The sequence below is a fragment of the Shewanella sp. ISS20 genome (genome assembly GCF_056522965.1).
In genome coordinates this window covers 3,805,808-3,896,990 of sequence record NZ_JAWRZK010000001.1, presented here as the reverse complement: position 1 = coordinate 3,896,990, position 91,183 = coordinate 3,805,808, and the positions used below count along the sequence as shown (strand labels likewise).

81 protein-coding genes, 4 tRNA genes and 1 pseudogene (1 of these 86 only partly in view) are annotated in these 91,183 nt (G+C 44.3%); 21 read left to right on the top strand and 65 right to left on the bottom strand.

Annotated features, from left to right (window positions below):
* The first annotated feature begins 222 nt into the window (after positions 1–222).
* On the top strand, positions 223–588 hold the full coding sequence (locus AC1HDP_RS17805; protein ID WP_479639785.1) for a hypothetical protein: 366 nt from the start codon (positions 223–225) through the stop codon (positions 586–588).
* A gap of 99 nt (positions 589–687) precedes the next feature.
* Here AC1HDP_RS17805 and AC1HDP_RS17800 read toward each other — a convergent pair whose 3' ends face one another.
* From AC1HDP_RS17800 to rlmE, 17 genes are all read right to left on the bottom strand, one after another.
* Positions 688–1,206, bottom strand: a complete 519-nt coding sequence (locus AC1HDP_RS17800; protein WP_479639784.1) for a type II toxin-antitoxin system YafO family toxin — start codon at positions 1,204–1,206, stop codon at positions 688–690.
* Positions 1,199–1,330: a hypothetical protein gene (locus tag AC1HDP_RS17795; protein ID WP_479639783.1), complete on the bottom strand. Its 132-nt coding sequence runs from the start codon at positions 1,328–1,330 to the stop codon at positions 1,199–1,201. Before AC1HDP_RS17795 ends, AC1HDP_RS17800 begins: the two co-directional genes overlap by 8 nt.
* A 404-nt stretch (positions 1,331–1,734) precedes the next feature.
* Positions 1,735–3,831 carry a polyribonucleotide nucleotidyltransferase gene (gene pnp, locus AC1HDP_RS17790; protein WP_479639782.1) on the bottom strand — a complete coding sequence of 699 codons (2,097 nt, stop codon included), beginning with the start codon at positions 3,829–3,831 and terminating at the stop codon, positions 1,735–1,737.
* A gap of 218 nt (positions 3,832–4,049) precedes the next feature.
* A complete protein-coding gene (gene rpsO, locus AC1HDP_RS17785) occupies positions 4,050–4,319 on the bottom strand; it encodes a 30S ribosomal protein S15 (protein ID WP_140931683.1) in 270 nt (89 codons plus the stop codon).
* Between the two features lie 96 nt (positions 4,320–4,415).
* Complete coding sequence (gene truB / locus AC1HDP_RS17780) at positions 4,416–5,360, bottom strand: tRNA pseudouridine(55) synthase TruB (protein WP_479639781.1); 945 nt, start codon at positions 5,358–5,360, stop codon at positions 4,416–4,418.
* On the bottom strand, positions 5,360–5,767 hold the full coding sequence (rbfA, locus tag AC1HDP_RS17775; RefSeq protein WP_140931679.1) for a 30S ribosome-binding factor RbfA: 408 nt from the start codon (positions 5,765–5,767) through the stop codon (positions 5,360–5,362). The genes truB and rbfA overlap by 1 nt, the downstream gene beginning before the upstream one ends.
* Before the next feature lie 87 nt (positions 5,768–5,854).
* The gene (gene infB, locus AC1HDP_RS17770; protein WP_479639780.1) at positions 5,855–8,521 is read right to left on the bottom strand and encodes a translation initiation factor IF-2; all 2,667 of its coding nucleotides are present in this window, start codon (positions 8,519–8,521) and stop codon (positions 5,855–5,857) included.
* A 23-nt stretch (positions 8,522–8,544) separates the two neighbouring features.
* Positions 8,545–10,044 carry a transcription termination factor NusA gene (gene nusA, locus AC1HDP_RS17765; protein WP_140931675.1) on the bottom strand — a complete coding sequence of 500 codons (1,500 nt, stop codon included), beginning with the start codon at positions 10,042–10,044 and terminating at the stop codon, positions 8,545–8,547.
* Between the two features lie 27 nt (positions 10,045–10,071).
* A complete protein-coding gene (gene rimP, locus AC1HDP_RS17760; protein WP_140931673.1) occupies positions 10,072–10,527 on the bottom strand; it encodes a ribosome maturation factor RimP in 456 nt (151 codons plus the stop codon).
* Positions 10,528–10,691: 164 nt separating this feature from the next.
* Positions 10,692–10,768: transfer RNA gene (locus AC1HDP_RS17755), tRNA-Met, on the bottom strand.
* A gap of 81 nt (positions 10,769–10,849) precedes the next feature.
* Positions 10,850–10,936, bottom strand: a tRNA-Leu gene (locus tag AC1HDP_RS17750).
* 10 nt (positions 10,937–10,946) lie between these two features.
* Entirely contained in the window at positions 10,947–11,270 is a 324-nt protein-coding gene (gene secG, locus AC1HDP_RS17745; protein WP_479639779.1) for a preprotein translocase subunit SecG, read from the bottom strand.
* 3 nt (positions 11,271–11,273) lie between these two features.
* Entirely contained in the window at positions 11,274–12,056 is a 783-nt protein-coding gene (tpiA, locus tag AC1HDP_RS17740; protein WP_140931668.1) for a triose-phosphate isomerase, read from the bottom strand.
* Between the two features lie 147 nt (positions 12,057–12,203).
* A complete protein-coding gene (glmM, locus tag AC1HDP_RS17735; RefSeq protein ID WP_479639778.1) occupies positions 12,204–13,541 on the bottom strand; it encodes a phosphoglucosamine mutase in 1,338 nt (445 codons plus the stop codon).
* A gap of 85 nt (positions 13,542–13,626) precedes the next feature.
* A complete protein-coding gene (gene folP / locus AC1HDP_RS17730; protein ID WP_479639777.1) occupies positions 13,627–14,472 on the bottom strand; it encodes a dihydropteroate synthase in 846 nt (281 codons plus the stop codon).
* Positions 14,473–14,528: 56 nt separating this feature from the next.
* Positions 14,529–16,508 (bottom strand): ATP-dependent zinc metalloprotease FtsH, encoded by a 1,980-nt coding sequence (ftsH, locus tag AC1HDP_RS17725; protein WP_479639776.1) that lies wholly within the window; start codon positions 16,506–16,508, stop codon positions 14,529–14,531.
* 44 nt (positions 16,509–16,552) lie between these two features.
* A complete protein-coding gene (rlmE, locus tag AC1HDP_RS17720) occupies positions 16,553–17,182 on the bottom strand; it encodes a 23S rRNA (uridine(2552)-2'-O)-methyltransferase RlmE (RefSeq protein ID WP_140931660.1) in 630 nt (209 codons plus the stop codon).
* Between the two features lie 90 nt (positions 17,183–17,272).
* Here rlmE and yhbY point away from each other — a divergent pair, with 90 nt between their 5' ends.
* Positions 17,273–17,572: a ribosome assembly RNA-binding protein YhbY gene (gene yhbY / locus AC1HDP_RS17715; protein ID WP_479639775.1), complete on the top strand. Its 300-nt coding sequence runs from the start codon at positions 17,273–17,275 to the stop codon at positions 17,570–17,572.
* Positions 17,573–17,617: 45 nt separating this feature from the next.
* On the opposite strand, the gene greA is transcribed toward yhbY, so the two are convergent.
* The gene (gene greA, locus AC1HDP_RS17710) at positions 17,618–18,097 is read right to left on the bottom strand and encodes a transcription elongation factor GreA (protein ID WP_479639774.1); all 480 of its coding nucleotides are present in this window, start codon (positions 18,095–18,097) and stop codon (positions 17,618–17,620) included.
* A 217-nt stretch (positions 18,098–18,314) separates the two neighbouring features.
* Between greA and AC1HDP_RS17705 the strand changes: the two genes are divergently transcribed.
* The 3 genes from AC1HDP_RS17705 to AC1HDP_RS17695 all read left to right on the top strand — a co-directional run bounded on the left by AC1HDP_RS17705 (position 18,315) and on the right by AC1HDP_RS17695 (position 19,502).
* Entirely contained in the window at positions 18,315–19,184 is an 870-nt protein-coding gene (locus AC1HDP_RS17705) for a DMT family transporter (protein WP_479639773.1), read from the top strand.
* Positions 19,185–19,344: 160 nt separating this feature from the next.
* A tRNA-Phe gene (locus tag AC1HDP_RS17700) sits at positions 19,345–19,420 on the top strand.
* Between the two features lie 6 nt (positions 19,421–19,426).
* Positions 19,427–19,502 (top strand) — tRNA-Thr (locus AC1HDP_RS17695).
* Positions 19,503–19,893: 391 nt separating this feature from the next.
* Here the strand turns inward: AC1HDP_RS17695 and AC1HDP_RS17690 are convergent.
* The 9 genes from AC1HDP_RS17690 to AC1HDP_RS17650 all read right to left on the bottom strand — a co-directional run bounded on the left by AC1HDP_RS17690 (position 19,894) and on the right by AC1HDP_RS17650 (position 34,459).
* Positions 19,894–21,216 (bottom strand): sugar MFS transporter, encoded by a 1,323-nt coding sequence (locus AC1HDP_RS17690; RefSeq protein WP_479639772.1) that lies wholly within the window; start codon positions 21,214–21,216, stop codon positions 19,894–19,896.
* Between the two features lie 164 nt (positions 21,217–21,380).
* Positions 21,381–22,526 (bottom strand): transmembrane glucosamine N-acetyltransferase NagX, encoded by a 1,146-nt coding sequence (gene nagX, locus AC1HDP_RS17685; protein ID WP_479639771.1) that lies wholly within the window; start codon positions 22,524–22,526, stop codon positions 21,381–21,383.
* Positions 22,527–22,609: 83 nt separating this feature from the next.
* Entirely contained in the window at positions 22,610–23,737 is a 1,128-nt protein-coding gene (nagA, locus tag AC1HDP_RS17680; protein WP_479639770.1) for an N-acetylglucosamine-6-phosphate deacetylase, read from the bottom strand.
* Between the two features lie 29 nt (positions 23,738–23,766).
* Complete coding sequence (nagB-II, locus tag AC1HDP_RS17675) at positions 23,767–24,765, bottom strand: glucosamine-6-phosphate deaminase NagB-II (protein ID WP_479639769.1); 999 nt, start codon at positions 24,763–24,765, stop codon at positions 23,767–23,769.
* Positions 24,766–24,775: 10 nt separating this feature from the next.
* Entirely contained in the window at positions 24,776–25,678 is a 903-nt protein-coding gene (gene nagK / locus AC1HDP_RS17670) for an N-acetylglucosamine kinase (protein WP_479639768.1), read from the bottom strand.
* Between the two features lie 230 nt (positions 25,679–25,908).
* Positions 25,909–28,773, bottom strand: coding sequence for a family 20 glycosylhydrolase (locus tag AC1HDP_RS17665; protein ID WP_479639767.1), 2,865 nt, complete (start codon positions 28,771–28,773; stop codon positions 25,909–25,911).
* Positions 28,774–29,269: 496 nt separating this feature from the next.
* Complete coding sequence (locus AC1HDP_RS17660; protein ID WP_479639766.1) at positions 29,270–29,968, bottom strand: SapC family protein; 699 nt, start codon at positions 29,966–29,968, stop codon at positions 29,270–29,272.
* Between the two features lie 140 nt (positions 29,969–30,108).
* Positions 30,109–31,710 (bottom strand): tryptophan halogenase family protein, encoded by a 1,602-nt coding sequence (locus AC1HDP_RS17655; protein WP_479639765.1) that lies wholly within the window; start codon positions 31,708–31,710, stop codon positions 30,109–30,111.
* Between the two features lie 112 nt (positions 31,711–31,822).
* Positions 31,823–34,459: a TonB-dependent receptor gene (locus AC1HDP_RS17650; protein ID WP_479639764.1), complete on the bottom strand. Its 2,637-nt coding sequence runs from the start codon at positions 34,457–34,459 to the stop codon at positions 31,823–31,825.
* Positions 34,460–34,862: 403 nt separating this feature from the next.
* Between AC1HDP_RS17650 and AC1HDP_RS17645 the strand changes: the two genes are divergently transcribed.
* Both AC1HDP_RS17645 and AC1HDP_RS17640 read left to right on the top strand, forming a co-directional pair.
* A complete protein-coding gene (locus AC1HDP_RS17645) occupies positions 34,863–35,888 on the top strand; it encodes a LacI family DNA-binding transcriptional regulator (protein WP_479639763.1) in 1,026 nt (341 codons plus the stop codon).
* 75 nt (positions 35,889–35,963) lie between these two features.
* Positions 35,964–36,851: a phospholipase A gene (locus tag AC1HDP_RS17640; RefSeq protein WP_479639762.1), complete on the top strand. Its 888-nt coding sequence runs from the start codon at positions 35,964–35,966 to the stop codon at positions 36,849–36,851.
* 27 nt (positions 36,852–36,878) lie between these two features.
* On the opposite strand, the gene glnB is transcribed toward AC1HDP_RS17640, so the two are convergent.
* A complete protein-coding gene (gene glnB / locus AC1HDP_RS17635; RefSeq protein ID WP_140931632.1) occupies positions 36,879–37,217 on the bottom strand; it encodes a nitrogen regulatory protein P-II in 339 nt (112 codons plus the stop codon).
* A 144-nt stretch (positions 37,218–37,361) separates the two neighbouring features.
* Between glnB and AC1HDP_RS17630 the strand changes: the two genes are divergently transcribed.
* Together AC1HDP_RS17630 and AC1HDP_RS17625 are read left to right on the top strand one after the other, a co-directional pair.
* Positions 37,362–37,877: a GspH/FimT family pseudopilin gene (locus AC1HDP_RS17630; RefSeq protein ID WP_479639761.1), complete on the top strand. Its 516-nt coding sequence runs from the start codon at positions 37,362–37,364 to the stop codon at positions 37,875–37,877.
* Between the two features lie 61 nt (positions 37,878–37,938).
* Positions 37,939–38,433: a GspH/FimT family pseudopilin gene (locus AC1HDP_RS17625; RefSeq protein ID WP_479639760.1), complete on the top strand. Its 495-nt coding sequence runs from the start codon at positions 37,939–37,941 to the stop codon at positions 38,431–38,433.
* A 228-nt stretch (positions 38,434–38,661) separates the two neighbouring features.
* Here AC1HDP_RS17625 and AC1HDP_RS17620 read toward each other — a convergent pair whose 3' ends face one another.
* From AC1HDP_RS17620 to murJ, 12 genes are all read right to left on the bottom strand, one after another.
* Positions 38,662–38,961, bottom strand: coding sequence for a TapY2 family type IVa secretion system protein (locus AC1HDP_RS17620; protein WP_479639759.1), 300 nt, complete (start codon positions 38,959–38,961; stop codon positions 38,662–38,664).
* Positions 38,958–39,350 (bottom strand): type IV pilin protein, encoded by a 393-nt coding sequence (locus tag AC1HDP_RS17615; RefSeq protein ID WP_479639758.1) that lies wholly within the window; start codon positions 39,348–39,350, stop codon positions 38,958–38,960. The genes AC1HDP_RS17620 and AC1HDP_RS17615 overlap by 4 nt, the downstream gene beginning before the upstream one ends.
* A 2-nt stretch (positions 39,351–39,352) precedes the next feature.
* Positions 39,353–42,850 carry a pilus assembly protein gene (locus tag AC1HDP_RS17610; protein ID WP_479639757.1) on the bottom strand — a complete coding sequence of 1,166 codons (3,498 nt, stop codon included), beginning with the start codon at positions 42,848–42,850 and terminating at the stop codon, positions 39,353–39,355.
* Between the two features lie 14 nt (positions 42,851–42,864).
* Positions 42,865–43,293: a pilus assembly PilX family protein gene (locus AC1HDP_RS17605; protein ID WP_479639918.1), complete on the bottom strand. Its 429-nt coding sequence runs from the start codon at positions 43,291–43,293 to the stop codon at positions 42,865–42,867.
* A 9-nt stretch (positions 43,294–43,302) separates the two neighbouring features.
* A complete protein-coding gene (locus AC1HDP_RS17600; protein WP_479639756.1) occupies positions 43,303–44,298 on the bottom strand; it encodes a PilW family protein in 996 nt (331 codons plus the stop codon).
* Positions 44,299–44,838, bottom strand: coding sequence for a type IV pilus modification protein PilV (pilV, locus tag AC1HDP_RS17595; protein ID WP_479639755.1), 540 nt, complete (start codon positions 44,836–44,838; stop codon positions 44,299–44,301).
* A 224-nt stretch (positions 44,839–45,062) separates the two neighbouring features.
* Positions 45,063–45,992 carry a 4-hydroxy-3-methylbut-2-enyl diphosphate reductase gene (gene ispH / locus AC1HDP_RS17590; RefSeq protein WP_479639917.1) on the bottom strand — a complete coding sequence of 310 codons (930 nt, stop codon included), beginning with the start codon at positions 45,990–45,992 and terminating at the stop codon, positions 45,063–45,065.
* Positions 45,993–46,018: 26 nt separating this feature from the next.
* Positions 46,019–46,438 (bottom strand): FKBP-type peptidyl-prolyl cis-trans isomerase, encoded by a 420-nt coding sequence (fkpB, locus tag AC1HDP_RS17585; RefSeq protein WP_140931614.1) that lies wholly within the window; start codon positions 46,436–46,438, stop codon positions 46,019–46,021.
* Between the two features lie 10 nt (positions 46,439–46,448).
* Entirely contained in the window at positions 46,449–46,955 is a 507-nt protein-coding gene (gene lspA / locus AC1HDP_RS17580; protein WP_479639754.1) for a signal peptidase II, read from the bottom strand.
* Between the two features lie 10 nt (positions 46,956–46,965).
* Positions 46,966–49,788, bottom strand: a complete 2,823-nt coding sequence (ileS, locus tag AC1HDP_RS17575) for an isoleucine--tRNA ligase (protein ID WP_479639753.1) — start codon at positions 49,786–49,788, stop codon at positions 46,966–46,968.
* A gap of 30 nt (positions 49,789–49,818) precedes the next feature.
* Positions 49,819–50,754: a bifunctional riboflavin kinase/FAD synthetase gene (ribF, locus tag AC1HDP_RS17570; protein ID WP_479639752.1), complete on the bottom strand. Its 936-nt coding sequence runs from the start codon at positions 50,752–50,754 to the stop codon at positions 49,819–49,821.
* Between the two features lie 45 nt (positions 50,755–50,799).
* Entirely contained in the window at positions 50,800–52,371 is a 1,572-nt protein-coding gene (gene murJ / locus AC1HDP_RS17565) for a murein biosynthesis integral membrane protein MurJ (protein ID WP_479639751.1), read from the bottom strand.
* Between the two features lie 322 nt (positions 52,372–52,693).
* Here murJ and rpsT point away from each other — a divergent pair, with 322 nt between their 5' ends.
* The gene (gene rpsT, locus AC1HDP_RS17560) at positions 52,694–52,960 is read left to right on the top strand and encodes a 30S ribosomal protein S20 (RefSeq protein WP_140931604.1); all 267 of its coding nucleotides are present in this window, start codon (positions 52,694–52,696) and stop codon (positions 52,958–52,960) included.
* 57 nt (positions 52,961–53,017) lie between these two features.
* On the opposite strand, the gene AC1HDP_RS17555 is transcribed toward rpsT, so the two are convergent.
* On the bottom strand, positions 53,018–53,326 hold the full coding sequence (locus AC1HDP_RS17555) for an ArsR/SmtB family transcription factor (protein WP_479639750.1): 309 nt from the start codon (positions 53,324–53,326) through the stop codon (positions 53,018–53,020).
* Between the two features lie 249 nt (positions 53,327–53,575).
* Here AC1HDP_RS17555 and AC1HDP_RS17550 point away from each other — a divergent pair.
* A pseudogene (locus AC1HDP_RS17550) lies at positions 53,576–54,517 on the top strand (IS30 family transposase).
* 351 nt (positions 54,518–54,868) lie between these two features.
* Here the strand turns inward: AC1HDP_RS17550 and yaaA are convergent.
* Together yaaA and AC1HDP_RS17540 are read right to left on the bottom strand one after the other, a co-directional pair.
* On the bottom strand, positions 54,869–55,642 hold the full coding sequence (gene yaaA / locus AC1HDP_RS17545) for a peroxide stress protein YaaA (RefSeq protein ID WP_479639749.1): 774 nt from the start codon (positions 55,640–55,642) through the stop codon (positions 54,869–54,871).
* A gap of 107 nt (positions 55,643–55,749) precedes the next feature.
* Positions 55,750–57,180: an alanine/glycine:cation symporter family protein gene (locus AC1HDP_RS17540; protein WP_479639748.1), complete on the bottom strand. Its 1,431-nt coding sequence runs from the start codon at positions 57,178–57,180 to the stop codon at positions 55,750–55,752.
* Positions 57,181–57,932: 752 nt separating this feature from the next.
* Here AC1HDP_RS17540 and AC1HDP_RS17535 point away from each other — a divergent pair.
* The 4 genes from AC1HDP_RS17535 to AC1HDP_RS17520 all read left to right on the top strand — a co-directional run bounded on the left by AC1HDP_RS17535 (position 57,933) and on the right by AC1HDP_RS17520 (position 62,177).
* Positions 57,933–59,027 (top strand): OmpA family protein, encoded by a 1,095-nt coding sequence (locus AC1HDP_RS17535; RefSeq protein WP_479639747.1) that lies wholly within the window; start codon positions 57,933–57,935, stop codon positions 59,025–59,027.
* Positions 59,028–59,219: 192 nt separating this feature from the next.
* A complete protein-coding gene (gene tal, locus AC1HDP_RS17530; RefSeq protein ID WP_479639746.1) occupies positions 59,220–60,176 on the top strand; it encodes a transaldolase in 957 nt (318 codons plus the stop codon).
* Between the two features lie 19 nt (positions 60,177–60,195).
* Positions 60,196–61,833: a glucose-6-phosphate isomerase gene (pgi, locus tag AC1HDP_RS17525; RefSeq protein WP_479639745.1), complete on the top strand. Its 1,638-nt coding sequence runs from the start codon at positions 60,196–60,198 to the stop codon at positions 61,831–61,833.
* A 149-nt stretch (positions 61,834–61,982) separates the two neighbouring features.
* A complete protein-coding gene (locus AC1HDP_RS17520; protein WP_140931586.1) occupies positions 61,983–62,177 on the top strand; it encodes a DUF3545 family protein in 195 nt (64 codons plus the stop codon).
* Positions 62,178–62,201: 24 nt separating this feature from the next.
* On the opposite strand, the gene AC1HDP_RS17515 is transcribed toward AC1HDP_RS17520, so the two are convergent.
* From AC1HDP_RS17515 to thrA, 6 genes are all read right to left on the bottom strand, one after another.
* Positions 62,202–62,741, bottom strand: a complete 540-nt coding sequence (locus AC1HDP_RS17515) for a hemerythrin domain-containing protein (protein ID WP_479639744.1) — start codon at positions 62,739–62,741, stop codon at positions 62,202–62,204.
* A 93-nt stretch (positions 62,742–62,834) separates the two neighbouring features.
* On the bottom strand, positions 62,835–63,929 hold the full coding sequence (locus tag AC1HDP_RS17510) for a response regulator transcription factor (protein ID WP_479639743.1): 1,095 nt from the start codon (positions 63,927–63,929) through the stop codon (positions 62,835–62,837).
* Complete coding sequence (locus AC1HDP_RS17505; protein ID WP_479639742.1) at positions 63,917–65,980, bottom strand: ATP-binding protein; 2,064 nt, start codon at positions 65,978–65,980, stop codon at positions 63,917–63,919. The genes AC1HDP_RS17510 and AC1HDP_RS17505 overlap by 13 nt, the downstream gene beginning before the upstream one ends.
* A 245-nt stretch (positions 65,981–66,225) precedes the next feature.
* Complete coding sequence (gene thrC, locus AC1HDP_RS17500; protein ID WP_479639741.1) at positions 66,226–67,530, bottom strand: threonine synthase; 1,305 nt, start codon at positions 67,528–67,530, stop codon at positions 66,226–66,228.
* Positions 67,531–67,541: 11 nt separating this feature from the next.
* Positions 67,542–68,471 carry a homoserine kinase gene (gene thrB / locus AC1HDP_RS17495; RefSeq protein ID WP_479639740.1) on the bottom strand — a complete coding sequence of 310 codons (930 nt, stop codon included), beginning with the start codon at positions 68,469–68,471 and terminating at the stop codon, positions 67,542–67,544.
* Positions 68,468–70,933, bottom strand: a complete 2,466-nt coding sequence (thrA, locus tag AC1HDP_RS17490; protein WP_479639739.1) for a bifunctional aspartate kinase/homoserine dehydrogenase I — start codon at positions 70,931–70,933, stop codon at positions 68,468–68,470. Before thrA ends, thrB begins: the two co-directional genes overlap by 4 nt.
* A 539-nt stretch (positions 70,934–71,472) precedes the next feature.
* Between thrA and slyD the strand changes: the two genes are divergently transcribed.
* The gene (slyD, locus tag AC1HDP_RS17485) at positions 71,473–72,087 is read left to right on the top strand and encodes a peptidylprolyl isomerase (protein ID WP_479639738.1); all 615 of its coding nucleotides are present in this window, start codon (positions 71,473–71,475) and stop codon (positions 72,085–72,087) included.
* Between the two features lie 97 nt (positions 72,088–72,184).
* Here slyD and trpR read toward each other — a convergent pair whose 3' ends face one another.
* Positions 72,185–72,487 carry a trp operon repressor gene (trpR, locus tag AC1HDP_RS17480; RefSeq protein WP_479639737.1) on the bottom strand — a complete coding sequence of 101 codons (303 nt, stop codon included), beginning with the start codon at positions 72,485–72,487 and terminating at the stop codon, positions 72,185–72,187.
* Positions 72,488–72,666: 179 nt separating this feature from the next.
* Between trpR and AC1HDP_RS17475 the strand changes: the two genes are divergently transcribed.
* A complete protein-coding gene (locus AC1HDP_RS17475) occupies positions 72,667–73,116 on the top strand; it encodes a c-type cytochrome (RefSeq protein WP_140931566.1) in 450 nt (149 codons plus the stop codon).
* A 76-nt stretch (positions 73,117–73,192) separates the two neighbouring features.
* Here the strand turns inward: AC1HDP_RS17475 and AC1HDP_RS17470 are convergent, their stop codons facing one another.
* Complete coding sequence (locus AC1HDP_RS17470) at positions 73,193–73,858, bottom strand: cytochrome b/b6 domain-containing protein (protein WP_479639736.1); 666 nt, start codon at positions 73,856–73,858, stop codon at positions 73,193–73,195.
* Positions 73,859–74,220: 362 nt separating this feature from the next.
* Between AC1HDP_RS17470 and hpf the strand changes: the two genes are divergently transcribed.
* Both hpf and pheA read left to right on the top strand, forming a co-directional pair.
* On the top strand, positions 74,221–74,607 hold the full coding sequence (hpf, locus tag AC1HDP_RS17465) for a ribosome hibernation-promoting factor, HPF/YfiA family (RefSeq protein WP_479639735.1): 387 nt from the start codon (positions 74,221–74,223) through the stop codon (positions 74,605–74,607).
* A gap of 199 nt (positions 74,608–74,806) precedes the next feature.
* Complete coding sequence (pheA, locus tag AC1HDP_RS17460) at positions 74,807–76,822, top strand: prephenate dehydratase (protein ID WP_479639734.1); 2,016 nt, start codon at positions 74,807–74,809, stop codon at positions 76,820–76,822.
* 130 nt (positions 76,823–76,952) lie between these two features.
* Here pheA and AC1HDP_RS17455 read toward each other — a convergent pair whose 3' ends face one another.
* The 10 genes from AC1HDP_RS17455 to ffh all read right to left on the bottom strand — a co-directional run bounded on the left by AC1HDP_RS17455 (position 76,953) and on the right by ffh (position 86,571).
* A complete protein-coding gene (locus AC1HDP_RS17455) occupies positions 76,953–77,282 on the bottom strand; it encodes a hypothetical protein (RefSeq protein ID WP_479639733.1) in 330 nt (109 codons plus the stop codon).
* Between the two features lie 139 nt (positions 77,283–77,421).
* Positions 77,422–78,645, bottom strand: a complete 1,224-nt coding sequence (locus AC1HDP_RS17450; RefSeq protein ID WP_479639732.1) for an FAD-binding oxidoreductase — start codon at positions 78,643–78,645, stop codon at positions 77,422–77,424.
* An 85-nt stretch (positions 78,646–78,730) separates the two neighbouring features.
* Positions 78,731–80,389, bottom strand: coding sequence for a hydroxylamine reductase (gene hcp / locus AC1HDP_RS17445; RefSeq protein WP_479639731.1), 1,659 nt, complete (start codon positions 80,387–80,389; stop codon positions 78,731–78,733).
* A 246-nt stretch (positions 80,390–80,635) separates the two neighbouring features.
* A complete protein-coding gene (gene tyrA, locus AC1HDP_RS17440; RefSeq protein ID WP_479639730.1) occupies positions 80,636–81,778 on the bottom strand; it encodes a bifunctional chorismate mutase/prephenate dehydrogenase in 1,143 nt (380 codons plus the stop codon).
* Complete coding sequence (locus AC1HDP_RS17435; protein ID WP_479639729.1) at positions 81,778–82,851, bottom strand: 3-deoxy-7-phosphoheptulonate synthase; 1,074 nt, start codon at positions 82,849–82,851, stop codon at positions 81,778–81,780. The genes tyrA and AC1HDP_RS17435 overlap by 1 nt, the downstream gene beginning before the upstream one ends.
* Positions 82,852–83,014: 163 nt before the next feature.
* Complete coding sequence (gene rplS, locus AC1HDP_RS17430) at positions 83,015–83,368, bottom strand: 50S ribosomal protein L19 (RefSeq protein ID WP_140931548.1); 354 nt, start codon at positions 83,366–83,368, stop codon at positions 83,015–83,017.
* A 37-nt stretch (positions 83,369–83,405) separates the two neighbouring features.
* Positions 83,406–84,146, bottom strand: a complete 741-nt coding sequence (gene trmD, locus AC1HDP_RS17425; RefSeq protein ID WP_140931546.1) for a tRNA (guanosine(37)-N1)-methyltransferase TrmD — start codon at positions 84,144–84,146, stop codon at positions 83,406–83,408.
* A 14-nt stretch (positions 84,147–84,160) separates the two neighbouring features.
* Positions 84,161–84,691, bottom strand: coding sequence for a ribosome maturation factor RimM (gene rimM, locus AC1HDP_RS17420; RefSeq protein WP_479639728.1), 531 nt, complete (start codon positions 84,689–84,691; stop codon positions 84,161–84,163).
* 21 nt (positions 84,692–84,712) lie between these two features.
* Positions 84,713–84,964 carry a 30S ribosomal protein S16 gene (rpsP, locus tag AC1HDP_RS17415; protein WP_140931542.1) on the bottom strand — a complete coding sequence of 84 codons (252 nt, stop codon included), beginning with the start codon at positions 84,962–84,964 and terminating at the stop codon, positions 84,713–84,715.
* Positions 84,965–85,197: 233 nt separating this feature from the next.
* A complete protein-coding gene (ffh, locus tag AC1HDP_RS17410) occupies positions 85,198–86,571 on the bottom strand; it encodes a signal recognition particle protein (RefSeq protein WP_479639727.1) in 1,374 nt (457 codons plus the stop codon).
* Positions 86,572–86,838: 267 nt separating this feature from the next.
* Between ffh and AC1HDP_RS17405 the strand changes: the two genes are divergently transcribed.
* Complete coding sequence (locus AC1HDP_RS17405) at positions 86,839–87,627, top strand: cytochrome C assembly family protein (RefSeq protein WP_479639726.1); 789 nt, start codon at positions 86,839–86,841, stop codon at positions 87,625–87,627.
* An 80-nt stretch (positions 87,628–87,707) separates the two neighbouring features.
* Entirely contained in the window at positions 87,708–88,976 is a 1,269-nt protein-coding gene (locus tag AC1HDP_RS17400; protein WP_479639725.1) for an HlyC/CorC family transporter, read from the top strand.
* Positions 88,977–89,064: 88 nt separating this feature from the next.
* Here AC1HDP_RS17400 and AC1HDP_RS17395 read toward each other — a convergent pair whose 3' ends face one another.
* The 4 genes from AC1HDP_RS17395 to recO all read right to left on the bottom strand — a co-directional run.
* Positions 89,065–89,598 (bottom strand): Mpo1 family 2-hydroxy fatty acid dioxygenase, encoded by a 534-nt coding sequence (locus tag AC1HDP_RS17395; RefSeq protein ID WP_479639724.1) that lies wholly within the window; start codon positions 89,596–89,598, stop codon positions 89,065–89,067.
* Between the two features lie 264 nt (positions 89,599–89,862).
* Entirely contained in the window at positions 89,863–90,243 is a 381-nt protein-coding gene (gene acpS, locus AC1HDP_RS17390; protein ID WP_479639723.1) for a holo-ACP synthase, read from the bottom strand.
* A gap of 11 nt (positions 90,244–90,254) precedes the next feature.
* On the bottom strand, positions 90,255–90,992 hold the full coding sequence (gene pdxJ, locus AC1HDP_RS17385) for a pyridoxine 5'-phosphate synthase (protein ID WP_479639722.1): 738 nt from the start codon (positions 90,990–90,992) through the stop codon (positions 90,255–90,257).
* Between the two features lie 2 nt (positions 90,993–90,994).
* Positions 90,995–91,183 carry the final stretch of a DNA repair protein RecO gene (gene recO, locus AC1HDP_RS17380; RefSeq protein ID WP_479639721.1) on the bottom strand. The gene runs 516 nt beyond the window's last position, so 189 of the gene's 705 nt are visible here — the last part of the coding sequence; its start codon lies beyond the right edge, outside the window; it ends in the stop codon at positions 90,995–90,997.

Here is a 91,183-nt window from a genome sequence, read left to right as displayed (position 1 = left end):
TAAGAGGGACTGGTTCCGTAATGGGCTAGTGGCTCAGGCTTACCTGGTCTGATCCACACCCTGAAATCTTTCGCAGCCTTATTAATAACCAATTTTCGCCATGCCACGAGTTACAGCTTTGTTTTACATAAAGATTTAGCTGCATTAGTTGATTGCCTTTTGATTATTATGTAATGTGACGCTATTACAGAATCAGAATAATTAAACTACGGAGTATTATAAATGAACTTGGAAGTTTTAGATTTTTTGTTTGATAATGAAAAGTACATTGAAGAAATGGCTATGGATGTAGGTCTTGATAAAAATGCCAGTGTAGGAATAGTTAAATTGCTTAAAACCAATGCAGGTGACTTAAGTATTTTAAAAGGCAAACAAACATTCCATTATGAACAAGTTATCAGACCTTTACTTGAACGTGTTCAATGTGAAGGCGTTATCGGAATGATCCAAGATGAGGACGATAATTGGGTTAGTAGTTGTGAAAGTGGAGGTATCATTGACGACGTATCTCTTTATCAAAGCTATTTAGAAGAAGACTTTAAATGTCAAATTTGTCGCTTTGATTCTGAAAAGATTTCGTACAGCTAATTAGGAGGCTGGAGTTGTCTAACCTCCAGCACTTATACCCAGTATATTTTCAATCAAAAGCCTGAAGTTTTCACTAGGAAAAACGCCAATGTTGACGATTTAATCCACAATAACCTGCTCACTTGATGGATAGCGTTTCCTTTCCCACTCGGCTAACTCTAACCAATCCAAAATATCTTGCCTAGTGTAGTACTTATGTGCCCCACTATCATCAGTAGACTCGAAATCTTTTAATATGTCATGAACAACAAAAACATACTCTTGAGCAGTATTAAAAGCTGAATATATTAATGCATTCTTAGATGTTGTATGCCACTGAACTATAGGTAATTCAGGCCAAACACCATCAGTATCAATATGAACGTGGGTTAAATGTTCTTTCCAGATATCCGTCAATAGATCTTGTGGGAAATCAAAGATTCTGTCTCTCCCAAACAAAGGGTGAACTGATATTGTATCGAGCTGGGTTGTCTGTTCATTTGGGGTGGCGAAGTTTACTTCGCCCAAAGCCATACTGATTTTTTTGTATTCTTTGAATTCGCGAATAATAAAATCTTCGGCTTCGGTGATATTTTCAAGTTCTGCTAGAGCCTGAACGACTACAACAGTCTTAACCAATTTTATGTTCCCTTTTCTTTTTCAATTTTACATCAGTTCTCATACGTGAGTTTTCTAAAGAAACCGCTGGATTAGCAAATTTACCAGTTTTAAATGGGTTAACAAATTTTGTTTTATTAGGCATGATAATTCCCTAAATATAGACTGCTACAATACTATACAGCAGATGAAGACATCTTCGCAAGACATCCCGCAACATCAGTGATATGTGAGGTTAGGATAAACTTTGTTTTATACTACATACCCTCATACAAGCTCATTCTTAGACTCTTTGATCTAGCGTATTCATGTTAAAAACTTAGGTTGCCAATCACTCTTCCCTGATTGATCCCTGCGATGGAAACATTTCAAGCCAGATGAAATTCAGTTTTGTTAGATAGAAAAAAACCGCCGATAATGGCGGTTTTTTATTGTGTCCTAACAGTTGTGGTCGATGCGTGGACATCTTTCTCAATAATCCGATATAAAACAATAGGTTAGAGCAAACCCATAGTTACCCGCAGGTCTCTTTTTATATCAATCTAGCATTTAAGCTTCAGCAGCTGGTGCTTTAGCTTCTTTGATTGATAAGCGAACGCGACCTTGACGGTCAACTTCCATCACTTTCACATCAACTTCTTGGTTCAATTGCAGGTGATCAGATACGTTAGCCACACGCTCATCACTGATTTGTGAAATGTGTACTAAACCATCTTTACCAGGCAGGATGTTAACAAACGCACCGAAATCAACGATACGGATAACTTTACCCTTATAAACACGACCCACTTCAACTTCAGAAGTGATTTCTTCGATACGGCGGATGGCTTCTTGAGTCGCTTCGCTGTTAGAAGAGGCAATTTTCACAGTGCCGTCATCTTCAAGTTCAATGGTGGTACCAGTTTCTTCGGTCAGTGCACGAATAGTTGCGCCGCCTTTACCGATAACATCACGGATCTTTTCTGGGTTAATTTTGATTGTAGTGATGCGTGGTGCATGATCAGAGATATCATCACGAGCTGAACCAATGGCTTGATCCATAACGTTCAGTATATGTACACGCGCGCCATAGGCTTGCTGCAATGCAATTTCCATGATCTCTTTAGTGATACCTTCGATTTTGATATCCATCTGCAGAGCAGTAATACCATCACGAGTACCAGCAACTTTAAAGTCCATGTCACCTAAGTGATCTTCATCACCTAAGATGTCTGACAGTACAACAAAGTCATCGCCTTCTTTAACCAGACCCATGGCAATACCAGCCACAGAGGTCTTGATAGGTACACCAGCATCCATCAGAGCCAGAGAAGTACCACACACAGAAGCCATAGAGCTTGAACCGTTAGATTCAGTGATTTCAGATACTACGCGAACTGAGTATGGGAATTCAGCGGCTGATGGCATAACAGCGTTAATACCGCGCCATGCTAACTTACCATGACCGATTTCGCGGCGCTTAGGTGAGCCAACCATACCAGTTTCACCCACTGAATACGGAGGGAAGTTATAGTGCAGCATAAAGCGATTAGTACGCTCACCCATGATGCTATCAATCTTCTGGGCATCACGCTCAGTACCTAAAGTACAAGTCACTAACGCTTGAGTTTCACCACGAGTAAACAGGGCAGAACCGTGAGTACGTGGTAATACGCCAGCCATTACGCTCAGTGCACGAACCATGTCTGGTTCACGGCCATCGATACGTGGATTACCAGCAATAATGCGGCCACGAACAACTTTCTTCTCTAAACTACCTAACAGCTCTTCCAATTCACGAACGTTCAGTTCTGGTTGAGTTTCCAGTAATTTAGCGATAGCAGCTTGCTTAACCACAGACACTTGATCTTGACGATCAAGCTTAGTGATGATCTGATAAGCAGCAGTCAGACCTTCTTCAGCCAGCTCTTTAATTTGAGCAACTAATTGCGCATCTTTAACAGGTGCAGACCAATTCCAAGCAGGCTTGCCAGCTTCAGCTTTAAATTCATTGATGGCGTTAACAACAACTTGCTGTTGATCATGACCATAAACTACTGCGCCTAACATCACTTCTTCAGGCAGAGCATTAGCTTCAGATTCAACCATCAATACAGCAGCTTCAGTACCAGCAACAACCAAGTTTAATTGGCTATCAACCAGCTGCTCAGCACCAGGGTTCAGCAGGTATTCACCATTGCTATAACCAACGCGCGCTGCGCCTAATGGACCGCTGAATGGAATACCAGAAATGGCCAATGCAGCAGAAGTACCGATCATAGAAACGATATCTGGCTCAATCTGTGGATCAACAGAAACTACAGTGATGATAACCTGAACTTCGTTAACAAAACCTTTTGGAAACAAAGGACGGATTGGACGATCGATTAAACGTGCAATCAGTGTCTCATCTTCAGATGGACGACCTTCACGCTTAAAGAAACCACCAGGAATCTTACCGGCTGCGTAAGTTTTTTCCTGATAGTTAACAGTCAAAGGAAAAAAGTCACGACCAGGATCTGCTTGTTTCTTACCCACTACAGTAACTAAAACTGTGGTGTCGCCCATACTGGCTAAAACGGCGGCATCCGCTTGACGTGCAATAACACCTGTTTCCAGGGTGACTGTATGTTGACCATACTCAAAACTTTTTACGATAGGATTCACGTGACCCATTCCTTAATTTAATGACCTTAATTACGCGCGTAAGTATACTGCAATATCTGGCACCAGATAAAGAGGGCAAGGGTCTCCATTATGAGACTATTTATTGATTGTCAGCCTTACGCACCAAAAAACAGGCAATAAAAAAGGAGGCTAAGCCTCCTTATTTACCTCAATGAGGCCGATTAAAAACCAGCCACACTAAGTAGGCAAACGCCGTATTAGCGACGCAGACCTAAACGCTTGATCAGGTCAGCATAGCGAACTACGTCGGTACGCTTCAGGTAAGCTAACAGCTTACGACGAGCGCTAACCATACGCAGCAGACCACGACGTGAGTGGTGATCATGGATGTGCTCTTTGAAGTGACCTTGCAGGTGGTTGATCTGTGCAGTTAACAGAGCAACTTGAACTTCAGTAGAACCTGTGTCGTTTTCACAACGGGCAAATTCAGCAACAATTTTAGCTTTTGCTTCAACGCTTAGTGACATGTTTGTCTCCAAAAAATAAATAATAAACCTTAGCCGATCACTAACTCAGCCAAGGGGAGCGGTATTTTAGCCAGAATAAAGCCAAGGCGCAATAGCTTAATCAGCGCTTTGGAAGACCACTAGACGCTTAGGCGCTAATAATCCGGCAGGATTCAATTGGCCAATACCGACAAAATGCGCAGGTTTCCCTAAGGTAATCCGCACTAACGTATCTGCTGGTACATTAGGCACTGATACTGGGTTGCCATTCATTAAGAATTCAACAGACTCAGCAGGTACATGTACTACAGGAAAATTGGCGACCGCGGTATCCATTGGCAACAGCAAAGGATCTAATAAGCTTGCTGCTTCCAACTCTTGTTCAGCCGCATTATCTACTAAGGCTTGCAACTGCTCTAACGTCACCATCTTTTCATAAGGATAGTCGGCAACTTTAGTGCGACGCAACATAATCACATGCGCGCCACAGCCTAGCATTTCACCTAAATCATCAGTAATAGTGCGAATATAAGTGCCCTTAGAACAATGAATATCTAAGGTTAACTCATCGCCCTCTAAGCTCACAAAATTAAGCTCATAGACTGTGATTGGACGGGCTTCGCGCGGAACTTCTTTACCTTCGCGAGCATACTTATATAAAGGTTGCCCTTGATATTTAAGCGCCGAAAACATTGACGGTACTTGCATGGTCTCGCCACGAAAATACTCTAATGCTTGCTGTAATTGCTCGTCAGTAAAGTTAAGCGGACGCTCTTGCACCACCTCACCATCAGAATCGCTGGTATCGGTGCGGACTCCAAGCTTAGCTGTGACTAAGTAACGTTTATCGGCATCGAGCAGATGCGATGAAAACTTAGTTGCCTCGCCCAAGCAAACCGGCAGCATGCCGGTGGCTAATGGATCTAATGCGCCGGTGTGACCCGCTTTAGCCGCGCCATACATACGCTTTACACGCTGTAAGGCATGATTAGAGCTCATGCCAGTTGGCTTATCAAGCAGCACTATGCCATCAATAAACCGACCTTTAGGACGACGCGCCATTAGGACTCCTTAGAATCGTCTTCGCGAGTACCGTGCTCTTTTTGCTTCTGCTCATCATCACGGATGATTTTACTCACTAGGTTAGACATACGCATGCCTTCAACCAGAGAGCTATCGTAAATAAAGCGCAGTTGTGGCATTACGCGCAGTTTCATACGGCCTGCCACTAAGGTACGAATATAAGGCGCTGCAACATCTAAAGCTGATAGTTTATCAGCAATGACAGCATCATCTTCTTCAAAGAAAGTCACATAGACTTTGGCATAACTCAAATCACGCGATACTTCAACGTCATTCACAGTGATCATGCCAACACGCGGATCTTTCATGTCCCGCTGCAGTACCTGAGCCAGCTCTTGTTGCAATTGCTGACCGATACGACGGGTACGACTAAATTCTTTTGCCATAATAATCACCAAAGGGCGGTATGCCGCATCTGATTGATACACAAGTACCAAATAGACCGCACCCGCCCTTTATCAATTCAAATTAGATTAAAGTGTGCGTGCCACTTCAATGGTTTCGAATACTTCGATCTGGTCACCAGCACGAACGTCATTATAGTTCTTAACGCCGATACCACATTCCATGCCGTTACGAACTTCAGCCATGTCATCTTTAAAGCGACGCAGAGATTCCAGTTCACCTTCGTAGATAACCACGTTATCACGCAGTACACGGATAGGAGCGCTACGCTTAACGATACCTTCAGTCACCATACAACCGGCGATAGCGCCAAGTTTAGGAGACTTAAATACGTCACGAACTTCAGCCAGACCAATGATCTGTTGCTTGAATTCTGGCGCTAACATACCAGTCATTGCCGCACGAACTTCATCAATCAGGTCGTAAATTACGCTGTAGTAACGTAAATCAACGCTTTCTGATTCAATGGTCTTACGCGCTTGTGCATCGGCACGAACGTTGAAGCCCATCATGATGGCGTTTGATGCTGCAGCTAAGGTTGCATCAGTTTCAGACAGAGCACCAACACCACGAGCGATGATGTTAACTTTAACTTCATCAGTCGACAGCTTGGTCAGTGAGTCACAGATAGCTTCCAGAGAACCTTGAACATCAGCCTTAAGCACGATATTCAGTTCCTGAACTTCGCCTTCAACCATGTTAGCAAACATGTTTTCAAGCTTCGACTTCTGCTGACGAGCCAGCTTAACGTCGCGGAACTTACCTTGACGATACAGGGCTACTTCACGGGCTTTACGCTCGTCACGAACAACAGTCGCTTCATCACCAGCTTTTGGCACACCAGACAGACCTAAGATCTCAACTGGGATAGATGGGCCGGCTTCAGTGATTGGGTTACCGTTCTCATCTTTCATGGCACGGATTTTACCGTATTCTAAGCCACACAGAACGATATCGCCTTGACGTAAAGTACCTTCTTGAACCAAGACTGTAGCAACTGGGCCACGACCTTTATCCAATTTAGATTCAACAACTACGCCTGCTGCCATACCTTCGCGAACTGCTTTCAGTTCCAGTACTTCAGCTTGCAGTAAGATGGCTTCTAACAGTTCGTCAACACCAGTACCCGCTTTAGCAGATACGTGAACGAACATGTTTTCTCCACCCCAATCTTCTGACATTACATTGTGCTGTGACAATTCAGTCTTAACGCGGTCCGGATCAGCTTCTGGCTTATCCATCTTGTTAACGGCCACGATTAACGGCACGTTACCAGCTTTAGCGTGTTGAATTGCTTCGATGGTTTGTGGCATTACGCCATCATCGGCAGCAACAACCAGAATCACGATATCGGTCGCTTTAGCACCACGAGCACGCATAGCGGTAAACGCGGCGTGACCAGGAGTATCTAAAAAGGTGATCATGCCATTGTCGGTTTCAACATGGTATGCACCGATATGCTGAGTAATACCACCGGCTTCGCCAGCAGCTACTTTTGCACGACGGATATAGTCAAGTAATGACGTCTTACCGTGGTCAACGTGACCCATGATGGTCACTACTGGAGCGCGTGGCTCAAGAGCAACATCACCGTCACGGTCAGCCAGAACTTGATGCTCAAGTTCGTTTTCGCGTAACAAGATTACTTTATGACCGAACTCTTCAGCGATCATTTGGGCAGTTTCTTGATCAAGCACCTGGTTGATGGTAACCATAGTGCCCATCTTCATCATTTGCTTGATGATTTCAGTCGCTTTGATAGCCATCTTCTGGGCTAATTCAGCCACAGACACAGTTTCGCCAAGGCGGACTTCGCGGTTAACCGCAACCACTGGCTTGTTGAAACCATGAGCCATAGATTTAGGCGCACTACTGCGGTTCTTCATATGACGCTCACGGCCGTCACGCGCATCTTTACCGCCACGCTTTTTAGCAGCCGGTTTGTTGCGACTACGACGTCCACGCTTTTCATCATCCATATCAACTGTGTCTTCAGCTGCACGGGCAACGACAGAAGTAGTAATATGATGATCGCCGTTTTTCTCTGCTTCTAAACGTAAACGTTCTTCATCATCCCAACGTTTTGCATTTTCTTCGGCTAAGCGACGAGCTTCTTCAGCGGCTTTTGCGGCTTTTTCGTCAGCTTTGCTTTTGGCCAGTGCTTCTTGGGCCGATTTAATTTTTTCTTGTTCCAAACGGGCTGTTCTCGCTTCTGTTGTTTCTGCACCAACTTTAGTAGTTGATGGGGCTTGAGCTTGAGAAGTTTTCTCAGCTTTAGCCTTAGCTTCTGCAGCGGCTTTATCAGCGGCAGCTTTAGTCTTAGCTTCTGCCTCTACTTTTGCCTTGGCATCTGCGTCTGCTTTGGCCTTAGCCTCTGCTTCTACTTTTGCCTTAACCTCAGCTTCTGCACGAGCTTGTGCTTCTGCTGCTATCGCTGCCTCATCACGCTTAACGAATGTCCGTGTCTTACGTACTTCTACTTTAACATCTTTTGACTGCCCACCGTTACCAGCAACACTCAAAGTTTGTACAGTTTTACGCTGTAATGTCATCTTAGTAGGCACGGCGTCGCCACCGTGTTGTTTTTTAAGGTAATCCAGTAACTGCTGCTTTTCTTGCTCAGAGACAGTATCACCATTAACTTTTTTCACGCCTGCAGCTGAAAATTGTTCAATCAAACGATCGACGCTTTTTCCAACTTCAGTTGCGAGTTTCTCGACTGTTGTTCCTGACATCAGTTTATCCCCCTGTTGATCGACTAGGCTTCTTCGCCAAACCAACAGATGTTACGGGCAGCCATGATCAGCTCTCCCGCTTTTTCTTCTGTCAATTCTTCAATCTCGATCAAATCATCAATGCCTTGTTCGGCTAAATCTTCTAACGTCACGATCCCACGGCTTGCAAATACAAACGCGAGGTGACGATCCATTCCGGCCAACGCAAGTAAATCATCACTTGGTTCTGCCCCATCCAATGCTTCTTCAGAAGCTAATGCTCTGGTAGAAATCGCAGCTTTCGCTCGCTCACGCAGGGCTTCAACAATGTCTTCATCCAAACCATCAACGGCCAGTAATTCAGTTACCGGCACATAAGCAATTTCTTCTAATGAAGTGAAACCTTCATCCGCAAGCACCTGTGCGAAATCAGTATCAATCTCTAACGAGTTAACGAACAGATTAACAACTTTAGCACTTTCAGCCTGATGCTTGGCATTCATATCAGCCACAGTCATCACGTTTAATTCCCAGCCAGTTAACTGGGCGGCTAAACGTACGTTTTGGCCGCTACGGCCGATGGCTTGTGCTAATGAGTCAGCTTCAACGGCGATATCCATTGAGTGGTTATCTTCATCAACAATGATGGATGCCACATCAGCAGGAGCCATAGCGTTAATCACATACTGAGCAGGATTATCATCCCACATGATGATATCTACACGCTCGCCACCTAATTCATTCGATACGGCTTGTACACGTGCGCCACGCATACCAACACAAGCACCGATAGGGTCGATACGACGATCATTTGACTTCACAGCAATCTTAGCGCGACTACCTGGATCACGAGCTGCGCCCATGATTTCGATCATCTCGTCAGCGATTTCAGGTACTTCAACACGGAACAGTTCAATCAACATCTCCGGCTTAGTGCGAGTTAAGAATAACTGAGCGCCGCGAGCTTCAGGACGTACTGAGTACAATAATGCACGTACGCGATCGCCTGGGCGGAAACTTTCACGGCTGATTAAATCTTCTTTGTACAATACGCCATCAGCGTTACTGCCCAAATCAACCACTACACTGTCACGATTGCTCTTCTTTACTACACCAGTGATTAGCTCGCCTTCTTTATCAGCAAACTGCTCAACGACTTGAGCACGCTCAGCTTCACGTACTTTTTGTACGATAACTTGCTTAGCGGTTTGGGTAGTGATGCGATCAAATACAACAGATTCGATTTCATCTTCAATGAAAGCACCAATTTCGATGCCTGGCTCTTCGTATCGAGCGGCTTCAAGAGTGATTTCACGGAATGGGTTTTCTAATGCTTGACCTTGATCGTCAACAACCTGCCAGCGACGGAAAGTTTCATATGCACCGGTTTTGCGGTCAATAGCAACACGAACTTCGATATCGCCTTCATACTTCTTTTTGGTCGCAGTCGCTAAGGCAATTTCTAACGCTTCAAAAATTTTCTCACGCGGAACTGCTTTCTCATTGGACACTGCTTCAGCGACCAGCAAAATTTCTTTATTCATGATCTTGCCTCGTTCACCTTGAAACTATCAAAACTTAGCGATTAAGTTGCCTTTGCGAATATTATCGATAGCAACCAATTTATCATTACCATCAACAGTTAAGGTCAACATTTGACCATCAACTTTAGTGATAACACCTTTCAGATTTCGACTGCCGTCAACCGGCATAGTCAATTGAACTTTCGCATCTTCCCCAAGATAAACACCATATTGCTCGGCATTGAACAGAGGTCGATCGACACCTGGAGAGGAAACTTCCAAGGTATATTCATGTGTAATTGGGTCCTCGACATCCATGATGGCACTAATCTGGCGACTGGCAGCTGCGCAATCTTCAACATTTATGCCGTTATCGCTGTCGATGTACACCCGTAATGTGGAATGTTTACCCGCTTGCAGGTATTCGATGCCCCACAGCTGAAAACCCAGAGCCGCCACTGCAGGCAGTAACATCTCGGTTAGTTTGGATTCTAGTGTTGCCAAGGTAACCCCCAAAAAACAAAAAAAGGGCTAATAAGCCCCAGTATTACGCCGTATTCCGGCCAATTTAAAAGTCGCAAATAACAAAAAACCCCGTAATCACGAGGTCATTGACATAAGAACCTATAAACAGTTACGTCCAAATTAATGAAACGTCGCTGGGAGTTTGGTTGCGGGGGCCGGATTTGAACCGACGACCTTCGGGTTATGAGCCCGACGAGCTACCATGCTGCTCCACCCCGCGTCCGAAAACTGCAGCAAGTATACGGTTGATTCCGTTTACTTGCAATATCTGAGTAAATAAAACGCGATATCTACTCAAATTTGGTGCCGAGAGCGGGACTTGAACCCGCACGACCGTTAGGTCACAGCCACCTCAAGGCTGCGCGTCTACCAATTCCACCACCTCGGCGAACTTGCTATCAATCAGGGATCTTATCCTGTGATTGAGTTACTGGCTGTTCAACTTGAACAGGCGCAGTTGAAATACTTTTCCAGCTATCATCAACTTTCGCTGAGTTTGCACTCAAATTGCCAATGATTAAGCTTAATGCAAAGAAGCTAATTGCTAATATTGCAGTGGTTCGAGTCAGGAAGTTACCTGAACCATTTGAACCAAATAAGGTTCCTGAAGCACCGGCACCAAATGATGCGCCCATGTCAGCCCCTTTTCCTTGCTGGATTAAAATCAAGCCAATTAAGGCAAGTGAAACCAACAAGTAAACAATCATTAATACATTAAACATATTTTATGCGCTCATCGCTATGGAACACAGGGTTAAAAACTCAGCCGAGTTTAAACTGGCACCACCAATCAGTCCACCATCAACATCAGGCTGTGCGAAAATATCTGCCGCATTGGCTGGAGTCACACTACCACCGTAGAGGATTCGGATATTTTCCCCAATATAGGGAGACACTTCAGAAAGTCGTTTACGAATAAACGCATGTACTTCCTGGGCCTGCTCTGGTGTCGCACTTTTACCAGTTCCTACTGCCCAAAGTGGCTCGTAGGCGATAATTGCATTATCAAACGCCATAGTGCCATTTTTTTCAATGACCACATCCAACTCTTCAGCAATGACTTCAAATGTCCGTCTTGCTTCGCGGGCTGGACCTGACTCACCAACACAAAGTATCGGGGTCAAACCATGTCGCTGCGCTGCTGCAAACTTATCTGCAACTATATCACTGGTTTCGCCGTACATTCTACGACGTTCAGAATGACCGATAATAACATATCGACATCCGGCATCTGCAAGCATCTGCCCAGAAACTTCACCTGTATAAGCACCGAATTGATGCTGACTCAAGTTCTGAGCTCCCATTCTGACTAAGCTGCCACTTAAGGCCTCTTTATTTTGTTCCATCAACCGCTTTACACTTTCCAGGTAAATGGCTGGGGGACATAGGACTACCTCAGCTGAATCGTCCTTTATTTTGCGAGCAAACTTACTGAATAAATCTTGTGCCAATTCCGCACTACCATTCATTTTCCAGTTGCCTGCAACCATGGGGCGTCTGAGTGCCATCTCTGTCTCCTCTAAAAGCGGGAGGGATAATAACTAACAGCTAAGTAAGTTACAATACCCAAACCCACAAAATTTCGCTAAGTTAGTGCGAATGCTCGCTTTTTGCCCGAAAATGGGGTTTTATGGGCAGATTATCTGCCCAAGCATTTAGCCTTTGGAAACTTCAGTTACCGTTGCAGCGATTTGACTCGCAAAACGTTCCACTTCAGCTTGGTCTTCGCCTTCAACCATCACACGGATTAATGGCTCAGTGCCAGATTTACGTAAGAGTACGCGGCCACGTTGACCGAGCGCCTGTTCAACCTCAAAAACGGTTTGTTTTACTAAGGTAGACACCAATGGATCTGATTTGCCTTCAAAACGCACATTGATTAACACCTGCGGGAACATAGTAAGCTTGGCCGTTAATTGCTCCAGCGTTTGTTGTTGACGACACATAGCCGCCAACACAAGTACCCCAGCGATAATACCATCGCCCGTGGTTCCATTATCCAAGCTCAATATGTGGCCAGAGTTCTCACCGCCTAAGCGCCAACCCTTTTCTTTTAGCAACTCCATGACATAGCGATCGCCCACTTTCGAGCGCTCAAATGGAATGCCTTCAGCCTTTAAGGCTAACTCAAAACCTAAATTAGACATTAAGGTGCCGACTACGCCGCCTTTCAAGGTATCACGCAAATGAGCATCTATCGCCAAGATGTATAGAATTTGGTCACCATCAATCACTTCGCCATGACGATTAACCATCATGATACGGTCACCATCACCATCTAAAGCAATACCTAAATCACTGCCAGTTTCGAGCACTTTAGCCTGAATCGCGGCCATTGAGGTGGCGCCGCAATCAAGATTGATGTTCACACCATTTGGGCTAGTGCCTATGGTAATAACTTCAGCACCCAGTTCACGAAAAACGCTGGGAGCAATGTGATAAGTCGCGCCATGGGCGCAATCAACCACGATTTTCATGCCTTCTAAAGTAAATTCGGCGGGAAAATTACCTTTACAATATTCTATGTAGCGACCAGCGGCATCTTCTACCCGCGACACTTTACCGAGTAAATGCGATTCAACACAGGTCATAGGTTTTTCAAGTTCAGCTTCAATTAGTAGTTCAACGCTATCGTCTAACTTACAACCTGTCGTTGAGAAGAACTTAATTCCGTTATCGTAATAAGGATTATGTGACGCACTGATCACAACCCCAGCTTCGGCTCGGAAGGTGCGAGTTAAATAAGCAACCGCTGGCGTTGGCATTGGCCCAAGCAACATGACATTTAAGCCGGCGGCTGACAGCCCGGCTTCTAATGCTGATTCAAATAAATAACCAGAAATACGCGTATCTTTACCAATAATCACTTTACGAGTGCCACTGCGCGATAATACGCGACCAGCTGCCCAGCCTAATTTTAATGCTAATTCAGGCGTCATTGTTCCCGCGCCTACTCGGCCGCGAATGCCATCAGTTCCAAAAAATTTTCTCATTGCTGTAATCCATGTATAAATGTAACGAGGTCTCAACGCTGTTTGAAAATCAATAACGTACTATTGTCGCCATAATTTTCGTTTTTTAATTCTGTTTTATCATTTTGGTTTGGGTCATTTGCCAAACCTTTAGCATGTCCATGGTTTCTGCCACGTCATGCACACGAATAATATTGGCGCCATGTTGGCAAGCAATTAAGGCGGCGCTGACGCTGCCAACTAGTCGCTCTTCAACATCGCGATTCAGTAACTGCCCTATCATACTCTTGCGCGACAACCCGATTAACAAGGGGCGTTCTAACACGGCAAACTGCGCTAATTGCGCCAGTATTTGATAGTTATGGGTTAGCGTCTTACCAAAACCAAACCCTGGGTCTAATACTAAGTTATCGAGCGGGATACCTGCAGCGATACATGCCGCAATTCTCGCCTTAAAAAAAGTGAGAATATCATGAATAATATTTTCATACTCGGGATTAGCTTGCATGTTTTGCGGTTGCCCTTGCATATGCATTAAACATACCGGCACTTGTAACTGCGCGGCCATGGCTAATGCACCTGGCTCAGTTAATGCTCGCACATCATTAATCATATGGGCGCCAGTGGCAATCGCAGCTGCCATCACTGCAGGTTTGCTGGTATCAATGGAGATCCACACATCATGATGGCGACTAACATATTCAATGACGGGAATGACTCGCGCTAATTCTTGTTCTTCTGTGACTAAGGCAGCACCTGGGCGGGTCGACTCACCACCAATATCAATAATGCCGGCGCCAGCGTTAATCAGTTTATCGGCATGATCACAGGCATGCTTAGTGCTAAAAAAGTCTCCGCCATCAGAAAAAGAATCTGGAGTGGTATTAACAATGCCCATAATAACCGGCATTGACACATCTAATCTTGACCCGTGTGAATATAGCTTTTGCATCCATCCTCCGAAAACAAGAAAACCCCTTTCGGGGTTTTCTTTTATAACTCAAAAAGTTATTTAATCTCTGCCTCACCGCTGTCCTTTAGTGGCGTTTCAGGCTTAGGTTCAGCCTCAGTCACTTTAGGTTCAACGTTGTCTTGATTGGCAGCATCCGCTGAGCGAGCCTTAGGTGTCCCGTTGTCATCGCGCGAAGAATTATCTTCAGCCCAATCAGCAGGAGCACGGACTTCACGACGAGCCATCAAGTCATCAATCTGCGGCGAATCAAGAGTCTCATACTTCATTAAGGCATCTTTCATAGAATGTAAGATGTCTAAATTATCAGTCAGGATTTGCTGAGTACGCTGATAATTGCGATCGATAATCGCCTTAATTTCTGAGTCTATGATAGTCGCGGTTTCATCAGACATGTGCTTGGACTTACCCATAGAGCGACCTAAGAAGACTTCACCTTCTTCTTCGGCATACAATAATGGTCCAAGTTTGTCAGAGAAGCCCCACTGAGTCACCATGTTACGCGCTATCGAAGTGGCATACTTAATGTCTTGCGATGCACCCGTCGATACTTGCTCGCGGCCATAAATCATCTCTTCAGCTAAACGTCCACCATAAGCTACTGAGATTTGACACTCAAGTTTACGGCGGCTTTGGCTAACAGCATCAGCCTCTGGCAAGAAGAAAGTTACACCTAACGCGCGGCCACGAGGAATAATGGTTACTTTATGAACCGGATCGTGCTCTGGCATTAAAAAACCAACAATGGCGTGGCCGGCTTCGTGATAAGCCGTCATTTCTTTGTCAGCTTCCGACATCACCATAGAGCGGCGCTCAGCACCCATCATGATTTTATCTTTAGCACGCTCAAACTCTTCCATTCCCACCACACGGCGATTACCGCGGGCAGCAAACAGAGCCGCTTCGTTGACTAAGTTAGCTAAATCGGCGCCAGAGAAACCTGGCGTACCACGAGCAATCACGCTCGCTTGTACATCATCACCAATCGGTACTTTGCGCATATGCACTTTCAGGATCTGCTCACGACCACGAACATCAGGTAAACCTACCACTACTTGACGATCGAAACGACCTGGACGCAGTAATGCGGCATCGAGAACGTCGGGACGGTTAGTCGCCGCAATCACGATAATACCTTCATTACCTTCAAAGCCATCCATCTCAACTAGCATTTGGTTCAGTGTTTGTTCACGCTCATCGTGCCCACCACCTAATCCAGCGCCACGTTGACGGCCGACCGCATCGATTTCGTCGATAAAAATAATACATGGGGCAGATTTTTTGGCTTGCTCGAACATATCACGTACGCGCGAGGCACCCACACCCACAAACATTTCAACAAAATCAGAACCTGAAATGGTAAAAAATGGCACTTTAGCTTCACCGGCAATGGCTTTAGCTAATAATGTTTTACCTGTACCTGGTGGGCCAACAAGCAAGACGCCTGTAGGTATACGACCACCAAGACGTTGGAATTTAGTTGGGTCACGTAAGTAATCCACTAACTCCTTCACTTCTTCTTTGGCTTCGTCACAACCTGCTACGTCACCAAACGTAGTTTTGATTTGATCTTCGCCCATCAACTTGGCTTTACTCTTACCAAATGACATTGCGCCTTTACCACCGCCGCCTTGCATTTGACGCATAAAGAATATCCATACGCCAATTAATAGCAGCATGGGGAACCAAGAAATAAAGATTTGAGTCAAGAAACCAGTCTGTTCGGCTTCCTTACCCGCTACGAGCACGCCTTTGCTCATCAGATCATTGATAAGATCTTGATCATACATAGGCATGATAGTGGTGAATTTCTCACCGCTGCGCTTTACTCCATCTATAGTGCGTTGGTCGCTAGCAATAACAACTGACGCTACATTACCTTTTTGGTTTGCATCCAAAAAGGTTGAATAATCCATCTTCTGCGCTGAGGAAGAAGAGGGGGAGTATCCCTGGAACACCGACATCAGTACGACGGCGATGACCACCCAGAGTATTAGATTTTTTGCCATGTCACTCAAATTACTCGACCTCTTAAAGTCTTGCGATGATTAACGCTAGATTACTACAACTTGTAACCTGTCGCCACAAGATAGACTTCACGCGAACGCGGGCGTGAGGAGTCCGGTTTACGGGTCTTGACTACCTTAAAGGCATCCTTCACCGCTTTCATATAATCGTCAAAGCCCTCCCCCTGAAAGACCTTAACGGCAAAACTACCATTGGGTGCTAATACTTGGTGACACATATCAAGTGCCAGTTCCACCAAATACATAGCGCGGGGCTGATCAACCCCCCCGGTTCCACTCATATTAGGCGCCATATCTGATAACACTAGATCCACTTTCGCTTCACCAACACGTGTTAAGAGGGCTTCCAATACTTTATCTTCACGGAAATCCCCTTGTAAAAAGTCGACTCCGACTATGGGGTCCATAGGTAAAATGTCACAAGCTATGACCTTACCTTTGCCCTCAAGCAATTTAACCGCGATTTGTGACCAGCCGCCAGGAGCTGCCCCTAAATCAACGACTGTCATGCCGGGTTTAATCAACTTATCCTTTTGTTGCAACTCTTCTAACTTGAATGCTGCTCGCGATCGCAAACCTTGTTTTTGAGCTAATTTGACATAATGATCATCAAAATGCTCTAGCATCCAGCGGTTTGAGCTGGCTGAACGTTTTTTACCTGACATCGAATTTCCGTGAAAATGAGTATTACACTGAGCCTATATAAGGGTAGAATAGCGGTTTTTCAACAGTAACTCAGCATAAAGTTGGTAGAAATGAACTTAACAACCAAACAGAAACAACACCTCAAAGCACTGGCTCACAACTTAAAGCCTGTGGTGTTGCTGGGATCCAACGGTTTAACCGAAGGTGTACTGGCTGAAATCGATAGTGCGCTCGGTCATCACGAACTAATTAAAGTGAAGGTCGCTACCAGTGATCGCGACATGAAAACCGCCATTGTAGATGCTATTGTTCGTGAAACTCAGTCTGAAAAAGTCCAAGTCATTGGCCACATACTGATATTGTTCCGTCAGTCAGAAGAAATGAAGATTGCTTTGCCACGAGCCAAGTAAATTTCAACAAAAAAGCCGCTAAATTTAGCGGCTTTTTTGTATCTATTAAATATATTGAACTGACACTATCTCAAAATCAGAGATACCACCTGGCGTCACAATCGTCACTTCATCATCCACACTCTTACCAATCAAACCTCTGGCAATCGGTGAATTCACTGAAATCAAATTGAGTTTAAAGTTCGCCTCATCATCACCAACAATTCTGTAGGTCACTTCATCTTCAGTGTTCAGATTTAAAATCGTCACAGTGGTACCAAAAATAACCTTGCCAGTATTTGGCATTTTGGTTACATCAATAATTTGCGAGTTTGACAATTTACCTTCAATGTCACGAATACGCGCTTCGCAGATACCTTGCTCTTCACGGGCGGCATGATATTCAGCATTTTCTTTTAAGTCGCCAAGCTCACGAGCCGTAGCAATGGCTTCGGTAATTTTAGGGCGTCTATCGAACTTCAAAAAATCCAGTTCTTTGCGCAAGTTCTCTGCGCCAACGACGGTCATTGGAACCTTATTATTCATAACAGTTCTGTGTCTCCATTAAACAACAGTAATCCAAACAAGACAGTGCTCATTTGGATATAAATAGGTTGGAATTGCACCAGCAATGAAAATAGGTGGTGCTTTAGAATGCCTACAGCTTACCCAAGCTTGCGCCTATATGAAAGAATCTCCATGAAAATTTATTTGATAAGTGGATGTTCTATACTTTTGCAGTCTTAATCAGCAGAGAAAAACCATGACAGATCAACATAAAGGCTTATGGCTAGCGTTTACTGGGATCATGATCCTAAGCTTCGATAGCCTATTAGTTAAATTGATCGGCGGTTCACCTTGGGATCTACTTTTTTGGCGCGGAGCATTGCAAGCGAGCTCCTTATTCTTCATTCAATTAATTTTTAATCGCCATGAATTAGTTCAAGATTTTACTCCGCCGACTAAGTTAGTGCTACTGGCAGGCGTGTTATTTGCGGCCTCCACCATATGTTTTGTGGAATCGCTCGATCATACCCAAGTTGCCAGCACTTTAGTGATAGTTAATACCGCACCATTATTTACCGCATTGTTAGCGCTTATTGTATTAAAAGAAAGAATTGAACGTACTACCCAAGTGGCTATTGCCATAGCGATTTCCGGAATTTGGATCATTTTTGCCTTCGCCCCAGGTGATGGCGAATGGATAGGTAACCTCTACGCTGTCTTTACTGCTATGTCGACGGCTATCTATCTAGTCATTATGCGTAAAACCAAAGGCCAACATGCTGCCAGCTTTTTGATTGCTTCTGGCATCTTGGTTGCGCTCTATTCGCTTTATCAAGGCGCTAGCCCGTTAAGTGTTAGCCAGAGCCAGTTTATCTACTTATTGCTGCTAGGCGGTTTAGTGGTGCCAGGGGCTTATCTGTGCATCTCTAAGTCACCTGCGTATATACCCGCGGCGCAAACTAGCTTCATTTTGCTAGCAGAGGTGCTATTAGGTCCATTATATGTGTATTTATTTGTGGGCGATGTGCCATCAGCCAATGATATGGCCGGCGGCGCCATCATATTAACCACCTTAGGCATACATACAGTGTGGCAAATACGAAAAAGCACTAGCCCGGCGAGTTGATTTTTAAGCAAATAACTCAAAATACCAGCGCAAAGATTAAAAGCTGAGCAAACAGTTTGTTTTTGCAAAAAAACGACTTGCCAGTTTAGAACTGTGACACTACTATAGCCACATCAAGCAGCGACAGCCGCTAGATAGCAGACTAACTCTGATGTTAGTTGCCCGAATAGCTCAGTCGGTAGAGCAGAGGATTGAAAATCCTCGTGTCCCTGGTTCGATTCCGGGTTCGGGCACCAAAATTAGCCGGCATAGCTCAGTTGGTAGAGCAACTGACTTGTAATCAGTAGGTCCCGAGTTCGACTCTTGGTGCCGGCACCATATAAACAACAAAGCCACTCAATGAGTGGCTTTGTTGTTTCTGTAGCAAAATAAAACCTTCTTACATTCATTGGTGATTGAATCTAATTGGTAGTTGCATCGAGATAATACTTCTTGAGCCTATGTATAAGGCAAGCCCCTCTGATTTATGCCCGCAATACATAACACCTCCCCCACTACACTCAATACACTGTCACGCTCCAATCGCAACGACTCCTTTCTAGCTTGCCATAGGTTACTGGAACTCCAATAATGCCTTGTGACGCGAGAGTTACAAGCAGCCAAGATAAATAGTCACCCAAAGAAAACGGCCCTATAAAGGACCGTTACTGTTTACGTATATCAGGCGTCAATCAACTCTCGACTAACTCACCGTCAAAGATACTGTACGTTATTTCCAGCTACGCATCCTATGACCTTTCAGGGCATAGAATAAGATAAATAGGTAGCAAGGTAAGCCAACCCAGTAAGCCATTTGAGTATCAGCAAACAAGGCAACTTGACCAAAGGCTAGAGGTAAAATAGCGCCACCGGAAATACCCATGATTAATAAGGCAGAACCTTGAGCAGTAAACTTACCTAAACCTTGTAAAGCTAACGGCCATACTGACGGCCATACCAAGGCGTGTGCCAGACCCATCATAGCCACAAACGTCACTGAGTCGGGGATCACAGGAATACCAGACCAGCCCCATAACACTTGAGCAATAGCGGTTGACTCAGTTGATGCCATAGTTGCGCCAAAGATACACAACATACCCGCAACTGATGAGCCGATTAATGCAGCTTCTTGGCTAATGATTTTTGGAATACAAGTCACACCAATTAAGTAACCTATCACCATGAAAACCATAGTATAAGAAGTTAAGGAAGCAAAGTTTTGAACGCCTAATCCGGCGCCATATAAACCTATGGTATCACCAGCAATAACTTCAATACCGACGTAACAAAATAAGGCAACAGCACCTAATACTACTTGTGGGAACTGCATGATACCGGTGGCATTCTTATGCTCTGCCCCTGGCTCATCAAACTCAAGTTCGGGTAATGATGAGAATTTAACTAAACCAATCAAAAACACTAAAGCCACTGCCATATAAATATAAGGCATCACTAAGCGTGCTGATAATTCAGAAATTTGTGCAGCTCTTTCAACTTCATTTAAAGCCGCTAAGTGTTCAGAGCTAAAATTATCAAGACCTGATAATACCAAGGCAGTAAATAAGAGTGGCACCATTACGCCAGCACCCTTATTAATTAATCCCATGATACTAATACGCATCGCCGCACTTTCACGCGGACCAATATGCACTACATACGGGTTAGATGCTGTTTGTAAAATAGTTAATCCAGTGCCTAGCACAAACAAAGCCACTAGGAACAATAGATAGTTGGCTGATTGAGCGGCAGGAATAAACATTAATGAACCGACGCCCATAATGCCAAGACCAATTGCCATACCATCTTTATAGCCTGTCTTCTTTAAGATATATGACATAGGTAAAGCCATGACTGTATAGGCAATATAAAAAGCAAAAGTCACGAATAACGCTTGAAATTCATTTAGCTCACAAATGATTTTTAGAAAGGGGATTAAAGAGCCATTTAACCAAGTTACAAAACCAAAAATAAAAAACAATATGCCAATAATGGTCATAGGTAATAGGCTGCTTTGCGGCGCCCCTTTTGCCTCACTCACTGCACTCATACTCATATCCTACCTCTTGTCCTTGTTATCATTATTAAAGCTTAAGCTTCCCGCCTAGCGGCTAACTCTATTTTTTATACACTTAATCATTTTTAACTATGTTTATTTAAGCATAACACCATAAAAAGACAGCGCTGTCATCCTTAAGGAACCTATGATAGTAAGCTAGGTCACACTTTAATAAATAGCTGGCGGTTATATAGCCAGCGCAGCATTAACCACTGCACAGTAATTAGCGAAATCGCCAATAATAAGGGCTGCCATAACTCTGGAGCCGCTTGAATAAACCCACCGAATAGGCTGTCAGCTACATAGCGCCATTGCACTAAGCTCGATGCCAAGTAAATCACTATCGCATTGGTGCCTATTACAGCAAAAAACCAGCCAAACCTTTGCCAATTAAGAACATCGACTAGCCCATAAAACAGAGCCAACAGCAACATGCTAGAGCCTATGGTGACTAGCGAAAAAGTCATGGTCCATAAGGATTTATTAATAGGAACCCATGGCGATAACAGAATGCCAATAATAATGAGAGCGCTACCAGCAAACAATAAGGTCAAGAGTAATCGTTTAGGGGATGCTTGCTGCTTAACAAAGCGTCCAACAAAGACACCCACTAAAGCATTGATGATGGCGGGCAAGGTTGAAAGCAAACCTTCGGGGTCGTAAGGCAGATTCTGATAAGTGATGCCTGGCAGCCAATGAGTATCCACCCAAGCATTAATTGAGCCTACCGCCGTAAAAGCATTAGCGCCAAAGCTTAATTGCAATAAGGTATAAGCAATTAATGCTATGGCCGCGAGCCAATATTGGCTGCGGATTGAGGTGTGCCAGACTATCATGGCCGTGAAAAACCAAGCAAAACCGATTCTGGCTAACACACTGGCATAACGCACTTGCTCAAGAGACGCCGGCATGCCACTGCCCCAGCCATGGTTATAAATAATTCCGAGGACAATCAATAAGGATAAACGCGTCAAGGCGTGGCGATAATAGGGATATCTAGATGCTAAGGGTAAAGCGTCAAGGCGTTTGGCTGATAAGCCTAAGGCAACGCCCGATAAGAATATAAATAAGGGGAAAATCAAATCATAAAAGCTAAAGCCATGCCACTGGCTGTGGTGCATTTGGCCATCCAACCACTCAAACCCTCGCCAAGAAGTCAGAACAAATAAGGCCGCAAATATGGCCTCACCACCTAAAATCCAAAACATATCAAAGCCGCGCAAGGCATCTAATGATTTAAGTCTGGTGCGCGGCTTATCTGCCGGCGTTATGGGCGGTAACGCATCCTTCGTTTGTCCTTGGCTCATGGTTCATCCTGATAATTATTATGATGGCCAAATTTAAATTATTTTAGCGAGCGTTGCTATTCTGCAAGCAACTAATCAAGCAACTAATAATGAGCACCCCCACCAATATAGGTGTGGCTAACCTGTAAATCGTCATCTAAAACCACAAAGTCAGCTCTTGCGCCAACGGTTAACTGGCCATAATCATCGCTAACCCCTAAATACTGGGCAGGATATAAAGACGCCATTCTTAACGCTTCATCTAGAGACAGACCTAACATAGATACGCTATTACGCACTGCTGAAGCCATATCAAGTACGCAGCCGGCAAGCTCGCCGGTCACTGCATTTAAGCGATCGCCACTGCGAATGACTTGTTGACCAAAGAGTTCAAAAGTCAGGTTGTCATCGTCCCCGACCGGCGGCATAGCATCAGTCACCAGTAATATTTTACCAGGCGCTTTGGCGCGAAGTGCAATGCGCGCGCTTGCGGCATGAACATGATGACCATCGACAATTAAGCCGCACCAAGCGTCGCTATCAAGTGCTGCGCCAACCATGCCAGGCTCTCTTGAGCCAAGTGCTGTCATAGCATTAAATAAGTGGGTAAAACCATCGGCGCCAGCATTAATCGCCGCCATCGCCGTGGCATAATCAGCATTGGAATGACCAAGGCAAACTTTAACGCCCGCGGCCACTAACTGACTAATGACATCTTCTGCCACATTTTCAGGCGCTAACGTGACTAATTTAATCCCGAGATCTTGCCGAGCAAATTCCGCCAATTCAGCATTGGCAATGCGGCGAATATGGCCTGCAGGATGTACGCCCTTTTTCGGCACAGATAAATGTGGGCCTTCAAAATGCACCCCTAAAATACCGGGAACTTGAGCCTTAATCGCTTGAGCCATAGCAGAACTTGCGGCCTGCATGACTTCAATATCATCAGTAATCAAGGTTGGCAGCATAGCCGTGGTACCAAAACGCGCATGAGCTTTGGCTATGGCCTGAATACCAGCAACACTTGGGCTGCTATTAAATAGCACCCCGCCGCCACCATTGACTTGAATATCAATAAAACCAGGCACAACTCGCCCTGTGAGCACTTGTGCATCAGGACTCGCCGAGTTCGTACTTAAGGACACAATACGCCCTTGTTCGACACAAAATTCCACATCAGATAGCCACTGCTGACCATCAAACAATTGCTGCGCACGGAAGTAAGTTCTCATTGAGTTATGCCTCGTTAAATGACTGCTGATTATAAGGTTTGGGTAACTTTCTTAAGACCCTTTGGGTTATCAGGATCGATTCCCCGAGCAATAGCCACAGCGGCCATATCGATATAAAAACGCTGCAACAAGGCTAATGGCGCAACGCGCGGCGCTAAGCCATTGGCAGTTTGATTTAAGTGGATCATATTGGCGCCGCGACTTGCCACGTTTTCAACTTGTTCTATGTGACTGGCATAAGACTCATCAGCAACGCAAGCATCAATAACGGTAAGCTTTTGCTCTACTAAGGTCACTGGGCCATGCAAAAACTCAGCACTTGAGAAAGCTTCAGCATGCACGCCGCCAACTTCTTTCATTTTTAACGCAATTTCTTTAGATACTGCATAACCAAAACCGCGGCCTAAGATCACCAGGTTTTTAACGCCTTCTAATGCTTCTGCTTTTAGTTGTGGCTCAGCATCAACTGCGCCTTGCAGGGCATCAGGCAAGGTCTCTAAAGACGCCAGTAATTCTTCATTTTGTGACCAGTTAGCGGCCAACTGCAGTAATGATGACAAAGTAGCTAAGTAGCTCTTAGTGGCAGCTACTGCTTTTTCTTCACCAGCGCGCACCGGCCACACCTGATCAACAATATCTTTAATCGGTGAAGTTTCATCATTAACAATGGCAATACAATAAGCACCGGCTTCTTTCGCCATGCGTGCCTGCGCCAAAATATCTGGGCTACGACCGGATTGAGAAATCACAATCACTAAGCCGCCTTCGAGGTGCAAGGTTTTACCATAGACGCTAGCAACCGATGGTGCCGCAGCAAAGGTAGGCACGCCTAACTCTACTTCTAATAAATACTTAGCAAACACACCAGCATGATCTGATGAGCCACGGCCCACTATCATCACGAACTTTGGTTTGAACTCACGTAATTTCTGCCCGATTTCTACCGCTAATTCTTTATTAGCCAGTAATTGTTCACGGATCAGGTGCGGGGCTTGACGCGCTTCGCGCTCCATGATGGTTTGAGTCATATATTTATCCTTAAATTGCAACTTGTTGTTCTGATTGCTGGGCATATAATACTGCGCCCATTTCGGGTGCAGCTAATATAGGTTTGATGGCATCGCTGACCTGCGGCGCTAAAAAAGGTCGTAAAGGCTCGGCTAACCCGCCTATCATAGAGAAACGGCTTGGGCTGATGCTCAGTAATTTCTGCGCTAATTGACTAATGTAATCCGCGCCATCATTTACTATGGCTAAAGCCACTTCATCGCCTTCGCGAGCGGTTGCTAATACCAGATGCGCCAATTTGGCATAACAGCATGATGAATGACCGGCTAACTGCGCCACTATGCCCATGGCATCTTTACAACCGAAATAGTTAAGAAGCTTTGGGGTTAACGCGGTTGGGCTGGCAAAACCATCGAGAGCGAGTAACACATGCTCGGCGGCCTTTAAACCTAACCAAGCACCACTGCCTTTATCGCCTAAAGCAAAACCATGACCACCGAGTAACACTTGCTGCGAGCCAGTGTTCGCATAGCCGCAAGAACCTGTGCCAGTAATAATCACAGCGCCGTTATCGCCGCCATGAGCGCCAAGACAGGCAGTATGTAAGTCTGTGGTGAGATAAAAACGTTGGAAAGGATGATCCCAGGCGGCAACATCGGCAAATAAGCGCGGAACGTTTACACCAGCAAGACCAGCGCCCACTATCAGGCTTGATATTAGGCTTGCATCTAAGCCCGCATCAGCTAGGGCTAATAAGGCAGACTCAGTGATTGAATCAAACGTTTGCTGTAATCCATGCAGAGGATTGGCGCGACCTGCGACACCTACTCCTAAGGCACCTCGCTGCTGACAATAGAGCAAGGCTCGGCATTTTGTACCACCGCCATCGATTCCTAAAAATAATGGCTGCTGCGTGTGCGCATTTGAATTCATCGCATCTCTCATGTGATATCCGTCCATAGAATCATCCTGCAACATCAGGATTTATTGTGGTTGATATGATGTTAGCCCAAAAATGACAGCGCTGTCATTTTATATTATTCGACCTCTGAACCAATGCGTGATTACCACCTAAATTTAGAGAAGCATCACGTTAACCTCACCTTAATCGTATGAATTACAATCGATTTGTGGGTGATTTTTCACCTCCACCCCGCATGCATTCATAATGAGTCCCTCAAAATTAACATTCTCCCTGCCCGCTTATCATCGGCGGAACGGGCGCGCACAGCGACAGGCAAGGTAACCTTAACGCCATGACTCCAGCGCTGCCACTGACCATTCATTTCTCGATATTCAAGCGCAAGCCCTGGGAAGCTAGTATTCATATGCAATAAACCATCTTGAATTTTCGCCCCAGCCAAAGGCACGCGATACTCAACCTTAGCCTTGTCTAATTTCACTAATGCTTTTTGCCCTAAGGTATTGGCCAGTAGCTGCCACTGCGCTAATTGCTGCGCTTGCATCAAGGGCGTGAAATACTCACTATTTTCGCTATAAATGGCCCCTTGCGGCAGATAAGGCACTTCCCATTCAGGGCGATGCCAAGCTCTTTCTGCCAGCATCAAGAGGCGCGGAAAAGTGAGATAATCAACCAGTTGATTAGAACGAACAGTTTCACTCCATAGCTGCCCTTGAATACCAAGCACCTCACGCCCTTGTGCTAATGGCACTTGTCCAATAGCAACGGGAGCCGCATGAGTATTGGAGTGAGTGCTTGTATCTAAACCCATATCTAAGCCTGTATCTGTACGAATGATGCTGTCATCGGCCACATAAGGCCGCCCTTCAAAATTGTGCCACTGCTCAGCATTAGCGGCTAAATTGCCTGGCATGAATTCAAAGACTTTACGGCTAGAGCTTGCTCGCGTCGCCCAATAATAACCATGCTCTTTGGGATCGGCGGCGTGCGGCATATCGAAATACAACACATCGGGAACGGAAAGCACGACATCCCAACCCAAATTAGTTTGCTGATGAGCACGCTTATGGCCACCAGCATGCAGACTATCCCACACATTGGATTGCACTATGGTTGGCATATTTTCTATGCGGGTATGGCTCATGCCATCGCTCCAACCGGCGACTTCAATGCCTTTTTGCGCCAGCATTTGGCTAATCCGCTCGATAAAATAACCACCGAGTTGATTCATATCAGTAACGCCATAAGGATTATTTGCAATAAAGGCGGCGCACGCTGGTGATTTAAGCCAAGCGCCAGCGGTTTCATCGGCGCCTATGTGATATCGCGTGAGCGCAGCACCAGCCTCTTGATGCATAAAGGCGATTTCATTTATTACCTTGTCAATAAATGCAAAACTCGACTCTAAGCACACATTGATGGTGTTGTCGTTATAGTGCTGAATCGATGAGTATTGGGTTTTATCTTGCGGATCGCTAAGCTGATATTGATTGACCATCGCAGGCGCTAAGCGCGCACTTCTAGCATCCATAGCTTTAATCGCCGCACGCGAATGCCCTGGCATATCCATAGAGGGGATAATTTGGATATGGTGCGCCGCCGCAAACTTAACTAAATGTATGTACTGCTCTCGGCTGTAGTAACCATTCACACTCGAATCGGCATTTGGCCCACTGCCCAGTTGGGGTAATAAACAGGTTTTTTCAGTTAAATCATGACAACGCTTAGCACCAACATCAGTGAGCTCTGGTAAACCCGCAATAGCCAAGCGCCACCCTTCATCATCGGCCATATGCAAATGCAGCTTGTTAAGCTTAAAGGCTGCCATTTGTGCAAGCAGCTTTTCAATTTGGGCTACGCCATGAAAGTTTCGGGCAACATCAAGATGAAAGCCGCGAAATGAATAGCGCGGCGCATCAACCACTGTCAGCGGCGCCACACTTTGAGTATTGATATCATACAAACTGGCTAGCGACATTAAGCCGTAAAACACTCCGGTATCACTGCCACCAGCAATGGCAATGCCCGCATCATTAATAGCTAATCGATAAGCCTCAATGCCAAGGCTTGGATCTAAGCTTAAAGCAAGGCTTACACCACTTGATGATTGAGTCATGCCTAACGAGGCTAGATAGGTTAATGCGCTTTCCATGGCTATTTTGTTGCTATTGGCATAGCCCTGAATCTTTAGTCCCGAGGCAAGTGAGAGTGGCGGCGCCTTAATCAACTGTACAACTGTTGGCGTTGGAATAATTTGGCTGCTGACGCCAGCCTCATTTCGAGGCGTGTCTTGATTTTCAGCAAAGATTGATTGCGGCGTTACCCAAGTCACGTCATCACTGACGCTACTTTTAAATTGTAATTGAGCGTTATCATAGGCTTTGACAAAGGGGCGGATTTCCATGCCCGTCTCGGCTTCAAATTGCAACTGAGTGCTGTGGATGACCTCTGGGGCTAACCCTGCTTGCACCAGATAGTAATTGGGCATGGCATCGCTTTCGGCTAATTGCCATAACTCGGCCACAAAAGGAATGGTGACTGTGTGACCTGCTTTAAAGCCTTGAAATTGCGGGGTTGCCTGCAACTGATGTAAATCGCCTTGAATGCGTTTAATGGTGAATAGTGGGGTTAGTACGCGTGAAATTGGGCGAATGTGGCTAAAAAATATGGAAACATCACCGCTATAATCAACTGTTGATGTTATGACTAGCTGAGCGTTAACACAACTCAGCTTAGGGGCAGTTTCTGAGGTTTGAGCGGACGGCGCACTATTATCGGCAGTGAGGCAGTCGCGACCTTGGGTATTATTAATAAGTTGATATTCAAGCTTAAGTTGCTGGGCAAATGCCGCAAGCTTAGCCTGAGATTCACTCGGCTGACTGTCTTCGCCCTGCGTCACTATGGTGTTGGTCGCTATGGTGTTAGTCGCAGAGCCCTGCATCCCTGAAATTTTAGTCTCAGCATTAGTTAACGCCTGCGCATTGACACTAAAACTGAGCATTACACTCAATCCAAGCGCAGCGCTTAAGGCTAGCACTAACCTTGCCCTTGACGTTAATGCGGGCACAGACCTAAGTGGCATCGACAATAAGTCAAAGCGATTCATCACTATCCTCTCTTGTGATTATGTAAGGCTGCCACCTGTAATACACCAGACAAAAAAATGGCTGGGAATCATCTGTGATGAACCCAGCCCATGTAGTTTCTGGGGAGAGACTAACTAGACAAATGGAGCAGTAAAGCCTTGCAAATGCAACTCGCAACCAAAGTGGTGACGATAATCAACAAGCATGAAGGAGACCTCATCCATTCATGCAGACCTTCACAGAGTTACCAAACAAGCAATGACAACGCTGTCATTTAAGATTACACAAGCGCGACACAAATTTCTACAATTATCTCACCAACAAAAGCAAATCATTAACACCTAGATTTTTAGACGCAAATAAATCCCAGTGAACAGGCTAAGACCCCCCTTGTGACACCTAAACTGCTATACGTAAGTTGATATCAATGACTAAAAATTAGTCCTCCGAAGACAAAAAACCATATGAAAAAGCCGTAGCGTGGCCACGGCTTTTACTGCCTAAATTAAGCGTGAGTTATAAGCTGGCTTCAGTTTGTGCCAAGCGCTGAATTTGGTTAAGCGAAGTCAAGTGGCTATAAATTGGGCCAATTAAGCCTAAGCGGCGTAACTCAATAAATTGCTCATCACTGAGCTCGGTGAGTTTTGCCTCACGGATAAGATACAAACCGTTGATGTTGCGTTTTTCCCCCTTAATCTCAACGGTTAAGGTTTGCGATTCCAATAACTCCAGTTCAGCTAACTTAGCCAATAAATGCTTAGTCACTTGATCTTGCTGGAAATGACTAATTAAGGCTTCTTTGCGTGCCACCAGAAATTCAGTTTCTTTATCGCCATTAAACAAGGCTTGGCCTTCGCTCTGGTTGACAATCGGACTGGTATCGCGAATACCAATCCACACTTTATCTTCAACCTCAGGGTTTAATATTAAGCCCAGCGGATAATCACGCACTACATGGGGCTGATATAACCCTGACCAGCGGCCATCGTTAACATATAAATTCTGCCCAGGCTTTAGGCCTAACATAGCCACAGCTTGAAACTCACCCGTCTCAGTGTTTTTAACAAACACAATGGGAAATTCCACGGCGATGCGTGGAAATTCGTGCAAAGTCACAGGCACTATATGTTGATCATGTAAGTGCGACAAATCTTGCGCACCAATTTTTAAGTGCCCATGTTTAGTATGATCGAGCAGGCTTATGGCTTGAGTCATGAAAAAATCCCTTTAGCTATTATTGGTGGGGTGATGGCTCGTCTTGTTATACAAAAAGACGCCTAAGATGCCACTGTTATACCTAGTTTTTATAGAAAAATAAAAAGTTAATCAACACTAACGCAACATGAACAGGCAAATTAATTCTTTTGTAAGCCATATTTATGAATGCGTTCGAGTAAATCCCTATGTTCAGGCAAATATTCAAGCCATTTTCGAGCCAATTGCTGCACGTCTTCGGCTTGTTGCCTAAGGCTTGCTGGTGGGGCTCCGCTTAATTGAGTCTGATACTTCATCCCATAAAGCACGTATAAATAATTTTCTAAATCAAAAGCTTCAAACTTGGTGAAAAAATCTGATTTCAAAGGCACTGAGGTTTGCCACAGCAGCAAACGTTGCTGTAATTCCTCTGATAAATGCGCAGGATTGCGGTTATCTAACCAAAATTGACTATCACTGCGGTCCGATAAAAAGTAATGCAATTTGACAAAATCTATCACTCGCTGCCAAGCATGCAGCATTACCTGATTAAAGCGCCCTGCCAATAACGGTAATTGCGCACAATCTTGTGGTAATCGCTCGGCCAATAACTTAGCCGAAAAATCGGTAAGCATAATTGAAGTGGCTTCAAGCGGCTCAAGAAACCCTTGCGCTAGCCCCAATGCTACACAATTGCCACGCCAACTTTCAGCTAAATAGCCAACCTTCATCGCTATTTTGCGAAACGACATGTCACAACTGCTTGGACCAAGATAACGATGAAGCTTAAGGGTTGCCTCGTCTTCATTCATATACCGCGATGAATACACTAAACCAACGCCGCGGCGCTCAGTTAAGGCAATGTCCCAAATCCAACCCGCTTGATGGGCTGTGGCTAAGGTATAAGGCGGTATCGCTTGCTGTGCGGCGGTAGGCACTTGAATAGCTAACGCTGTATCGACAAACAAGCTATCTGCCACACTGATAAAGGGCACGTGTAACGCCTTCATCAACACGGATTCCGTGCCGCTACAATCAATATAAAAATCAAAATTAACTAGCCCATGCTCCTCTGTCACAAGCCCTGAAATTAAACCGTCATCGCCTAGTACAACCTTATCGATATGAGCTCGTATATGGTTAACGTTAAATCTTTGCTTCGCATTTCTGGCCAAAAGCTGTGCAAACTTAAGGGCATTAAGATGATAAGCGTACCCTGCTATTCCTTGCCATTCGGGAGTGGTAATAGACTTAGGCGCTTTACCACTTTCGCATAACTGATGCTGCGCAGAGACTAAGTGCGCGTAATGTGCTGAGCTTGCATTAAATCCACCAGCGTTTTGTTCTGAGCCAGTTGGCAAGGCGTTTGTGGATGCATAACTGGTGGGTAATAGCTCAGATTGCGCCAGTTGGCTTAAATAAAGCGGCGTTAAATCAAGGGGTGAACTTGGTCTATCAAACAAATGATGATAAGCATAATGCTCGCCATGGCGCGACTTATCTAGCCAGTTAATAAATTTAATCGATTGCTTAAAGGTGACATCACAGCTGCGAATAAACTCAGTTTCACTAATGCCAAAAGATTGCAGCGATTGGCGAATAGCAGGTACTGTGCCCTCCCCGACTCCTATGGTGGGCACCTGCGGCGATTCAATTAACGTCAATTCAATATCGCGCCGCGCTGCTAACGCTTTACCTAAATGGTTCGCCGCTAACCAACCGGCAGTGCCGCCGCCCACTATGGCAATTTTAGTTATTGTCATTATCAATTCTCCCCATATAACAAAGCCCAGCAAATGCTGGGCTTTGATTAGAGCGCTATTGCGTTAAGGCTAATTAAACACGCCATAACCACTGACTCAATCCTGCGAAGAGTTAGAAGCTTAAGGATACGCCTAACTTATAGCGCGCTTCGCCTTCAAAGCTCCATACTGGATAGTTAGCCATAAACTCTGGCTTAACTTCAGCATTCAGTGGCGATACACCTTTTTGAATACTATCTTCTTGCGTTAAGTTAACCGCTTCAAACACTAAAGTCATATAGTCAGTGAGGTTATAGTTGGCACTAAAATCCACTTGACCATAAGGTTGGTGTTCGCGGTTACCGTAGAAGCCAGGTAATTCACGGATCATGTACTCACTACGCCAGTTATAAGCTAAGCGCGCCGAAAAATCTTCCATTTCATAGAAACCCACTAAGTTAACTGTGTGCTTAGAGGAATCAGAGAATACGCCCACTAAATCTGGGTAGTTTTCAGCAGGTGATACCGCATTAGCATAGGTATAGTTTGCAGCGTAACCTAAGCCTGAATCAAACGAGTCTTGCAGTTGTAATTCAATACCATCGATTTTGCCGCCATTGGCGTTATAGCGCTCACTGACTGTCCAGCAGTCATATACACCAACACCACAGCTACTGCCACCAGCTGCAATCAAGTCATTGTCATTGATACCAATTTGCTGATTTAACAGCTGACGAGTACTTGAGAATGAGCTGACATCTTTAATGAAATAAGTTGCTGCCACTAAACCATCAGCACTGAAATACCATTCAATACCCAAATCTGCTTGGGTCGCTTTAAATGGCTCTAATACCACACTGCCTTGGTTAACCACTTCGTTGCCAGGAGTGCCATCGTTTAAGCCTGGTAAGGTTGAAGTGGCAAACAAATCGGCATAGTTAGGACGAGAAATCACTTGCGCAGCTGATGCACGTAAAATTACATCGGGTGCCAAATCAAAGGCGACGTTAATGCTTGGCAATACATCGCTATAATCGTGCTTATCGGTACTTAAGGTATTGGCAAATTTGCCATTCTTATCTAAATCATAGTAATCAGATTCAACGTCACTTGAAATGTAGCGCAGACCAAAGTTACCGCGTATGCCTTCGGCTTCAAAGTTAGCCATCACATACAGAGCTAAGTTCTTTTCATCTAAGGTGCCATAACCAGATTTATCCAGTTCAAACCCTGTGATAGCTGATTTGGCGCCATTGATCATCGCATCATAATTAGGCTTAGGTAATATAAAACCTGCGCCCGATGAAATGGTGCCATTATAATAGTCACTCGCATTGCCCCTAGCCCCTGCAAGGCTTGCAGCTGTAACCAATGCTTTTTCAGTGGTTTGGGTTACTTTATGGTCGGCATAACGCACGCCAGACTTAATGCTGTTAATCGCACCAAAATCAACCGGTACCGTCACGTTAAATTGAGCGTAGGTTTCTTCGTCTGAGTTTGGCTGTTTTTTCAGTGACCAACCCTCAGGGCCGACTTGACCATTAAAATCTGCAGCATCAAAGTGTTTGTTGGCGATATCTATATAGATTTGATCACCAGTAGCATCATAAATGCCTTTGAAATCACTGGATTTACCGATGGTGTTACCATAGTTAGCAGTTAAATCTGTGCCGCCGTCAGCCTTACTGTTACCGATTAAACCATCTAAGGTATAACCTATGCCTTCATATTTAAAATCAAAGTTATAGGTGTCAGAGCTCATGCTAGCTTGACGTGCCCACGTTTGTGCCCAAGCGAATGCGTCTTTACCGCTGTGTTCAACTGAAGTACAAACCCCAGCAGCATTGACGCTGTTACAGGTACTGTCGCCTTGCTGTGTCGGGAATAAGAAAATAGAAGTGTTAGCGTTATCGGCCTCTAAGTTCAGGCTTAAAATGTTAAGACCAAACTCTAAGTTGTCCATTGGACGATATTGCATAGCGACGTTATAAGCTTGACGCTCACGTTGCTGTTCAAAGGTAGTTGGAACAATTTCGCCCCAGCCCAGTAATGATTCAACACCATTACGCTGATAATCCGTTTTGGCATAAGAAGCAGAACCTAAGATACCAAAGGTTTGATCTTCGTTTGACCATGAGTACAAACCTGATAATTCAGGATCGGTTGACTCAGAAATAGTGCCGTAATCCCCTTTAGCGCTAAAGAAGGCAGTTTTATCCTGCACATCTAATGGCTTGCGGGTATTAACTATTACAGTACCACCAACGCCACCTTCTGGCAGATCAGCTTGTGATGATTTATAAACTTCAATCGAGCTTATGGCTTCTGGTGGCAATAAGCTGTAGTTAAAACTGCGGTCAATCGCTTGTTGATCGTACCAACCGGTAGATGCTACGGCATGGCCATTGAGCAAGGTATTAGTTAATTGGTTAGAAGCACCACGAATAGATACCTGTTGGCCCTGACCAAATTGACGATTAACCGTGATACCAGGGATACGGGCTAACGACTCACCGATGTCGCCATCAGGAAACTGACCAATGTCTTCTGCAGTAATAGCATCAACTACGGCATCAGAGAAACGCTTAGTGTTCAAACTGGCTTGCTGTGACGCTCGAATACCTGTGACTTCAATGGTTTCGATATCTGCATCAGCCGTTTTGGTTTTAGTTTCAGCTTCCGCAGCCATAGCGCCCATAGCAACTGCACCGCTCAGCAGAACAGCGATATTAGAGGCTAATAAGGTTTTCTTTAGGTTAGATGATTGCATCTTTATTTCCCTTCCATACGGTTTTTATTGTTTTCGTACATAACCATTCGCTAAAGAATGACAACGCTGTCATGATTGTGCAGACATTACACAACAAATAACACTCGCGCCACAATAAAATAACCAAAAGAATAAAAAATTTAACCGTTAACGCGCTAATAAATGAATGCGGAAATTTATTATTACTATTGACAAACAAGTGCTTAACCCAAGCAGTGTAATGAATATGTTAATTTTGAGAGTTGAGATCTATTTTGATGGGAATTTAAAGAGTAAAATACTGACTATTAAGACAATAGTGATGCATCACTCGCTGGTAAGGCCTGCTGGTAAGACCAGGAGTAACACTACATTAGGCAGACGTTATGCCTGCACCTAAATTGCACCTAACAAGAATTCAGTGATGAAAGTAACCATAAATGATGTAGCAAAGTATGCGGGCGTATCGATAAAAACAGTTTCACGGGTCACTAATCATGAGCCGCAGGTCAAGCAAAGCACAATAGATAAAGTGAATGCGGCAATTAAGGCTTTAGATTATCAACCTAATCATTCGGCTCGAAACTTAGCGTCATCAAGCTCTTATGTGATTGGCTTTGTGTATGACAACCCCAACGCTTACTATATTATTGATATGCAAAACGGTATTTTAAATGCTTGCCGTGAGCAAGGTTATGAACTGCTAATCCATCCTTGCGATGCCACCAGTAGCGATATTTGCCAAGAATTAACCGCCTTAGTTATGCATACTCAATTCGCAGGGTTAGTGCTTACTCCACCGCTATCAGAAAACCCACAAGTGTTAGCAGCGCTAGATGCCATAGGCACCCAATATGTACGCATTATTGCCGCCTCAGAATTAGATCAACAAATAGTGGCCAATGGCTTACAAGTGCTAGTCAATGATAAAGTCGGCGCCATTGCCATTACCGAGCACTTAATTCAACTCGGACATCAGCGTATTGCTTTTATAAGTGGCGATCCTGAGCATCAATCCACTAAAGAGCGGCTGGATGGATTTTTAGAAGCCTTAGCCCATCATCAATTAACCACGTATCCAGAATATTTAATTGATGGCCAATATAATTTTGAATCTGGGGTGGCTGGCGCTAATCGATTATTAAGTTTAAGTCCGGCTCCCACAGCCATTGTGGCCTGTAATGATGAAATTGCCGCCGGAGCGCTATTTGCAGCGCGCTTAGCTGGGGTTGCTATCCCAAAACAAATATCCATAGTCGGCTTCGAGGATAGTCCATTTTCAAGACAAACCTGGCCCAAATTAACCACTGTCCATCAACCCAATCAAGCTATCGCCAAACTGGCTACCTGCAACTTAATTAATAAATGCCGTCGGCGCGAGCACCTTGATGGCCAAATGTTTATTCCTAAACCCATACTTAGGGATTCAACGGCAGTGCCTATAGATTAAATTAAACCAATAAACAAAATTATGATTAGATTTGGACTAACCTATTAACAAATATAATAATAGGGAGTCCAACCATTGAAACCATACCTGATAAGTTGCGCCATTTGCTTGTTATCATTGCCACTTGCGGCTCATGACAATAGCAGAGATGAAAACAGCAATGGCAACGACCAACTGTTAGCGCCAACTCACTTGCCACAGCATAAATTTAATGGCGTTGCAGGGCTTACCCCTGCAACGGATATTTATCAGTTAACCGTATTTGATACCAATTATTTATTACCCGTATTCCAAACTCAGTCGCTAAATCAAGATTATTATCGACCACAAAATCCCAATGGCGGCGATGTCGGCAATACCAATGTTCAATTTCAATTTAGCCTTAAATACGGTCTAGCGAACAATCTATTCACTGATAATGACGGCCTTTATCTGGCTTACTCACAAATTTCCAATTGGCAGGCTTATGATAAGTCGGCCTACTTTCGCGATAGCCAATATCAGCCGCAATTGTTTTGGACTTGGCTGCACGGCAAAGATGAATCCACATGGCAAAGTACCAGCCTAGGCTTTGAGCATCAATCGAACGGTAAAGGCGGAATTTATGAGCGCAGTTGGAACAGAGTCTATGCGGAGTTTTCACTTGATTTCAATCAAGTAACACTAAGTATCAAACCTTGGTTTAGAGCTAATGTCACTAGCACTAACTACAACCCTGACATTAGTGATTACTTAGGTTATGGCCGAGTCAAAGCCGATTGGTATATGGGTGAGCATCAATTAAGTTTTACCTTGAGAAATCTGCTAGAAAGTGGATTTTCCAATGGCTATGAAGAAATTAGCTGGAAATTTCCTTTATATAAGGGGTTTAAAGGTTACATCACCTTGCAAAGTGGTTATGGCATGACGATTTCAGACTATAACCACTATGACAATGCCGCTGGGATCGGCATTGCTTTCTAACTCTATGTATACCAGATGCTAAGAGGCCTACACGGCCTCTTCGTTTTCTTCACCGGTGCGAATTCGAATCACTCGTTCCACTTCAGTAACGAAAATTTTGCCATCACCAATTTTACCAGTGCGAGCAGTTTCAACAATCGCATCTAAGGCTTGCTCTAACATATCGTCTTGAATAACTAGTTCTATTTTTACCTTAGGTAAAAAATCGACCATATACTCAGCGCCGCGATAGAGCTCAGTATGGCCTTTCTGTCGACCAAAACCTTTCACTTCTGAGACTGTCATGCCGGTAATACCTATTTCAGCCAAGGCTTCCCGTACATCATCCAATTTGAAAGGCTTAATCACGGCCTCAACTTTTTTCATCACCCACTCCAACCACTTACCAATATGACTAAAGCTTACCAGTTAGCTTACGTTTGCTAAAGCCCCTTATTTGGATAACTGCATCTATAATAATGGTTGAATAATGGACCTGATTTCGCTTGGATGCCTCAAAGGTAAATGCCCATGTCGATATCTCGTCACCAAGGATTCACCCTGATTGAATTAATCATAATTATTTTGATTGTGTCAATTGTTGCAACTGTTAGTTATCCCAATTTATCTGGGATTTGGCATGCGCAGCGCGCTAACAGTCAAATAAGTACGATAGAACAAACCTTACATTTTGCTCGAAACCATGCCATTAATTTTGGCACTCAAGTCACTGTATGCCCCATAATAGCCAATAAATGCCATAGTGACTGGAATAAAGGCATGTCAGTATTTATCGATGTCGATGCTAACGGTCAATTAAATGGGGCCGATAAACTCCTAATGGTAATCAATGAGTTTAATGCCAATGACACAGTACAATTTAACCGCCAAAGAGTACGGTTTCTGTCCAGTGGTTTGAGTTCAGGCAGCAATGGAACATTAACTTATTGCCCATACGCCAAAGATAACCCTAATTCACAAGCACTCATCATTAACAATGCAGGACGGATAAGACGTAGTCATGCATCTTCGATACAATGCGATTAACCTATCCGCAATGACTTTATAACTCAGTGAGGTATACTTAATCTGTTCATTGGAGGACATCATGATTATACGGACTTACGTTGGATTAGGTTTTACCTTAATTGAATTAATGATAACAATTGCCATAGCTGCAATATTGCTAACTATTGGCACCCCATCACTGGTTTCCCTCTATGAAGGCATGCGAGTAAATAGCAATATCGAAAAAGTCCACGATACACTCATTTTTGCTCGCAGCCAGGCGATTAGCTATGGAACTACTGTTAAAGTTTGCCCTTATGCTACGGCTGATGCCTGTGGAACTACAACGGATTGGAGTAAAGGAATACGGGTCTATACCGATAAAAATATCAGTAAGCCATTACGAGCTATTGATGGTTTCCATGCCAATGATAAAGTAAAGGGCTCTGTAGCCTTGCTGACATTCTCCCCTGATGGATTATCTAATGGAGCTACATTAACTTATTGTCCCAATGGCAAGAAGACTGAAGCAAAAGCAGTAACAGTCAAAGTCGGTGGTATTATTTCTTATAGTGATGCTGGGGCGGGTTGCTAACGCCCCTAAGTCCATCAATTATTACCATTCATAACAATGCAAATCTATTCAAGCTCATATTTGCGAAAAATAATATAATTAATAAATCCTCAGATAAAATATCACGCACCACTGCATATGCTATCCTGATTATTTAAGCATTACATCCATAATATAAAACGATTAACCAACTTAATATTCTCCAACCAAGCATTCGAGGCAGCATTTAAGATAAACATAACTCCCAAATTATCTAGGAGTATTTTCATCTAACTGCTTACTAAATTCATTGGTGAAATCATTACCTAACTGTACACATTCAACCACATCTTTTATAAAGAATTTATTACCGTCTGAACCACGCAATTGCTTTCCAGGTAAATTGCCGACCATGATATTGACACTTGTTGACTGCCAACGATAAAAAACAATTTTATCCCCCGTTGCCACCTTGATATGACATTTATAATCCTCTGCAGCGTCAATGTTGGCCGCGACTAATATATAAGACATAGTACAAAAAATAAAACCGATAATATACTTTATCATTTCCAGCACTCCGACGATGGTCCAGTGATGCCTGCAGAAGTCATGGTGATTGTTTTACAATTACTATCCCTGCTTGCTTGTGCACCTAGCGCCGTGGCCGTGATAGTAAAATCACTACTGCCCGCGGAAGCAATACTATAATGCCCGTGCTCAGTGATGAAAGGGCTTTTATTTAAACCGAGTTTTGTCATATCAGTAGCATAAACACGATTATCCAGATAATACTGTTCCTGCAAATTCACCACTTTCATTACCGCTGCGACACCTTCAGAGCGCGCACTTTTAGTGATGTAATCTATATATGATGGGTAAGCAATAGCCGCTAATATGCCTACAATTGCCACAGTTATCATCAGCTCGATTAGAGTAAAACCCTTTACTGTTCCCATGGTTAATTGTTCTCATTCAAATGATAATAAATTTTGTTTATGGTGAGTCCACTACCTAATTCAATCGTACCAGAACATTCACCATTCTCACATTCACCCTTACCAACACCAATAATATAAGCATTGTTTTCTTCACCCGCTTCCGGCTTAGGAATAACTATCTGTGGCGTATCAGGGATTTTATCACCTAACTCATAATAAAGTTGATTTGAGGTTCGAGTGCCTTTATGTAGATCAAAAACATATAACCGACCTTGACCAGAGAAGCTACAAATTCCAAGGTTTAAATCGGCAGTTTGAGTAACAGGTGGCACAAAAGAGGTAAAATAAACTTTGCCATCAAAAATTAGCGACGCTGATAAAGTTTTTTCTCCAGCAGCACCAAAATCATAATACCAACCTCTCTTTTTACCAAAAGCAACATTGTCTATTTCAGTGGTTGGCGCCGAACTTGTTACCGAGTAAAGATCAGACGAAGTTAACGTCGTAGGAAAATTCCCTGGCTCAAACTTTTGAGTGGCCACATAGCGATCTTGAAAAACATAATATCTATCATTGGTGGCTAAATCTAACGGATGATTTCTATTACCTGAACCTATTGTTACAGCATCATAGGGAACTTTTTGATAACTTAACTTATTATTTTCTGAATGCACATTACTAAATTCTGTTTGTGCAATTACAGGTTCAGAAAAAAACATCCTATTATCAGGTGCCGCATCAGCAATAGAGGCAAACTTAAATACGGTCCATTTAGTCTTGTCATTACCGGTTAAATCCATACGCCAAATATTACCAGTAATATCACTTGCATAGACTCTATCGGTATTACCATCGTGATCACTGTCTAACACAGCTACTTTAGTAGCAATACTCCCCATGCCATCAGCAGTCAATTTAGTGATTAGTGACCCGGTATTGGCATTAATAATGTAAACCGCCTCACCAGAACCTTGCTCGGATGCCATGCCACCACCGAAAATTAACACGGGATCGTTAAAGCCGGCAATTGAGGCTACTACGGGTTGAGACCAGGTATCACCTAAATCAATAAAATCCGAATCATTAGAATTGATCATCCATTTAAATGTCGGAGAATCAGGCCTTGAGATGTCTAATGCATAGTAAGAAGTGCCGCCACTGCGCATACCAAGAAACAACAGTGCTTTCTCAATAACACCAGAGCTCGCCGTTTTTACATAGGCTACAGGAGACAAATCCATGCCATACACTGAATGAATCCCGGTCGCTGGATTTTCACGTAATTTTGGAATATTTCCCCATAGTTCATTAGGTAAGAATGCCCAAGACTCAGTCACTGAGCCGACAGCAAAATCATCGCTCCCCTTGTCAGAATCTTTGAACATATGTACTAGACCTTGGTTAGTACCCACAATAATGCGTACATCTAATGTCTTTTCATCGGATCCAAAGTTAATCGCTAATGGTTTAGAATGCAGCGGATCGCCCATAATATCATCTCTAGCATCTGACGAACTATCATCATTATCATCATCATCGATATCTACCCCATATAACCAATCCTGATCCCCCACTGAATAATTTGAACTAAAGGATGACGCCTTAAGATCAATCAAACTAGTACCACTATTAGTAATGATTTTACGATTTTTTAGCTGGTTCATAAGGGTCGGCAACACGCCGCCAGCAAGAACCTTATTACCATCATTAGAACCTTGGCAAGAATTCCAATAGGTACAAGTCTCAATTGAAATATTACCTTTGGAATCGATAGCATTGGCCGTACCACCCGGCCCCACAATTTCACCGGCAGAGTTTACTTTGAGCTTTTTAAGGTTACCCGCCCAACGCGGACCATTACCTGGTAAAAACATAGCAAAATATGCCGAGTTATAAGTTTGAGTCTTATCAAAGTTATTGCTCGCGATGCTGGGTGAAGTAAATGATGTATCGATAGTCACAATTGATTTTAAGGCATTATCTAATGCGGAGACTAAATCAAGACCGTTTTTTGCAACATAATACCCCTTAGATACGCCTTTACTATCACGAGGATTCCCCCCTCTAAAAGCCGTTTCTTCAAGCAATGCAGCAGCGGCATCAGCACCGTCTGAAAATCCAATAGTAAATACGCGAATATTTTGCTTATTATCAACTCCGGATGCATCTTTATTACCAACGACTATGTCATTGTTATACATATAAGCAGCCAAAGCTGGCATATAGCTAGTTGCTTTATTGTTATTAGCATTGGTAAATGCAAATTCACTATAATTAGCAGTACGATTTGCAGCATTATTAGTTAATGTTTTAATAAAATCATCGGCAGATTTGTCTAAGGTTGGCGCGCCATCGGTAATATAAATAACATAAGCAGTATCTTGGCATTTTTTGAATGGACTGGTGTAGTTACCACTCATTAAAATATTTGGCGGCATGTTCTTTCTATAGCTTAGGCTATTATAATCTTTATCATCATTACCAAATGTAACTGGAGCACCACTAAAATATTGATGAGCTTCATATAAGGTTTCACATAAAGGTGTATTAGTTTTAGCTGGCATACCATTAATTAAACTCGTCAACTCGGCTTTCTTCGCCACATTCATTTCAGTTAGTGGAAATACAATTCGCCCACCATCAGCTATACCTTCCTTATCGTAATTAATATTAAATACAGCTAGACCTGCATCAATAGGAATGGCAAGACCATCGAGAGCAGAAATTAAGGCTGCTTTAGCAACATCAAGACGTGTGCCGGTACCACCGCTGTTTTGGCCATCACTGGTCGTCGTCACCCATTTATGCCATACCAAATAATGTGCTGTGTATAGGGTCACAGGCTGACCTGTACCAAATTGAGTATTATTGAGACTGTTTAGTCTATCTGCTTCATCAGCCTTATTGGTATACTTATTACTCTTATTATTGATGGGATAACCATCATTAATCACCTTGCCTTTATCTTTTCCTGGGTTTTTCGGGTCAGCATTTAAAATATCTTCATAACAATCAACAATACTATTCTGATTGAAGCCATTATTATCGGCTAAATTATCCCAACTATCTATTTTAAACTCACGTAAAAAACCGGTATAACGGCCTTTAGTCGCTAACGCTTTGATTGAGCTATTACAATTATTATTTTCGTCATAGAAACGACGACTATCCTTAGGATTCTCTGGTGTTGGCATCATATTGGTATTATCTATACCACCACTGTTCCAATAGGTACCTTTTTCATTAATATAGCCGCTATAGCCGTCAAGATAATCTTCAAAACCGTCTGGATAATCACATTTCCCCAGAGTCTCATCAGCTTGCGAGCAATAAGTTGAGACAGCATTTTGATCTTCTGTCGACATACTGCCGGAGTTATCGAAAATAAAAAGCACTTGAGGACGTTTACCCGATCTAACCGATGAATCCATCAAATAGAGTTCGGTATCATCTGCGTAAACCACTCCACTTACGCCAGTCAATACCATTAAAATACTAGTAATCCATTTGTTTAGCATGATACTTTCATCCTTCAGGGTAAAATTTGCTGCTCTATGCCTGCTACCACACTTAACTGACCCAGTTGCTCACGGCCAAAAGTCCTTGTACTACTAATTTCAAAGCGACGACAGCTCACGACATTAGCTCCGCTGGCATTAGCTGTGCGTTGACACCCGACATTTTTTCCCCCGGGAACTGGAAGTGGGGTTAATTGTTGCTTACCATCAAAAAGCGTTTCATTAGTGACAGTTGTTAAATTAGCAAATAACACCCCTTGATATTTGGCTATCACTGACTGTAAACCGCCATCAGCAATGGCCTTAGCTTCTATTCGCTCAGACCCCGCGCCAGCCATTCTTAATGATTGAGTTGAGTTGACGGCTAGAGATACGCCTATCACAGTCATAATGAGCAACACTATCAGTGCAAAAAACAACACCACACCTTGTTGTTTCTTTATATACATAGCTTAACTCCGACTCAACACAGGGTTTTCGAGAATAATTGTGGTGGACATAACTTTACGCCGATAGTGATCCTTTAACGGTTCAATCGTCTTGTCCCCTAACTGGTAGGTGACATCGTTCAAGTAAGTACGATCTTCTTGAACTGAACGAACTAAAATAAACACTTTTATTGCGACTAAGCGCTGAAATGATTCATTATCCCACATCTTTGACTCGACATCTGCCGCAGGGAGATATCGATCGGGAGTGCGGTCACCATCATCATCAACGCCATAAAGAAAACGGATATTTTCAATGCCTTCAACTAACTGCTCATCATTAGTCATACCCGTTGCCGTTAGAGTTTTTCGCCTTAATGAAGGTACGCCAGTAGCGTCATCAGCTAAAAAATATACATGGTGTTGGTATTCCCAAATTCTGGCATTAGTTAATGCAGTGGCTGGTGTGACTGTATTAAAAAATATTGCTTGGCTTGAAGTCGCAGTAACAAAATAGTTACTTCCATTGCCTGCTACTACGCTGGGGCCAACTAATCTCTTGATTTGTAGAACATCCGTTTTCGATTTTACTGTTGATGTTGCTAAACAAGTAAACTTAGTCGTACCAACACTCTCATAACCCCATAATCGCCTGAAATGTGCCGGTTGATTGGCGGGCAGACTGGCATTGTTTAAACCTTCACCAATACAATCTACACCAGAGACTGCTGAACCTGCATCTATCTTAGTATTTGAACCAATCACTAAATCACTGCCGGTAATATCGCCCATGAATCCTAGTTGGCTAATATCGCGCTCTATGATGGCTAACGCAATTCGTCCATTTTCCTGTAACTGGTTGAACTGACTAGTGGTGGTCACATTGGATGACGACATGCTAAACATAGTAAATACGCCTACGGTCAGAAACAGTCCAATGACCATAGCAATCATTAACTCAACCAGAGACATTCCGCGCTGCGCAGGCTGGAATTCATGGGATTTGATTGAATTTCTCATTTAAATAATCACAGTTTTCATAGAAAATATTCGCCGATTTTTAGTATCTACAGCACATTTACTTGCTATATCATTGATATTTGATGTATCGATCTTCGTCTCACGTATGCCACGCCAAACCAAAACAACCAACACATCATTGCCATTTACATTGATACAGGCCGTAGGTGCATCTAGCCCCCCCAAGTTTTTACTGCCGATGATTTCAGCCGTTCCAGTAAAAGCTGATTGCCATTCGTAAATATCCCAGGCAAGCATGTCATTCGGGGCACATATCTCTGTATTGCAATCCTTGGCTGTGGCAGTTGGTACTCCAGAAAATGGGCTGTTATTATCATAATTAGCGAGTTGGCTAACATTTAAACGCATGCGATTAATCATATCATTGGCATAATATGAGGCTTGGGTCTGCTGATAAGACTCAAAACTGCCGTGCTTAGCCACTATATGTAAATTGAATATACCGACGAGCCCCACAACCAAAATGACTAATGCGACGAGTACCTCGATTAAAGAAAAACCTTTGACACCTGAACTCATGCTGTCAACTCTCCGTCACTAGGCATTATCTTGACGACACAACACCAAAATAATGTTTAAAATCTGTTATTTGTACACACAAAAAACACTTAATCAATGGTACACAACAAATGCATTACTCACCAGCTACTTTCAATCATTTACATATACATCATTAGAGCTTTTACATAAATTTCAGCCAAAAAAAAGAGACCTTACGGTCTCTTTTTATACAAAACAATTAATTACCTAAGTTCTGCAGGGACTGCAAAGACGATATCTTCTTCACGTCCTTGTACTTCAGTGATCACACTTGGCGCCATAGCAGCAATAGCATCGACTACTTGCTTAACTAACACTTCAGGCGCTGATGCTCCAGCAGTGACTGCCACACGAGCGACGTTAACAAACCAAGTGCTATCTATATCGGAGGCATTATCCACTAAATAAGCTTCTGTGCCTTCTTTCTCTGCTAATTCGCGCAAGCGATTGGAATTAGAGCTATTTTTAGAGCCAACAACTAATAACAAGTCGACACTGTCAGCCATTTTACGCACCGCATCTTGACGATTTTGAGTGGCATAACAAATGTCGTCTTTACGCGGGCCTTCAATGGACGGAAATTTTTGCTGCAGCGCAGCAATAATATCCATAGTGTCATCCACCGACAGAGTCGTTTGGGTAACGAAGCATAAATTAGTTGGATTCTTAACGACTAAGTTAGCAACATCCTTAGGTGATTCGACCAAATAAACGCCGCCATTAGGGTTGTCGTATTGCCCCATGGTGCCTTCCACTTCTGGATGCCCCTCATGGCCAATAAGAATGCATTCAATGCCCTTGCGACTTGCGCGTGTGACTTGTAAATGCACCTTAGTCACTAACGGACAAGTGGCATCAAACACTTTCAATCCGCGCTTTTTAGCTTCAAGTCTTACCGCTTGAGATACACCATGAGCACTAAAAATGACTATGCTGTTGTCGGGCACTTGATGCAATTCATCAACAAAAATCGCGCCACGTTGTTTTAAGTTATCCACCACGTAGCGGTTATGCACCACCTCATGACGCACGTAAATCGGCGGATTAAATAACTCTAGCGCACGTTCAACTATGCTGATAGCTCTATCTACTCCAGCGCAAAACCCTCGCGGATTTGCCAAAAATATATCCAATTGTTTCACATCCAGTCGTGCTGTCATTACAGTACCTGCAACACTTCTAATTCAAAGGTAAGTTCATGGCCAGCTAATGGGTGATTCAAATCAACCGTGACTGAATCACCCGCGACGGCTCTAACTATACCAGGGATTTCACTGCCACCTGGGCCTGAAAAACTAATAATAACGCCCGCATCAAGCGCCATATCCGCTGGAAAGCGACTGCGGTCTAAGTAGTGGATAGCATCAGGATTTACAGCCCCAAATGCATCCTCTGCCGCCAAAGTAAAGGTCACTTGCTCACCCACATTAAGCCCTTGGAGATTGGCCTCAAACGCAGGGCTTAAGCTCGCATCACCCAGTATTAATTTGGTGGGCTTACCTGACACTTTAGTGCTTTCCGCCGTACTGCCATCCGCTAGCAAAATATTCATATGACACACTAATGCAGTTGTCATCATTACTCCTTGATTACGACTTAGACTCAATGGCCTCGGCTTTCGGCTGCTTGAACGCATCCAAAATCATTAATACTGCGCCCACACAAATGGCGGAATCGGCAATATTAAAGGCTGGGTAGTGACTAGTTTTCCAATAAAAATCAATAAAGTCGACTACATAACCATGCATCAAGCGATCCACAAGATTACCAATCGCGCCACCAATCACTAAGGTATAAGCTAAATTTAAACGCCATTCACTGGCAGACTGACGTCTTAACCAGTAAGTGAGTACTAAGCTGAAACCTACAGCCACTGCGGCAAATAACCAACGCTGCCAACCGCCAGCATCGCTTAAAAAACTAAATGCAGCGCCATAATTTCTTACATAAGTGAAATTAAGAAACGGCAATAAATTAATCGATTCATACAGTGAAAAGTTGGCCAGTACCCATTGCTTTGAAAGCTGGTCTGCAATAAAGACCAGCACCGCGACAAAGTACCAACGCAAACCACTGTCTTTCCAGCTTATTGGCATGATTATTTCCTTATGCGAATTGGCGAGTCTCGCCATCGCCATCGATGTTGGTGACGCAGCGTTGACATAAGGTTGGGTGAGCTTCAATAGTGCCCACTTCTTCTTTATGGTGCCAACAACGCTCACACTTCTGTGCTTCACTCTTAGCTAACAGTAACTTAAGGCTCGCCATTTCAGTGGCAATAGCATCCAGTGGAGCATTCTCGAATGGAGCAACAGTCACAGCTGAAGTTAAAAGTACGAAACGCAGTTCATCACCAATGCGAGCTAATTGCTCCGCCAGCTTGGCATCCGCAAACAAGGTAATGTCAGCTTCTAACGAACCACCTAAACGCTTGTCACGACGGGCTTGCTCAATCACCTTGTTTACTTCGGTGCGAACGCTGAGCAATTGCTGCCAGTATTCATCAGCCAAATCGTTTTCAAGAGTAATAGCTTGCAAGCCTTCATACCATTCTTGTGTAAATACAAAAGCTTCGCGCTCACCTGGCAGCAACTGCCAAATTTCATCAGCAGTAAAGCTTAAAATTGGCGCAATCCAGCGTACCATAGCTTCACTGATCAAGAATAAGGCCGACTGACAGCTGCGACGTGCATGGCTTTCAGCTTTAGCTGTGTACTGTCTATCTTTGATGATATCAAGATAGAAGGCACCCAGTTCAACGGAACAGAACTGCATCAGCTTTTGAGTGACTGAATGGAAATTGTAGTTATCATAAGCTTCAATGATTTCTTGCTGCAAATTAGCCGCGCGGCGCACAACCCAACGATCTAATGCCACCATGCTTTCCACAGCAACCATATCGGTTTCTGGGTTAAAGCCATTGAGGTTAGCCAATAAGAAACGGGCAGTGTTACGAATACGGCGATACGCATCAGCGCTACGGTTTAAGATCTCATCAGAAACGGTCATCTCACCGCTATAATCGGTAGCCGCAACCCACAAACGCAGAATATCGGCGCCTAACTTGTTGGTCACAGTTTGCGGAGCAATCACGTTACCAATAGATTTAGACATCTTGCGACCTTTACCATCAACGGTAAAACCGTGAGTAAGCACTTGCTTATAAGGTGCTTTACCATTCATCGCAGTTGAAATCATTAACGATGACATGAACCAGCCACGGTGTTGATCTGAACCTTCTAGGTATAAATCCACCGGATGACCGTTAAACTCTGGACGAGCGGCAACCACAGAGGCAAAAGTAGAACCTGAGTCATACCATACATCTAAGGTGTCAGTGACTTTACGATACTTATCAGCGTCTTCACCTAACAATTCGCTGGCATCAAGATCCCACCATGCTTGAATGCCTTGCTGCTCAACACGGCTAGCAACTCGCGCCATTAACGCCACGCTATCTGGGTGCAATTCTTCAGTTTCACGGTTAACGAACAAGGTGATAGGTACACCCCAAGTGCGTTGACGTGAAATACACCAATCAGGACGGTTTTCAACCATCTTTTCAATACGGCTTTGTCCCCAATCAGGGATCCACTGAGTTTGCTCAATTTCACCTAGTGCTTGCTTACGTAAGTCTTGGTTATCCATAGAGATAAACCACTGCGGCGTAGCGCGGAAAATGATTGGGGTTTTATGGCGCCAGCAGTGTGGGTAGCTATGACGATAGGCTTGATGATGCAACAACACGCCTTTTTCTTTCAATAACTCAACCACGGCATCATTGGCTTTAAATACATGCTGACCGGCAAAGATTTCAGTATCGGCTTTATAGACACCGTTATCAGCTACAGGGTTCGCAACTTCTAAACCATATTTCTGACCAACAACAAAGTCGTCTTGACCGTGACCTGGTGCAGTATGCACTATACCAGTACCCGCATCAGTAGTGACATGGTCGCCTAAAATGGCTGGAACATCAAAATCATAGAAAGGATGATTAAAGCGCAGTAATTCAAGCTCTTGGCCTTTAACAGTGCCTAATACCTGATGAGATTCAGCGCCATAACGCGTTAAACAAGTCTCGGCTAATACTTCAGCCAAGATCAGAGCGCGTTTCTCACCCTCTTGCTCAAACTCAACTAACACGTAGTCAAGCTCTGGGCTTAATGATAAACCGCGGTTAGCCGGTAAGGTCCAAGGAGTTGTAGTCCAAATCACCATAGCTACTGAATGTGGGTAATCACTTACGCCAAATTTAGCCAGTACTACAGCCTTATCTGTTGCTTCAAAAGCAACATCGATAGCAGGCGAAGTTTTATCTTCGTATTCTACTTCGGCTTCGGCTAAGGCTGAACCGCAATCCGTACACCAATGCACTGGCTTAACGCCTTTATGCAAGTGACCATTTTCAATCACTTTTGATAATGAGCGAATGATATTCGCTTCAGTGCCAAAATCCATGGTGAGGTAAGGATGCTGCCAATCACCAAGCACGCCTAAACGGATAAAATCATCACGCTGACCTTCCACTTGAGTACGCGCATATTTACGGCACTCTTCGCGAAATTCTGCGGCAGAGATTTTTTGACCAGGCTTACCTACTTTTTGCTCAACTTTCAGCTCGATTGGTAGACCATGACAGTCCCAACCTGGCACGTAAGGAGCATCAAAGCCAGACATGGTCTTAGATTTGATAATAATATCTTTAAGGATTTTATTGACCGAGTGACCAATATGAATGCTGCCGTTGGCATACGGAGGGCCGTCGTGCAAAATAAACGGTTTTTTACCTGCACGGCTGTCACGGATCTGCTGATACAGCTGCTCTGAGGTCCAGCGCTCCAGCATTAGTGGTTCGCGATTTGCAAGGTTACCACGCATTGGAAACTCGGTTTCCGGTAAATTCAAAGTTGATTTATAGTCGCTCATTGATCCCATACCATTCACTCAGCTAGCAAGCTAGCTTGCATCATTGCTAAATAAGGCTCTCGCCTTATCCGCATCATTTAAAATCTGTTTTTTTAACGCTTCGAGGGAATCAAATGGCTGCTCATCACGCAGCTTTGCCACTAATTCTACCTCAATACTCTTACCATACAGTGATTCATTAAAATCAAATAAATGCACTTCTAGCTGACACTGTTGACCATTCACTGTCGGGCGAAAACCTATGTTAGCTACACCTTCATAAATGTCACTGTCTGGCCAAAACACTCTAACGGCGAACACGCCGCGCACCGGTACTACCTGACGTTTTAAGGCTATGTTAGCCGTAGGGAAGCCAATAGTGCGGCCAATTTTTTGCCCATGAGCCACTCGGCCACAAATAATATAGGGGTGTCCTAGCAAACGTCTGGCTTGCTCCATATGACCAAGCGCCAATTGTTGACGCACCTCAGTTGAACTCACTCGGTGCGAACCCACCATAAAGGTTTGAGTGCTTTCGACGGCAAACCCCAAGCGCTCTCCGGCTTTGCACAGCATCTCGTAATTGCCCTGACGCTGGCGCCCAAAACGAAAATCATCGCCAACGACCAGATACTTAACGCCTAGCAGCTTTACCAGCAAGTCTTCAATAAATTGCTCGGCTGTCATCGACGCAAAGCGGCGATTAAAATGCACGCACAAGACGCGATCTATACCTAATTCATCAAGCAGCAGCAATTTATCACGCAATAAACTTAAGCGTGCAGGTGCCTCGTTGCCAGCAAACATTTCAAGCGGCTGCGGCTCAAAGGTCATCAACACCGCTGGCAAATGATATTGCTTAGCTTTAGCCAATAGATTTGAAATAACTTGGGCGTGTCCTCGATGAACACCGTCAAAATTACCTATGGTCAATACGCAACCACGATGCGCCGGTAAGATGTTATGTATGCCGCGGATTAATTCCATATGACCCCAGTAGCAGCCAACGCAAATTGGCGGATTATATAACAGCTAGCCAAGAGAATCAGCACCACTGTGCAATTTCCAAGGTTTGACACGACAAATAATCATGATGAGAAGGTAAACACCCGCGCCAAGCCCGATTAATTTAACTAATTCCAGAGTGCGCTCACCGATATGCCAGTCTAACCACTGGCCTTGCTCTGGCATCATATACAATAGTGTGCCAGCCATAGCCAACGTCGCCACTAAGGTTTTAACAAAAAACCAAACTGTTTTGCGAGTGGCTTGATAGACACCTTGGCGATGTAAACCCCAATATAACATGCCAGCATTTAATAGGGCTGACATAGAAGTCGCAATGGCGAGCCCCACATAACCAAAAGGTATGGCCAACACTATATTGAACACCATATTGCTCACCATAGCTATTATACCAAAGCGCACCGGCGTTCGCGTGTCTTGACGCGAGTAATAACCCGGCGCCAACACTTTAATCATCATAAAGCTTAATAAGCCCGAACCGTAAGCGACCAGTGCATAAGACGCCATATTAACGTCTGTCATGTCGAACTCACCGCGCATAAACAACACGATAAGCATAGGTTTAGCTAGTAAAATCAAGCCTATCATAGCTGGCATACCCAAAAAGAAAATGGCTCTTACGCCCCAATCCATAGTGGCTTTAAAGCCTTCTCCATTATCATTGACATGACGCCTTGATAGCGCAGGCAAGATCACTGTGGCGATAGCAATACCAAAAATCCCTAAAGGGAACTCAAGTAATCTGTCGGCGTAATACAGCCAACTGATGGATCCCGTCATCATGAAACTCGCAATAAAGGTATCCAGCAATAAGTTCACTTGTGAGACGGAAACCCCAAACAAGGCGGGGATCATCAAGGTTCTGATTTTAACTACGCCAGGGTGATGCCAGCCCCAACTAGGACGCACCAGCGCATCTTCACGCCATAGAAACGGAATTTGGAACAAAAGCTGGATAACGCCGCCTAAAAATACCCCGATGGCCAGACCTATTTCAGGTTTTTCCATCGAAGGCGATATCCACATAGCAGCGCTAATGATGGCTATGTTTAAAAATACTGGCGTAAAGGCCGATACCGCAAAGCGACCACGAGTGTTGAGAATAGCGCCGGCTAGTGCAGTAAAGGTAATAAACCACAGATAAGGAAAGGTGATTTTAAGCATTAATGACGCGAGTTCAAATTTGGCGCCATCAGGCTCGTTATTAAGCCAAGCCCAAAACCAGCCGCCACCAAATAATGCAGTAAGCACAGGGGATGCAATAACCCCCACCAGAGTCACCCCAGTCACTAACACGCCTAAGGTGCCGCACACCTTACCAATAAGCTCTTTGGTTTCTGCTGGGGTATTTTTTTCTTGGTATTCGGTAAACACTGGCACAAAGGCTTGGGCAAACGCGCCTTCTGCAAATAGACGCCTTAAAAAGTTAGGAATTTTATTGGCAAAGAAAAAAACATCAGCGCTACTGCCTGCCCCCATTAAATTGGCAACCACCATGTCACGAACTAAGCCTAAAATTCGTGAAATGAACGTCATGGCACTGACTATTGCGCCAGAACGCATTAATTTATTACTCAAATGAGCCTCTCAAAAAACTATTAATGGCGATTATCGGTGACTTTTTAAGCCAATCCTTGGTATTTTCTGTGTTTTAAGCCCTACACAAGTAGGTGGATGTGCGCCAGTTCGTAAAAATTCATCACTCACTCTGTCATAGCACATCATTTGCTGGTAGAATTGCGCCACATCTTACACGAGTTGGGTTGAAGATAGCCAAGTCAGGTTGGATTATTTTGATTCAATGACTGATATTCATTCATCAGCATTGACAAAAACACAAAATGCGGGCATATTCCTCGGCCTTTGAAAAATATTAATCCCAGTTTTTAGGAGTTGCACCTTGGCTAATAGCAAGTCTGCAAAGAAGCGCGCGCTTCAATCTGAAAAGCGTCGCCAGCATAACGCCAGCCGTCGCTCAATGTTACGTACCTACGTTAAGAAAGTTATCGCTGCTATCAAAGCAGGCGATCACACTACAGCTGTTGCCGCGTTTAACGCTGCCCAGCCTATCGTAGATCGTATGGCGACTAAAGGCCTGATCCACAAGAACAAGGCTGCCCGTCAAAAGGCTCGCTTGAACGCTAAGATCAAAGCACTGGTTGCTTAATTTTATCGTTTATATATAAAAACCGGCCTAGGCCGGTTTTTTTATAACTTTAAACTATTAAGCAGTTTGATGAGTTCCATAAAGGTTATTCAGCAATTGAATAATTGCCTTTACTTCATCACTCTTCAGTGAGTAATAGACAGTTTGTGCTTCTTTTCTGGTAGTCACCAAATTATCTTTACGCAACCAAGCAAGATGTTGTGATAAAGCAGACTGGCTCAGTCCTAATTTTTTGTTCATCTCGCCTACACACATTTCCCCTTCCGTGAGTAAATAGCACAAAATAAATAGACGACGTTCGTTTGCTAGAGCCTTCAATAACACAACGGCGTGATCTGCTCGTTGCTGGATTAATTCAATATTCATCTGAGCTTTTCTCCTTAAGCTATCATCCCGACTAATATAGCCTTAGCTTAGGAATATAGTCGCGACCTAACCCACATTTTTTGCTAACTTGTTTTCAAAAATGAGACATACGTAAAAAAACTTAAGTGAACTTATGATCTTACCTAAGCCAGAATTCAGATAATAACTGCGACACTCTAATTGAGGTGTAGAAGAAGCCAACTGCTGAAAGTGGTACGCTTTATCTCGCCAAAGTAAAAGAGTATCACTATGAATTATCAACAGTTGACTGAAGCAAGACGATACCAGATTTCCGTGCTTTTAGAACAGGGCTTTTCGATAGCACATATAGCTAAATGCATTCATTGCCATCGCTCTAGTGTTTATCGGGAAGTGAAACGATGCCAAGGGCAATCACGCTATCAGCCTGATATTGCACACGAGCAGGCTGTCACAATAAGGCGTCAGTCGAGTAAATATGCGATACCCTCGCAGCGAATAGAGAGCATCATCCTTTTGCTGGAATTGGATTGGAGCCCTGAGCAAATCTCGCAGGTGTTGCGCCTAGTGAAGGAACCCGTCAGTCACGAGTGGATTTAGCGCTATATTGCACGCGACAAACGCCGTGGCGGTAAACTTTATCGTCATTTACGCCAAGGACATAAGCGTTATCGGCGCGGTAAAGTAGAGCAAGCTCCTACCATAAAAAACGCCGTATCCATTGACGACAGACCTGCGATTGTCGATAGCCGAGAACGATTCGGAGACTGGGAAATCGATACTGTATTGGGTCTACATGGAACGGGTTCTATTGTGACCCTTTTAGAGCGTAAGACTCGGTTTTATTTGATAAAGAAAGTCAATTCGAAGTCAGCGGCAGATGTAACGAAAGCGACGATTGAGTTGCTGATGCCCTATAAGGCGCATGTGCTAACGATAACGGCAGATAATGGACGCGAATTTGCTAACCACCAAGAGATAGCAGAGGCGCTAGATACCCAAGTGTATTTTGCGCACTCTTATCGTTCGTGTGAACGTGGTGCGAATGAAAACGCCAATGGATTACTCCGGCAGTATGTCAAAAAAGGCGTTGATTTGAGGCTAGTGAGTGATGAATTGATCGAATTTGCTCAGAATAGAATTAACTATCGACCCAAAAAGTGTTTGAAGTTTAAGCAGCCCGCGGTGATGTTTCACCAATTAGCTGCTTAATTGTTGAGTGTCGCACTTCGGAGTTGAATTCGGGAGTTTAAATCGTCTAAATCTCACTTATATAAGGCGATAACATCAAGCGTACCGCACAGGTAAATATTAAAAATCAGAAGGTTAGTTTGCATTTCCTGCAAAAAACTTGTGTTGATAGTAAGTTCATTAATTAAATATCGATCAAACAAGTATATAAGTTTTGCCATTAGCAATAGCGAAATTAGGTTATTAGCGGCGATGGGTATTTGAGTCTTTAGCAGTAACGAAACTATCAAAGCAAAAGAATGGAAAGTAATGAGGACTAACGTTGGGACAAATTAGGCCTCAAACATCCTGAGTGAGCTGAGGCCAATTAATTTACACCGGGTCGCGCAGAAATACCGGAGCATTGGGTGACGAGTCCTGTTCACTATAATAGTAGCCATCATAGTTGAAGCCTAAGATTTGCGCTGCTCGAGTGACCTTATGTTCCAGTAAGTATCGAGCCATCATCCCCCTTGCCTTCTTGGCATAAAAACTAATGATCTTATACTGACCATTCTTGAAATCTTTAAATACCGGCGTAATGACATCACAAGCTAAATGACGAACATTGACTGCTTTAAAATATTCGTTAGATGCCAAGTTAACCACTAACGGCTGCGAGTCGCCAGCAAGCTGCGCATTAATTTCATCGGTAATTATGTTGCCCCAAAAGGCATACAAATTTTTACCTTTTGGATTATTAAGTCCAGTACCCATCTCTAAACGGTAAGCTTGAATGAGATCTAAAGGCTTTAATAGCCCATATAAGCCCGACAAAATTCGTAAATGTTGCTGGGCTTGCTGTAACAAGTCGCTATCCATACTATCAGCGTCAAGCCCAGTATAAACATCCCCTCTGAAGGCAAATAGCGCTTGCTTGGCATTAGCGAGTGTAAATGGCGGTTGCCACTCAGCAAAGCGAGCAGCATTTAAGCCTGCAATTTTATCGCTAACTTTCATTAACGAGGCTATATCCATAGGGCTTAAATCGCGGCACACAGGCATGAGTGCTTGGCTATGTGCGAGTAAATTGGGCTGGCTGTATAGCTCTGTGGTTGCTGGGTTTACAAAATCTAGAGTCTTAGCAGGAGACACAAGAATAAGCATAAAATTTTCTCCATTAGTCTGGCCAACATCATACCTAACCCCCATAAAAAAACCACGCGCAACGGGCGTGGTTTTTTCGATAAGGCTAAACGAAATTAGCTAGCTTGCTACTTACTACTTTCATCGGGTAACCAGATATCATCATCTAATTGCTTGTTTAACTCTGGGAACTTAGACCGATCGAACTCTGGAGTAATGCCTAAGTCCACTTGGCGACGATAATCGTTAATTACTCGAATCGCTAAGCCAGATAGTAGTACCAAGGCAATAATGTTTACTATGGCCATCAAGCCCATAGAAACATCGGCAAGGTTCCATACCAAATCAATTTTGGCAACTGCGCCAAACATCACCATGCCAAGTACGCATACTCTAAAGAGTGGCAACGCCTTTTTGCTGTTACCACATAAGAACATTACATTGGTTTCAGCGTAAGAGTAGTTGGCTATGATAGAAGTAAAACAAAACAGCAAGATAGCCATAGCCACAAAGCTGCCCCCCCATGAGCCGACATGTTCAGTCATCGCGCCTATGGTTAATTGAATGCCGTTACCATCAGCCCCAGTGTCCCCTGCCAGTAAAATAATGGCCGCGGTCGCAGTACAAATCACTATGGTATCCACAAAGACGCCCATCATTTGTACAAAGCCTTGTGAAGCTGGATGATTAGGATTCGGTGTGGCGCTGGCCGCGACATTGGCAGCAGACCCCATACCGGCTTCGTTCGAGAATAAACCGCGAGCAATACCCGACTGCATAGCTTGGGCTATGGTATAAGCGACGCCACCAGCGGCAGCTTCTTGCCAGCCAAAAGCACTTTTAACCACTAACGCGAGAATGGCGGGTACTTCTTGAATATTAAGAACCACGATGACAAAGGCAATCGAGATATAACTTAGCGCCATGATAGGAACTACGATTTCAGAAACCTTTGCGACCTTCTGCAACCCCCCCATGATGACTAAGCCACTTAACACGACTAAGACTATGCCCATATAGGTTGGCGGTACATCAAAAACCTGATCCATCGCGGCAGAGATAGTGTTAGCTTGCACCGCATTAAACACTAGACCGAAGGCAATGATTAAAAAGATGGAGAATAAAATTCCCATCCAGCGTTGCCCTAAGCCTTTTTCCATATAATAAGCTGGACCGCCGCGGAATTGACCGTCGTGGTCTCTGACTTTATAGACCTGAGCTAAGGTTGACTCCACCATAGCAGTGGCCATACCTAACACGGCAATAAGCCACATCCAAAACACAGCGCCAGGACCGCCGCCAACAATAGCAACGGCAACCCCGGCCATATTACCAGCGCCTACTCGAGCGGCCATACTCGTACAAAACACTTGGAAGGAAGATAAACCGCCTTGAGAACCTTGACGGCTAATCGCCATGATTTTTATGGCGTGCCCAAAATGGGTAATTTGGATAAAAGCTAATCTAAGGGTGAAATATAATCCAGCGCCTACAAGTCCATAAACAAGGAGCTTGCCCCATAACAATGAATTTAAGAAATTAATGGTTGTTTCTAACATATCGTTCTACTTCTTCCCGTTGCAGTAAGCCATAACAGCTTGCTGTGGTGAATGAATCTTAGTGATAACTGGTGCAGAGTTTTGTTGTAATTTAATTATTCGAATACTTATGCAAACTTATTCAATCGTGTTTCTGAACCAGCGGATCAAAATAGCATAGGTTTTACAAAAAACCGCGTGATCTGCCTCGCACTAAATCACTTGCTCAACAGTTAGCCAACCTATCAGCATCATAGTGCAACAAACCACCAACCTAAACTCACTAACCTAAGCCTTACCGCCAAAAACAATGAACGCTAGGGTTGATGTCTCAATGACTCCATTCAACACATGCCCATAGCCACTGACTTATTGTGGCTAATTAACAGTTAACTTAATGGCTAAGTGATTGGGAGCAATACGAGACATAAGCGTCAATTGAAGCAGCAGGCGTTCTACACTCAATTTTACTAGCTTAACTTTGGCTAATATACCGACCTACCGCACCATTCCAAAATAATTTCTAGTTCCCAATGCGATTAGCTTACTAAAGTGTCAAAAAACAGCCAAAACCAACAGATTAACAACCTCTAATTAACATGAAATTATTGACAATGGCCATTTGAGATACTTATGGTAGTATTTGTAACATAAGCTAGAATCTTTTAAACATATCACAGCACACCACAAACACACCAATGCCTGACTGTGATATGACATTAAAAGCCAGTAAATAACTGACTGATGGCATTGGCAATGAAACTGGAGAATGTATGAAACACTTATCAAAGTTAGTTTTAGTTGCTGCTTGTTTTCCCTTGATGGCCTCTGCTGCTCAAGAATTAACACCTTGGTATGTAGGTGCTGGTGTCGGCGTTAATAACTATCAGCCGAATTGTGACCAAAAAACCATGAAGACATGCGGTGAAGATGATCCGTATGCATGGGATGTGTTTGCAGGTTACATGTTCAATGATTATTTAGGTCTTGAACTTGGCTATCGAGATTTAGGCCAAGCGGTGTGGACCGACTATAGCGACAAGTTAAACGATGTTGGTGCTAAGGGTGCAACCTTAGGCTTAGTAGCCGTGTGGCCTTTTGCTGACAGCTGGAGTTTATCTGCTGAAGCAGGCGCCATGAAGTATATCCTGTCAAATAACAAGCAATGGGGCTCTGAGTACTACTCAGACAATGGTGTTGCTCCTTATTATGGCGTAGGTCTGGGTTACAACCTTACTGAAAACCTGAAGTTACAAGCTAAGTATCGCCGTTATGAGAATCTTGAAGATTCCAAGTGGAATACTTTAGATATGGAAAGTAACTATTGGGGCTTAGAGTTAAGTTATCGTTTTGGTTCTGAAGTGGCGACTCCTGCGCCAGTAGCGCCACCAGTCGTACTGGATTCTGACAACGATGGCGTACCTGATAGCTCAGATGCTTGTCCTGACACTCCAGCTGGTTACTTAGTGGATGCTCAAGGCTGTACTGTGATGGCGGAAACTGCTCAAGAGCTCGACATCGATGCAAAATTTGCTAACAACTCAGCAGTACTGGATCAAACCAGTTACGATGAAGTTGGTTTATTAGCCGAGTTCATGAATAACAACCCAGATTCAACTGTAGTCATCAAGGGCTTTGCCTCTAATGTTGGTACGCCAGACTACAATATGACTCTGTCACAAAAACGTGCTGAAGCAGTGGCTCAAGTACTGGAAGAAAAATTCGGTATTGCCGCAAGCAGAATCTCTGCCAAAGGCTATGGTATTACTCAGCCATTAATGGAAGGTAATTCAGCTGAAGCCAATGCTGCTAACCGTCGTATCGAAGCTCACGTGAGCGTGGTACAAATGGCGCCAGTAATGCGCTAATCTTTACGAAACAGCCAAAGCCGCTATCACAGCGGCTTTTTTTTTGAATCAATTTAGCAATTAAATACAATCACTAAACTCATTTAGATTCAGAAATGTAATTTTTTTTCAGCAAAGGTTGGAATATCGGCAAAAATCGCTTCTAATACTCTCTATGCCTATTTTCGGCCATCATTGAGAAGGATGTAATTCATGGCAAGTACATTAGCGCAACTTAAAGCTTTAACCACTATCGTTGCTGATACCGGTGATATTGAAGCTATCAAACGCTACCACCCACAAGATGCCACCACCAACCCATCATTAATCTTAAAAGCCTCAGAAATTCCTGAGTATGCTCACTTAATTGATGATGCCATCGCTTATGCCAAATCACAAAGCCAAGATTTAGCGACTCAAATTGCCGATGCTGGCGATAAGCTGGCCGTGAATATCGGGGTTGAGATCTTAAAGTCGGTTCCAGGTCGCATGTCGACTGAAGTTGATGCTCGCCTATCGTTTGATCAAGCTGCCTCTATCGAAAAAGCTAAAAAATTAGTGGGTCTGTATCAAGCCGCAGGCATAGATACCTCACGTATTTTGATTAAGCTCGCCTCTACTTGGGAAGGCATCTGCGCTGCCAAGCAATTAGAACAGCAAGGTATTAACTGTAACCTCACCTTATTATTCAGCTTTGCTCAAGCACGTGCGTGCGCGGAAGCTGGCGTGTACTTAATCTCGCCATTTGTTGGCCGCATTTTAGATTGGTACAAAAAAGATACTGGCCTTAATTATTCTGCCAGTGAAGATCCTGGCGTAGTGTCAGTGACTGAAATCTATAACTACTACAAGCAGCACGGTTATCAAACCGTGGTAATGGGCGCTAGCTTTAGAAATACCGGTGAAATTATTGAGTTAGCGGGTTGCGATCGCTTAACCATTGGCCCGAATTTATTAGAAGAGTTGGCTAATTCTGACGTTAAGGTTGTAGCTAAGTTACAAGCCGCCACGACATTAGTGCCAGCACCAACACCTATGACAGAAGCGCAATTCCGCTGGGAATATAACCAAGATGCCATGGCCGTTGAGAAACTGGCTGAAGGCATACGCAATTTTGCCATCGACCAAACAAAATTAGAAGTCATGTTAACTGCCCGTTTAACGGCCTAACATAACAAAGGAGTGTTTGATGACTCGCTTAACCCAAAGTCAACATTGGCAGAACTTACAACTTATGGCTAAACATTTGCCGCACATGCGTCAAATGTTTAGCGAGAATCCGAACAGATTCGATCAGTTTTCACTCAAAACTTGTGGTTTATTACTCGATTACTCAAAAAACCGTATCGATGATGCCGTATTAGCTGAATTATTTGCCTTAGCTAAAGAAGCGCAGTTAACTCAAAAAGTGCAAGCCATGTTTAATGGCGATATCATCAACACCACCGAAGGCCGCGCTGTACTACATACTGCGCTGCGCGCTGATGCTACTGATGATATTCGAGTGAATGGCATCAATATAGTGCCAGAAGTTCAAGCCACTTTAGCCAAAATGGAAGACTTTGTTGAGCGAGTCACTCAAGGACAATGGCGCGGTTATACTGGCAAAACCATTACTGATATCGTCAGTATTGGTATTGGTGGTTCATTCTTAGGCCCAAAAATTGTTTCTGAGGCCTTGCGCTCATATTGGAGCAAGAGCTTAAAGTGCCATTATGTTGCCAATGTTGATGGCACTAGCCTGACCGAAAAGCTTAACAAGCTGAACAATGAAACCACCTTGTTCATCATGTCATCCAAGTCTTTTAGCACACAAGAAACGCTGACTAATACCCTTAGCGCCAAAGACTGGTTCTTGGCCAATGGCGCGACGCATGCCGATGTCGCTAAGCATTTTGTGGCCGTCAGCTCTAATGTTGCCAAAGCCACTGAATTTGGTATTGATGCTGACAACATTTTCCCGATGTGGGATTGGGTGGGTGGTCGTTACTCACTATGGTCAGCGATTGGCTTACCGATTGCGTTAATGATTGGCATGGACAATTTCCGCCAATTACTGCTTGGTGCCAACCAAATGGATACCCATTTCAAGCAAGCCCCAGCTGAAGAGAATATGCCAGTGATCATGGCACTTATCAGCTTATGGCACAGCAACTTCTATCAAGCGCAGTCTCACGTGGTCCTAACCTATGACCATTACTTGCGAGGTTTACCGGCTTATTTCCAGCAATTAGATATGGAAAGCAATGGTAAGTCAGTCACGTTAAATGGCACCGATGTGGATTACACCACTGGACCTGTGATTTGGGGTGGTGAAGGCACTAATGGCCAACATGCTTATCATCAATTGCTGCATCAAGGCACCGGCTTAATCCCTGCGGATTTTATCTTGCCATTACAAAGCCACAATCCTCTGGGGGAGCATCATGTGCAATTGGCATCTAACTGTTTTGGTCAAACCCAGGCACTGATGCAAGGTCGCACATATGATGAAGCCAAAGCAGAATTAGCCGCCAGCGCTTTGAGTGAAGAACAAAAAGATTTAATTGCTAAACATAAGTTTATGGCCGGCAATAAGCCGAGCAACACCTTATTGATGGATAAGTTAACTCCAGCTACCTTAGGCGCTATGATTGCACTTTATGAACATAGAACATTCGTTCAGGGCGCTATTTGGGATGTGAACTCATTTGATCAGTGGGGAGTTGAATTAGGTAAAAACTTAGGCAATGACATTCTCACGCGTTTAAATGCTGACGAACAATGCCAAGCACTTGATTCATCAAGCAATTCATTGATTAACCTCTTCAAGCAAGCTCATATTTAATTGAGTCCATAGTATAAAACAGCCTGCGGGCTGTTTTTTTTTGCGTATATTCATTTATTTGTTAACAAATTTGAAACATAGATATTGCATCCTCTTCCTAAGTTATGGTATTTCTTTGTTTGACCATTACATTTGCAGAGGAGGTCACCATGGATCGCTTAGACTATGGAAGTATGTTAGATCGTGAAGATGACAATGTCATAGAGAAGCCAAATCGTCGCAACAGCAAAAAACGTAAATGGCGTGAAATTGAAGCAATCAAAGATAAGCGCCGCTTACTCAAAGAGCTTCAAGACATCGACAGCCTCTGCGATATTGAAGTGGATATTGACGCTATTTTATAAAAAGCAGCGCCTAGGCGCTGCCTATTAACTATCTGTGTTGATAAAATCTTTTAGCTCTTGGAATAGCTGTGTGTCATTGTCACTAAATAAAGGGTCTTCAATTAACTTTATTTGACAAAGGTCACCCACAGCTTCCCAATCACTAGGGCTAAATCTATGTTCTAATTCAGGGAAGATAGCGGTTTCTTCATAATGCATGTGACTGCGTTGCTGCGTCACGTATTGATGAAGATCTCTAATCAACTTTTCCCGAGGGATGACGACATCATTTAAAATCATAGTTAATGATGCCATCAAGGCTGCAGTCGCAGCATTCAATTCAATATGCTCGCCCGCTAAACGATTCGCGGTCATCTTATCTTGTGTCTTTTCTAGATAATAATCATAGACAATATCTTCGAGTGGATGATGGCTATGCTCAGCATATTCTTGCATATAACTAACAATATCTTTAACTAGGTTAAAGTTAATATTCTCGCCACTTTCGAGCTTACAGGTCTTACGCTCAAGAATAGAAAGTAAGATACTTATATGCCGATGATCTTGCATTAATCGCTTTAGCATAACTTATCCTTAATGCCTGCTAGCCGTATTCATTGAACGATACTTATCCACTATACCTTGCAACTCATAATTATTTATATGATATAAATCACATTATTCTGAAGTGACTTCTAAGACTGACATCACGGTATTTAAGGATAACTGCAAATGCAAGAAAGCATCTTGCGCCGAGTTCGCCTGCTTAAGGTTCTTCTTAACTATATTGGCGAAATAATCCTCTTGTTCTTCATTCATATCGAGTACATGAAAACTTGAATGAATATCGATATTGATTTTTTCCAATGCTAATTGAAATTTGGTGTCGTTTTCTGCAATTGATTGGCCTAACTCTTTTAACAGTACTTTAATATCGACAATTGCATTCGACACCGCTTGCTCGCGCCGAATATCCATCACACGCGCCTCAACCCCTTCAACAATCACAGCAATCACATCCCGAATACGCCCATAAAGCACATCATCATTCATAGGCATATTCTTGATTAAAAATGAGACATGCTTGTCACTACACACAGTGCGATTACCAAAATCATAAAGCCTGCCTTGTTTATCTAATAACTCCAAAATATTGGTTTCTATGGGGCTAATCGCAATTCCGGCCGGCGCGAAGTACTCTGGTTTATCAGTGATAATTTCAAGACAAGTATTTAAATCAAACTGCGCCATCACGTTGAAAAAAGCGTTCGCTAATGATTGATAGTCATGACATGAGAAACATTGGCGGAAAAATTGCATCACATAACCGTACTGCGCCGATTCGGTCATAGATTGAAATGCCATACTGCGCGATAGACTTTCAGCTTGTGCTAACACTTTTTGCTTTTGCTGATAACTCGCCACTGCACTGACTTTGATAATGAGCTCTTTGAGCTCAAAAGGTTTAGCGACAAAATCTACGCCGCCAGCATTATAAGCGCGAAGACGCTCTTCTAAAGTATTCATGCCGGAGACAAACACCACTGCCACCTGGCTATGACGAAGTTGTAATTCTTGGCATAAGGTAATGCCATCTTTATCAGGTAAATTAATATCCATTAAAATAATATCTGGAATAATATCCCGCAGAGCAGCCTCATAATCTTTTGCATTATTAAAAACATTAAGATGATAGTCATCGGCTAATACTTCCTTAATTAGCTCACCATAATCTATATCGTCGTCTACAACCCAAAGAGTTAGCTTTTCCATGATTCATCCTTGTCATCAACACCAGTGAATTTAATCCCAAGTTTCAACATAGCCTTAATCAGCCCTTTAATATCAAAAGGCTTATTCAATACCGGATACGGCATTTCTTTCTGTTTACTAATTCCTATGTCATGTATGTATCCTGATATCAGTAATACCGACAATGACGGGTTATTTTCTTGTAAGTTTTGCGCCAAGTTGTAACCGTTGATCCCCCCAGGCATAAGCACATCAGTAATTAATAACTGCGCATCGCAATTGCCACCGCTGTACTTACGACTGACGGTGACAGGATCAGTACAAGTTTCTATGGTCATGCCTAACATTTCACAATAGTCTTGCACTACTGCCACGATTTCGGGTTCATCATCAACGATTAACACCTTAAATGGACTCACTACTTTAGGGTAATGAAGCAGATTAGTATCGGTATCTATCACTGCCTGATGAGCTTTCTTCTCTTGTGCTGGGAACCACATTTTAAACTCAGTGCCATGAGCGCCGGTATCCACCACACTCATATAGCCGTGGGAGCGTTTTACAAATCCATAAATCATAGATAAGCCAAGCCCAGTGCCTTTGCTTTTATCTTTCATGGTGAAAAACGGCTCGTAGATTTTTTCAACTAAATGTAAAGGTATGCCGCAGCCTGTGTCTTTAACTGATATCCACACATAATGGCCACTCTTAACTTGAGTATCAGTTAAGGAGCCAGGCAGTTTGCCGCCAAGCCACTCTTGACCTGTGCGTATGGTCAGAGCACCGACCCCCTCCATGGCATCTCTGGCATTGATAGTCATGTTGAGCATGGCATCTTCTAAATCACCGCGATCAACGCAAATATCATCAAGGTCGGCACCAAACTCCATGGCAATTTGTACTTGCGCCGTCAGGGATTTATCGAAGATATCTTTTAAGCCACTAATGACCTCGTTGATACTGCAGTTTTGCGCATTAAATTGTTCTTGCCGTGAAAATTGCAATAAACGCCGAGTTAAGTCGGTTCCCCGTGAGCAGGCTTTAAAGGCGGTAGTGAGATATTTATCTAAGCTTTCTTGGCGATTCTTTAACTGCATTAATTCAAGGTTGCCTTTAAGCACACCTAAAATATTATTGAAATCATGGGCAATGCCACCAACTAACTGCCCTAATGCCTGCATTTTTTGGGTGCGCGACATGGCTTGCTGCATCTGCAATTCCATGGAAATATCATGAGCAATTAAGACGCTCACAGTTTCTGACGCGAGGTTAACTGCAAACAAGTTCACTTTCATTATGGTGGTTTCATCATGATGTCGATTCATCTTAATGTCACCATCAAAACCGGTAAATTGAGTGAGCGCATCATTAAAACTTTCAAAGTCAGTCACTTGCTTATCGTGCTGTGCAAATAGCATAGCAATGGGTTTACCAATCAGTTCGCCAATAAGGTAATGACTGATTTTTGCGGTCGCATCATTGGCATAAGCGATAATCGGGACACCCCTGCTATCCACTTGAATGATCATGGTCATGTATTCAAAGCTATCAACAATATTCTGAAATACATTATTGGTATTCGTGGCGACAGGCACTGAGATAGTTAAGGGCTTGGGCACTACTAACATAGGACAAATAATATCTGTCAGTGTCTGCTGCTTTTCGCTTAAGGTGTGTTGCCACTTGGCATCAGGTTGCGCAAAGAAAATGACTAATGAAGAGTTAGCAATTGGCCAAACGCTATAATGCAGCCAAGCATGGGTACATTTGGGCTCTGGCGCATGCGGCCAATGACGGATTTCACTCCAATAGTTAGCATTAACGCTAGTAATCGCTGAGCTCGACGTGCAACTTAACGGCATAGCGTCATTATCGAGTTCATTGATGTCGACGAGTAGTACAACGCTCGCCTGACTGTGTTCAGCAAGCACTCGAGTGAGGGCTACGCGCACCGCCTGGCCTTGAATAAATTGAGCCTGTAGCTGCGCTAATTGCAGCAACAAAGTGGCTGAAAGGGAAATAGTAGGCGAGCTAAGATGATCAACACTTAGGGGTAACGAGTTAGAATCCATTCCGACATTTCCACCAAATTATTAAAACTACTTAAATATAGTTCAAAATAATTTTGGCGCACCGACAGTCAAATATTTTGCAAAAACAACTACTATGACTGATAAGTCAGTTTTTTATACTAACAAAAAAATAATCTCTGAAGTAAACCTGCCTCTATCGCCATTGCGAGATAAACCCCATAAAACACTCAAATCTAACTGCTGGTGCCAATGAATGCCACCAGCAAGCTTAGCCATACTTACCTTTACGCTATGCGCGCAAATAAGTAATGCTTTAATGCGGCAAAATCTGCCGCCATAGGTTCAGCTAAACACGGCGCGTCACTCACCTGCGCTAACGCTTGTGGCAAAGGTAACTGACAACCCAGCACACTATCCACTACCTCTTTAAACTTAGCAGGATGCGCCGTGCCTAAAAAGATACCTAACGGCTTTGGCTCGCTATCAACTTGGGCAACAAGCGCATCAGTTAGTGTTTTAGCTGCGATGGCAGCGTGTGGTTCACTCACATAACCGCCGCGCGCTAACGCTTGTAACTCAAGACTTGCCGCCTTATCTGTCACGCTCGCACTTAATAAGCTTGAAAGCGGCCAGCCCATAACATCACAACAAGCTTCGACTCTTGGCCAGTTGCTGGGCTCAGCTACATCCATGGCATTACTTAAAGTGGCTATGGTTTTATTCGGGCGCCAATTACCATCACCTAAATAGCGCGGCACAGTATCATTAGCATTGGTTGCAGCAATAAATCGTGCCACCGGCAAACCCATAGCTTTAGCTAACATGCCAGCAGTTAAATTTCCAAAGTTGCCGCTAGGCACAGAAATAATCGGGGCTTGATTGGGATGCTTTACTTGAAACTGCGCCACAGCGTCAAAGTAGTAACAGACCTGCGCCAGTAACCGACTGATATTAATAGAATTAGCAGAGTTTAAGCCAAGTCCATGACGTATGTCTTCATCATCAAAGGCTTGCTTAACGAGTTCCTGACAGGCATCAAAATCGCCATCTATGGCTAAAGTGTGGATATTGCCACCTAAGGTAGTAAATAGCTTTTGCTGCAATACACTAATTTTGCCTTGTGGAAACAATACCACCACTTTGATGTTGTCTAGCCCATGAAAAGCATGGGCGACTGCGGCGCCGGTGTCACCTGAGGTAGCCGTTAATATGGTTAACGGCTTACCGTCACCCACAGCATTAATACATTGGGCCATAAAGCGGGCACCAAAATCTTTAAAAGCTAAGGTTGGGCCATGGAATAATTCCAAACAGTAACGCGCGTCATCAACTTTCACTAAAGGTAAATCAAAATTAAAGGCGCTAGCTACCATGGCATCAACCTTGGCCTCATCTAACTCACCTTGCAAAAACTGCTTAATGATATACTGACTGCGCTCAATAAAAGGCATGGCTAATACCGCATTGATATCCTTAAGCTTTGGGATGTCGCACGGAAAAAATAAACCTCGGCATTTACCTAACCCTAAGCGCACCGCTTCACTAAAACTCACTTGTTGTTCTGGGTGGCTCAAATTATATAACTTCATTGTCATTATCCTTAAAGCGGGCGACTGCCGAGGGTATCAAGTTGACATACATGCACAAAACCAGTGTCGGTAGTGACGTAATGCTGCGCTAACCACGCTTTCGCATTTAAGGCGAGCGACTTATTGGTGGTGACAGCAAAGAGTGATGGCCCACTGCCAGAGATGCCGCACGCCGATAACCCCATGGCTAATAGCGCTTGTTTGGCATGAGAAAATTGAGGGATAACATCGGCGCGATATGGCTCAGCGATGACATCTTTGAGTAATGACAAAGCTAAGTCTGAATTCTGCGTATGCAGCGCATGAATAAAACTTGCCAAGTTTTGCCCAAAGCTGAGCGTAGTCGCTTTAGGATAATGCTCGGGCAACAAGCCACGCATTAATGCGGTGGATAATGAAATACCTGGGTATGCAATTACCCAATACCAATCATCCATCACAGGCATAGATGCGCATAAGGCGGAGGGTGATGACAACATTAATTGCATGCCACCTAAATAGCAGGACGCCACATTATCAAAATGTATGCTACCGCTAATCTTACCTTCAAACTCTCCCATTAATAGCAGCAGTTCATCACAACCATAAGGCCTATCAAAAAAGTCATTTAACGCACTAAAGGCTGCAACCACTGAACTTGCACTGGAACCCAGGCCACTTCCCACGGGCAGATTCTTGTTTAAGGTTAAAATGACATTGGCATTAGGCGCCTTGGCTTCTAAAAAGAACTGTGCGCATTGATAAACAATATTCTCTTTTGGATCAGCTGGCAGCTTATGGACAAAAGGCCCTTGCACTTTTAGGCTTAAGCCCTGCCCGCCCGCTTCAATACTGACGGTATCTCCCAATAAACAGCCATCTATGGGCGCTAAGGCCGCCCCTAATAAGTCAAAGCCCACACTGACATTGCCCATAGAGGCTGGTGCATAAATAGTTATCATGCCATCACCTCCCGGCTCCAGTTAAGGGTTCTTAACACATCAGCAAAAACTCCCGCCGCAGTTACCTCAGTGCCTGCGCCATATCCTCTTAATACAAAAGGAATAGGCTGATAATAACGGCTATAAAAGGCCAGTGCATTTTCGCCGCCTTTAACACTGTAAAGCGGGTCATTTTGGGCAACTTCCGCCACTTCTACCCGGCAGCCTTGCTCATCAATCATGCCAACATAACGTAACACCTTGCCCTGCGCCTTAGCCGCGGCCACTCGCGCGGCGATTTCACTATCAACCTGGGGAAGGCGCGCCATAAAAGAGTCAATATCACCACTATCATCAAATGTTACTGGCAGCACGCTTTGCACCTTGATATCACTGAGTTCAAGTGCCATACCCGCTTCACGGGCTAAGATTAATACCTTGCGCGCTACATCCATACCGCAAAGATCATCCCTTGGGTCTGGCTCAGTAAAGCATTTTTGCCGCGCAATTACCGTCGCCTCAGATAAACTTAAGCCCTCATCAAGGCAGCCAAAAATAAACGACAATGAGCCTGATAGAATGCCGCTAAATTTATGCAGTTCATCGCCTGCGCACAGCAATTTTTTAAGATTATCAATCACAGGTAAACCTGCGCCCACGGTAGTTTCATACAAAAATTGGCGCCGTTTAGCGCGCGCAGTAAGTTGCAGCGCTTGATAATAGGCGTACTCGCGGGTGTTGGCCTTTTTATTAGGCGTCACTACATGTAAACCGGCTTCTAATGCCTCAACATAAGTCGCCGCGACTCGCTCACTCGCACTGCAATCAACCAGCACAGGATTCACTAATTGTTGATCGCGAGCAAAAGCCAGCATGGTATCTAAGCAAGCATCTTGGCCTAAATCTGTGAGTAAGCCATGCCAATGAGTTAAATCTATGCCATCGATATCGAGCAGCATCTTGCTTGAATTCATAATGCCGCACACACGCATGCGAATATCTTGTTTGGCGAGCGCCGCTTGCTGCGCTTTTATTTGGGCTAATAGGCCAGCGCCTACTGTGCCGCAGCCCACTAAAAACACATCAACGTACTGACTGGCCCCAAAAAATCCTTGATGACAAGCGCGCAGACATTGAGACACTTTAACTTGGTCAACTACAGCTGAAATCGAGCGTTCCGATGAGCCTTGCGCTAGCGCTATGATATTAGCCCCAGCTTGGGCGAGCGCCTTAAAAAAGCCTGCGGCGACGCCTCTGTGAGTGCGCATGCCATCGCCAATCAGAGACACAATCGCAAGCTTATCGCGCATAGTAAGCGCTTCCAGTAACTCTGATTGCAGCTCTAATTCAAATTCTGTTTCAAGGGATAACTTAACCGCTGGCGCATCAACACTCGCCACACAAAAACTAATGCTGTATTCACTTGAGCTTTGAGTAATTAGCGAGACTGACACGCCAATGCGGGCAATGGCGCCTAATACACGGCTTGCCATACCCACCATGCCTTTCATGCCAGGGCCTGACACATCAAACATGGTTTGCTGATCTAGATTAGAAATGGCTTTAACTTTAAGGCCGCTCTCATCGGGGGCATTAGACACTAAGGTGCCCACTGCCTCTGGATTTAGGGAATTTTTGATATAACAAGGAATATGGTATTGAGCAATTGGCGCGACGGTTTTGGGATGCAGCACCTTAGCGCCAAAATAAGAGAGCTCCATCGCCTCTTGATAACTGAGCTGAGATAACAACTTAGCATCTTGAACTAAGCGTGGGTCAGTATTATATACCCCATCAACATCGGTCCAAATTTCACAAGTTGACGCCCCTAAGCAAGCTGCTAACACGGCCGCTGAATAATCTGATCCATTGCGACCAAGACACATGACTTGCCCATGGCCATTGCCCGCAGTAAAGCCTGGCATTATCCAAACCTGCGCTTCACCTAATGCTAATTGACCGCAGTTTTGCCGGCTCGCACTGATATCCACCGCAGCTTCCATCACAGAGCCATGGGCTTTAAATAATTTAACAGGGTCTAATACCCCAACCACTAGCCCTTGCTGTCGTAAAATGGCCTGCATAATCGCCACAGATAAACGCTCACCACTGGTGAGCACGTCAGCGCGCACGCTATCAGGGCATTGCTCTAACAACTTAATGCCAGTTAATTTTTGCTGCCATTGCAGCCATTGCTGCTGCCATGCTTGGCGCAGCGCATTAATGGCATCCTCATTAAGCTCAGTACCGCTATCTAATAAGATTTGCTCAAAGATGGCTTGCAAGCCATTAAGCACAGCCGCAGTATCTTGGCCTAAAGTGGCGCTCTCCATCAAATCCACCAACAGGTTAGTGACCTTAGCGGGCGCAGATAGCACTAACGCCACCGGCTGTTTAGCGGCTTGCGCTTTTACAATGGCAGCCGTATTAATAAAACGTTGCCAATTTCCTAGTGAAGTGCCGCCAAATTTCATGACTTTCATTGTAAAGACTCCATATGCCGCCCACTAAGAAACAAAAAAGCCCGCTCCTTGGTGGGGAGCGGGCTTGTGAATGTGATTTTCAGGGTACTGTCAGCCCGCCCCCATTATGGTAATAATGGTGGTGGTTGTGGTACGAGTAATAATGACTGACTGTGCCATAGACCTAACCCTGAATTAACTGTGCTTTTAGAATTGCTTGAAAAGTGATTTTTTGTCAACTGCCTTGTTGCACTTTTTTTATCAAATGTTAATGCAAGCATTAACCCAATCATCACTATTGACAAAAATTCTCACGCGACGGTTATTAACTGCATATATATCAGATAGATAGACAGACTGCTTATGTAAAAGTAAGCTTGAATGGTGACAGCAAATGCTGTGTATGAAGTATTTTCATCTTAGGCATACTGAACCACACCCCAAAGATTGGCCGCTGTCATTCGCAAAAAGCGTGGTCAGGCTTACAGAAGCAAGGCGCAACTATCGCACTGCTGAAAAAACCATTGTATTATGCCCACACTTTTATGTTTGGAGCCGTTATGAACATCACTCAAAATAACGCGGTAACTATCCATTACCGTTTAACCAATCAGCAAGGTAAATTGCTGGAAAGTTCATTTGAAATGGAGCCTATGGTTTATCTGCATGGCGCACAAAACCTGATCCCAGGTTTAGAAAAAGCCCTTGAAGGTAAAGTCACTGGTGACACCTTAGATGTGACTATTGAAGCTGAAGAAGCTTATGGCCCGTATCATGACGGTTTACGTCAAGAAGTGCCTATTCAAGCTTTCGGTGATATCGAAGACATAGTTCCAGGTATGCGTTTTATTGCTGAAACTGAAATGGGTCAACGCCCAGTACAAGTGACTGAAGTATTAGATGACACTGTCATTGTTGACGGCAATCATCCTATGGCTGGCCAAGCACTGAACTTCTATGTAGAAGTGGTTGACGTGCGTGAAGCCACTGAGGAAGAAATTGCTCATGGTCATATTCACAGTCATGGTGGATGTGGCGGCGGTGGCTGTGGTGGTAACGGTGAGTGCGGCGACAAAGAAGAAGGTTGTTGCGGCGGTCATGACCACGATCATAACCACGATCACGAAGAAAAGAAGCAAGGCTGTGATAGCCATGGCGGATGTGGTTGCCACTAATCGCGTAAATATTGGCGATTAACTGCTTAATAAAAACGCGCCTTCGGCGCGTTTTTAGTTTTACCCTCTCAAACATAGTTCACTCTTAACCGCTGACCTATTCGCTGAAGTCGTCTGTCGGAGTAAGTGCTATCAAGCTGCTAATTTGCTGACGCATATTAGGCTCCATATGCTTAAGATAATTGGAGCAACGCGTGATAGTCGCAATACTCACCCCAAGTTCTGCCGCTATTTGCCTTTGGCTGAGTTTGCCATCGAGCAATAACTGAAACACCCGTAACCGCCCTGCTATGGCATGGCGCTCTTCTTCTGTGAGCAATAATTCAAACCATAACTCAACTTGGCGACGCTCAGTTAACCCAGCAAGATTATCTAGCGTATCTGACCATAGTGGTTTCATTTTCTCATACTCAAGTACTAGTACATAAGGACAGTGTACCTGAGGAATTAAGCGCTGTCCTTAGGTGTGTATTGATGTAAGTTGACAATTTTTTACATTAAAGTCATAGGGAAAGCACACATTGGCAAGGTACAATCTTGGTTGAAATCACGCTAACAACTAAAAATGTGAGAGGGAATATGAAAAGAATTGCTGCGCTACTTATCTCTGGAGCCTTATGTGCTCCGCTTTACGCTGCCAATGACTTCAAAGACACGGAACATGCCATTGACTATCGTCAAAGTGCTTTCAGTCTGATTGCTTATAACTTTGGTGACATGGGCGCCATGATGAAAGGCAAAAAGCCTTTTGACGCTGCCGTATTTGCGGTGCGCGCGCAAAATGTTGCGGCCTTATCTAAATTACCATTAGAAGGTTTTGTTGCTGATTCTAGCCAAGGCGATACTGGTGCTAAGCCTAATATTTGGCAAGATCGCGCCGATTTTGATGCCAAGATGAAGCAGTTTCAAACTGATGCCGCGAACTTAGCCTTAGTGGCTGACACTGGTGATAAAAAGCAAATACAGCAAGCCTTCCAAGCCACGGCTAAAAACTGTAAATCATGTCACGATACTTTTAAGAAAGACTAATCTTTATTAGGTGTTAATTACCTAACAAAAACCCAACAAAAAAGCGCCTAAGGCGCTTTTTTATTAATAACTATAACTACATCCATTCAACCACAGGCCAAATGAGCCCATAGCCGATCGGCGCTGCCAGTAAGATGATTAATCCCCATGCCAGCCAACTTGATTTGAACTGCAAATGTGGCTGCTTATCATGCCATTGTCTTGAGCCTGTGATCATAGCGCCAATCAAGGCGTCGCCCTTTAAACGATGAATGCCAACCGCTAAGATATGCACAGCCGAACAGGCCAGAATGAAGTTAAAGTTCCACTTATGTAGCCATGTCAGCCAAGAAGCCGTTTGCGCGGAAACACTGGCATATAAAGGACCTTCAGTGAACACTTCATCGGTTGCAAACAAACCCGTCGCTAATTGAATGGTTAATAAGGTCAAGATACCTATCACCATGTAACCACCCAGTGGATTATGACCAAGGTGAGGCTTGATACCGCTGGTTAAAATTTGGCGGCTATAGTTCATCACCCGTATAGGCGATTTTACAAAATGGCTGAAACGCGAGGTTTCACTGCCAAAACAACCCCAAATAATTCGAAATACCACCAACACCATTAAGCTGTAGGCTAATACTTGATGCCAATCCATCAGCGCTTGTTCAGCCGTCCACCATAAGCCTGCTAACAGGCCAATCGTCAACCAGTGAAAGAGTCGTGTTGGTTTATCCCATACCTTTATGCGAGTTGCCACTGTCACCTCCAAGTGAGCAATTAAATCACAGCTATGATAACGATTATTGTTAACAGAACCAAACCTTAGTCGCTAACCGCCGATGAATTACCATAAACGGCCACAAAATAGAGGGGATGTTGTAATTTTTTACGCAGAGAAATGACGAAAATACTGAGGTTAAGCCTTAGCTAATCCCATCAAATATGGCGCCTCTCTGGCGCAGTTGCAATCAAAATTCACCACTTTTAAATCGATTTTGCGCGTTGGGTCAAATTGTCAGCAATCGAACTTAAATACCACAAAAAGCGTGATTTAGATCACGACTTTCTTGTGAGAGATTGCTAGTCTGATCTCAAGGGAAACAAAATAAGGTTCAAAATATGCTAAAAATCACCAGTAAGCACCTTGAAGTCACCGCTCCCATTCGCGAAAGAGTTGAAAGCCGTTTAGCTAAACTCGAACGCCACGACATTACTATGATCAACCCCCATGTGATCATCACTGAGGAAAAGCCACTCTTTAAAATTGAAGCATCGATTAAATTGCCTCAAGGAGAATTGTTTGCTCAGGCTTCCCACGAAAATTTATACACCGCCATTAATGCCATGGGGCAAAAACTGGAGAAACAGTTAAATCGCTTAACTCATAAGCCTGAAGCCTTAAGAAACTCAGGTAAAGCGGATCACAAAGACGCCTTTGATGAGATTGACATTATTGATGATGATTTCGAAGAAATGTATGACTACGAGGGTGCTGAAAAAGCATAAGTATCATCACTTCTAAAAAAATGCGCACTTAGTGCGCTTTTTTTATGGAAAACAATTAGCTGACCACATTTTTGATTGACACTTATGCCTGCTAGCCGTAGTTTTTCAAGCTGATACTTAAACTAATCACAGCGATTACTTACTACTCTTGCATCAACTGCGGTAAGTTATTGATTCGACCTCCTGATGAGATTACACCATGGATAAACCCCTGCCATTAGATACGATCCGCACAGCTATCAGCAGCCTAGATGCAGACTTGCTAAAGTTGTTAGCCAAAAGGCGCGAACTCAGTATTGAGGTGGCTCGTAGTAAAGCCGTGGATGTTCGCCCCATCAGAGATTTAGAACGTGAAAAGCAGCTGTTATCGCGCTTGGTCGCCCAAGGGCGTGAGCAAGGCCTTGATAGTCATTTTGTGATTAATTTATATCAAGCCATTATTGAAGACTCAGTACTCAGCCAGCAGGCTTACCTGCAAAATATTGCCAATCCTCAGGATAAAACTCAGCAATTTTGCATTGCCTATTTAGGTGCGCGCGGCTCTTACTCGCATATTGCCGCCAGTCGCTACTGTCAGCGCCGCCAACTGAGCATGCTCGAAATGGGCTGCCAAAATTTTGATGATATAATTGCAGCCGTCGAAAAAGGTCACGCTGATTATGGATTTTTACCCATAGAAAACACCTCTTCGGGTTCTATCAATGAAGTCTATGACTTACTGCAACACACCCGCTTATCCATCATAGGTGAAATCACTATCGAGGTCGGCCACTGCTTATTAGCCAAACCGGGTAGCAAGTTAGCCAATATCACTCAGTTATGCGCTCATCCTCAGCCGATGAGTCAGTGCAATAGATATCTGCAGCAGCATAGCCAATGGCAACTGCATTACTGCGCCAGTAGCGCCGATGCCATGCAGCAAGTGGTAGAGAGTAAGGATGAGACTTTCGCCGCTATTGGTAGCGCCGAAGGTGGCGAGCTTTATGGCTTAGAAGTGCTAGATGCCGGCCTTGCCAATCAAAGCATTAATCAAAGCCGCTTTATTGTCGTGGGCAGAAAACCTGTGTCTGTGCCCAGTCAATTACCGGCGAAAACAACCTTGATTATGGCAACCGGCCATAAGCCCGGCGCCTTAGTTGATGCTCTACTGGTACTAAAACAGCATCAACTCAATATGACCAAGTTAGAGTCGCGCCCTATTGCTGGTACACCTTGGGAGGAAATGTTCTATCTCGATATCGAAGCTAACTTAGCCGATGATAATCTTAATGCCGCCTTGCAAGAGCTTGAGCGCCAAACCCGCTATATCAAGGTTTTGGGCTGCTATCCCATAGAAACAGTAAAACCCGCTGAGCTTAATCAGCAGCAGTTATTACTTAAGCCCATCGCCGTGACTCAAGACGCAGCGCCAAGTGCAGCGCTGCAAGCACACGATACTAACTATGACAACTATGCAAGCGATGCACACGATGTCAAAAATGAGGCTGTAATTCATGGTAACAACGCTAACAACAAAGCCGTGACTAGCCGCTCGAGTGTCGACTTTAAACCTGATTGTTCAAGCATAATGTTAGCCAGTCATGCTCTTGGGGATAGTCATAAACTAGCGCTTGCTCTTATCAGTAGCCTACCCCATCAAGGCTGGCGCAGTTGTTTACAAGGCATTAAAAACAATGGCTTTGGCGCGATTATCTTGACTCATGATATTTACTCAACGTGCGAGCTCGATACCATAGCGCCCATTTGCCAGCAATTAAACATCGCCTTAGTGGTTGAAGTGACTCACATGCCGTGTACCCTGCCGCGCTTTGTAGATGCGCTCTATGTCAGCGGCCAGCACATGAATAATCACAGCTTGATTGCGCAATTAGGCCAGCAAACCTTACCGGTGTTATTAGAAAAAGATCCCGCCACGAATATTAAGACTTGGCTCGGCTGCGCGGATAAATTACTGGAGCAAGGCAATCAACAACTAGCCTTAATTGAAGCGGGTATGCAAGATTATCAAGGCAATAGCCGCGCCGACCTTGAAGCTATTAGTCAGTTGATCAATGCCAGTCATTTACCTGTGATCCACCGCAGTCGCAGCAATAGTCAGCATGCTAAGACCAATATTCTGGCGGCGAAGAATTTAGGGGCAGAAGCCATCATACTCTCGGCGAATTTACCCACTCGCACCTTAACTGAACTTGTGAGTCATTTTATTCACGACTAACAACAACCAAGCATTGAAAACTAAGCGCCCAGCGTAGCAATCACTACACTGGGCGCTTTTTTATAATGTGGCTTATTTATGAGTTAGCTAATTGATGAATTAGCTGAGGGGTAAAACATTAGCGATTGAACTAAATCGCCTGACCATCTAACAAGCTCAACCAACCACGAATAATGCGGTGGCAAAACCAAGTAAGTGCGGTGGCATACAAGAGCACACTCATCCAACCGTCGGCCATCAAATAGCCTAAGGTCATTAAACCGATTAAACCTAGGGTGCTATGTCGTTGATATTTTAGATGTGAATTAAGTAATGCCCCCGGAGTGCGCTGGGCAAGATTAATCACTAAACCCACAAGTACAGGCACTAGGAATAACGCAAAAGCTGATTGCAAACCATACAACACATGACCAAGACTGACATCTTCATACAAAACATTTTCAGTGGTGGTTAATGACATAGTGCCTCTCTTGTTTGGAATCAATCCCTTGGCGCGGGATCAGCGTCATTGCTCCCTTAAACAATACGTTCTAGAAGTTAAAAGCGCAATATCCTGTCAGCAGTTAAATCTATAACTTAAATCACAGTTAAGCTTGCCATTAGACTAAGGCAATAGTCACATCTGTCAGTAATCGGCTTGAGCAGGCAAGCACTACATCATCGTTGATTTCAGCCGCACTTAAGGGCGCAGTCGAACTTTGAGAGACTTCCCCGGCAATCACTTTGCACTTGCATGAGCCGCAAACACCGCTGCGACAAGCGGCAATAATAGGTAAGCCTAAAGATTCTATGCCATCAAGCAGTAAGTCACCTTGATGTAACTGCACACTGGCATCATGACTCATTAGCGTTACAACTGAGTTGTGATTAATACCATCAGCAGCCGGTGTTGGCGCTGATTCTGTTGCTGGCATAAAGCTTTCTTGATGAAAACGCGCCATATCAAAGCCAACGTCATGCAGCATGCTTTGCAGCGCTTGCATAAAGCCTGCTGGGCCACATACCAAGATGCTGCGATCGCGATAATCACTCACAGCCACTTGTAAATGCTTAAGGCTAATACGGCCATAGCCCCAATGTATGCCATCATCGTCGCGCATCCCTTGCTCGCTAACAGATTCAAGCCCATGTTCAAGCACAAAGCTAAGACTACGTTGGTCATCATTGCGCTGACTATTTAATCCCGCGTGCGATTTAGGACTTAGCCAGTGGCGTAATCTGTCGTTAAAGATAATATCATCTGGTGCCTGCGCGCAGTGCACAAAGGCCACATCAGCACTGACTTGGCTGTCACTTAAAAACGTCGCCATCGACATCATAGGCGTAATACCGCAGCCAGCACTGATAAATAGGTACTTATCAGCGTTAAGATCAATGAGATTAAAATGCCCAAGAGGCTGACTTACACGAATGCAATCACCAATGGCAAACTCATCCACTAGGTAATTTGACACCTTACCGTTATCAACCTTCTTAATGGTTAACTCCAGCGTGAGCGGCGCAGACGGTGATGATGAAATGGAATAACTACGATGGTAATTCTTCCCCGCTATCGCGACATTGATAGTGATAAATTGCCCGGGCTTAAAGATAAATAACTGCGGCTGCAAAGGCCGAAACACCAAACTCACGACATTCATGGTCTGTTGTATCTTATCAATGCACTCAAGCTCAATGCTTGAGGCTGTCCATGCTGGCTGTTGCAATGATTGCCAACTGCACGCTAACGCGCTAACAGGCGAAGCTTGCGGGATTAACTTGGCAGGGGTTGATGGCGCGCTGACTTGTAATTGCGATAACGCCGCCGCGAAAGGATTACTCATGTCTATCTCCAGTGAAGTGGCTCAAGCTTCTAGTGGCATAAGCTGAGAGCAAAGCCTGTACTTAAGCCACTTCACCTTACTTAAATTACGCGCGGTTTAATAAGCTTGCTAAGTCAGCATCCACTGTCGTGGTGGTTTTCAAACCAAATTGCTGCTCTAGCACTTGCAATAAATTAGTGCTTAAAAACGCCGGCGCCGTTGGGCCAGTGCGGATATTCTTAACGCCAAGGGATAACAAGGTCAGTAAGATAACAATCGCCTTTTGCTCAAACCAAGACAACACTAGGCTCAGAGGTAACTCATTGAGTTCACACTCAAAAATCTCACTTAACGCTAAAGCTAATTGAATGGCTGAATAAGCATCATTACACTGGCCAATATCAAGCAAGCGCGGAATACCGTTAATATCACCAAACTCCAACTTGTTGAATTTGTACTTGCCGCAACCTAAGGTCAAAATCACGCTATCTTTAGGTGCTGCTGTCGCAAACTCAGTAAAGTAACTGCGCTCAGACTTATCACCATCACAGCCGCCCACTAAGAAGAAATGCTTGATGCTACCGTTTTTGACATTTTCAACCACAGCAGGCGCCGCCGCCATTAAGGCGTTACGCGCAAAACCTATGGTGATTAAATGAGGAATTTCATCATATTTAAAGCCATCAAGCGCTAAGGCTTTATTGATAACAGCACTGAAATCATCACCTTCAATATGAGTACCCCCAGGCCAGCCAACTATGCTACGGGTGAAAATACGCTCGTTATATTGACCAACAAAGGGATCGATAATGCAGTTAGATGTCATCACCACAGCGCCTGGGAAATTAGCAAATTCGGTTTGCTGATGTTGCCAAGCACTGCCGTAATTGCCGACCAGATGCGGATATTGCTTAAAGGCTGGATAAGCTAAGGCTGGCAGCATTTCACCATGGGTATAAACATTAATGCCTAAGCCCTGGGTTTGCTGCAAAATCAGCTCAAGGTCTTTCATATCATGACCTGACACTAAAATGGCCTTGCCTTTAAAAGGCACAGTATTGACTTGAGTAGGCTCAGGGTGACCAAAACAGCTAGTTTCGCCTAAATCTAACATGGCCATGATTTGATAGTTAAGCTGACCTATCGCCATGGCAGCATCAAATAGCGCGCCAGCATCTTCACTGTCAGAACCCAGAAAATCCATCAAGCGAAGAAACTCAGTAGCCACATCGATACTGGTTTGATCTAATACGCGCGCATGTTCCATATAAGCGGCGGCGCCTTTCAAACCATAAAGACATAAGAGTCTCAGCCCTAAAATATCTTCATGAATCTCAGTGCTACCGCGATTAGGCGCGGCCATGGCCGCCAATTCAATAATGCTATCTTTAGCAGCCTCTAACGTCATCGAGGCGTATACCGGCGCGCTGGCTAAGTCTTCGGCGCTACAATGGCCACTATAGGCTTGCAGTAACTGCTCACGATAACTCAGCGCCTCACCAACTAACGCCACTATGCGCTCATCATCAAAGTTGACGTTAGTTAAGGTCGCAAAAAATGCTTTAGGCACAAAGGTATCGACATCATGATTTATGATGCCAAACTCTCTGGCTTTTAACGCATGGTAAGAAAGGCCTTGTAATAAATAGATCAGCACGTCTTGCAGATCTGAGGTTGCCGCTAATTTGCCGCACATACCTTGCGAATAACTACAACCATTGCCCGCTGGAGTGCGGATTGTTTGTTCACACTGAATACAAAACATAAAGCCACCCGATACATGTATTTAATTTATATGTTATAAGCATAACGAGTGGATGCTCGCGGACATAATTAAACATGCATAATATTTAAATGTTTAAGATTAAGATCGCATAATTACGATTTTTTTGAGGTTAATCGCATTGAGCTAACTGGACGTTAATTGCGGAGGTAAGGCATGGAGCGAGCAATCACAGATGAGATGTAATAACTAGGCTCATCTGTGTTGATGTTAAGCTTCTAAGCTAATTTAAGGATTGGAGTGAATATCGTTAACTGACTGCAGCATTTGCCGACTTTCTAATTGAAATTGCGGCGCTAAATCGCCAAACCAAGTTGCAACTTGCTTAAACCATTCAATAAAGGTGTCTCTGTCTCGGTTTTTAAGTAATTCAAAGGCTTGGCGATAGTTAGCTAGATAGTCCCCGATCACACCTTCAGAACCCAATTGCGCAAAAATAATATCAGCATAAAGCTCTGGGCTTTGAGCAAATAAACGCCCCACCATAGCTAATTCGAGCCGATAAATTGGTGAGCTAAACTGCAATAATTGTTTTATATCAGCTTGTTGTTTACACAGATTAAGGCCATAAACAAAGGTTGAAAAGTGACGCATGGCTTGCACTAATTGCATGGCATTGTCGTGCTCTGTGGCATTGGCTTCTACAATACGCGCGCCCCAAATGGTCATTTGCTGCAATAACCATTGATATTGCTCTGGCTCGCGCCCATGGCACACTACCACCACTTGCTTAGCGAGACTGCCGACATCTGGGCCAAACATAGGGTGCAGCCCAACGACTGGGCCGCGATGAGCCTTTAACATGGCATCAAGAGGCGGTGCTTTAATGGACGTGAGATCGGCAAGCACGCAGTTATCTGGTAAGCGTGTCAGTTTTTCGCGGATAAGCTCGCAAGTATAGCTAATGGGCACACTCACTAGCACTAAGCCCACGTTATCTAGCAGCGCATCAGCGTTATGCCAATCATTTACATCTAAAATATCAACATGATAGCCAGAGAGGCGCAGCATTTGCACAAACACTTGCCCCAAGGCACCCGCGCCGCCAATTACCACTACGCGGCTAAGGTTTGGATTGACCGACTTAAACCCTACGTCTTTTTCATTAAGGTAAGATTCACGCATTAAGCGCCTTAATAAATCTTCAATCAACTGCGGCGCTATATGCATCTCGCTGGCTTCTTGACGGCGTTTAGCCAGCATTTTAGCCTCGCGCTCAGGCGCATAAATAGGTAAACCCGCTTGATGCTTAACCCGGCCCACACTTGCCACTAAATCCAAGCGGCGCCTGACTAACACCAGCAATTCTTGATCGACGGCATCTATTTGCTGACGTAATAATTCAAGTGCCTCACTCGTCGCTTCATTCATCAATTCTCTCCCTGAAAACGCGTGGCCAATACCGGTTTAACCAAAACCGCCGCGTGCCTTAACACTTGCTCGGTTGCCGGCCAATCGATGCAAGCATCAGTAATAGATACGCCATATTGCAAAGATGGCGAGCTTGCATCCTGTGAGCCTGCCAGCAGATGACTTTCGAGCATAACCCCAATAATCCTGTTATTACCAGCAGCAATTTGCCCCATGACATCAAGGCACACAGGCACTTGGCGGCGATAGTCTTTATTGGAATTGCCATGGCTGCAATCAATCACTAAGCGTGCACTTTGACCCGATGCGTGTAAGGCGTTAGCGGCAGCATTAACCGAGGCGGCATCGTAATTGGGCTCGCGGCCACCACGCAAAATAACGTGGCCATCAGGGTTACCAGCGGTTTGCAATAAAGCTACTTGGCCATCACTATTAATGCCCATAAAACGGTGGCTGCTGGCCGCTGATTTCAGTGCATTAATAGCGACATCAAGTTTGCCATCCGTGCCATTTTTAAAGCCCACTGGCATAGACAAGCCTGAAGCCATTTCTCTGTGAGTTTGTGATTCTGTGGTACGGGCGCCAATGGCAGACCAAGTAATTAATTCAGATAAATATTGGGGGCTGATAGGATCAAGCGCTTCGGTGGCCGCAGGTAACTCCAGCTCAGCTAAAAACAGTAAAAACTCACGCGCTTGGCGTAAGCCCTTTTCGACATTGAATGATTCATCGCGATCGGGATCATTAATCAAGCCTTTCCAACCGACTGTGGTTCTTGGCTTTTCAAAATAGACCCGCATTATGATAAAAAACTCATCGCTTAATTCAAGCTGCAGCGCTTTTAATTGGCGCGCATAGTGTTTAGCTGCGGTTAAATCATGAATGGAACAAGGACCTGTGATCACCAGTAGGCGAGGATCGCGCTTATGCACTATATCGGCCACAGTTTGGCGCGCCGCACTGACGAAGCTTAAATGGCTCTCGGTCAGCGGTAATTGCAGTTTTAATTGATTCGGGGTGATCAGCACCTGCTCGTTGCTGATGTGAATATTGTCAAGCTTAGTGTCAACCATGCTGCCTCCAAATCCAAAGCTGTAATTGCGTAATGTTACAGCATTACGATGCCTGAAAATGATAGCGCGAGCAACTGAAACTTTTTCACCACAAACAAAAACCCGCCTCAAGGGCGGGTCTTCGTGCGAACACTTTACGTCGGTTTGTTGGTCTACTAAATAATTACTTAGTAGCCAGCTTTTCACGGATACGTGCAGATTTACCTGAACGATCACGCAGATAGTACAGCTTGGCGCGACGAACGCGGCCACGACGCTTAACTTCAATGCTTCCGATTGCTGGGCTGTGAGTCTGGAAAGTACGCTCAACGCCTTCGCCATTAGAGATCTTACGTACGGTGAATGCAGAGTGCAGACCGCGATTACGCTTAGCGATAACTACGCCTTCAAACGCCTGCAGACGCTCTTTTTCACCTTCTTTAACACGTACCTGTACAACTACTGTATCACCAGCGCCGAAATCTGGTACGTCTTTCTTCATTTGCTCATCGTTGAGCATTTTAATGATGTTGTTCATAAAAACTCCGTTCTAGATATAACTGAGCGTCGACTGTTTACTTATTCGTTGTTTCAACGAATTGCGCCAGCAGTCTGGTTTGTTCGTCAGTCAGAGCTAGATTGTCAAATAATTCTGGTCGTCTAAGAAAAGTTCTTCCGATACTTTGCTCGAGACGCCAGCGTCTAATTTCTTCGTGGTTACCGCTAAGTAACACTGCCGGTACAGTCAAACCATCCAAGCACTCAGGACGGGTATAATGCGGGCAATCAAGTAAGCCATCTGAGAAGGAATCCTGCTCAGCACTCGCTTGTTTACCTAAGACACCTGGCACAAGCCTAGCGACCGCATCAATCAATGTCATGGCTGGCAATTCGCCACCTGAGAGGACATAGTCACCCACAGACCACTCTTCATCGATTTCCGTCTGAATAATGCGCTCATCAATACCTTCGTATCGACCACACACTAAGATCAGTTTATCTGATTGTGCTAGTTCAGACGCGCCTTGCTGAGTCAGCTTGCGCCCCTGTGGCGACAGGTAAATGACTTTTACGCCTTCACCTGCTTCCGCTTTCGCGGCATGGATAGCATCACGTAGAGGCTGCACCATCATTAACATACCGGGACCACCACCATAAGGCCTGTCATCCACAGTACTGTGTCTATCATGGGTGAAATCGCGAGGATTCCACGTTTGCAGTTCCAGCAGGCCATTTTTCACGGCCCGACCCGTCACCCCAAAATCGCTTACGGCACGAAACATCTCAGGAAACAGGGTTATTACCCCTAACCACATGTGCGTACCTCGACTTAGAAGTCTGGATCCCAATCCACTGTAATCTGTTTGGCCGCAACGTCCACCTCAAGGATGAACTGTTCCGTGACAAAGGGAATCAATCGTTCCGCTTTACCAAAAGCATCTTTGGTGTTGGCCTTAACCATCAGAACGTCGTTAGAACCTGTTTCCAAGATCTGATCAACCGTTCCCATGTTGTAGCCTTTAGTGTTAGTTACAGTACAACCTATCAGTTCACGCCAGTAAAACTCGTTTTCTGGCAGAGAATTCATCTGTTCAGGCATAATCGCAATTTCACTGTGTGTCAGTGCTTGCGCTTCTTCCCTAGTGTTAATCCCTTCCAGCAATGCGACAACCGCTTTGCCTTGGAGACGCCACTGTACAACTTTCACTTCACGCCATTCACCTTGTTGCATCAGCAATAAGGGTGAATAGTCAAAAATACCTTCAACAGAGTCGGTATAAGATGTGATTTTCATCCAACCTTTAACGCCAAAACACGCGCCAATTTTGCCCAATACGATTGGTTGTTGGTTACTGCTCATCAATCTATACCCTTAACGCTATTAAGCAGCTGCTTTACGAGCGTCTTTGATCAGTTTGGCAACACGATCAGTAGTCGCAGCGCCATTAGCAACCCAATGCTCAACACGATCCAGGTCTAAGCGCAGAGCTTCTTCCTGACCGCGAGCCATAGGGTTGAAGAAACCTACACGCTCAATGAAACGACCGTCACGAGCATTGCGGCTATCAGCAACAACGATGTTATAAAATGGACGCTTTTTTGCGCCGCCACGAGCTAAACGAATGGTAACCATGCGTTCTTAATCCTCTAATGATTTGCCTGAAGCAAAAATAAAAACTGGAACTCCGTGTTCGCGAAGAGTCCCAGCATAGAAAGCCGGAAGATTTTACCTGACTTTTCAACGAATGCAACCAAATCTGCCGATTATTACGCCTCGAGAGCCTTGAAGACAGGCTAAGTCAGGCTAGGGATTTGGCCAGATTGGCCTACCTCCGAACCCTTAAAATTTGGCTTACGCCAGTAACATCAACGTCCTGGAAACTTCATTCCTGGAGGAAGCATGCCTTGCATACCACGCATCATTTTTTGCATGCCGCCTTTGGCCGACATCTTTTTCATCATCTTTTGCATTTGGCTAAATTGCTTCAGCATGCGATTGACGTCTTGAATTTGTGTGCCAGAACCTGCAGCAATACGGCGCTTGCGCGATCCTTTAATGATATCAGGATTGCTACGTTCAGCCGCTGTCATCGAATTAATGATGGCTTCCATTTGACCTGTCATCTTGCCATTTTGCACTTGCTCTAAGGCTTCTGGTGGCAATTGGCCGACACCTGGCAGCTTTTCTAGCATACCCATCATGCCGCCCATGTTCTTCATTTGCTGAAGCTGGTCACGGAAATCTGCTAAATCGAACTTGCCCCCTTTTTTAACTTTAGTGGCAAGTTGCAGTGCTTTTTCTTTATCAACACCGCGCTCGACTTGTTCAATCAGTGACAGTACGTCACCCATGCCAAGAATACGAGAAGCGATACGATCAGGATGGAAAGGCTCCAGTGCATCGGTTTTTTCACCAACACCTAAGAACTTAATCGGCTTACCTGTGATATGACGAATAGATAACGCCGCGCCGCCGCGAGCATCACCATCGACTTTAGTCAGTACCACACCTGTTAACGGCAGCGCTTCATTGAAGGCTTTGGCCGTGTTAGCCGCATCTTGACCTGTCATGGCGTCAACCACGAACAAGGTTTCGATTGGATTGATTTCAGCATGTAACTGCTTAATCTCATCCATCATGGCTTCATCAACGTGTAAGCGGCCTGCGGTATCGACTATCACCACATCAATAAACTTAAGCTTAGCGTGAGCAATGGCCGCTTTAGCAATCGCGACTGGCTTTTGACTCACATCCGATGGGAAGAATTCAACTTCCACTTCGCTTGCTAAGGTTTCTAACTGCTTAATCGCTGCTGGACGATAGACGTCAGCACTGACGACTAATACCGACTTTTTATGTCGAGTGCGTAAAAACTTAGCCAGTTTAGCCACACTGGTGGTTTTACCCGCGCCTTGTAAACCCGCCATCATGATCACAGCAGGCGGCTGGGCAGCTAAATCCAGAGCTTCATTGGATTCGCCCATGGCTTTTTCCAATTCACTCTGAACTATTTTAATGAAGACTTGGCCAGGGCTCAGACTCTTGCTGACCTCTTGGCCGACAGCGCGTTCTTTTACGCTATTGACGAATTCCCGCACCACAGGCAGAGCCACGTCAGCTTCAAGTAAAGCCATACGCACTTCGCGTAGCGTTTCTTTGATGTTGTCTTCGGTTAAGCGACCACGCCCGCTGATATTTTTAAGCGTGCGTGACAATCTGTCAGTGAGATTCTCAAACATCGTCCAGTCATTACCTATATTGCGCCATCTAGTTGGCCTGTATTATAACGAGGTCGGCGTATTATGCTACCGACTTCCATACTCTTGGTGGCTGCAAATTGCGATTCGCCGATAAAAGCTGGATTTTCATCAACTACTGCCACTTTTTGCCACCTGTATCACTGCCCATTTGAATCGCTGTCATGGTATTCTAATTATATTGGGTGTAGTAACTGCCCGATTTACACCATCTTTTTTGCACTCACAATTAACAACAGGTTTAATGCCATGGTTTTTTATTCTGCTACTGCCATGCTTTTCTACTGTATCGCCTTAATGTTGGTGACCAGTAGGTTATTTCATGCCGATGGCCCTCGCCGCTCGTTAGTGACCGCGATTGCTGCGGTAGCGGTACTATTTCATGGCGCCGCTCTGTATCAGGCAATATTTACCGCAGAAGGACAAAACTTTAGTTTAACCAATGTAATCTCTTTGGTTAATTGGATCATTGCCTTGTCTTTTACCATCACTATGTCACGCCTAAAAGTGATGATTGCCGTACCTGTGGTATATGCCTGTTCGGTAATCTCAGTGGCATTATTATGGTTAGTACCTCCTGAATATATTACCCATTTTGATTTGCACCCAGAAATGCTTATTCATGTCGTGTTGTCGTTAATGGCCTATTCCACCTTAATGATTGCTGCACTCTATGCCATTCAACTGTATTTCATTCAACAGAAATTAAAGCAGAAGCAATTTATGCTTAACAAGGCGTTACCGCCTCTGCTGACTGTTGAAAAACAGCTGTACCACCTGGTATTTATCGGTATGATTTTATTGAGTTTATCTTTAGCGACAGGCTTTGTATTCTTAGATGATATGTTTGCTGAGGGTAAAGGTCATAAAGCGATTTTATCTATGCTGGCATGGTTTGTGTATGCCGTGATGCTGTGGCAGGATTATCGCGTGGGTTGCCGCATTAAAACCGCCGTCATCTATACCTTATCTGGCGCAGGCTTATTAACTCTGGCCTATTTTGGCGCACGAATTGTCAAAGAATTAATCATTCGTTAAGCTGATTAAAGGGAGGATAACATCATCCTCCCGCTTCATGGATATGTCTCCACCCTTGCTTACCCTTAACTGGAGCTATTTTGGACACCATACCAACTAGTACCTTATTTATTCTGCTGCTGTTGTTGTTACTGATTTCAGCTTACTTTTCTAGCTCTGAAACTGCCATGCTCAGCCTTAATCGTTATCGATTAAAGCATCTTGCCAAGCAAGGTCACCCAGGTGCCATGCGAGCCCAAGGGTTACTGGATAAACAAGATAAGTTAATTGGCCTCATCCTCATTGGTAATAACTTAGTTAATATTGGTGCTTCCGCCATAGCTACCTTGCTGGGCCTGCGTCTTATGGGCGATTTAGGCGTGGCCATAGCCACCGGCATATTGACCTTAGTGGTATTAATTTTTGCCGAAGTCACTCCCAAAACCATAGCAGCAAGAAATCCTGAAATGGTGGCGTATCCTGCCAGTTTTTTACTTATCCCCTTGTTATGGCTGTTCTCGCCCCTGATTTGGTTCGTTAATATTTTTACTGGCATAGTGCTTAAACTGCTTAGAATTAATAACTCCCGATCTGAGCATGCCTTAAGTCAGGAAGAGCTGCGTACTGTGGTGTATGAAGCAGGCTCAATGATCCCAGCTAATCATCAAGAAATGCTGTTGTCGGTGCTCGATTTAGGCAATATTACCGTTGAAGATATCATGGTGCCGCGCGCTGAAATTTACGCCATTAATATCAATGATGACTTTCGCTCAATCACTAAGGCCATGATACAAAGCCCGCATACTCGGGTAATGCTGTATCGCGATACCATAGATGATGCGGTCGGCTTTATTCATCTGCGCGATGCGCTGCGCTTACAGTCTAAAAATCAGTTCAGCAAGGCATCGTTACTGCGAGCTGTCAAAGAGCTTTATTTTGTCCCAGAAGGCACGCCGCTCAATACTCAGCTAATTAATTTTAAACAGAATAAAAATCGTATCGGTTTAGTGGTGGATGAATACGGTGATATTCAAGGGCTAGTTACCCTTGAAGATCTTCTTGAAGAAATTGTTGGGGATTTCACTACCTCTATGGCGCCAAGCCCAGAAGATGAGATTTATCCGCAGCCTGATGGCAGTTATTTGATAGAGGCTGGCATTAATATCCGCGACTTAAATAAACATTTAAGCTGGGATTTACCTATCGATGGCCCTAAAACCCTTAACGGTTTAATCATTGAGTATTTGGAAGATATTCCATGCACTAATACTAGTCTGCGCTTGTTTGGCTATCCAATGGAAATCATTGAAGTGTCTGGCAATATGATTAAAACCGTTAGAGTCATGCCGCATTTGTTTAAGACTCAGTAAACAGTTACACATTAGCAATTCTAAAAGCTTATAAGCATAAAACTGCAGCGCTTCCACGAGTAAGCGCTGCAAGCTAGAAGCTAGATGTTCAGGCCTTAGCCTGCTTTTTAACGTCAAGTTCAGCCCTAAGCGCATGCGCCTTGGGAGTAATATCCGCCAATAATTTAGGCTCCCACCCCAAAGCAAAATAGAGTTCTGCCATCAAAAATATTGGCCCGATTAATAACTGATTGAGATCATCGATAAACGCAGGTTTTGCGCCTTCAAATTTATGGCCAAGGCCTTGGAATAGCCAGCCAATAACAAACATGCCAATGGCCGATTCAAGTCCGTAACTCAATTCACTTAACCACTTCGCACTTACCAGCAGCGGCATAATGGCAATAAACATGCCTAAGGCTAAACGTCTCTGTAGGCAGACATAATAAATCAGCACTAGAAACACAAATATCGACGCCACATTGACGTTAACAGCCATCAGCGTGACTCGCAGCGGAATGCAGGCGAGCAAAATCAACACAGCCCAAATAATCAAGGGAATACCTATTATGTGGGTTTTGATATTACGACTATCTAAATGCACACTCTTATAGCGCGCTAACTGCTGTTCTATGGTTTTCATCTTATCCTCAGTGATTCATTAAGCCATTAAATCTAAGTGGAAAATTAGGCTTCACAACTAAGCAACAAGTTAATCCATAAGCAAGATAATGACTAGCGGGATAATCACTTATCTCGAGTGTTAGCCCTACCAATAATTTACCTTACAGGTGGTGCAAGCTCACTATGGTCATAGCTCCAGTAATCAAGCCGCACTAACAACCAAGCCCCACAAACAACAAAGCCAGCATCAGCTGGCTTATATTGGTCGAGTGAACAAAACGATTTACGACTCAAGCACCACAGTTGCTACCGCGTAATGGCGCTCATCAGCAATAGTAATATGACAATGATGACCACCGAGTTGCTGCAAGCGTGCCAGCGCGCCACCAGTTAAGGTCAGTAACGGCGCGCCCCATTCATTATTAGTAATATGAATATGATGAAACGAGACTCCGCGACCTATGCCAGTACCGAGCGCCTTGGCGGCAGCTTCTTTGGCGGCAAAGCGTTTAGCCAAAAAGCGCGCCGGCTGCTTTAAGTCTCGATACACAACTAACTCTTGATCGGTAAGCACTCGCTGCGCCAGTTTCTCGCCTAAGCGCTCTACTTGTTGCTCTAACCTTGCTATTTCAACTATGTCTGAGCCTAAGCCTATAATCGCCATCTAAGTACCTATTACTCGCCGCGGCGACCTTGTAGCATTAACTGCTTCATATCCCTAACCGCCACCGCTAAGCCATCTATCGCGGCGCGGGCAATAATCGCATGGCCAATATTAAGCTCATACAGCTCTTTAATTGCGGCGATGGGTTTTACATTGTGGTAATGCAAGCCATGACCAGCATTAACTACTAGCCCTTTCTCAAAGGCGTATTTCGCCATAGTTTGAATGCGCTTAAGCTCTATCGCCTCTTGCTCGGCAGTAGTCGCTTCGGCGTAGCAACCGGTATGAATTTCTATGACTGGCGCGCCAACCGCAACGGCCGCATCAATTTGCGCTTTATCAGCATCAATAAATAACGACACTAAAATGCCCTGCTCACTTAAACGCGCCACGCCAGCGCGCACTTTATCAAGCTGACCCGCCACATCTAAACCGCCTTCGGTGGTGACTTCTTGGCGTTTTTCTGGCACTAAACACACATAAGTGGGCTTAATGTCACAGGCGATATTGATCATTTCATCAGTCACTGCGCACTCAAAATTCATGCGTGTTTTGATGGTTTTAGCTAAGAGGTAAACATCCCTATCGATAATATGGCGTCTATCTTCACGCAAATGAATAGTGATGCCATCGGCGCCCGCATGTTCAGCCACCGCCGCGGCATGTACAGGATCAGGGTAATCCGTCCCGCGCGCTTGGCGAATGGTGGCTATATGATCAATATTAACGCCTAATAAAATACCCGACATGGTCACTCCTTTTGAACTTGGCTATCCCGCACGCTGCGGGTTTGGGTAAACAACAACCGGCTATTGAGTGGCTTGTCACCGACAAAGGGTTGCATTAAGGTTCGCATAAAATTGCGCGCCGCGATGCCATCTTCGGCTATCAACTGACGCTGACTTAATCGCAGCAACATGCTGCCACTCAAATGGGGATA

Bases quoted from the DNA above. Each gene is read 5' to 3' on its own strand.
- tpiA (WP_140931668.1), bottom strand. From the start codon at position 12,056: ATGGCACTCAGACGCCCCATGGTTGCAGGCAACTGGAAAATGAATGGT.
- trmD (WP_140931546.1), bottom strand. From the start codon at position 84,146: ATGTGGTTAGGGGTAATAACCCTGTTTCCTGAGATGTTTCGTGCCGTA.
- nagB-II (WP_479639769.1), bottom strand. From the start codon at position 24,765: ATGACTCAAACCATCATGGAGCGCGAAGCGCGTCAAGCCCCGCACCTG.
- pilV (WP_479639755.1), bottom strand. From the start codon at position 44,838: ATGAGTTCAGGTGTCAAAGGTTTTTCTTTAATCGAGGTACTCGTCGCA.
- ribF (WP_479639752.1), bottom strand. From the start codon at position 50,754: ATGGAATTAATCCGCGGCATACATAACATCTTACCGGCGCATCGTGGT.
- AC1HDP_RS17630 (WP_479639761.1), top strand. From the start codon at position 37,362: ATGTCGATATCTCGTCACCAAGGATTCACCCTGATTGAATTAATCATA.
- nagX (WP_479639771.1), bottom strand. From the start codon at position 22,526: ATGAGCCAAGGACAAACGAAGGATGCGTTACCGCCCATAACGCCGGCA.
- AC1HDP_RS17650 (WP_479639764.1), bottom strand. From the start codon at position 34,459: ATGCAATCATCTAACCTAAAGAAAACCTTATTAGCCTCTAATATCGCT.
- pgi (WP_479639745.1), top strand. From the start codon at position 60,196: ATGACTCGCTTAACCCAAAGTCAACATTGGCAGAACTTACAACTTATG.
- lspA (WP_479639754.1), bottom strand. From the start codon at position 46,955: ATGCCAATAAGCTGGAAAGACAGTGGTTTGCGTTGGTACTTTGTCGCG.
- hpf (WP_479639735.1), top strand. From the start codon at position 74,221: ATGCTAAAAATCACCAGTAAGCACCTTGAAGTCACCGCTCCCATTCGC.
- rpsP (WP_140931542.1), bottom strand. From the start codon at position 84,964: ATGGTTACCATTCGTTTAGCTCGTGGCGGCGCAAAAAAGCGTCCATTT.
- fkpB (WP_140931614.1), bottom strand. From the start codon at position 46,438: ATGATGACAACTGCATTAGTGTGTCATATGAATATTTTGCTAGCGGAT.
- glmM (WP_479639778.1), bottom strand. From the start codon at position 13,541: ATGAGAAAATTTTTTGGAACTGATGGCATTCGCGGCCGAGTAGGCGCG.
- nagK (WP_479639768.1), bottom strand. From the start codon at position 25,678: ATGAATTCAAATGCGCACACGCAGCAGCCATTATTTTTAGGAATCGAT.
- rimM (WP_479639728.1), bottom strand. From the start codon at position 84,691: ATGAGCAGTAACCAACAACCAATCGTATTGGGCAAAATTGGCGCGTGT.
- slyD (WP_479639738.1), top strand. From the start codon at position 71,473: ATGAACATCACTCAAAATAACGCGGTAACTATCCATTACCGTTTAACC.
- AC1HDP_RS17405 (WP_479639726.1), top strand. From the start codon at position 86,839: ATGGTTTTTTATTCTGCTACTGCCATGCTTTTCTACTGTATCGCCTTA.
- AC1HDP_RS17520 (WP_140931586.1), top strand. From the start codon at position 61,983: ATGGATCGCTTAGACTATGGAAGTATGTTAGATCGTGAAGATGACAAT.
- tal (WP_479639746.1), top strand. From the start codon at position 59,220: ATGGCAAGTACATTAGCGCAACTTAAAGCTTTAACCACTATCGTTGCT.
- infB (WP_479639780.1), bottom strand. From the start codon at position 8,521: ATGTCAGGAACAACAGTCGAGAAACTCGCAACTGAAGTTGGAAAAAGC.
- ffh (WP_479639727.1), bottom strand. From the start codon at position 86,571: ATGTTTGAGAATCTCACTGACAGATTGTCACGCACGCTTAAAAATATC.
- tyrA (WP_479639730.1), bottom strand. From the start codon at position 81,778: ATGAATGAAGCGACGAGTGAGGCACTTGAATTATTACGTCAGCAAATA.
- nusA (WP_140931675.1), bottom strand. From the start codon at position 10,044: ATGAATAAAGAAATTTTGCTGGTCGCTGAAGCAGTGTCCAATGAGAAA.
- AC1HDP_RS17600 (WP_479639756.1), bottom strand. From the start codon at position 44,298: ATGAGAAATTCAATCAAATCCCATGAATTCCAGCCTGCGCAGCGCGGA.
- thrB (WP_479639740.1), bottom strand. From the start codon at position 68,471: ATGATAACTATTTATGCACCAGCCTCTATGGGCAATGTCAGTGTGGGC.
- rpsO (WP_140931683.1), bottom strand. From the start codon at position 4,319: ATGTCACTAAGCGTTGAAGCAAAAGCTAAAATTGTTGCTGAATTTGCC.
- AC1HDP_RS17625 (WP_479639760.1), top strand. From the start codon at position 37,939: ATGATTATACGGACTTACGTTGGATTAGGTTTTACCTTAATTGAATTA.
- AC1HDP_RS17395 (WP_479639724.1), bottom strand. From the start codon at position 89,598: ATGAAAACCATAGAACAGCAGTTAGCGCGCTATAAGAGTGTGCATTTA.
- AC1HDP_RS17690 (WP_479639772.1), bottom strand. From the start codon at position 21,216: ATGAGTATGAGTGCAGTGAGTGAGGCAAAAGGGGCGCCGCAAAGCAGC.
- AC1HDP_RS17795 (WP_479639783.1), bottom strand. From the start codon at position 1,330: ATGCCTAATAAAACAAAATTTGTTAACCCATTTAAAACTGGTAAATTT.
- glnB (WP_140931632.1), bottom strand. From the start codon at position 37,217: ATGAAAAAAGTTGAGGCCGTGATTAAGCCTTTCAAATTGGATGATGTA.
- AC1HDP_RS17475 (WP_140931566.1), top strand. From the start codon at position 72,667: ATGAAAAGAATTGCTGCGCTACTTATCTCTGGAGCCTTATGTGCTCCG.
- AC1HDP_RS17535 (WP_479639747.1), top strand. From the start codon at position 57,933: ATGAAACACTTATCAAAGTTAGTTTTAGTTGCTGCTTGTTTTCCCTTG.
- AC1HDP_RS17540 (WP_479639748.1), bottom strand. From the start codon at position 57,180: ATGTTAGAAACAACCATTAATTTCTTAAATTCATTGTTATGGGGCAAG.
- ileS (WP_479639753.1), bottom strand. From the start codon at position 49,788: ATGAGCGACTATAAATCAACTTTGAATTTACCGGAAACCGAGTTTCCA.
- folP (WP_479639777.1), bottom strand. From the start codon at position 14,472: ATGCAAAAGCTATATTCACACGGGTCAAGATTAGATGTGTCAATGCCG.
- AC1HDP_RS17610 (WP_479639757.1), bottom strand. From the start codon at position 42,850: ATGCTAAACAAATGGATTACTAGTATTTTAATGGTATTGACTGGCGTA.
- thrA (WP_479639739.1), bottom strand. From the start codon at position 70,933: ATGAAAGTCATGAAATTTGGCGGCACTTCACTAGGAAATTGGCAACGT.
- thrC (WP_479639741.1), bottom strand. From the start codon at position 67,530: ATGAAGTTATATAATTTGAGCCACCCAGAACAACAAGTGAGTTTTAGT.
- AC1HDP_RS17510 (WP_479639743.1), bottom strand. From the start codon at position 63,929: ATGGAAAAGCTAACTCTTTGGGTTGTAGACGACGATATAGATTATGGT.
- AC1HDP_RS17660 (WP_479639766.1), bottom strand. From the start codon at position 29,968: ATGACTCAAGCCATAAGCCTGCTCGATCATACTAAACATGGGCACTTA.
- trpR (WP_479639737.1), bottom strand. From the start codon at position 72,487: ATGAAACCACTATGGTCAGATACGCTAGATAATCTTGCTGGGTTAACT.
- AC1HDP_RS17435 (WP_479639729.1), bottom strand. From the start codon at position 82,851: ATGGTTGACACTAAGCTTGACAATATTCACATCAGCAACGAGCAGGTG.
- rbfA (WP_140931679.1), bottom strand. From the start codon at position 5,767: ATGGCAAAAGAATTTAGTCGTACCCGTCGTATCGGTCAGCAATTGCAA.
- greA (WP_479639774.1), bottom strand. From the start codon at position 18,097: ATGAATAATAAGGTTCCAATGACCGTCGTTGGCGCAGAGAACTTGCGC.
- AC1HDP_RS17645 (WP_479639763.1), top strand. From the start codon at position 34,863: ATGAAAGTAACCATAAATGATGTAGCAAAGTATGCGGGCGTATCGATA.
- secG (WP_479639779.1), bottom strand. From the start codon at position 11,270: ATGTTTAATGTATTAATGATTGTTTACTTGTTGGTTTCACTTGCCTTA.
- AC1HDP_RS17555 (WP_479639750.1), bottom strand. From the start codon at position 53,326: ATGAATATTGAATTAATCCAGCAACGAGCAGATCACGCCGTTGTGTTA.
- AC1HDP_RS17515 (WP_479639744.1), bottom strand. From the start codon at position 62,741: ATGCTAAAGCGATTAATGCAAGATCATCGGCATATAAGTATCTTACTT.
- pheA (WP_479639734.1), top strand. From the start codon at position 74,807: ATGGATAAACCCCTGCCATTAGATACGATCCGCACAGCTATCAGCAGC.
- AC1HDP_RS17655 (WP_479639765.1), bottom strand. From the start codon at position 31,710: ATGACAATAACTAAAATTGCCATAGTGGGCGGCGGCACTGCCGGTTGG.
- AC1HDP_RS17505 (WP_479639742.1), bottom strand. From the start codon at position 65,980: ATGGATTCTAACTCGTTACCCCTAAGTGTTGATCATCTTAGCTCGCCT.
- AC1HDP_RS17665 (WP_479639767.1), bottom strand. From the start codon at position 28,773: ATGAATCGCTTTGACTTATTGTCGATGCCACTTAGGTCTGTGCCCGCA.
- AC1HDP_RS17805 (WP_479639785.1), top strand. From the start codon at position 223: ATGAACTTGGAAGTTTTAGATTTTTTGTTTGATAATGAAAAGTACATT.
- AC1HDP_RS17615 (WP_479639758.1), bottom strand. From the start codon at position 39,350: ATGGGAACAGTAAAGGGTTTTACTCTAATCGAGCTGATGATAACTGTG.
- yhbY (WP_479639775.1), top strand. From the start codon at position 17,273: ATGAACTTAACAACCAAACAGAAACAACACCTCAAAGCACTGGCTCAC.
- rplS (WP_140931548.1), bottom strand. From the start codon at position 83,368: ATGAACAACATCATTAAAATGCTCAACGATGAGCAAATGAAGAAAGAC.
- AC1HDP_RS17455 (WP_479639733.1), bottom strand. From the start codon at position 77,282: ATGTCATTAACCACCACTGAAAATGTTTTGTATGAAGATGTCAGTCTT.
- AC1HDP_RS17620 (WP_479639759.1), bottom strand. From the start codon at position 38,961: ATGATAAAGTATATTATCGGTTTTATTTTTTGTACTATGTCTTATATA.
- hcp (WP_479639731.1), bottom strand. From the start codon at position 80,389: ATGTTTTGTATTCAGTGTGAACAAACAATCCGCACTCCAGCGGGCAAT.
- pdxJ (WP_479639722.1), bottom strand. From the start codon at position 90,992: ATGTCGGGTATTTTATTAGGCGTTAATATTGATCATATAGCCACCATT.
- AC1HDP_RS17450 (WP_479639732.1), bottom strand. From the start codon at position 78,645: ATGAGTAATCCTTTCGCGGCGGCGTTATCGCAATTACAAGTCAGCGCG.
- rlmE (WP_140931660.1), bottom strand. From the start codon at position 17,182: ATGTCAGGTAAAAAACGTTCAGCCAGCTCAAACCGCTGGATGCTAGAG.
- nagA (WP_479639770.1), bottom strand. From the start codon at position 23,737: ATGAGAACTTACTTCCGTGCGCAGCAATTGTTTGATGGTCAGCAGTGG.
- truB (WP_479639781.1), bottom strand. From the start codon at position 5,360: ATGGCGCGTCGTCCTAAAGGTCGGTTTATTGATGGCATAGTGCTGCTT.
- acpS (WP_479639723.1), bottom strand. From the start codon at position 90,243: ATGGCGATTATAGGCTTAGGCTCAGACATAGTTGAAATAGCAAGGTTA.
- AC1HDP_RS17705 (WP_479639773.1), top strand. From the start codon at position 18,315: ATGACAGATCAACATAAAGGCTTATGGCTAGCGTTTACTGGGATCATG.
- yaaA (WP_479639749.1), bottom strand. From the start codon at position 55,642: ATGCTTATTCTTGTGTCTCCTGCTAAGACTCTAGATTTTGTAAACCCA.